This window comes from Mesorhizobium sp. M0119 (genome assembly GCF_040322615.1).
In the GTDB taxonomy this organism is placed as follows: Bacteria; Pseudomonadota; Alphaproteobacteria; order Rhizobiales; family Rhizobiaceae; genus Mesorhizobium.
The window spans coordinates 1-112,160 of the sequence record NZ_JAMYTU010000005.1 but is presented as its reverse complement, the minus strand read 5'-3'; the positions used below and the strand labels follow the sequence as shown (position 1 = coordinate 112,160).

The 112,160-nt window shown below is 62.8% G+C and carries 108 protein-coding genes and 3 pseudogenes (1 of these 111 running past the window's edge); 48 read left to right on the top strand and 63 right to left on the bottom strand.

Annotation, left to right across the window (positions count from 1 at the left end):
* Positions 1-1,185 carry the 5' portion of an imidazolonepropionase gene (hutI, locus tag NKJ40_RS07045; protein ID WP_352465469.1) on the bottom strand. Its footprint begins 51 nt before the window's first position, so the window shows 1,185 of its 1,236 coding nt (coding positions 1-1,185); the start codon lies at positions 1,183-1,185; its stop codon lies beyond the left edge, outside the window.
* A gap of 98 nt (positions 1,186-1,283) precedes the next feature.
* Here hutI and NKJ40_RS07040 point away from each other — a divergent pair, with 98 nt between their 5' ends.
* On the top strand, positions 1,284-2,636 hold the full coding sequence (locus NKJ40_RS07040; RefSeq protein WP_352465468.1) for a formimidoylglutamate deiminase: 1,353 nt from the start codon (positions 1,284-1,286) through the stop codon (positions 2,634-2,636).
* Positions 2,633-3,394 (top strand): histidine utilization transcriptional repressor HutC, encoded by a 762-nt coding sequence (hutC, locus tag NKJ40_RS07035; RefSeq protein WP_352465467.1) that lies wholly within the window; start codon positions 2,633-2,635, stop codon positions 3,392-3,394. The genes NKJ40_RS07040 and hutC overlap by 4 nt, the downstream gene beginning before the upstream one ends.
* Before the next feature lie 176 nt (positions 3,395-3,570).
* Here hutC and NKJ40_RS07030 read toward each other — a convergent pair whose 3' ends face one another.
* Positions 3,571-3,915: a RidA family protein gene (locus tag NKJ40_RS07030; protein WP_352465466.1), complete on the bottom strand. Its 345-nt coding sequence runs from the start codon at positions 3,913-3,915 to the stop codon at positions 3,571-3,573.
* A 212-nt stretch (positions 3,916-4,127) separates the two neighbouring features.
* On the opposite strand from NKJ40_RS07030, the gene aztA reads away from it, so the two are divergent.
* The 4 genes from aztA to NKJ40_RS07010 all read left to right on the top strand — a co-directional run bounded on the left by aztA (position 4,128) and on the right by NKJ40_RS07010 (position 7,306).
* Positions 4,128-4,940, top strand: coding sequence for a zinc ABC transporter ATP-binding protein AztA (aztA, locus tag NKJ40_RS07025; protein WP_352465465.1), 813 nt, complete (start codon positions 4,128-4,130; stop codon positions 4,938-4,940).
* Complete coding sequence (gene aztB, locus NKJ40_RS07020) at positions 4,940-5,815, top strand: zinc ABC transporter permease AztB (protein ID WP_352465592.1); 876 nt, start codon at positions 4,940-4,942, stop codon at positions 5,813-5,815. The genes aztA and aztB overlap by 1 nt, the downstream gene beginning before the upstream one ends.
* A 24-nt stretch (positions 5,816-5,839) precedes the next feature.
* Entirely contained in the window at positions 5,840-6,781 is a 942-nt protein-coding gene (aztC, locus tag NKJ40_RS07015; RefSeq protein ID WP_352465464.1) for a zinc ABC transporter substrate-binding protein AztC, read from the top strand.
* Between the two features lie 186 nt (positions 6,782-6,967).
* On the top strand, positions 6,968-7,306 hold the full coding sequence (locus NKJ40_RS07010) for a protein tyrosine phosphatase family protein (RefSeq protein WP_292656312.1): 339 nt from the start codon (positions 6,968-6,970) through the stop codon (positions 7,304-7,306).
* A 13-nt stretch (positions 7,307-7,319) separates the two neighbouring features.
* Here the strand turns inward: NKJ40_RS07010 and NKJ40_RS07005 are convergent, their stop codons facing one another.
* Positions 7,320-7,787, bottom strand: coding sequence for an Lrp/AsnC family transcriptional regulator (locus NKJ40_RS07005; RefSeq protein WP_254817488.1), 468 nt, complete (start codon positions 7,785-7,787; stop codon positions 7,320-7,322).
* A 153-nt stretch (positions 7,788-7,940) separates the two neighbouring features.
* Here NKJ40_RS07005 and hppD point away from each other — a divergent pair, with 153 nt between their 5' ends.
* The 3 genes from hppD to NKJ40_RS06990 all read left to right on the top strand — a co-directional run bounded on the left by hppD (position 7,941) and on the right by NKJ40_RS06990 (position 9,724).
* Positions 7,941-9,056 (top strand): 4-hydroxyphenylpyruvate dioxygenase, encoded by a 1,116-nt coding sequence (gene hppD / locus NKJ40_RS07000; RefSeq protein ID WP_352465463.1) that lies wholly within the window; start codon positions 7,941-7,943, stop codon positions 9,054-9,056.
* 69 nt (positions 9,057-9,125) lie between these two features.
* On the top strand, positions 9,126-9,350 hold the full coding sequence (locus tag NKJ40_RS06995) for a type II toxin-antitoxin system Phd/YefM family antitoxin (protein ID WP_023780515.1): 225 nt from the start codon (positions 9,126-9,128) through the stop codon (positions 9,348-9,350).
* Complete coding sequence (locus tag NKJ40_RS06990; protein WP_352465462.1) at positions 9,347-9,724, top strand: type II toxin-antitoxin system VapC family toxin; 378 nt, start codon at positions 9,347-9,349, stop codon at positions 9,722-9,724. Before NKJ40_RS06995 ends, NKJ40_RS06990 begins: the two co-directional genes overlap by 4 nt.
* On the opposite strand, the gene NKJ40_RS06985 is transcribed toward NKJ40_RS06990, so the two are convergent.
* From NKJ40_RS06985 to hmgA, 6 genes are read right to left on the bottom strand one after another with little or no spacing between them, the layout of a single operon-like run.
* Positions 9,725-10,279, bottom strand: a complete 555-nt coding sequence (locus tag NKJ40_RS06985) for a DinB family protein (RefSeq protein ID WP_352465461.1) — start codon at positions 10,277-10,279, stop codon at positions 9,725-9,727.
* Position 10,280: 1 nt separating this feature from the next.
* Positions 10,281-10,568 (bottom strand): hypothetical protein, encoded by a 288-nt coding sequence (locus NKJ40_RS06980; RefSeq protein WP_352465460.1) that lies wholly within the window; start codon positions 10,566-10,568, stop codon positions 10,281-10,283.
* Between the two features lie 36 nt (positions 10,569-10,604).
* Positions 10,605-10,898 (bottom strand): hypothetical protein, encoded by a 294-nt coding sequence (locus tag NKJ40_RS06975; protein WP_352465459.1) that lies wholly within the window; start codon positions 10,896-10,898, stop codon positions 10,605-10,607.
* On the bottom strand, positions 10,895-11,917 hold the full coding sequence (locus NKJ40_RS06970) for a fumarylacetoacetate hydrolase family protein (protein WP_352465458.1): 1,023 nt from the start codon (positions 11,915-11,917) through the stop codon (positions 10,895-10,897). Before NKJ40_RS06970 ends, NKJ40_RS06975 begins: the two co-directional genes overlap by 4 nt.
* Positions 11,918-11,977: 60 nt before the next feature.
* Entirely contained in the window at positions 11,978-12,865 is an 888-nt protein-coding gene (locus tag NKJ40_RS06965) for an MBL fold metallo-hydrolase (RefSeq protein WP_352465457.1), read from the bottom strand.
* A 10-nt stretch (positions 12,866-12,875) separates the two neighbouring features.
* Positions 12,876-14,189, bottom strand: a complete 1,314-nt coding sequence (hmgA, locus tag NKJ40_RS06960) for a homogentisate 1,2-dioxygenase (RefSeq protein WP_352465456.1) — start codon at positions 14,187-14,189, stop codon at positions 12,876-12,878.
* 133 nt (positions 14,190-14,322) lie between these two features.
* Between hmgA and NKJ40_RS06955 the strand changes: the two genes are divergently transcribed.
* Positions 14,323-14,760 carry a MarR family winged helix-turn-helix transcriptional regulator gene (locus tag NKJ40_RS06955; protein ID WP_352465455.1) on the top strand — a complete coding sequence of 146 codons (438 nt, stop codon included), beginning with the start codon at positions 14,323-14,325 and terminating at the stop codon, positions 14,758-14,760.
* Positions 14,761-14,769: 9 nt separating this feature from the next.
* Here the strand turns inward: NKJ40_RS06955 and NKJ40_RS06950 are convergent, their stop codons facing one another.
* From NKJ40_RS06950 to NKJ40_RS06940, 3 genes are all read right to left on the bottom strand, one after another.
* Complete coding sequence (locus NKJ40_RS06950) at positions 14,770-15,414, bottom strand: DUF4304 domain-containing protein (RefSeq protein ID WP_352465454.1); 645 nt, start codon at positions 15,412-15,414, stop codon at positions 14,770-14,772.
* A gap of 33 nt (positions 15,415-15,447) precedes the next feature.
* Positions 15,448-16,482 (bottom strand): L-threonine 3-dehydrogenase, encoded by a 1,035-nt coding sequence (gene tdh / locus NKJ40_RS06945; protein ID WP_352465453.1) that lies wholly within the window; start codon positions 16,480-16,482, stop codon positions 15,448-15,450.
* Between the two features lie 257 nt (positions 16,483-16,739).
* Entirely contained in the window at positions 16,740-17,927 is a 1,188-nt protein-coding gene (locus NKJ40_RS06940; RefSeq protein WP_352465452.1) for a glycine C-acetyltransferase, read from the bottom strand.
* Positions 17,928-18,192: 265 nt separating this feature from the next.
* Between NKJ40_RS06940 and NKJ40_RS06935 the strand changes: the two genes are divergently transcribed.
* On the top strand, positions 18,193-18,945 hold the full coding sequence (locus NKJ40_RS06935; protein ID WP_352465451.1) for a hypothetical protein: 753 nt from the start codon (positions 18,193-18,195) through the stop codon (positions 18,943-18,945).
* Positions 18,869-20,263 (top strand): putative bifunctional diguanylate cyclase/phosphodiesterase, encoded by a 1,395-nt coding sequence (locus tag NKJ40_RS06930; protein WP_352465591.1) that lies wholly within the window; start codon positions 18,869-18,871, stop codon positions 20,261-20,263. The genes NKJ40_RS06935 and NKJ40_RS06930 overlap by 77 nt, the downstream gene beginning before the upstream one ends.
* A gap of 5 nt (positions 20,264-20,268) precedes the next feature.
* Here the strand turns inward: NKJ40_RS06930 and NKJ40_RS06925 are convergent, their stop codons facing one another.
* Complete coding sequence (locus tag NKJ40_RS06925) at positions 20,269-20,511, bottom strand: type II toxin-antitoxin system Phd/YefM family antitoxin (protein WP_352465450.1); 243 nt, start codon at positions 20,509-20,511, stop codon at positions 20,269-20,271.
* Positions 20,512-20,531: 20 nt separating this feature from the next.
* Entirely contained in the window at positions 20,532-20,960 is a 429-nt protein-coding gene (locus tag NKJ40_RS06920) for a MarR family winged helix-turn-helix transcriptional regulator (RefSeq protein ID WP_352465449.1), read from the bottom strand.
* Between the two features lie 154 nt (positions 20,961-21,114).
* Between NKJ40_RS06920 and NKJ40_RS06915 the strand changes: the two genes are divergently transcribed.
* Positions 21,115-21,483 carry a hypothetical protein gene (locus NKJ40_RS06915; protein ID WP_292656273.1) on the top strand — a complete coding sequence of 123 codons (369 nt, stop codon included), beginning with the start codon at positions 21,115-21,117 and terminating at the stop codon, positions 21,481-21,483.
* A 140-nt stretch (positions 21,484-21,623) separates the two neighbouring features.
* On the opposite strand, the gene NKJ40_RS06910 is transcribed toward NKJ40_RS06915, so the two are convergent.
* Complete coding sequence (locus NKJ40_RS06910; protein WP_352465448.1) at positions 21,624-23,669, bottom strand: oxidoreductase; 2,046 nt, start codon at positions 23,667-23,669, stop codon at positions 21,624-21,626.
* A gap of 114 nt (positions 23,670-23,783) precedes the next feature.
* Between NKJ40_RS06910 and queF the strand changes: the two genes are divergently transcribed.
* Positions 23,784-24,245, top strand: a complete 462-nt coding sequence (gene queF / locus NKJ40_RS06905; protein ID WP_023674394.1) for a preQ(1) synthase — start codon at positions 23,784-23,786, stop codon at positions 24,243-24,245.
* A 29-nt stretch (positions 24,246-24,274) separates the two neighbouring features.
* On the opposite strand, the gene NKJ40_RS06900 is transcribed toward queF, so the two are convergent.
* The 5 genes from NKJ40_RS06900 to NKJ40_RS06880 all read right to left on the bottom strand — a co-directional run bounded on the left by NKJ40_RS06900 (position 24,275) and on the right by NKJ40_RS06880 (position 29,844).
* A complete protein-coding gene (locus tag NKJ40_RS06900; RefSeq protein WP_352465447.1) occupies positions 24,275-25,459 on the bottom strand; it encodes a mandelate racemase/muconate lactonizing enzyme family protein in 1,185 nt (394 codons plus the stop codon).
* Positions 25,460-25,470: 11 nt separating this feature from the next.
* Positions 25,471-26,013, bottom strand: coding sequence for a hypothetical protein (locus NKJ40_RS06895; protein ID WP_352465446.1), 543 nt, complete (start codon positions 26,011-26,013; stop codon positions 25,471-25,473).
* 4 nt (positions 26,014-26,017) lie between these two features.
* A complete protein-coding gene (locus NKJ40_RS06890) occupies positions 26,018-26,497 on the bottom strand; it encodes a DUF3828 domain-containing protein (RefSeq protein ID WP_292656262.1) in 480 nt (159 codons plus the stop codon).
* Positions 26,498-26,602: 105 nt separating this feature from the next.
* Positions 26,603-28,252 (bottom strand): ABC transporter substrate-binding protein, encoded by a 1,650-nt coding sequence (locus NKJ40_RS06885; protein ID WP_352465445.1) that lies wholly within the window; start codon positions 28,250-28,252, stop codon positions 26,603-26,605.
* Positions 28,253-28,293: 41 nt separating this feature from the next.
* A complete protein-coding gene (locus NKJ40_RS06880) occupies positions 28,294-29,844 on the bottom strand; it encodes a trimethylamine methyltransferase family protein (protein ID WP_352465444.1) in 1,551 nt (516 codons plus the stop codon).
* A 92-nt stretch (positions 29,845-29,936) separates the two neighbouring features.
* On the opposite strand from NKJ40_RS06880, the gene NKJ40_RS06875 reads away from it, so the two are divergent.
* On the top strand, positions 29,937-30,839 hold the full coding sequence (locus NKJ40_RS06875) for a LysR substrate-binding domain-containing protein (protein ID WP_352465443.1): 903 nt from the start codon (positions 29,937-29,939) through the stop codon (positions 30,837-30,839).
* Between the two features lie 17 nt (positions 30,840-30,856).
* On the opposite strand, the gene NKJ40_RS06870 is transcribed toward NKJ40_RS06875, so the two are convergent.
* On the bottom strand, positions 30,857-31,846 hold the full coding sequence (locus tag NKJ40_RS06870; protein ID WP_352465442.1) for a zinc-dependent alcohol dehydrogenase family protein: 990 nt from the start codon (positions 31,844-31,846) through the stop codon (positions 30,857-30,859).
* 103 nt (positions 31,847-31,949) lie between these two features.
* Here NKJ40_RS06870 and NKJ40_RS06865 point away from each other — a divergent pair, with 103 nt between their 5' ends.
* Entirely contained in the window at positions 31,950-32,852 is a 903-nt protein-coding gene (locus tag NKJ40_RS06865; RefSeq protein ID WP_352465441.1) for a LysR family transcriptional regulator, read from the top strand.
* A gap of 79 nt (positions 32,853-32,931) precedes the next feature.
* The gene (mutL, locus tag NKJ40_RS06860; protein ID WP_352465440.1) at positions 32,932-34,782 is read left to right on the top strand and encodes a DNA mismatch repair endonuclease MutL; all 1,851 of its coding nucleotides are present in this window, start codon (positions 32,932-32,934) and stop codon (positions 34,780-34,782) included.
* 207 nt (positions 34,783-34,989) lie between these two features.
* On the opposite strand, the gene NKJ40_RS06855 is transcribed toward mutL, so the two are convergent.
* Positions 34,990-35,883, bottom strand: a complete 894-nt coding sequence (locus NKJ40_RS06855) for a DMT family transporter (RefSeq protein ID WP_352465439.1) — start codon at positions 35,881-35,883, stop codon at positions 34,990-34,992.
* Positions 35,884-35,973: 90 nt separating this feature from the next.
* Here NKJ40_RS06855 and NKJ40_RS06850 point away from each other — a divergent pair, with 90 nt between their 5' ends.
* Entirely contained in the window at positions 35,974-36,900 is a 927-nt protein-coding gene (locus NKJ40_RS06850) for a LysR substrate-binding domain-containing protein (RefSeq protein ID WP_352465438.1), read from the top strand.
* A 230-nt stretch (positions 36,901-37,130) separates the two neighbouring features.
* On the top strand, positions 37,131-37,364 hold the full coding sequence (locus NKJ40_RS06845; protein WP_031193470.1) for a DUF2093 domain-containing protein: 234 nt from the start codon (positions 37,131-37,133) through the stop codon (positions 37,362-37,364).
* A 246-nt stretch (positions 37,365-37,610) separates the two neighbouring features.
* On the opposite strand, the gene lpxK is transcribed toward NKJ40_RS06845, so the two are convergent.
* The 8 genes from lpxK to NKJ40_RS06805 form a co-directional block, all read right to left on the bottom strand.
* Positions 37,611-38,651, bottom strand: a complete 1,041-nt coding sequence (lpxK, locus tag NKJ40_RS06840) for a tetraacyldisaccharide 4'-kinase (protein WP_352465437.1) — start codon at positions 38,649-38,651, stop codon at positions 37,611-37,613.
* Position 38,652: 1 nt separating this feature from the next.
* Complete coding sequence (waaA, locus tag NKJ40_RS06835) at positions 38,653-39,969, bottom strand: lipid IV(A) 3-deoxy-D-manno-octulosonic acid transferase (RefSeq protein WP_352465436.1); 1,317 nt, start codon at positions 39,967-39,969, stop codon at positions 38,653-38,655.
* On the bottom strand, positions 39,966-40,745 hold the full coding sequence (locus tag NKJ40_RS06830) for a lysophospholipid acyltransferase family protein (protein ID WP_352465435.1): 780 nt from the start codon (positions 40,743-40,745) through the stop codon (positions 39,966-39,968). Before NKJ40_RS06830 ends, waaA begins: the two co-directional genes overlap by 4 nt.
* Positions 40,746-40,750: 5 nt before the next feature.
* The gene (locus tag NKJ40_RS06825; RefSeq protein WP_023717165.1) at positions 40,751-40,996 is read right to left on the bottom strand and encodes a DUF4170 domain-containing protein; all 246 of its coding nucleotides are present in this window, start codon (positions 40,994-40,996) and stop codon (positions 40,751-40,753) included.
* 74 nt (positions 40,997-41,070) lie between these two features.
* Positions 41,071-41,877, bottom strand: coding sequence for a 3'(2'),5'-bisphosphate nucleotidase CysQ (locus NKJ40_RS06820; RefSeq protein WP_352465434.1), 807 nt, complete (start codon positions 41,875-41,877; stop codon positions 41,071-41,073).
* The gene (locus NKJ40_RS06815; protein ID WP_352465433.1) at positions 41,864-43,207 is read right to left on the bottom strand and encodes a TldD/PmbA family protein; all 1,344 of its coding nucleotides are present in this window, start codon (positions 43,205-43,207) and stop codon (positions 41,864-41,866) included. The genes NKJ40_RS06820 and NKJ40_RS06815 overlap by 14 nt, the downstream gene beginning before the upstream one ends.
* A 253-nt stretch (positions 43,208-43,460) precedes the next feature.
* Positions 43,461-44,711, bottom strand: a complete 1,251-nt coding sequence (locus NKJ40_RS06810; RefSeq protein WP_352465432.1) for an NAD(P)/FAD-dependent oxidoreductase — start codon at positions 44,709-44,711, stop codon at positions 43,461-43,463.
* Positions 44,712-44,720: 9 nt separating this feature from the next.
* Positions 44,721-46,109: an aminotransferase-like domain-containing protein gene (locus tag NKJ40_RS06805; RefSeq protein WP_352465431.1), complete on the bottom strand. Its 1,389-nt coding sequence runs from the start codon at positions 46,107-46,109 to the stop codon at positions 44,721-44,723.
* A 311-nt stretch (positions 46,110-46,420) separates the two neighbouring features.
* Between NKJ40_RS06805 and NKJ40_RS06800 the strand changes: the two genes are divergently transcribed.
* The 4 genes from NKJ40_RS06800 to NKJ40_RS06785 are packed head-to-tail and all read left to right on the top strand — an operon-like array spanning position 46,421 to position 50,758.
* Positions 46,421-47,590: an ABC transporter ATP-binding protein gene (locus NKJ40_RS06800; protein ID WP_352465430.1), complete on the top strand. Its 1,170-nt coding sequence runs from the start codon at positions 46,421-46,423 to the stop codon at positions 47,588-47,590.
* Positions 47,591-47,595: 5 nt separating this feature from the next.
* A complete protein-coding gene (locus tag NKJ40_RS06795; protein ID WP_352465429.1) occupies positions 47,596-48,645 on the top strand; it encodes an ABC transporter substrate-binding protein in 1,050 nt (349 codons plus the stop codon).
* Between the two features lie 5 nt (positions 48,646-48,650).
* Positions 48,651-49,931 carry an ABC transporter permease gene (locus NKJ40_RS06790; RefSeq protein WP_352465428.1) on the top strand — a complete coding sequence of 427 codons (1,281 nt, stop codon included), beginning with the start codon at positions 48,651-48,653 and terminating at the stop codon, positions 49,929-49,931.
* 2 nt (positions 49,932-49,933) lie between these two features.
* On the top strand, positions 49,934-50,758 hold the full coding sequence (locus NKJ40_RS06785) for an ABC transporter permease (RefSeq protein WP_352465427.1): 825 nt from the start codon (positions 49,934-49,936) through the stop codon (positions 50,756-50,758).
* A 76-nt stretch (positions 50,759-50,834) separates the two neighbouring features.
* Here NKJ40_RS06785 and NKJ40_RS06780 read toward each other — a convergent pair whose 3' ends face one another.
* Positions 50,835-51,509, bottom strand: coding sequence for a DUF8692 domain-containing protein (locus tag NKJ40_RS06780; RefSeq protein ID WP_352465426.1), 675 nt, complete (start codon positions 51,507-51,509; stop codon positions 50,835-50,837).
* 150 nt (positions 51,510-51,659) lie between these two features.
* Here NKJ40_RS06780 and NKJ40_RS06775 point away from each other — a divergent pair, with 150 nt between their 5' ends.
* On the top strand, positions 51,660-51,788 hold the full coding sequence (locus NKJ40_RS06775; RefSeq protein WP_352465425.1) for a hypothetical protein: 129 nt from the start codon (positions 51,660-51,662) through the stop codon (positions 51,786-51,788).
* 48 nt (positions 51,789-51,836) lie between these two features.
* On the opposite strand, the gene epmA is transcribed toward NKJ40_RS06775, so the two are convergent.
* Positions 51,837-52,883: an EF-P lysine aminoacylase EpmA gene (epmA, locus tag NKJ40_RS06770; RefSeq protein WP_352465424.1), complete on the bottom strand. Its 1,047-nt coding sequence runs from the start codon at positions 52,881-52,883 to the stop codon at positions 51,837-51,839.
* A 114-nt stretch (positions 52,884-52,997) separates the two neighbouring features.
* Between epmA and efp the strand changes: the two genes are divergently transcribed.
* Positions 52,998-53,564 carry an elongation factor P gene (gene efp / locus NKJ40_RS06765; protein WP_292661679.1) on the top strand — a complete coding sequence of 189 codons (567 nt, stop codon included), beginning with the start codon at positions 52,998-53,000 and terminating at the stop codon, positions 53,562-53,564.
* 131 nt (positions 53,565-53,695) lie between these two features.
* Here efp and NKJ40_RS06760 read toward each other — a convergent pair whose 3' ends face one another.
* The gene (locus NKJ40_RS06760) at positions 53,696-54,703 is read right to left on the bottom strand and encodes an AraC family transcriptional regulator (RefSeq protein WP_352465423.1); all 1,008 of its coding nucleotides are present in this window, start codon (positions 54,701-54,703) and stop codon (positions 53,696-53,698) included.
* A gap of 226 nt (positions 54,704-54,929) precedes the next feature.
* On the opposite strand from NKJ40_RS06760, the gene NKJ40_RS06755 reads away from it, so the two are divergent.
* From NKJ40_RS06755 to NKJ40_RS06740, 4 genes are all read left to right on the top strand, one after another.
* Positions 54,930-56,312: an FAD-binding oxidoreductase gene (locus NKJ40_RS06755; RefSeq protein WP_352465422.1), complete on the top strand. Its 1,383-nt coding sequence runs from the start codon at positions 54,930-54,932 to the stop codon at positions 56,310-56,312.
* A 479-nt stretch (positions 56,313-56,791) separates the two neighbouring features.
* Complete coding sequence (locus NKJ40_RS06750; protein WP_352465421.1) at positions 56,792-57,832, top strand: glycosyltransferase family 2 protein; 1,041 nt, start codon at positions 56,792-56,794, stop codon at positions 57,830-57,832.
* Complete coding sequence (locus tag NKJ40_RS06745; protein WP_352465420.1) at positions 57,807-58,499, top strand: class I SAM-dependent methyltransferase; 693 nt, start codon at positions 57,807-57,809, stop codon at positions 58,497-58,499. Before NKJ40_RS06750 ends, NKJ40_RS06745 begins: the two co-directional genes overlap by 26 nt.
* Positions 58,477-58,932 carry a GtrA family protein gene (locus NKJ40_RS06740; protein WP_352465419.1) on the top strand — a complete coding sequence of 152 codons (456 nt, stop codon included), beginning with the start codon at positions 58,477-58,479 and terminating at the stop codon, positions 58,930-58,932. The genes NKJ40_RS06745 and NKJ40_RS06740 overlap by 23 nt, the downstream gene beginning before the upstream one ends.
* Here the strand turns inward: NKJ40_RS06740 and NKJ40_RS06735 are convergent.
* The 3 genes and pseudogenes from NKJ40_RS06735 to NKJ40_RS06725 form a co-directional block, all read right to left on the bottom strand.
* The gene (locus tag NKJ40_RS06735; RefSeq protein WP_352465418.1) at positions 58,929-59,561 is read right to left on the bottom strand and encodes a hypothetical protein; all 633 of its coding nucleotides are present in this window, start codon (positions 59,559-59,561) and stop codon (positions 58,929-58,931) included. The two genes, NKJ40_RS06740 and NKJ40_RS06735, sit on opposite strands and share 4 nt — an antisense overlap.
* Positions 59,548-60,711 carry a putative hexosyltransferase gene (locus tag NKJ40_RS06730; RefSeq protein ID WP_352465417.1) on the bottom strand — a complete coding sequence of 388 codons (1,164 nt, stop codon included), beginning with the start codon at positions 60,709-60,711 and terminating at the stop codon, positions 59,548-59,550. The genes NKJ40_RS06735 and NKJ40_RS06730 overlap by 14 nt, the downstream gene beginning before the upstream one ends.
* Before the next feature lie 100 nt (positions 60,712-60,811).
* Positions 60,812-60,889 (bottom strand): annotated as a pseudogene (locus NKJ40_RS06725) (hypothetical protein); the annotation flags it as partial.
* Positions 60,890-61,048: 159 nt separating this feature from the next.
* Here NKJ40_RS06725 and NKJ40_RS06720 point away from each other — a divergent pair.
* Positions 61,049-61,795: a gamma-glutamylcyclotransferase gene (locus NKJ40_RS06720; RefSeq protein ID WP_352465416.1), complete on the top strand. Its 747-nt coding sequence runs from the start codon at positions 61,049-61,051 to the stop codon at positions 61,793-61,795.
* On the opposite strand, the gene NKJ40_RS06715 is transcribed toward NKJ40_RS06720, so the two are convergent.
* The 8 genes and pseudogenes from NKJ40_RS06715 to NKJ40_RS06680 form a co-directional block, all read right to left on the bottom strand.
* Positions 61,782-63,764, bottom strand: a complete 1,983-nt coding sequence (locus NKJ40_RS06715) for a glycoside hydrolase family 127 protein (RefSeq protein ID WP_352465415.1) — start codon at positions 63,762-63,764, stop codon at positions 61,782-61,784. The two genes, NKJ40_RS06720 and NKJ40_RS06715, sit on opposite strands and share 14 nt — an antisense overlap.
* 27 nt (positions 63,765-63,791) lie before the next feature.
* Positions 63,792-64,649, bottom strand: coding sequence for a carbohydrate ABC transporter permease (locus NKJ40_RS06710; protein WP_352465414.1), 858 nt, complete (start codon positions 64,647-64,649; stop codon positions 63,792-63,794).
* Positions 64,649-65,578 (bottom strand): carbohydrate ABC transporter permease, encoded by a 930-nt coding sequence (locus NKJ40_RS06705; RefSeq protein WP_352465413.1) that lies wholly within the window; start codon positions 65,576-65,578, stop codon positions 64,649-64,651. The genes NKJ40_RS06710 and NKJ40_RS06705 overlap by 1 nt, the downstream gene beginning before the upstream one ends.
* A 291-nt stretch (positions 65,579-65,869) precedes the next feature.
* Positions 65,870-67,123, bottom strand: a complete 1,254-nt coding sequence (locus NKJ40_RS06700) for an ABC transporter substrate-binding protein (RefSeq protein WP_352465412.1) — start codon at positions 67,121-67,123, stop codon at positions 65,870-65,872.
* A 68-nt stretch (positions 67,124-67,191) separates the two neighbouring features.
* Complete coding sequence (locus NKJ40_RS06695) at positions 67,192-68,247, bottom strand: LacI family DNA-binding transcriptional regulator (protein ID WP_352465411.1); 1,056 nt, start codon at positions 68,245-68,247, stop codon at positions 67,192-67,194.
* A gap of 316 nt (positions 68,248-68,563) precedes the next feature.
* Positions 68,564-69,928, bottom strand: a complete 1,365-nt coding sequence (locus NKJ40_RS06690; protein WP_352465410.1) for a DUF6600 domain-containing protein — start codon at positions 69,926-69,928, stop codon at positions 68,564-68,566.
* A 155-nt stretch (positions 69,929-70,083) separates the two neighbouring features.
* Positions 70,084-70,326: pseudogene (locus tag NKJ40_RS06685) on the bottom strand (LacI family DNA-binding transcriptional regulator); the annotation flags it as partial.
* A 193-nt stretch (positions 70,327-70,519) separates the two neighbouring features.
* Complete coding sequence (locus NKJ40_RS06680; protein WP_352465409.1) at positions 70,520-72,364, bottom strand: ATP-binding protein; 1,845 nt, start codon at positions 72,362-72,364, stop codon at positions 70,520-70,522.
* Between the two features lie 238 nt (positions 72,365-72,602).
* Here NKJ40_RS06680 and NKJ40_RS06675 point away from each other — a divergent pair, with 238 nt between their 5' ends.
* The 5 genes from NKJ40_RS06675 (at position 72,603) to NKJ40_RS06655 (ending at position 78,092) form a co-directional block, all read left to right on the top strand.
* Positions 72,603-73,868, top strand: a complete 1,266-nt coding sequence (locus NKJ40_RS06675) for a hypothetical protein (protein WP_352465408.1) — start codon at positions 72,603-72,605, stop codon at positions 73,866-73,868.
* Complete coding sequence (locus NKJ40_RS06670; RefSeq protein WP_352465407.1) at positions 73,868-74,983, top strand: hypothetical protein; 1,116 nt, start codon at positions 73,868-73,870, stop codon at positions 74,981-74,983. The genes NKJ40_RS06675 and NKJ40_RS06670 overlap by 1 nt, the downstream gene beginning before the upstream one ends.
* Before the next feature lie 203 nt (positions 74,984-75,186).
* Entirely contained in the window at positions 75,187-75,405 is a 219-nt protein-coding gene (locus tag NKJ40_RS06665) for a dihydrofolate reductase family protein (RefSeq protein ID WP_352465406.1), read from the top strand.
* Between the two features lie 189 nt (positions 75,406-75,594).
* Positions 75,595-77,325, top strand: coding sequence for an adenylate/guanylate cyclase domain-containing protein (locus tag NKJ40_RS06660; protein ID WP_352465405.1), 1,731 nt, complete (start codon positions 75,595-75,597; stop codon positions 77,323-77,325).
* Positions 77,326-77,555: 230 nt separating this feature from the next.
* The gene (locus NKJ40_RS06655) at positions 77,556-78,092 is read left to right on the top strand and encodes a dihydrofolate reductase family protein (protein ID WP_352465404.1); all 537 of its coding nucleotides are present in this window, start codon (positions 77,556-77,558) and stop codon (positions 78,090-78,092) included.
* A 345-nt stretch (positions 78,093-78,437) separates the two neighbouring features.
* On the opposite strand, the gene NKJ40_RS06650 is transcribed toward NKJ40_RS06655, so the two are convergent.
* Positions 78,438-79,343 carry a LysR family transcriptional regulator gene (locus tag NKJ40_RS06650; RefSeq protein WP_352465403.1) on the bottom strand — a complete coding sequence of 302 codons (906 nt, stop codon included), beginning with the start codon at positions 79,341-79,343 and terminating at the stop codon, positions 78,438-78,440.
* Positions 79,344-79,483: 140 nt separating this feature from the next.
* On the opposite strand from NKJ40_RS06650, the gene NKJ40_RS06645 reads away from it, so the two are divergent.
* On the top strand, positions 79,484-80,380 hold the full coding sequence (locus NKJ40_RS06645; RefSeq protein WP_352465402.1) for an MBL fold metallo-hydrolase: 897 nt from the start codon (positions 79,484-79,486) through the stop codon (positions 80,378-80,380).
* A gap of 89 nt (positions 80,381-80,469) precedes the next feature.
* Here the strand turns inward: NKJ40_RS06645 and NKJ40_RS06640 are convergent, their stop codons facing one another.
* The 5 genes from NKJ40_RS06640 to NKJ40_RS06620 form a co-directional block, all read right to left on the bottom strand.
* On the bottom strand, positions 80,470-81,339 hold the full coding sequence (locus tag NKJ40_RS06640) for a patatin-like phospholipase family protein (RefSeq protein WP_352465401.1): 870 nt from the start codon (positions 81,337-81,339) through the stop codon (positions 80,470-80,472).
* Positions 81,336-82,745: a M16 family metallopeptidase gene (locus NKJ40_RS06635; RefSeq protein WP_502903693.1), complete on the bottom strand. Its 1,410-nt coding sequence runs from the start codon at positions 82,743-82,745 to the stop codon at positions 81,336-81,338. The genes NKJ40_RS06640 and NKJ40_RS06635 overlap by 4 nt, the downstream gene beginning before the upstream one ends.
* A gap of 5 nt (positions 82,746-82,750) precedes the next feature.
* Positions 82,751-84,115, bottom strand: coding sequence for a M16 family metallopeptidase (locus NKJ40_RS06630; RefSeq protein WP_352465399.1), 1,365 nt, complete (start codon positions 84,113-84,115; stop codon positions 82,751-82,753).
* Positions 84,116-84,212: 97 nt separating this feature from the next.
* Positions 84,213-84,767, bottom strand: a complete 555-nt coding sequence (gene rsmD / locus NKJ40_RS06625; RefSeq protein WP_352465398.1) for a 16S rRNA (guanine(966)-N(2))-methyltransferase RsmD — start codon at positions 84,765-84,767, stop codon at positions 84,213-84,215.
* Complete coding sequence (locus NKJ40_RS06620) at positions 84,748-86,700, bottom strand: pseudouridine synthase (protein WP_352465397.1); 1,953 nt, start codon at positions 86,698-86,700, stop codon at positions 84,748-84,750. Before NKJ40_RS06620 ends, rsmD begins: the two co-directional genes overlap by 20 nt.
* Positions 86,701-86,776: 76 nt before the next feature.
* Between NKJ40_RS06620 and NKJ40_RS06615 the strand changes: the two genes are divergently transcribed.
* A complete protein-coding gene (locus tag NKJ40_RS06615) occupies positions 86,777-87,229 on the top strand; it encodes a nucleoside deaminase (protein ID WP_352465396.1) in 453 nt (150 codons plus the stop codon).
* Between the two features lie 71 nt (positions 87,230-87,300).
* Here NKJ40_RS06615 and NKJ40_RS06610 read toward each other — a convergent pair whose 3' ends face one another.
* Positions 87,301-87,981 carry a hypothetical protein gene (locus NKJ40_RS06610; protein ID WP_352465395.1) on the bottom strand — a complete coding sequence of 227 codons (681 nt, stop codon included), beginning with the start codon at positions 87,979-87,981 and terminating at the stop codon, positions 87,301-87,303.
* A gap of 195 nt (positions 87,982-88,176) precedes the next feature.
* Positions 88,177-91,167, bottom strand: coding sequence for an isoleucine--tRNA ligase (gene ileS / locus NKJ40_RS06605; protein WP_352465394.1), 2,991 nt, complete (start codon positions 91,165-91,167; stop codon positions 88,177-88,179).
* Positions 91,168-91,210: 43 nt separating this feature from the next.
* Between ileS and NKJ40_RS06600 the strand changes: the two genes are divergently transcribed.
* The 3 genes from NKJ40_RS06600 (at position 91,211) to NKJ40_RS06590 (ending at position 92,322) form a co-directional block, all read left to right on the top strand.
* The gene (locus tag NKJ40_RS06600) at positions 91,211-91,396 is read left to right on the top strand and encodes a hypothetical protein (RefSeq protein ID WP_352465393.1); all 186 of its coding nucleotides are present in this window, start codon (positions 91,211-91,213) and stop codon (positions 91,394-91,396) included.
* Between the two features lie 72 nt (positions 91,397-91,468).
* Positions 91,469-91,843 carry an Xre family toxin-antitoxin system antitoxin gene (locus tag NKJ40_RS06595; protein ID WP_352465392.1) on the top strand — a complete coding sequence of 125 codons (375 nt, stop codon included), beginning with the start codon at positions 91,469-91,471 and terminating at the stop codon, positions 91,841-91,843.
* A gap of 2 nt (positions 91,844-91,845) precedes the next feature.
* On the top strand, positions 91,846-92,322 hold the full coding sequence (locus NKJ40_RS06590; protein WP_352465391.1) for an RES family NAD+ phosphorylase: 477 nt from the start codon (positions 91,846-91,848) through the stop codon (positions 92,320-92,322).
* Here NKJ40_RS06590 and NKJ40_RS06585 read toward each other — a convergent pair.
* Both NKJ40_RS06585 and NKJ40_RS06580 read right to left on the bottom strand, forming a co-directional pair.
* The gene (locus tag NKJ40_RS06585; RefSeq protein ID WP_352465390.1) at positions 92,298-93,110 is read right to left on the bottom strand and encodes a MipA/OmpV family protein; all 813 of its coding nucleotides are present in this window, start codon (positions 93,108-93,110) and stop codon (positions 92,298-92,300) included. The two genes, NKJ40_RS06590 and NKJ40_RS06585, sit on opposite strands and share 25 nt — an antisense overlap.
* 200 nt (positions 93,111-93,310) lie before the next feature.
* Positions 93,311-94,216, bottom strand: a complete 906-nt coding sequence (locus NKJ40_RS06580; protein ID WP_352465389.1) for an alpha/beta hydrolase — start codon at positions 94,214-94,216, stop codon at positions 93,311-93,313.
* A gap of 349 nt (positions 94,217-94,565) precedes the next feature.
* Between NKJ40_RS06580 and NKJ40_RS06575 the strand changes: the two genes are divergently transcribed.
* Positions 94,566-95,120, top strand: a complete 555-nt coding sequence (locus tag NKJ40_RS06575; protein ID WP_292653921.1) for an HdeD family acid-resistance protein — start codon at positions 94,566-94,568, stop codon at positions 95,118-95,120.
* Between the two features lie 77 nt (positions 95,121-95,197).
* Here NKJ40_RS06575 and NKJ40_RS06570 read toward each other — a convergent pair whose 3' ends face one another.
* The gene (locus tag NKJ40_RS06570) at positions 95,198-96,181 is read right to left on the bottom strand and encodes a bifunctional riboflavin kinase/FAD synthetase (RefSeq protein WP_352465388.1); all 984 of its coding nucleotides are present in this window, start codon (positions 96,179-96,181) and stop codon (positions 95,198-95,200) included.
* Positions 96,182-96,190: 9 nt separating this feature from the next.
* Positions 96,191-97,051, bottom strand: coding sequence for a TIGR01459 family HAD-type hydrolase (locus NKJ40_RS06565; RefSeq protein WP_352465387.1), 861 nt, complete (start codon positions 97,049-97,051; stop codon positions 96,191-96,193).
* Positions 97,052-97,311: 260 nt separating this feature from the next.
* On the opposite strand from NKJ40_RS06565, the gene NKJ40_RS06560 reads away from it, so the two are divergent.
* Positions 97,312-97,944, top strand: a complete 633-nt coding sequence (locus tag NKJ40_RS06560) for a LysE family translocator (protein ID WP_352465386.1) — start codon at positions 97,312-97,314, stop codon at positions 97,942-97,944.
* A 6-nt stretch (positions 97,945-97,950) separates the two neighbouring features.
* On the opposite strand, the gene NKJ40_RS06555 is transcribed toward NKJ40_RS06560, so the two are convergent.
* Together NKJ40_RS06555 and NKJ40_RS06550 are read right to left on the bottom strand one after the other, a co-directional pair.
* Entirely contained in the window at positions 97,951-98,775 is an 825-nt protein-coding gene (locus NKJ40_RS06555) for a DUF2189 domain-containing protein (RefSeq protein ID WP_292653925.1), read from the bottom strand.
* Between the two features lie 333 nt (positions 98,776-99,108).
* Positions 99,109-99,582: pseudogene (locus tag NKJ40_RS06550) on the bottom strand (glutathione S-transferase family protein); the annotation flags it as partial.
* A gap of 150 nt (positions 99,583-99,732) precedes the next feature.
* Here NKJ40_RS06550 and NKJ40_RS06545 point away from each other — a divergent pair.
* The 3 genes from NKJ40_RS06545 to NKJ40_RS06535 all read left to right on the top strand — a co-directional run bounded on the left by NKJ40_RS06545 (position 99,733) and on the right by NKJ40_RS06535 (position 102,100).
* Positions 99,733-100,098 (top strand): winged helix-turn-helix transcriptional regulator, encoded by a 366-nt coding sequence (locus NKJ40_RS06545; protein WP_352465385.1) that lies wholly within the window; start codon positions 99,733-99,735, stop codon positions 100,096-100,098.
* 493 nt (positions 100,099-100,591) lie between these two features.
* Positions 100,592-101,431, top strand: a complete 840-nt coding sequence (locus NKJ40_RS06540; RefSeq protein ID WP_352465384.1) for a hypothetical protein — start codon at positions 100,592-100,594, stop codon at positions 101,429-101,431.
* A gap of 150 nt (positions 101,432-101,581) precedes the next feature.
* Entirely contained in the window at positions 101,582-102,100 is a 519-nt protein-coding gene (locus tag NKJ40_RS06535; RefSeq protein WP_352465383.1) for a CAP domain-containing protein, read from the top strand.
* A gap of 44 nt (positions 102,101-102,144) precedes the next feature.
* Here NKJ40_RS06535 and NKJ40_RS06530 read toward each other — a convergent pair whose 3' ends face one another.
* From NKJ40_RS06530 to NKJ40_RS06515, 4 genes are all read right to left on the bottom strand, one after another.
* A complete protein-coding gene (locus NKJ40_RS06530; protein WP_352465382.1) occupies positions 102,145-105,666 on the bottom strand; it encodes a DHA2 family efflux MFS transporter permease subunit in 3,522 nt (1,173 codons plus the stop codon).
* 312 nt (positions 105,667-105,978) lie between these two features.
* A complete protein-coding gene (locus tag NKJ40_RS06525; protein WP_352465381.1) occupies positions 105,979-107,157 on the bottom strand; it encodes an HlyD family secretion protein in 1,179 nt (392 codons plus the stop codon).
* Positions 107,154-107,633, bottom strand: coding sequence for a MarR family winged helix-turn-helix transcriptional regulator (locus NKJ40_RS06520; RefSeq protein WP_292653963.1), 480 nt, complete (start codon positions 107,631-107,633; stop codon positions 107,154-107,156). The genes NKJ40_RS06525 and NKJ40_RS06520 overlap by 4 nt, the downstream gene beginning before the upstream one ends.
* 156 nt (positions 107,634-107,789) lie before the next feature.
* Positions 107,790-108,698, bottom strand: coding sequence for a LysR substrate-binding domain-containing protein (locus NKJ40_RS06515; RefSeq protein WP_352465380.1), 909 nt, complete (start codon positions 108,696-108,698; stop codon positions 107,790-107,792).
* A 150-nt stretch (positions 108,699-108,848) separates the two neighbouring features.
* Here NKJ40_RS06515 and NKJ40_RS06510 point away from each other — a divergent pair, with 150 nt between their 5' ends.
* Positions 108,849-110,237, top strand: coding sequence for an FAD-binding oxidoreductase (locus tag NKJ40_RS06510; protein ID WP_352465379.1), 1,389 nt, complete (start codon positions 108,849-108,851; stop codon positions 110,235-110,237).
* A 40-nt stretch (positions 110,238-110,277) separates the two neighbouring features.
* Here NKJ40_RS06510 and NKJ40_RS06505 read toward each other — a convergent pair whose 3' ends face one another.
* The gene (locus NKJ40_RS06505; protein WP_352465378.1) at positions 110,278-111,213 is read right to left on the bottom strand and encodes a bifunctional helix-turn-helix transcriptional regulator/GNAT family N-acetyltransferase; all 936 of its coding nucleotides are present in this window, start codon (positions 111,211-111,213) and stop codon (positions 110,278-110,280) included.
* A 217-nt stretch (positions 111,214-111,430) separates the two neighbouring features.
* Between NKJ40_RS06505 and groES the strand changes: the two genes are divergently transcribed.
* Together groES and NKJ40_RS06495 are read left to right on the top strand one after the other, a co-directional pair.
* Positions 111,431-111,727: a co-chaperone GroES gene (groES, locus tag NKJ40_RS06500; protein WP_006203049.1), complete on the top strand. Its 297-nt coding sequence runs from the start codon at positions 111,431-111,433 to the stop codon at positions 111,725-111,727.
* A gap of 62 nt (positions 111,728-111,789) precedes the next feature.
* A partial coding sequence (locus NKJ40_RS06495) for a TCP-1/cpn60 chaperonin family protein (protein WP_287300818.1) occupies positions 111,790-112,160 on the top strand: 371 nt, incomplete at its 3' end.

The following is a 112,160-nucleotide window of genomic DNA, read 5'->3' as shown; positions in this document are numbered from 1 at the left end:
GACGAGCTCGGCCGGGCGCTCGACGTTCCAGATCGCCAGATCGGCGGATTTTCCGGCCTCCAGCGTACCGGTCTGTCCAAGCAGCCCGAGCGCGCGGGCAGCCTCGCGGGTAACGCCGGCAAGGCATTCATCGACGGTCAGGCCGAACAATGTCGCCGCCATGTTCATGGTCAGCAGCAGCGAGGTCAGCGGCGACGTGCCGGGATTGTTATCGGTGGCAACGGCCATCCTGACGCCATGCTGGCGAAACAGGGCGATCGGCGGCTTCTTGGTCTCGCGGATGAAGTAGTAGGCGCCGGGCAAGATGGTCGCCACGGTTCCGGCCTTCGCCATCGCCGCCGCACCTGCCTCGTCGGTATATTCGAGGTGGTCGGCCGATAGCGCACCATAGCGCGCCGCAAGTTCGGCGCCGTGCAGATTGGAAAGCTGGTCCGCATGGAGCTTGACCGGCAGGCCCGCCGCCTGCGCCGCATCGAACACGCGGGCGATCTGCTCCGGCCAAAAGGCAATGCCTTCGCAAAAGCCGTCGACGGCATCGGCCAGGCCATCGGCAGCGACGGCCGGCAAGATCTGCTTTGCAACAAGATCGATGAAGGCGTCCTTGTCACCTTTTGCTTCGGGTGGCAGCGCATGAGCGCCGAGGAAAGTGGTCCTGACCGTCACCGGCCGCTCACCGCCCAACCGTCGCGCGGCGCGCAGCGACTTCTTCTCGTTTTCGAGGTCGAGACCGTAGCCGGATTTGATTTCGACGGTGGTGGCGCCTTCGGCAATCAGCGCATCGAGGCGCGGCAGCGACTGGGCGACCAGCTCGTCCTCGCTCGCGGCGCGCAGTGCCTTGACCGAGGAAACGATGCCGCCGCCGGCCTTGGCAACCTCCTCATAGCTGGCGCCGGCCAGCCGCATCTCGAATTCATTGGCACGGTTGCCGGCGTGGACCAGATGGGTGTGGCAGTCGATCAGGCCAGGCGTGATCCAGCGGCCTTCGCAGTCGGTCGCCTCGGCGCCCTCGCGGAGTGCTGCCGGCATGTCGGCTTCCGGCCCGGCATAGACGATCCGGCCATTGCGCACGGCGATTGCACCGTGCTCGACGACGCCTGACCCGGCGCTGCTTTCGGCCATGGTCGCGAGGCGCGCATTGCGCCAGAGGCGAACCTCCCCTGCCCGGCTTTTGCTCTGTGCAGTCATCATCTTTTCCGTTTCAATCGGTGGCGATTATGTATATACATATCAAAAGGCACTGCAAGCGCTATCATCGCATGGCAGGCCGGAATTTGGAGAAAAACGTGACGGCAATCTTTGCGGAACAGGCGCTTCTGCCCGACGGCTGGCACAGCAATGTGCGGACCGTCATCGCCAACGGCAAGATCGCAACGGTCGAGGCGAATACCTCGCTCCTGCCTGGCGACGAGCGCCATGCCATCCTCTTGCCCGCCATGCCGAACCTGCACAGCCACGCCTTCCAGCGCGGCATGGCCGGCCTTGCCGAATTGCGCGGGCCTTCCGCCGACAGTTTCTGGAGCTGGCGCGAGGTGATGTACCGCTTCGCGCTGGCGATGACGCCGGACCAGGTCAAAGTGGTCGCGGCCCAGCTCTATGTCGAGATGCTGGAGGCCGGGTTCTCGCGCGTCGGCGAGTTTCACTATTTACACCACGACCGCGACGGCCGGCCCTATGCCAACATCGCCGAGATGGCGGAGCGTATCATTGCTGCAGCGTCCGAGACAGGCATCGGGCTGACTTTGCTGCCGGTGTTCTACGCGCATTCCTCTTTCGGCGGCGCTGCGCCAAATGAAGGCCAGCGGCGGTTCATCAACGATGTGAACCAGTTCTCGCGGCTTGTTGAGAAAAGCCGCGAATCTATTCGCGCGCTGAATCAAGGCGTCGTCGGCGTCGCCCCGCACAGCCTGCGTGCCGTGACACCGGAGGAGCTCGCCGCACTCACAATGTTTGCGCCGGAGGGGCCGATCCATATCCACGTCGCCGAGCAAATGAAGGAGGTCGAGGATTGCCTTGCCTGGTCAGGGGCGCGGCCAGTCGAATGGCTGCTTGCCAACGCCAACGTCGACCAGCGCTGGTGCCTGATCCACGCCACCCACATGACCGACACCGAGACGGTGCAAATGGCGAAAAGCGGCGCCGTTGCCGGCCTCTGCCCGATCACCGAGGCCAATCTCGGCGACGGCACCTTTGCCGCGCCCCTGTTCATGCAGCATGGCGGCCGCTTCGGCATCGGCTCGGATTCCAACGTGCTGATCGGCCTGCCCGACGAGTTGCGCCAGCTCGAATATTCGCAGCGCCTCGCCCACCGCGCCCGCAATGTGCTGGCGGTGGCCGGCGGCTCGACCGGCCGTGCTTTGTTCGATGCAGCGCTCGATGGGGGCAGTGCCGCGCTGGGCGCCGGCGCGTCGCGGATCGCAGCAGGTGCCTCGGCCGATTTCGTCTCGCTCGACGGCAAGCATCCATCGCTGGCCGGCAAGACGGGCAATGCAATCCTTGACGCCTGGATTTTTGCCAACGGCACCAAGGTCGATTGCGTCTGGGTGCATGGCAGGAAACTGGTCAGCGACGGCAAGCATGCGAAGCGCGATGCCATTGCCGAGCGCTTCCGCAAGGTCATGACGGCGCTCTCGGCATGAGCATGATCGGGACAATAAGCGCGGATTCTGGAAGCGCGGACGGCGGCGAGGCGCTTTCGCTGCACCAGCGCATCCTGTCGGACATCAGCGAACGGATCCTGTCGGGTGCCTGGGCGCCCGGCCACCGCATTCCGTTCGAGCATGAACTGACGGCCGAATACAATTGTTCGCGCATGACAGTGAACAAGGCGCTGTCGCAACTGGCCAAGGCCGGGCTGATCGAGCGCCGGCGTCGTTCGGGCAGCTTTGTCCGCCGGCCGCAATCGCAGGCGGCCGTTCTCGAAATCCACGACATCCGGATCGAGGTCGAGGCGCTTGGCCTGCCTTACCGCTATGAGCGCGTGGCGCGAAACAGAAGACGCAGCAGCGCCGACGACCGCGCCCTGCTGGAACTCGACGTCCCTGGGCCGGTGCTGGTGCTGGAATGCCGGCATTTCGCCGGCAAGCGGCCATTCGCCCACGAGCAGCGGCTGATCAACCTGGCTGCCGTGCCGGAGGCCGCCGAAGAGGCGTTTTTCGACACGGCGCCCGGTCCGTGGCTGATCGGCCGTGTGCCATGGAGTGCGGCCGAGCATCGCATCCGCGCGGTTGCCGCCGAAAGGCATATCGCGGCGGCGCTCGACATCGGGACGGGCGCGCCGTGCCTGGTGATCGAGCGGCGGACATGGAGCGCGGAGCACCCCGTCACCCATGTCCGGTTCACCTATGCGGCAGAGAACCACACGCTGGTGGCGCGGTTCACGCCGTCGCAGGGGTAAGCTCCTAACCGTCCCCCTTGAGGGGAGGGTCGCGGAGCAAATTGCCGCATGGCGGCATTTTGTGACGCGGGGTGGGGTCGGAGCTACCTCGCCGACCCCACCCCGTCTCGCAGTCTACGCTTCGCTTCGACTACTCGCCGACCCTCCCCTCGAGGGGGAGGGTTAGAGCTGCATTCTCAAATCGCCGCGGTAACAATAATCTCGACCAGATATTCCGGTCCGGCAAGCTTGGCTTCGCCGGTGGCGCGGGCCGGCGTGTTGCCCTGCGGTATCCACTTGTCCCACTCCGCGTTCATCTCGGCGAAGGTGCTCATGTCGGCCAGCCAGATGATCGCCTGCAGGATCTTGCTCTTGTCGGTGCCGGCCTTGGCCAGCAATTCGTCGATCGCCGCCAGAATGTCCCTTGTCTGGGCGCCGACGTTTCCGCCCGGCTTGCCGACCTGACCGGCCAGATAGACGGTGTTGCCGTGGATGACGATCTGGCTCATGCGCGGGCCCACATCGATGCGACGAATGCTCATTGGATATTCCTTCTCCTCTTGTCAGCTGCGCCTGTTTAGGGGCCGGGTTCGCCGGGAGCAAGGTCGCTCGAGCGGAACTTCTTGAGCCAAGCCAAAGCACACAACATGACGGCCCGGCCGCAATTCCGCCCGATTGGCTTGTTGACTAATGTAATAACATCACATATCGAATCCGCCCCTGTAGCACCGATCGTCGCCCCATGGATCGTCACATGAGCCAAACCTGCCTGACCTTCCGCGACCTGACGCTGGGCTACAACAGCCACCCGGCGATCCACCACCTCGATGGTACGATCCGCAAGGGATCGTTGACGGCGGTCGTCGGCGCCAACGGCTCCGGCAAGTCGACGCTGATGAAGGGCATCGTTGGCGTCCTGAAGCCGATGGCCGGCGCGGTGATCCGGGCGCCGGGCGTGCGTGCCGCCTATCTGCCGCAGCAATCGGAACTGGACCGCTCCTTTCCGGCCCGGGTCGTCGACCTGGTTTCGCTTGGCTTATGGCCGCGGCGCGGGATGCTCGGCCGCTATACAAGGGAAGATCGCGACTCGGTCAGCAAGGCGCTGATGGCCGTCGGCCTCGGCGGTTTCGAGAAGCGGCCGATCGACACGTTGTCGGGCGGCCAGCTGCAGCGCACCCTGTTTACCCGCGTGCTGTTGCAGGATGCCGAGCTCATCCTGCTCGACGAGCCGTTCAACGCGGTCGACACGAAGACCGTCGGCGACCTGATCGCGCTGATCAAACGCTGGCATGGCGAGGAGCGCACCATCATGGTGGTCGTCCATGATCTCGACGTGGTGCGGCAGAATTTCCCCGAAACACTGCTGCTGGCGCGCCAGCCGGTCGCCTGGGGCGAGACCAGGGAGACGCTCCGGCCGGAGAATCTGTTGCGTGCGCGCCGCTTCCACGAAGCCTGGGAGGACAACGCGCCGTGGTGTGAGCCCGGCGAGCATGATCACGAGCACAGTGGCCACGAGCACTTGCACGACCACGACCATCATCACGGCTCCGGGCCGAGGGCGGCATGATGGACGTGCTTTACGGTCTGTTCGTCGCTCCTTTCGCCGACTACGCCTTCATGCAGCGGGCGCTCGCCGGTTCGATGATGCTGTCGCTCGGCGCCTGCCCGGTCGGCGTGTTCCTGATGCTGCGGCGCATGAGCCTGTCCGGCGACGCGATGGCGCATGCCATCCTGCCGGGTGCTGCCGCCGGCTTCCTGTTCTATGGCCTGGAAATCCTGCCGATGACGATCGGCGGGCTGATCGCCGGCATCATCGTGGCGCTCGGTGCCGGCGCCGTCTCGCGCTTCACCATCCAGCGCGAGGACGCCTCGATGGCGGCCTTCTATCTGATTTCGCTGGCCATTGGCGTGCTTATGGTGTCGATCCGCGGCTCCAGCGTCGATCTCATGCATGTGCTGTTCGGCACCGTGCTGGCGCTCAACAACGAGGCGCTGGCGCTGATCGGCGGCATCGTCGTGGTGACGCTGGCCAGCCTCACTATCTTCTGGCGGGCGCTGGTCGCCGAATGCCTCGACCCCTTGTTCCTGCGGTCGGTCAGCCGGATGGGCAGCCCGGTGCATTTCATCTTTCTCGGCCTTGTCGTGCTCAATCTCGTCGGCGGCTTCCAGGCGCTCGGCACCTTGCTGTCGGTCGGGCTGATGATGCTGCCGGCGGCGGCGGCGCGTTTCTGGACCTCGCGCGTCGAGCCGATGTGCGTGCTGGCCACAGTAATCGGCTTTGCCTCCTGCATTGCCGGGCTGCTGTTGTCCTACCATGCGTCGCTGCCCTCCGGCCCGGCCATCATCCTGTCCGCCGGCGTCGTCTATTTCGCTTCCATCCTGTTCGGCACGCGCGGCATCCTGCGCGCCCGCATCGTCCATCACCGCCACAGAACTGCCTGATCCCAACAAAGGAGAACTTAGTCCATGCTGAAATCGATCCGCGCCGCTTTGGCAGTGAGCGTTATAACATTAACCGCCTTTGGCTCATCTTCGGCCTTTGCTGAGCCGTTGAAAGTGGTCGCCAGCTTCACCATCATCGCCGATTTCGCCAAGAACGTCGGTGGCGACCGGATCGATCTGACCACCATCGTCGGGCCGGACGGCGACGCCCATGTCTACGAGCCGAGCCCGGCTGATGCCGTGGCGATGGCCAAGGCCGACATCGTGCTGGTCAACGGCCTGCATTTCGAAGGTTTTCTGCAGCGCCTGGTCGACGCCAGCGCCACCAAGGCTTCGATTGCCGTGCTGACCAAGGGGGTCACGCCGATCAATTTCAAACCCGAATTCGCCGAGGCCGATGCCGCCGAAGGCGCGGAAACCGATGGCGGCAAGACGGTCACCGATCCGCATGCCTTCCAGTCGATCGCCAATGCCAAGATCTATGTGAAGAACATCGCCGACGCCTTCTGCACGGCCGACGCTGCGGGCTGCGACAGCTACAAGGCCAATGCAGCCGCCTATACGCAAAAGCTCGATGCGCTCGAAGGCGAAGTGCAGGCAGCGATCCAGTCGATCCCGCAAGAGAAGCGCGTCGTCATCACCTCGCATGACGCCTTCGGCTATTTCGAAAAGGCCTACGGTTTGACGTTCCTGGCCCCGGAAGGCGTGTCGACCGAGTCGGAGCCCTCCGCTGCTGACGTGGCCAAGCTGGTCAGCCAGGTGAAGCAGGACAAGGCGGCGGCGATCTTCGTCGAGAACATCACCAATCCGCGGCTGATCGAGCAGATCGCCAGCGAGACCGGCATCAAGGTGGGCGGCACGCTCTATTCCGATGCGCTGTCGCAGCCCGACGGCCCGGCCGCGACCTATATCGACCTGATGCACAACAACATCGCCCAGATCAAAGGCGCGATCCTCGGCAGCTGAGCCGACCGATCCGGTTCATCCAGCCGGGCTGGCGCATGATGCGTCCTGGCGACGTGCGGCGTTAGCCCGGCTGGATTTCTGGCATCGAAATCTCTATCTGCGCGGATGGATTTCTTTTCGCGCGGATTGCCGACCGGGTCAGGGAGTGGCAAGACTGCCGCTAACCAGATTGCGAGGACCCAAGCCATGGAATACCGTCAGATCAGCGAGGACTATTCGGTCTCCGGCCAGATCCAGCCCGAGGATGTCGCGACCATCAAGGCCGCCGGCTTCAAGAGCGTGATCTGCAACCGGCCGGACGACGAGCAGCCCGGCCAGCCATCGGCCGACACCGTCAAGGCGGCGGTCGAGGGCGCCGGGCTCGCCTTCCGCTACATCCCTGTCATCAGCGGCCAGATCACGGCCGAGAATGTCGATGACCAGGCCGAGGCGCTCGACGAACTCGAAGGGCCGGTCTTCGCCTATTGCCGTTCCGGTGCCCGCTGCACCAATCTGTATGGGCTGATCCAGCAGCAGAAGGGGTGAACGTTCGCGCTCCTCAGATCGGCAGCGCGCCGGTTTCCTTCAGCGTCTCTAATACGATCGCCGTCTTCACATGCTGCACGGATTCGTGCGGGAGAAGCACGCTATTCACGAATTCCGACAGCGATTTCAGGTCGGGCGTCACCACCTTCAGGATGTAGTCCATCTCGCCGGTCAGCGCGTGCGCTTCCTGCACTTGCGGTAGCCGCGCCACCAATTCGCCGAAACGCCGCGCATTGTCGCGGTTGTGGGTGGCGAGCGTCACCGAAATGACGTTGACCAGGGAAAAGCCGAGCTTGTCGCGGTCGAGCACCGCCCGGTAGCCCTTGATATAACCGTCCTCCTCGAGCCGCTGGCGACGGCGCGAGCATTGCGACGCTGACAGGTTCACCCGTTCCGACAAATCGTTGTTGGTCAGCCGTGCATCGCCCTGCAGCAGAGCCATTATCTTGCGGTCAAACTGGTCGATGCGCGCCTCATCCATGAATTTCGGCTCCGCAATGCACAACTCGCGCATGACCAGACCATTTCAAGCGTTTGAATGCAAGCAATTTGCACTCGCTCCGCGCTATAATTGCGCTCAGATATGGCCGACGCGGCCAATGCCAGATTTCGGGCCAGATTTCGGAGCAATGCCATGGGTCCCTTCCCGCACGACGCACCGCCCGCCAAGATCAGCAAAACCAATCCCGCCGGTACCGACGGCTTCGAATTCGTCGAATTCGCGCATGCCGAGCCGGAAAAGCTCGCCGAGCTGTTCACCCGCATGGGTTATGTGCCGGTGGCCAAGCACCGCAGCAAGGACATCACCGTCTGGCGGCAGGGCGACATCAACTATGTCGTCAATGCCGAGCCGGGCTCGCATGCGATGAAATTCGTCGATAGGCACGGCCCTTGCGCGGCCTCGATGGCCTGGCGTGTGGTCGATGCCAGGCATGCCTTCGATCACGCGGTAGCCAAGGGCGCGACGCCCTATGAAGGCGCCGACAAGACGCTCGATGTGCCGGCGATCGTCGGCATCGGCGGCTCGGTGCTCTATTTCATCGAAACCTACGGCGAGAAGGGCTCGGCTTACGACGCCGAGTTCGACTGGCTGGGCGAGCGCGATCCCAAGCCTGAAGGCGTCGGCTTCTACTATCTGGACCACCTCACCCACAATGTCTATCGCGGCCAGATGGACAAGTGGTGGGATTTCTACCGCGACCTGTTCGGCTTCAAGCAGATCCATTTCTTCGACATCGACGGCAAGATCACCGGCCTGGTCAGCCGCGCCATCACCTCGCCCTGCGGCAAAATCCGCATCCCGCTGAACGAGTCCAAGGACGAGACCAGCCAGATCGCCGAATATCTGAAAAAGTACAATGGCGAGGGCATCCAGCACATCGCCGTCGGCACCGACGATATTTACGGCGCCACCGATAGGCTGGCCGCCAACGGCCTGAAGTTCATGCCGGGACCGCCGGAGACCTATTACGACATGTCTTATGCCCGCGTGAACGGCCACGAAGAGCCGATCGAGCGCATGAAGAAGCACGGCATCCTGATCGACGGCGAAGGCGTGGTCGACGGCGGCACGACCAAGATCCTGCTGCAGATCTTTTCCAGGACCGTGATCGGCCCGATCTTCTTCGAGTTCATCCAGAGGAAGGGCGACGAAGGCTTTGGCGAGGGCAATTTCCGCGCCTTGTTCGAGTCGATCGAGCAGGACCAGATCAAGCGCGGCGTGCTGAAGGTGGACGGCAAGGCAGCGTAGCCAGCTCGGCCGAGGTGGCTTGTGGTTTGATCAGTTATGACCTAAATTCTGGTCATAAAGGATCGAGTCATGAATGTTTCCATTGCCGAAGCCAAGGCCAAATTGTCGGAACTCGTCAGCCGCGCGGAAGCCGGCGAGGAGATCGTGCTCACACGCCACGGCAAGGTGGCGGCGCGTATTGTACCTCCGGCAGTGGCCGAACCCCTGCCGCGTATCGGCGCATTGAAGGGCAAGATCTGGATTGCGGACGATTTTGATGAACTCGGTCCCGAGTGGGATGAGTACGTGAAATGACTGTCGGCCCGTTTCTCGCCGACACACACATCATCCTCTGGTCGATTTCGGACGATCGACGTCTCACCGAGCACCACCGCGCTATTCTGGCGTCGGAAGCGGTGGTGTTCGCGAGCGCGGCAAGCGTCTGGGAAATTGCCATCAAACGTTCGATCAGAAAACTCGATGCGCCGGACGACCTGCCGACGCTGCTTCCAAAGATGCAATTTCAGCCGCTCGCCGTAACCTTCCAGCACGCAAACGCCGTCGGCAGCCTACCCCGCCACCATGGTGATCCGTTCGACAGACTTCTGATTGCGCAGGCGCAAATGGAGAATCTCACCATCCTTACATCCGACCCGCATTTCGCCAGTTACGATGTGGCTTTGGCATGATTAGCCAAGCATTTGGTCTCGCAAGCCGAGCCGCTCGACTTCGGCTTTCCTCAACTTCACATCGTAATCGAGGAAGAACTCGTCGAGTTGCGGCGGTTTCACCGAGGTGCCGGACAGCATCGCGTGCACCTGGCCGCGATGATGGATGTCGTGGATGAAGAGATGGGCGAGCAGGTCGCCGATCCGTTCCGGTATCATGCCGTCCTCGCGCCGGTCGGTGACGACGCGGCGCTCGATATCGTCCGCCGACAAGCGGTCGCAAAAAGCGATCAGCCGCCGGTCGGCCTCCGTCCGCTTGCCAAAGAGCGCGTCCGCTTCGTCGAAGAGCAAGAACTCATCGTAAGCGGTGGCGCCGACGCCGCCCTCTTCGAGAAAGTCGAGATAGAGGTGATCGACCGCCAGAATGTGGTTCAGCGTTGCCTTGATCGACGGAAAGAAGCTGGTTCGCTCGGCTTCGAATTCACCAGGCTGAAGCTGCAGCACGGCACGATAGAGCCGGTCGTTGGACCACAGATTGTTAGCTGCCATGCGGCGGAAATGGTTCAGCAGGTCCATGTTACACACCAGCCCAGGCAATCAAATTCACAGCGATACCAATAGCACCTATGGCTAGCAGACGAGCGATCATACCGCGGCGCAGCGCTTGCGTTTCAACATCGCTCGCAACATCCCGGTTCATAGCGACGTTAGCAAGCTTCGGCCGATGCGCCACGCTACTGAAGTTTCGCAGTCTTTCAGATCGATCCTCGACCTGACGGCAGAGCCGGATGGCTGAAATCAAAAGCCAGGCAGCAGCGATACCAGAAATTCCCACAAACCAAAGGTAAGTAGCGGTGTAAGGCATCTTGGGTCCACCAGCGTTAGGAACGATTGAGCTAGATCACGCCGGTGTTCGGACCAAAGACAAGCCTGCCCACATTAGCAAGAATCCAGCGAGAACAATCAGCAGCAGCCCGATCATGCGCCGCCGCATGGCTTGCGTTTCCTCGTCGCCTGCGACGTTTGTGTTGGTGACGGTGTGAAACATCATCGCCTTACGCGGAAAGCCGCTGCGGTTGGTCAGGCCGGGCGAGCGCGCCTCGATGCGATAGCTCAGGCGGATCGCCAGGATGAAGATCGCCAGCATGGCAAGGGCCCAGACACCGCACAGCAGATAGAATGTCTCGCCCGTCATTCTCTTGCCCCCTCGTATTTCTCGACCTTCTGCTCGATGGCGCCGAAGATCGAATGCCCGCCCCTGTCCTTCATCTCGATGCGCACGGTATCGCCAAAGCGCAGGAACGGCGTTTTCGGTTCGCCGGCTTCGATGGTCTCGATCATACGCAACTCGGCGATGCAGGAATAGCCGGCGCCGCCCACCGAGACGGGCTTGCCCGGCCCGCCGTCGAGCTTGTTGGAGACGGTGCCCGAACCGACAATGGTGCCGGCAGCCAGCGGCCGCGTTTTTGCGGCATGAACAATCAACGCCGGAAAGTCGAAGGTCATGTCGATGCCGGCGTTCGCCCGGCCGAACGGCTTGCCGTTGAGATCGACCAGCAGCGGCAGGCTGACCTTGCCGCCGTCCCAGGCATCGCCCAGTTCGTCCGGCGTTACCGCAACCGGCGAAAAAGCCGATGACGGTTTCGACTGGTAGAAGCCGAACCCCTTGGCGAGCTCGGGTCCTGTCAGGCCGCGCAGCGTCACGTCGTTGACCAGCATGACCAGCCGGATCGCTGCCCGCGCCTCATCGAGGCCAGCACCCATCGGCACGTCGTCGACGATGACGGCGACCTCGCCTTCCATGTCGATGCCAAGGGTCTCGTCGGTCATGCGGATTGGGTCGCGCGGTGCGAGGAAAGCGTCCGAGCCGCCCTGGTAGATCAGCGGATCGGTCCAGAAGCTTGCCGGCATCTCGGCGCCGCGCGCTTTCCGCACCAGCTCGACATGGTTCACATAGGCCGAGCCGTCGGCCCATTGGTAGGCGCGGGGCAGCGGCGAAAGAGCGTCATGCTCGTGAAAGCGGGCCGACGGCACTGCATTATTCTCCAGAGACTCGGCCATCGCAGCGAGATGGGGCGTGATCCGATGCCAGTCGTCGAGCGCGGCCTGCAGCGTCCGCACCAGGAACGAAGCATCGGTAAATCGCGTCAGGTCGTGCGAGACGACGACGAGCTTTCCGTCGCGCGTCCCGTCCTTCAAGGTGGCAAGCTTCATGCGGTTTCCTCTCCTGGCGCAGCTTTGGTGCCGCTTTGATTTTTTGTTCTACGCCTGATCTCATCCGAAAACCGGTTTCCATTTTTCGGGATCATGCTCCAGCCCCACAACAAGGCCGTCGTGGGCGATCGTCAAGTCGCCGGCCCATGTTTTCCTGACGGCGGCAATCCAGTCGGCTTCGCCGATCTCCGGATCGTCGGCTGGAATGAGGTGGTTGAGGACCAGTCTTTTGACGCCTGCGTCGCTGGCGATGCGGCCCGCCTCTTCGGCAAAGCTGTGGCTGGCTAGCAGGTGTTCTCTCAGTCTTGCACCGTTGCCGGTCTTCGCAACCAGTCGGTCGATGCCCTCTGCCAGCATGGCCTCGTGGACCAGTATGTCGGCGCCCTCGGCGAAATCCGCCAATGGCGGAAAGAACGCCGTATCGGACGAAAAGACGACGCGTTGCCCCGCGTGTTCGAAGTGCAGCGCAAAGCAGTCCGTCACCGGCGGGTGGTCGACGCGCAAGGCCGATATTTTGAGACCGCGCTCTTCGGCCACCTGGCCTTCACCAAATTCGACGATCGAAACCAGGTCGCGGATATCGGGCCGCCCTTCATCGGCGATGCGGATCTCGATGTCGAACTCCATCGCCTGGCAGAAGTGCTGCCAACAGTGGCCGGTGCCAGGCGGGCCGAACACGCTGACCTTTGTTCCCAGGCCGGCCGTCCAGGCGGTGTGGATGAGAGGTCCGAGTTCCAGCACATGGTCGGAGTGCAAATGCGTGATGAAGATCAGGTCGAGCGCCTTCAGGCTGACGCCGGCATCGGTCAGCCCGCGCGTTACGCCCAGCCCGCAATCGACGACGATGGTGCGGCCGCCAATCTCCAGCAGCGACGAACTCGGCCACGGTCCGCCCGGCCGGAGCGCCGGACCACCCTTCGAGCCAAGAAGCACCAGACGATCCGTCATGCGACGGCGCTCAAGACCAGTCGCCCTCGGGCGTGCCGTTGAAGCGTTTCTTCAGATCGGCCCAGCAGTCGATGTAATTGTCCTGCCGGGTTTCGAGCTCGGCACCATAGCGGGTCACCATCTGCGGAAAGCGTGTCTCGAACATGAAGGCCATGGTGTTGGCGAGCTTGACCGGTTTCAGCTCCGCTCGCGAGGCTTTTTCGAAGCCGGACGCATCGGGTCCGTGGGCCAGCATCATGTTGTGCAGGCTGATGCCGCCGGGCACGAAGCCCTCTTCCTTGGCATCGTACTGACCATGAATCAGGCCCATGAACTCGCTCATGATGTTGCGGTGATACCAGGGCGGGCGGAACGTATCTTCGGCGACCAGCCAGCGCGGCGGGAAGAGGACGAAATCGATATTGGCGGTGCCTTCCTCGCCGCTCGGCGCGGTCAGCACGGTGAAGATCGACGGGTCGGGGTGGTCGAACAGAATCGCGCCGACCGGCGAAAAGGTCGCAAGATCATACTTGTAGGGCGAATAGTTGCCGTGCCACGCCACCACATCCAGCGGCGAATGGTCGATCTCGGTGACATGGAACTGGCCACACCATTTCGCGATCAGCCGGCACGGTGTCTCCTTGTCCTCGAACCAGGCGCAGGGCGTCTTGAAATCGCGCGGATTGGCCAGGCAATTGGCGCCGATCGGGCCGCGATCCGGCAGCGTCAGCTTGGCGCCGTAATTCTCGCAGACATAGCCGCGCACTTGCGGATCCACCAGTTCGACCTTGAACACCAGACCACGCGGCAGCACGGCGATCTCGCCCGGCCTGAGGTCGATGACGCCCATCTCGGTGACGAAGCGCAAGGCTCCAACCTGCGGCACGACCAGCAGCTCGCCATCGGCATTGAAGAAATGATCGTCGACCATCGAACGGTTGGCGACGTAGACATGCGCCGCCATGCCGGTCTGGCCGAGCACGTCGCCGGCAGTCGTAATGGAACGCATGCCGGCAATGAAATCGGTCGGCTCGGCAGGCATCGGCACCGGGCTCCAGCGGTATTGGCCGAGCGCGAGTTCGTGATCGCCGACATTCGGCGCGCTCTTCCAAAGCGGGAAGTTCGCCGCCTTGAAGCGGCCGGTGTGCCTGACGCTCGGCCTTATCCGGTACAGCCAGGAGCGCTCATTCGTGCCGCGCGGCGCGGTGAAGGGCGAGCCGGAAAGCTGCTCGGCATAGAGGCCGTAGGCCGGCCGCTGCGGCGAGTTCCGCCCTTGCGGCAGCGAGCCCGGCAAAGTCTCGGTCTCGAAGTCATTGCCGAAACCCGGCATGTAGGAAAAAGCCATAGCATCCTCCCGAATTCATCCCGGAGCGTCCAAGCTCCGGATTGACCAAACTGGTTTCGTTTGTAACCATCGAAAATGTAACCATCAATGGTGATTTCGACACGAACATCCGCCTGCACCATCAAGGCCAATCATGGAAATTCTCGAACTGGAAACCTTCCTGCCCTACCGGCTCTACCGTCTTGCCGATGCCGTCAGCCGCGAATTCGCCGGAGTATACAAGGATCGTCACGGCCTGACCCGGCCCGAATGGCGCACGCTGGCCGGGCTTGGACAGCACGGCACGATGACCGCGACGGCGCTCGGCGAGCAATCGGCCATGCACAAGACCAAGGTCTCGCGTGCCGTGGCGGAGCTGGAAAGGCGGCGCTGGGTGACGCGCACGGCGGACGACAAGGACCGACGTGTCGAGCATCTGACACTGACCAGCGCGGGTCTTGCCGCCTATCGCGAAATGGTGCCGCTGGCGAAGGCTTTCGAACGGGAATTGCTGGCAAGACTTGGTGCGGAAGAGCGGGCGGCGATTGTCAGTGGGGTAGCGGCGCTGGAGGCAAAACTCACCTTGGGTTGAAATCCTCCCTCAGCTTCGAGTGCCGCAGGAATCAGATGCTACGTCGGTAGGCAACGCTCCTAACCCGTAATAGGCGCGTTCGGCTTCAATGATGCCTCTGATATGGCTTCGAAATGCTACAGGATCATCGATGCAGGCCAGGAGCACCTGCGCCTGCGGAGCCGCGTGTCTTCGAACGCTTTCAAACAGCCGCCTCGCTGTTTCAAAATCACCAGCCAAGCCGGCCGCCACCCCGGCATTGAAAGCTGCCCATTCGCCGTACGCACCCGGCTGCAATTCATTCACGAGGATCGTCGCTGCCGCCTGCACGGAAGGGAACATCGATCGGTGAACCTGATCGATTTCGACTGCCTTCCTGGCCATTTGATCTACCAAGGGGAGAAACTGCGCTGGGCTCTGGAACTCAACGAAGGAGCCAACCCGCTCAACCCGAGCGAATGTCAATGTGTCTGGCAGCGAACCCCAAAGCCAGTGGACAGCCACGTTCAGGTAAGTGCCTTTGGACCAAGAGCTGGGCTGAAATTCGACTACACTCAGCCAGAAGCCACGATCAGCGATCCAAACACGTGACCGCCCCTTCCGCCGAAAACCAGCGGGTTGCAATGCGATCTTTGCCTGCGAAGCAATGATACGTCCGTGCTCATTTTCCGCCATCTTGTCCCCCAAGCGAAGGCAATGAGCTGGCTCTCACCAGTCCATCACTACCTTGCCGGAATTGCCGCTCTTCATCGCCTCGAAGCCGGAAATATAGTCATCGATGCCGATGCGGTGGGTGATCAGGCCGCTGACGTCGAGAGGGCCCTGCACCAGCGCGATCATCTTGTACCAGGTCTCGAACATCTCGCGGCCGTAGATGCCCTTCAGATGCAGCATCTTGAAGATCACCTTGTTCCAGTCGATCTCGAAGCCGGTCGGCGCAATGCCGAGAATGGCGATCTTGCCGCCATTGTTCATGGTGTCGATCATGTCGCGGAAGGCAGGCGCGGCGCCCGACATTTCGAGCCCGACGTCAAAACCTTCCGTCATGCCGAGCGCCGGCATCACGTCGCGCAGCTTTTCCTTCGATGCGTCGACGACATGCTGGACGCCGAGCTTTTTCGCCAGTGCCAGGCGCACCGGGTTGATATCGGTGATGACCACTTTTCGCGCCCCGACGCATTGCGCCACCAGCGCACCCATGATGCCGATCGGCCCGGCGCCGGTGACCAGCACGTCCTCGCCGACGAGATCAAAGGACAATGCGGTGTGAACCGCATTGCCCAAGGGATCGAATATCGCCGCGATCTCGTCCGGCACGTCATCGGGGATCGGCACGACATTGTGCTGCGGGATCGCAAGGTATTCGCCAAAGGCGCCCGGCCGGTTGACGCCGACGCCAAGCGTGTTGCGGCACAGATGCCCCCTGCCCGCCCGGCAGTTGCGACAATGGCCGCAGACGATATGGCCCTCGCCGGAAACGCGCTGGCCGAGCTTGTACTCGGTCACCGCCGTGCCGAAATCGGCGACGGTTCCGACAAATTCGTGGCCGGTCACCATCGGAACCGGCACGGTCTTTTGTGCCCACTGGTCCCAATTGTAGATGTGGACGTCGGTGCCGCAGATCGCGGTCTTCCTGACCTTGATGAGCACGTCGTTGGGGCCGATCTCCGGCACCGGCACCTCTTCCATCCAGATGCCCGGCTCGGCCTTGGCCTTGACCAGCGCCTTCATCATGTTGGACATCGAGAATCCTCAATCTAAGCAATTTGTTGAAACGAAATGCGAGATCAGTTTGGGTCAGTAAACCAACTCAATTCAAACTTCATGCCGTTCCCCTGCAGGCGCTCGGCGGCACAAATCGAATGCAGATAGAAATACTGTTTTCGTCGCATCGTCGTCGTCAGCTAACCAGAGATTCCGGACCGAGACCTCGACGGCCTCTCGATCAGTCGTTTCGATACTGTCGCCGCAGAACCAGCAAGACATCCCAGGATCTCTGGTCACTTCACCACTCCCAGCTCTCGTCCAACCGCCGCGAACGCCTCAACCGCACGATCGATGTCGGCGCTGGAATGGGCGGCCGACATCTGCGTGCGGATGCGCGCCTGGCCCTTCGGCACCACCGGGAAGGAGAAGCCGATGACATAGATGCCGCGCTTCAGCATCCGCGCCGCCATCTCCTGCGCCAGCGTCGCGTCGCCCAGCATCACCGGGATGATAGGATGGTCGGCGCCGGCCAGTGTAAAGCCGAGCCTGCCCATCTCGGAGCGAAACCGCGCTGCGTTGGCATATAGGCGCTGACGCAACGCATCGCCATTGCGGACCAGTTCGAACACCCGGATCGAGGCGCCGGCGATCGCCGGCATCAGCGTGTTGGAAAACAGATAGGGCCGCGAGCGCTGGCGCAGCCAGTCGACCACCTGCTTCCTGCCCGACGTGTAGCCGCCGGACGCCCCACCCAATGCCTTGCCGAGCGTGCCGGTGATGATGTCCACCCTGCCCTCGACGCCGCAATGTTCGGCCGAGCCGCGGCCATTCCTGCCGACAAAACCAACTGCATGGCTGTCGTCCACCATGACCATTGCATCGTATTTGTCGGCGAGGTCGCAGACGCCCTTCAGATTGGCGATGATGCCATCCATCGAGAACACGCCGTCGGTAGCGATCAGCCGGAACCGACAGTCGCGTGCCTCTTTCAACCGCGCTTCGAGATCGGCCATGTCGTTGTTAGCGTAGCGGAAGCGCTTCGCCTTCGACAGCCGCACCCCGTCGATGATCGAAGCGTGGTTCAGCGCGTCGGAGATGACCGCATCCTCCTCGCCGAGCAGCGTCTCGAACAGGCCGCCATTGGCGTCGAAGCAGGAGCCGTAGAGGATGGTGTCCTCCATGCCGAGGAAGTCAGAAATGGTCGCCTCGAGCTGCTTGTGTTCTTCCTGCGTGCCGCAGATGAAGCGCACCGACGCCATGCCGTAGCCGTAACGGTCGAGCGCCTGCTTGGCCGCCTCGCGCAGTTCGGCGCTGTCGGCCAGGCCGAGATAGTTGTTGGCGCAGAAATTCAGCACCTTCTCGCCGCCCACCTCGATCTCGGCCGATTGGGTCGAGGTTATCACCCGCTCGGATTTATAGAGGCCTGCCGATTTCAGCCCTTCAAGCTCGCTGTCGATGTGGGAAAGGAATGCTTCGGTCATGATCGGGCCCTGTTGAGATCGATGAGGACTGTCGCGCCGCGCGGACGAAAAATCCATCGCAAAAGCGACCGCTCCGGTGGCGGCAATGGCACGGCAGAGGCCACGATGTTCAAATGCGGAGGCGCCGCGAAAGATTGCAATAACCACTTTGCGGGTTTCCCGCCACGGTCGCCGCCGCCGGCCTGCTGCCGTCCCAAACCTGTTAACACTTTGAAGCCAAAGGTTGTCGCACAAGATTTCGTTGGCGAGAGGGCCGCCTCAGAAAATGTCGCAGCAGCCGGTGCACGCCGTTTCGGGCAGGCTCATACTCCTGATCAAATCCGGATACTGGCTGGCTCTGCTGATCATAGCCGCCATGGTCATGGCCTCTTTCATCCTGCTGCAACAGGTGATGGCGACCCAACGGCACAATCAGGCGCTGCTCGATATCGTCAGCACACAAAAAGCCCTGTCGCAGCGCATCGTCTTCCTTGCCGGCGCGACAGGCAGCGCTCAGCGCGATCAACAGCGCGCCCTGGTTACCGCGCTCAAGCAAGCGACGGTGGAGTTCGAGAAGAATTACGATCTGCTGCTCGAGCGGACCGCCGCCGATCCGGTGTCGCCGGCAAGGTTCGACCCGAAATCGATCGAGAGCGTGCTTTTCGCCAAGCCGTACCATCTCGACTATTTCTCGGTCGGGCTCATCGCCAACGGCGAGCGCCTGATCTTCATTCGAATCGCGGCTCAACACGACCGGCAGCGGCGGCTACAAGGGCGGCGAGGAGCGCGTCAACCTGAACGCTTCCGTTGCCAACGCAACATTGTCGGGCTACGCAGCACTCGGCCAGCACATCAGCGCCTACGCGGACCAGCGCTCCGAAAGGCTCCTCGATCTTCATCGCACATTGTTCTACTCGACCATCGGCGTCATCCTGCTGGTGGCACTTTTCATTTTCCGGCCGATGTCGAACGCCATCCTGCGCCGGACGCGCGAGCTGGTCGATGCGCGCAATTCCATGGCCTTCATTGCCGTGCATGACGGGCTGACCGGCCTGCACAACCGTACCTTCCTGACCGACCATTTCGATACGTTCATCAACGGCGCGCAGCGAAGGCGTGAACGGGTTGCCGTGGTGCAGTTCGACCTCGATCGGTTCAAGCAGATCAACGACGCGCTCGGCCACGCCGCCGGCGATTATGTGCTGGTGGTGGCCGCACAGCGTATGCGCGATTCCTGCCGGACGTCGGATCTCAACGTGCGTCTCGGCGGCGACGAGTTCGTCGTCGTCCTCAACGATGCCGGCAGCACCGAGGACATCGATATCGTCGCCAGGCGCATGCTGGCCAAACTCAATGAGCCGATCATTTTCCGGGGAACGACGATCCATCCGGGCGTAAGTGCCGGGATTGCGGTCTATCCGATCGATGCCGGCAATGCGCAGGACCTGCTCGTCCATGCCGATCTGGCGCTCTATTCAGCCAAGAAGCAGGGCGGCGGCAGTTTGTCGTTCTTCTCCGATGAGCTGAGGCGCGAACTCGACAATCGAAAGCAGCTCGAGCTCGACATCAGGGTCGCCATCTCGGAGAAGGCGTTCGAGGTCTATTTCCAGCCGCAGGTGTCGCTGTCGGACGGCGCCATCAGTGGCATCGAGGCTTTGGCTCGCTGGAGGCATGCCGAACGCGGCATGATCGCGCCGAGCGAGTTCATTCCAATCGCAGAAAAATGCGGCTTGATGTCCGAGATCGGCCGCATCGTCATTACCAAGGCGATCGACGAAGCAGCCGAATGGAACCGCGCAGGCATCGGCTTCGGGCGGATCGCCGTCAATGTGTCCGGCTCGGAGCTGCGCGAGACAGATTTCGAAGTCTTCCTGTTCGACATGCCGGAGAGGGCTGGCCTGCCAGCGCACAAACTATCGCTGGAGATCGTCGAATCCGTCATTCTCGACGACGAGAAGACCGGTATCGCGGCAAAGCTGCGGCACATTCGCGCCGCCGGCATCCATCTTGAGCTCGATGATTTCGGCACCGGCTACGCATCGCTCAGCCATGTCGATCCAAACGAGATCGACCGGCTGAAGATCGACCGCCGTTTCGTCCAGAACATCAACGAGAACGGCGGCAACACCAAGATCGTGCGCGCCCTCACCGAACTGGCCCGCGGTCTCGGCATCTCGATCGTCGCCGAGGGCGCCGAAACCGAAGCCGAGCTCGATTCGCTGATGGCGATCGGCTGCGACCAGGTGCAAGGCTATTCCATCGCTTTCCCGATGCCCCCGGACAGGGTGCGCGAATGGTTGGTGGCACGGGCGCCCAAGAAGGCCAAGCTGACAGTGCTGCAGGGCAGCCGGGCGTAGATCCGTCATGGTTCGGCCTTGCGAACCGACCTGATGAGCCGAGGCAGAAGGTCACCCTCATCGCCGGGAAACGCTGCCAGCAATTGTCCAAAGCTGGGCACACGCGCCAGTTTTTCGTAGTCCTGAAACGACAAAATGACCGCCTGCTTGCGGCCGCGCCGGGTGATGATGGCCGGTTCTCCCGCGACGACCTGATCTAGCACCGCCGAGAGTGTAGCCCTGGCATCCTTCAGCGAAATTTCGCGCATGGCGTTTCCTAGCTAAATTTCTAGCTCTCGACATTGGCCCGCAGCGCGGCCAGCACCACTGCAAACTCCGCCAGCCTGTCGTCGGACAATCCCTTCCGCAGCCGTTTGTCGAAGGCTAACGCGGCGGTGCGCAATTTCAGGAACAACGCTTCTCCGGCTTGGGTCAGCTCCACCTGGTGAACCCGGCGGTTCTCGGGATCGCGGCGCCGCATCAGCAGGCCTTGGGTCTCCATGGCGTTGAGGTGGTGGGTCAGCGTTGCGCCCCGAATACCGATCATGCCGGCGAGCTCGCGTTGGTTGGCCAGCTCCCGCGATTTGACCGACAGCAAAGTGACCCAGACCGGCAGCGTGCCGCCGGCCTCGACCAAGGCAGCGTCGAAAGCCTGCGCGACCAGCTTGGCGGTGCGGGCGAGATTCATCCCGATCGGCGGGCGGTCAAAGGGCGTCATGATCCGACACTAGAACAAGGGCAAAGCCTATGGAACCGGCTCGCTTATGCGTTGACATCTAATCATTTGATATCTATCAATACGGTTAGCGGTGGGCAAGAGAGGAAATGCGGTCATGCAATATGTCTACATCATCGTCCTCGGCCTTCACGTCATGGCGGGTGTGTTCTGGGCCGGCACCACCATCGCGGTTGCCCGCGAACCGGAGATCAGGGCGGAACGTTTCTTCCGGCCGCAAATGGGCGCGGCCGGCGTGGTTTTCCTCACTGGTTTGCTGCTTTGGTATTTCTTCCACAACGGCTCTTTCGGCTCCATGGAAAAAGTCCTGGCGCTGGGCATCTTGACGGCGTTGATCGCCGCCGCGGTTCAGGGCGCGCTGGTGGGTTCCGCCAGCAGGCAGCTGGCCGGCGCTGATGCGGCGAAGCAAACCCAGTTGCGCGCGAAGATGACAAAAGGCGAGCGCATCGCCGGCGGACTGCTGGTCATCACGGTGTTCTGCATGGCCACCGCCAGGATGTTTTGAACGTCCTGCCGCAATCGCAAGATCGTACGGTGCCCGGCGATGGCCGGCGGCGTGCGCGGCGCGCAGACCGGACCGAAGTACCGTGGTGGCTCTCCGTACGGAGGTTCGGCTGCGCGCCACCAATCAATCCAAAATATTCCTCAGATCCGCAAGCCGAACCTGATGCCATCGTAGATGGCGGCATGGATGTTGCGTGAGGCGACTGCGTCGCCGATGCGGAAGAGCACGAAGCCACTCCGCGGATTGCGCACCGGAAAGATGTCGCCGCCATTGATCAGTTTTTCGTAATCGATCGCGCCGGCGTTCTTCGACAGCGGCTTCAGCGCCAGATAGAGATCGTCGAGCGGCAGCGTGCCATGCTCGACCACCACCTGGTCGACCCGCCGCTCGCCGCGCCAGCCATCGGCAAAGTCGGAGGCGAGCTCGGCGATCAGCTGGTTGCCCTCGCGCCGCACCGAACGCAGCCGTGTGTTGATGGTCACCGTGACACCCTTTTCCTGAAAAGCGCGCATGTAGGGCACATGGTTCATGCCGCCCATTTCCGGGGCGAAGAAGCGCTCTGGTGAAACCAGCTCCAGCCTGGCGCCGCTATTGGCGATCAGTTCGGCAGCACCCATGCCTTGATGGCCGCCATTGTCGTCATAGAGCAGTACATTCTCGGCCGGCTTGACGCTGCCGGCCATGATGTCCCAGCTCGAAGTGACGAGATCGTCGCCCGCCGTCAGAGGCGGGTTCTGCGGCACGCCGCCGGTGGCGATCACCACCACGTCGGGCGACAGCGCCAGCACGTCGTCCTTCTCCGCCCAGGTATCGTAGCGGATCTCGACAGCGAGCCGGTCGAGTTCGGCCAGACGCCAGTCGATGATGCCGATCAATTCCTTGCGGCGCGGGTTCTGCGTTGCCAGCCGCACCTGGCCGCCGGCCTGGCTCGATGCTTCCAGCACCGTCACCTGGTGCCCGCGTTCGGCAGCGACGCGCGCTGCCTCCAGCCCGCCGACGCCGGCGCCGACGACGACCACCTTCCGCTTCGGTCCCTCGGTTTTCGGGATGATATGCGGGATATCAGCCTCGCGGCCTGTCGCCGCATTGTGGATGCACAGCGCCTCGCCGCCCTCATAGATGCGGTCGAGGCAGTAGGTTGCGCCGACGCAAGGACGGATCTCGTGCTCGCGGCCCTCCATCACTTTTTTGACGATGTGCGGGTCGGCGATATGGGCGCGGGTCATGCCGACCATGTCGAGCTTGCCGGTGGCGATGGCGTGACGCGCGGTGGCGACGTCGGAAATCCGCGCCGCATGGAAGGTCGGGAATTTGGTCGCCGCCCTGATCTCGCCGGCAAAGTCGAGATGCGGCGACGACCGCATGCCGGTCACCGGAATGACTTTTGTCAGCGCGGCATCAGTCTCGATCGAGCCACGGATGATGTTGAGGAAATCGACCTTGCCGGAGCCGGCCAGCCGCCTGGCGATTTCGACGCCTTCCTGTTTCGACAGGCCTTTCTCGAAATCCTCGTCGGCGACCATGCGGATGCCGACGACGAACTTTTCGCCGACCGCGGCACGCACCGCATCGAGCACCATGCCGGTGAAGCGCAGCCGGTTGTCGAGCGAGCCGCCGAAATCGTCGTCGCGCTGGTTGGTGGCCGGCGACCAGAAGCCGTCCATCAGGTGGCCATAGGCCTCGAATTCGATGCCATCGAGACCGGCTGCCTGGCAGCGCTGGGCGGCCGCCGCATAGTCGGCGACGATGCGCTCGATATCCCAGTCCTCGATGATCTTGGGAAAGGCGCGATGCGCCGGTTCGCGCACCGGCGAAGCCGACAGGACCGGCAGCCAGTCGGCCTTGTTCCAACCGGTGCGGCGGCCGAGATGGGTGATCTGTATCATCACCTTGCAATCGTGCTCGTGGCAGGCATCGGTAAGCTCGGCGAGCCATGGCACGATGCGGTCCTCATAGACATGCAGATTGCCAAAAGCGGCCGGGCTGTCGCGCGAGACGATCGCCGAACCGGCGGTCATGGTCAGCGCCATGCCGCCCTTGGCCTTTTCGGCATGGTAGAGCCGGTACCGCTCCTTTGGCATGCCGTCCTCGGAATAGGCCGGCTCATGGCTGGTCGACATCACCCGGTTCTTCAGCGTCAGATGCTTGAGCTGATAGGGCTGGAGGAGCGGGTCGTTGCTAGTCATCGTCTTCCTGCTGTTTCAAATTGTGCTATTGAGCGGCAAATTTTTGTTTTTACGCATGTCGCTATCCCAAAATCGCTGCGCAGTTTTGGGCGACATGCAGCAAGGAACCTGCTCATGACCGATACGAAAAACCTCACCCAGCTCGGCACCAACGTCGAGGCGCCACAGAGCCCTGAAGCGGCAGTCCTGGAAACCGTGCCGTTTTCGCGCGGCGACGGCCCGCCGGCCATCGTTCGCTTCACCTGCCCGGAATTCACTTCGCTCTGCCCGGTCACCGGCCAGCCGGACTTCGCCCATATCGTCATCGATTACGCGCCCGATGCGCTGCTGGTGGAATCGAAGTCGCTCAAGCTGTTCATGACCTCGTTTCGCAACCATGGCGCCTTCCACGAAGAATGCACCGTCATGATCGGCCGCCGCATCATCGCCGCGACCAAGCCATTGTGGTTGCGCATTGGCGGCTACTGGTATCCGCGCGGCGGCATTCCGATCGACGTGTTCTGGCAAACCGGCGCACCGCCGGAAGGTGTGTGGCTGCCCGACACCGGCGTCGCCCCCTATCGCGGGCGCGGGTGAGCCTGAGTTTCTGAGGAAAATACGTTGCATCAGTTGAGCGGGAGCCGCCGGTAGCGGCCGGGATTGTTCGGGTCGCTGAAATGGCCCATCGGCCCGTGTTCGGCGAAGTGGCCCGCCCAGCGCTTCATCGCAGCCGGATCGAGTTCGACGCCCAGCCCGTCACCCTCCGGCACGCGCACCGTATTGCCCGTCTGGCGGAAAGGACCGTCCTTGATGACATCGCCGATCTGCCAGCGAAACAGCGACTGCGATGCTTCGGTGATCCACGGTGTCGCCGCCACGACGTGCAGATAAGCCGATGTCATGATGCCGAGATCGTTCGAATAGCACCAGAACCCCTTGCCCATCGCCTCACAGGCGGCGATGAATTTCAGAGTTTTCGACAATCCGCCGAGTGCTGCGAAATTGCAGACGAAGTAATCCGGCGCACCGAGCGCGACTGCCCGTCTGAGATCCGGGATGTGCGTGGAGAACGGAATGCGCGAATGCTGGCGCAGCGCTGCCATCTCCTCGAAGGTCGCGACCGGATCCTCGTAATTGCGGATGTTGAACGGCTCGATCTCGCGCAGTACCCAGCGCGCTGTGGTCAGCGACCACTGCATGTTGGAATCGAGTTTGATCTGCGCCTTGTCGCCAAGCGCCTCGCGCAGCATGCGCACTGTCCTGATCTCGAGCTCGGGATCGCCCATGATCAGCTTGCCCTCGAAGATCGTCGAGCCGTGCTGTTCTCGCATGCCGAGACAGTAGTCGACGATCGCTTCGGCGGTCATCTCGCCGCCGGCTCCGCCTTGAGCGGGGCGAAAGGCGAAATATTCCGAAAACGGAATGTCCTTGCGCACCGCGCCGCCGAGCAGCTTATAGAGCGGCATGCCGAAGACCTTGCCTCTTATATCCCACAGCGCCAGTTCGACGGCGCCGAACGCCACCGCGGCTGCGTTCTCGCCGGTGTTGGCGGTGATCTGCCAGGGCGGCACACAGCGCGCCTCGCAGTCGGCGATGTCGAGCGGATCGGCGCCAATCAGCGCCGGCGCGATCTCGGCCTTGATCACCTCGCCGAAATGCCACCATGGCGCCTCGCCCAGTCCGACCACGCCTTCGTCCGTCTCGACCTCGACGATCGATTTCGAGGCGCCGCCGTAGAGACCAGCCGTCCACCAGAACGGAGCATCGAGCGGGACGTTGACGTGGGTGACGCGGATGTTGCTGATCTTCATCGGTTCCGTTCTCACTCACACTGGTATTGGCTTAGCGCCCATTCGCCGGTCACCGAGAGCAGGTCCGATATTTTCCAGTCGCCGTCGACCTTTTTGAACTTCCATTCCAGCCGGTGCGGACCGCCGGAGACGACGAAGGCGACGACGACCTTGGCCTCGTCGCCGTTGACCGCTTCGATGGTCTTCAGGCTCTTGTCGATCTCCGCCTTGTCGTATTCGGCATTGTCGAGCGCCATGTTGGGATCGAGGCACTCGCCCTGCCCCGACTTCCGCAGCGCGTCGCTCTTGTCGAGCACCGACTTTGCCGGGTCGGTGAAATGGCCCCGCTGAGCCGGATCGACCTCGAGCCCGGCATGCTCGTAGAACGGCTTCACCACCGCCGTCGGCGAGCCCGGCTGCACGGGTGCGGCCGGCGCGTTTTCTGCCGGCGGCAAAACTGCCGGCGGAGGTGCCGCACTGTCGGCTGGAGCGCCCAACAAGCCCTGAGCGGCGACGCTGCTCAATCCAGCCAGCAGCCACGCAGTCGCCAGAACCCAGGGACGGCAGCGGAGCACGGCATCACTCCGGGGGCTGCCCGGCCAGGCATTCGAGGGCACTCAGCGTCCAGCCGCTGGTCTTCGAGGTGATGTCGGCGATCTTCCACTGGCCGTCGACCTTTTTCAACGACCAGACCATTTCGCGTTTGGAATCATCGCCTTCTGGGAAAAGGTTGAACGTCGCCGTCACCTCGGCGCTGTCGCCATTGAGCGTTTCAGCCAGGGTCAGCGTCTTGGCCACGGTCTTCTCGTCATAGTCCTGCGCATCGAGACCAGGGGCGAAGTCGATGCAGGGAACTTCATCCGGATGGTTCTTTGCCGCATTGTCGTTCAGTTCGAACAGTTTCGTGACTGGCGCGGTGAAGCGGTCGCGATATTGCGCATCGGCCTCGAATTTGACCGACGGGACATAGAAGAACTTCACGGCGTTGGCAGCAGGGCCGGCAAACGCGGCCGCCGGCAAGGCCATCGAAAGCGCGGCAACAAAAAGTGGCAGTTTCATGCGTGTCCCCGATTGTTCACTGACGGAAGCCATCAGTACCACGCATCTTGCCCGTCGGCTTTCTTGCGGTCCATGAAATCCTGCAACGCGTCCTCTGCCGGCACCTCAGGCGTTCAGCCAGACGTTCTGGAGATCCATCTCGAAGGTTTGGTGGACACCGTAGTTCTTCACCTTCTCGTTCATGTGGCTGAACAGCTTCTGCCAAAACGGCTGAATGATGACGCCCGAATCCTGCAGGATCTGCTCGATGTCCTTCATGACCTCGCGGCGCTTCTCGACGTCGATCAGCGAGAGAGCCTGCTTGAGCTTGGCATCGAAATCAGGGTTCGAGTAGCCGGTTTCGTTCCAGGCCTCGCCGGTGCGATAGCCGAGCGCCAGCACCTGGACGCCAAGCGGGCGCATGTACCAGATGGTCATCGAATAGGGGTATTTCGTCCAGTCGTTCCAGAAGGTCGAACCCGGCAGCACGGTGCGCTTCACCTTGATCCCGGCATCGCGCAACTGGCCGGCAATAGCGTCGCCGGTGTTCTTTTGCCAATCGTCCTCGACGGTGATCAGTTCATGCTCGAAGTCGGCCTGCCCGGCCTCCGCCATCAGCTTCCTGGCCCCCGCGGCGTCGCGTGTCTTCTTGGGCAGCGCATAGTATTCCGGATGAATCGGGCTGACGTGGTGGTTTTCACCAACAGTGCCTCGCCCGGCATAGCCAAGTTCGAGCACCGCCTGGTTGTCGACGGCCATCTGCAGGGCGTTGCGAACCCGCTTGTCGTCATAGGGCTTGTTCGTGATGTTGGTCCGGGCGACGAGCGTGGTCGCTGTCGCGACCTCCGATTTGACCAGCCCCATCTTGTCGAGAATGTCTATGAAGTCGGCCGGCGTCTCGAAGTTGAGATCGATTTCGCCGGAGTCGAATGCATTTATCGAGGCGTTGAAATCGGTTCCGTAGTCGATGAATTCGACGCCGTCGAGAAGCGCTTCACCGCCCCACCACTTGCCAGTCTCACGGCGCTTGACGACCGCTTTCTGGCCGACCGCATAGGACACCAGTTCGAACGGCCCGGTGCCAATCGGCTTCTCGATCGGATTGGCGCCATCGGCGTCGAAGTTGCGATGGACCACGAGCGCCGGATAGTCGGTGAAGTTCGGGATCAGCGAGATGTCCGGTTCGTTCAGCTTCAGCTTCACCGTGTTGTCGTCGACCTTGGTGATCGCCCCTTCCCTGGCCTTGCCGGTCTTTGCATCGATCAGCGCACCAACGCGCGCGGCCATGGAGTTGCCGGCGGCAGCCTTTTCGCACCAGCGCGTCAGATTATAGGCCACATCATCGGCGCTGAAAGCATCGCCGTTGTTCCAGGTTATGCCCTTGCGCACATGCAGCACGTATTCGGTGGCATCGTCATTGACGTCCCAGCTTTCGAGCAGAACCGGCTCGAATGTGAACTGACGCGTGTAGCGAACAAGCGGTTCGAGCCAGCTGCGGGTGATGTTTGCCATCTCTACCCAGTCGTAAGTGCGCGGATCCTTTTGTGCCTTCACCGACATCGAAACGTGCAGCGTGCCGCCTTTCTTCGGCTCTTCAGCCAAAGCCCGCTGCGGCACGGCAAGGCCGATCATGCCGTAGGCAAAGGCCGTCGATGCGCCGAAGGCGCTTGCCAGAGCCAGAAACTCGCGCCGATCCACACGACCTGCACGAGCCTCGCTGGCCATCGCTTCGATGGCGCTCGGTACGCGATCACCGTTGCTTCTGAAGAGTGACATTTTTTCCTCCGTTATGGTTCCCATCGGGTCTTCGCCCGTTATCAACTAACGCTGTCCGGCAGTTTCTCCTCGCGCCGCGCAATCAAATCTTTGAGACCATCGGCGATGCCCTCATCGAGCTTCGGCTCCTCGTAGTCGGCGAGCATGTTGCGCGCTTTCTCGCGGCCGCGGGTGTCGTGGTCCTTTGCTCCTTCCGCCTTCCACTGTTCGAACGAATTGAAGTCCATGATGCTCGGTATGAAGAAGGCGGACTCGAAATGTTCGAGCGTGTGCTGGGTGCCAAGGAAATGGCCCTGCGGTCCGACCTCGCGGATCGCCGCCATAGCCTCCTTGAAATCGTCGAATGGCAGCCCGCCAGCATATTTGTACCAGCCGACAAGCTGCTCGCAGTCAGTCGCAAATTTCGAATAGCCGCAGGTCAGGCCGGCCTCGAGCCAACCGGCGGAGTGCCAGATGTAGTTGGCGCCGGCAAGGATGGCCGCATGCATCAGCATGTTCGCCTCGTAGCCCGCCTGGGCGTCGTTCAGCTTCGAGCCGACATGGAAGCCGGACGTGCGCCACGGCAGCCGATACTTCCGCGCCAGCGCGCCCATGAGATACATCATCTGGGCCGCCTCCGGCGTGCCGCCCATGGGAGCGCCGGTCTTCATGTCGACCGTCACCATGAACTGTCCGTAGATCTGCGGCGAACCCGGACGCAATAGCTGTGTGAACGCGACGCCCGCCAGCGCTTCGGCATTGACCTGCGCGACCGCACCCACGGCAGAGGCCGAAGTCGAGGCGCCGCAAAGGGCGAAGGGCGCGAGGATCAGCGGCTGGTTGTGGCGCGCATAGACTTTCATCGCGTCCAGCATGGTGGCATCCCAGACCAGCGGCGAATTGCAGTTGGTGATGGCCACCAGGACTGGGTTGTCGCGGACATAGTCCTCGCCGAACACGATACCTGCCATCGCCATCGTGTCTTCGGCTCGATCCTTGGAGGTCACGATGCCCATGAACGGCTTGTCGGAGTGCTTCAGCGCCGAATGGATGATGTGGAGGTGACGCTTCGGCACCGCGATTTCCATCGGCTCGCAAATGATCGAGCTCGACGAATGCAGCGCCGGCGCCATATAGGCGAGCTTGTGGAAATTGTTGAGGTCGGCGAGTGTGCCGTAGCGCCTGTTGTTGTCGAGGTCGCGCACGTAAGGCGCCCCGTACATCGGCACGAAGATGGAGTTGTTTCCACCCACACGTACGGAACGCTGGGGATTCCTCGCATTGAGCGTGAACTCCGACGGGACCTTCGATACGAGGTCCATCAGCAGGGCGCGGTCGATGCGGACCCTTGTCTCCGAGACATCGGCGCCCGCCGCCTTCCACATTGCGATCGCCTCGTCGTCGCGGAACTCGCATCCCACCTCTTCGAGGATGGAGAGCGACTCCTGGTGGATGAGCTCCACCGCCTCGTCCGGGACCATCTGATACACCGGAATCTTGCGAACCAGGGTCGGAAATGACGCTACGGGAGCTCCCCGCAGCGCCTTGCGCCCCAGGCGGCCACCCGCGCGACGATTGGTGTGTTCGCTCACTTCAACGGCCGGTGCGTTCATGGAGGCTCCATATTCCTGTTGGTGACCAATCTAGCCAGACAAAATGCAGCTGTGACGCTGGAAAATCCTGATCTCTTGTATAAGCTCAGCTTATGCGAAACTTACGCCACCTACTGCCGTCGGCCGGCAGCCTGATCGTCTTCGAGGCCGCCGGGCGGCTGTCGAGCTTTACCGCCGCCGGGCGCGAGCTCGGCATGACGCAGGCTGCCGTTTCCTATGCGATCCGTGGGCTCGAAGAGCAGCTCGGCGCGAAACTCTTCCAGCGCCGCCACCGGCAAGTCAGCCTTACCGAGGCCGGCGACCGCTTCCATGCCGACGTCTCGCTCGGCCTGTCGCACATCCGCAAGTCGGCGGAAGACCTGCGCCAGATCGCCGTCGGCGCTCATGTGACGCTCGCCGCCTCGACCGCCTTCGCCTCATTCTGGATGATGCCGCGCCTGCAGCAGTTTCGCGACGAACTGCCGGGCATCGACCTGCGCATCCAGACCGCCGACCGCGATCTCGACATCATCGCCGAGGATATCCCGCTCGGTGTCCGCGGCGGCGAGCCCAGGGAATGGCCGGATTATCATTCGCTGCCGCTGGCCGATGAAGTGATATTCCCAGTTGCCGGCGCGAGCTACGTGGCGCGATTCGGGCTGCCGGAAAGCGTCGCGGACCTTCAATCGCACCGCCTCATCCATCTCGAAGAGCCGTTTCGCGAGGCCGCCAGCTGGGACGAATGGTTCGCCTCGGCCGGTGTCGATATCGCCGATGCCGGACGGGGTCTACGCATCAACGACTATGCGCTGGTGATCCAGGCAGTCATGGAGGGGCAAGGTATCGCGCTCGGCTGGGGTCACCTCGCCGAGCGGCTGCTGGCATCGGGGCTGCTGGTGCGCATCACCGGCCACACGATGACGACCGGCAAGGGCTTTCATGTCATCTGGTCGAAAAACCGCGAGCTCAGCGAGAACGCCCGCAAGGTGCGGGACTGGCTGGCGGCGCAGGCATGAGATCCCACGGTGACCGGTCACACCGTCACGACGATCTTGCCGAATTGTTCGTTGGATTCGAGATAACGGTGCGCCTCGACGATCTGGTCGAAGGGAAAGGTTCTGGCGATTGCCGGCTTCAGCGAACCCGAGATCAATCCATCAAGGATGAACGTCTTGGCGGCCTGCAGCCGGACCGGATCGCGGATGATCTCGTGGACGAGATAACCGCGCAGCGTCAGTGTCTTTGCCAGCACTGCAGGTAGCGGAAAAGGTGTCGGGTCGAGGCTCAAGCCGCCATATTCGATGAGAATGCCACCCGGAGCCATCGCTGCCGTCAGAGGCTCGAAGATCGGCCCGCCGACGGCGTCGAACACCACGCGCACGCCGTCCGGGCCGGCGATTTCCTTCAGCCTGGCTTCCAGATGCTCCTCTGCCGAGGCGATGACGTGGGTCGCGCCGAACTCAAGCAGAGCCCGCTTCTTGGCAGATGTCCGTGTGACCGCGATCGGGGTCGCGCCAATCATGTTGGCGATCTGGATCGCCGCAAGTCCGACGCTGCTCGAGGCCGCGGTAATGACAACAAAGTCCTCGCTTTGGAGGTTGGCAATGTCGATCAGCGCACCGCAGGCCGTGAGATATTGCATCCATGCTGCGGCGGCTTCTTCCCAACTCAGCGATGGTGGATGCTTGACGACGAGCTCGGCGGGATATGTGGCAATCTCACCATAGGCAGGCCAGCGGGCCATCGACAATGGCGGCACCACGCTGACGGCATCGCCCGGCGCAAACCCGTCCACGCCTTCACCGACCATCTCGACGATACCCGCCGCCTCGAGCCCAAGACCGGAAGGCAACGGCGCGGTCTGGATATATCTGCCTGAACGCAGCAGCGCCTCGGCCCGGTTGAGGCCCAACGCCTTGACACGGATCTGGACCTCGCCCCGCCCAGGCGCGGACATGTCGACATTCTCGATGCGCAGAACCTCGGGACCACCCAGCTCATAAAAACGAACGACACGTGCCATCGGTCACGACTCCAAAATATTTGAACTGAATGTGCTATGCCAGCGGCGATCAGGCGGATAAATAGCCGTTTGAGTAGATCAGCAGAAACTGTGGGTTTTGAATATGGATCGCCTTACTAGCATGGCCGTGTTCGTCAAAGCCGTCGACCTGGGCTCGTTCGCAGCCGCGGCGGCCGCTCTCGATCTGTCTGGGCCGATGGTCGGCAAGCATGTCCGGTTTCTCGAGGAGCGCCTGGGCGTGCGCCTCATCAACCGGACCACGCGCCGCCAAAGCCTGACGGATTTCGGGCGCGCCTATTATGAACGCTGCCGGCTGGTGCTTGCTGAAGCGGAGGCCGCGGATGCGTTGGCGGCCGACCAGCTTGCCGAGCCGCGCGGAAAGCTGCGTGTCCTCATGCCGATGCATTTCGGCCGGCGCTGCGTTGCCCCGATCCTGTTCGGGCTTGCGCAGCAATATCCCGCGCTGGAACTTGACCTATCGTTCAGCGATGCCATCGCCGACCTCGCCGAGGATGGCTGCGACTTCGCTGTCCGCACGGGCGATCTGGAGGACCAGACCGGGGTGATAGCGCGTCGCATCGCGCGCCAGCACATGGTCGTCTGCGCGTCGCCGCCCTATCTCGACAGGCACGGCCAGCCGCAGCAGATAGATGACCTCGGCAGCCATCATGCGATCATATACCGCCGTTCCGGGCGTGCCGTTCAGCCGTGGCTGTTTCCGCGCAACGGCCAGCCCGCGATGGAGGTTAAGCCCGTCGGCAGATTATGGCTCGACGATCTCGATGCCATCGCCGATGCCGCGGCCGCCGGCATGGGGCTCGCCTGGTTGCCATACTGGCTGGTTCGCGAGCGCATTCAGGCGGGTGTACTTGTCCCGCTGTTGCCGGAACAGCCGAAGTTTCTCTATGATGTCCATGCGCTGTGGTTGCAGACGCCACATCTGCCGATGAAAGTCCGCCTTGCCGTCGACGCACTGGCGGCAGCGCTGCCCAAGCTCATGAGTTGAAGGCACGGTCGCGGTCAGCTGCGCGGATTTCCTCAATTCCGCCCTCCCGCATCGGCCACGAATCCGCCTATAGTGCCCCATGCCCATCCGCCAGCTTTCCGAAACGATGATCAACCAGATCGCCGCCGGCGAAGTCATCGAGCGTCCGGCAAGCGTGGTCAAGGAACTGGTCGAGAATGCACTCGACGCCGGCGCGACGCGCATCGAGATCGTCACCGCCGGTGGCGGGCTGAACCTGATCCGGGTCAGCGACGACGGCTCGGGCATTCCAGAAAAGGAACTGGCGCTGGCGATCGCGCGCCATTGCACCTCGAAGCTCGCCGACAACATTCACGACATCCGCTCGCTCGGCTTCCGCGGCGAGGCCTTGCCGTCGATCGGCTCGGTGGCGCGGCTGTCGATCCGCTCGCGCACCGCGTCCAGTGAAAACGCCGCCGAGATCGGCATCGACGGCGGCCGCGTCTCCGCCGTCAGGCCGGCGGCGGCCAATCGCGGCACCACGGTCGAGGTGCGCGACCTGTTCTTCGCCACGCCCGCAAGGCTCAAATTCATGAAGGGCGAGCGCGCCGAAAGCTCGGCCATCGGCGATGTGGTCAAGCGCATCGCCATTGCCTTCCCCGCCGTGCGCTTCACGCTGGCCGGCCCGGACCGCTCGACGCTGGAACTGCCGGCGACCGACGACAGCCCGGAAGGCCGGCTGCGCCGGGTGGCGCAGGTGATGGGCGCCGACTTTCCCGACAATGCGATCGCCATCGACGCGGTGCGGGACGGCGTGCATCTCGCCGGCCATGTCTCGGTCCCCTCCTTCACCCGCGCCAACGCGCTGCAGCAATACGCCTATGTCAACGGCCGCCCGGTGCGTGACAAACTGATCGCCGGCTCCATTCGCGGCGCTTTCGCCGACGTGCTGCCGCGCGACCGCCACGCGGTCACCGTGCTGTTCCTGACGCTCGACCCGGCGATCGTAGACGTCAATGTCCATCCGGCCAAGGCAGACGTGCGCTTCCGCGACCCGGGGCTGGTGCGCGGGCTGATCGTCGGCGCCATCCGCGAAGCGCTGGCCAATGCCGGCATCCGCGCCGCCACCACCGGGGCCGCCGGCATGATGGCAGCGTTCCGGCCAGGCGCGGCATCCTATGCGCATGGCGGCCCGGCCAACGGTCATCGTAGCTACGAGGCCGCTTACCGGGCCTCCGGCTTTGCCGGGTTCGATCCTGGCCGCTCGCCACAGCGGCCGCTCGATATGGGCGGCGGGTTCGGCGAGGACGAGCAGGCGGCCTTCGACGCCGGACCGCTGCACAGCGCCGATGCGCGGGCCGGGCAAAACGAAGCGGCGGAGACGCTGCTCGGCACGGCGCTGGGCGCGGCGCGCGCGCAAGTGCACGAGAACTATATCGTCGCCCAGACCAGGGATTCGCTTGTCATCGTCGACCAGCATGCGGCGCATGAGCGGCTGGTCTACGAGGCCTTGAAGAACGCCCTCCACTCACGCGCGGTGCCGTCGCAGATGCTGCTGCTGCCGGAGATTGTCGACCTGCCGGAAGAGGATGCCGAGCGGCTCGCCACGCATTCCGAGACGCTGGCCCGCTTCGGCCTCGGCATCGAGCGCTTCGGCCCCGGCGCCGTCGCGGTGCGCGAGACGCCGTCGATGCTCGGCGAGACCAACGTCCAGCAGTTAGTGCGCGACCTCGCCGACGAGATCGCCGACAACGACACGCTCGACACGCTGAAGGAGCGGCTGGACAAAATAGCCGCGACCATGGCCTGCCACGGCTCGGTACGTTCCGGCCGCCTGCTCAAACCGGAAGAGATGAACGCGCTGCTGCGCCAGATGGAGGCAACGCCGGGCTCCGGCACCTGCAATCACGGCCGCCCGACCTATATCGAACTCAAGCTTGCCGATATCGAGCGGTTGTTCGGGCGGCGATAAGGAACTCGCAGGGCGCAGGCCCCCACCCGGACCTTCGGTCCGACCTCCCCACAAGGGGGAGGTAGGGAGCCTAGCCGCCGACGTCTCGCGAGGAGCTTACCTTCCCCCTTGTGGGGAGGGTCGCTGCGAAGCAGCGGGGTGGGGGTACGAAAAGAGCCGCTGCATAGCGGCTCTTTTCGAGTCAAGAGACAGCCCCAACCCTCTGAATCACCTCTTCAAATTCACCACGATGACGCCGCCCAGCGCCAGTGCGCCGCCGATTATGCCGAGCAGCGTCGGCACCTCGCCCAGCCAGAAGAAGCCGATCAGCGTCGCCACCGGCGACACCAGATAAAGGAAGTTCGAGGCGCGCGCGGCGGGCAGCCGGGAAAGCGCTGTTGCCCAGGCGGCATAGGCAATCAGGCTGGGTATGATGCCGAGAAAGATGACCGCGCCGAGCCCGGCCGTATCGGCGACCGCCGCCTGCGCCAGACCGCTCGGCAGGAACGGCGACAGGCAGAGCGCGCCAAGCACCATGTTCGAGGCCGAGATCGTCAGCGGGTGATGGCGACCAAACAGCGGCTTCTGAACGATGGTGTTGACGGCCGAGCACAGCGCCGAGCCGAGGACAAGCAGCGCACCGCTGTTGAAATGCAGCCCTTGCCCCTCGCCCATGGCGATGATGCCGATTCCGGCGAAGGACAGGAATGTGCCGGCCCAGGCCAGGCCTGAGAAGCGTTCGCCGAGCAGCGCCATGGCCATGATGGCGGTGAAGATCGGGCTGACATTGATGATGAAGCCGGCCGCACCGGCCGAAACGGTCAGTTCGCCGAAATTGAGCATCACCGTGTAGAGCGCGACGAAGACGGCACCACCGAAGACAAAGCGCCAGAGTTCGTCAAGCCTGGGCAGCGCCGGCCGCTTGACCGCGAGGAAGATCGCCGCCGGAACCGCGGCGATGGCAAAGCGCAGCGCGCCGAGTTCCAGCGGCCCGAAGGCGGCAAGGCCGGCGCGGATCGCCGGAAAGGCGGAGGCCCAGCCGATCACCGTCAGCGCCACCGCGATGGCCGCCGTGGCATCCATGCGCTGTGTCGTATTCAACGTGCCGGTGTAAGCGCTCATCTCGGTGTCCTCGCGATCCAATGCCATGAAGTAGAGAAACGCTATTGTGGGCCGGTTGACAAACGAACAAATCGAGGATCACCTGTGACTATGGATCACAGCTCAGACTCGATGCTGCCGCTTGAAACGCTGCGCGCCTTCGACGCCGCGGCACGCACCGGCAGCTTTTCGGCGGCGGCCGAGAAGCTCAACATCACCCATGGCGCCGTCAGCCGGCAGATCGCCAAGCTCGAGGGCTGGCTCGGGCTAAAAGTCTTCGATCGCGGCGCGCGCGGCGTCTCGCTGACCGTCGAGGGCAATCGCCTGCATCTGCGCACCACGGAAGCCTTCGCCCTGATCGCCAGCAATTCGGATCGCTGGGTCGAGCCGCGCGGCACGGCGGTGGTGCGGCTGACCTCGATCCCCTCGGTCAGCGGGCTGTGGTTGATGCCGCGCATGGCGGCGCTGGAGAACCACCCGTCCAAGCTGCGTATCGTGCTCGATGTCGACATCCGCCAGGGCGATCTTGCTGACGAGGGCATCGACCTGTCGATCCGCTGCGGGCGCGGTCGCATTCCGGGCCGGATCTCGGTGCAGCTTTTCGAAGAATATGTGTTCCCGGTCGCCTCGCCGGAATTGGCCAGGGAGATCGGCCGCGGCGATCCTGCCCGGCTGCTCAACTATCCGGTGATCAACGATTCCGACGCTTCGGCGTGGCGCGCCTGGTTTGCGGCGCAGGAGATGGACTATCGGCCGCGGCCGCACGACCGCCGTTTCGAGGATTACAACCTCGTGCTCGACGCCGCCGCGCACGGGCTCGGCATTGCGCTGGCGCGTCCGCCATTGACGGTGGACCAATTGAAGTCGGGCCGCATCGTCGCCGTAGACGAGCGCAGTGCGCTGAGCCCGATATCCTACTGGCTCGACCGGCCGCTGGGGCGCCCGCGCACTGCTGCCGCCGAACTCGCCCGGCGCATCGCGGTCCAGGCCGGGCTGCCAGCGGAGAAGATCGAAGAGTTTGTCATCGCCGAAGAATGAGATGCCTAAGGCGCGTCGCGTTCGACCGGCCTCATGCGATGTGCTTCAGGTTCTTGTGTTTATGCGTGTCGAGTAAAACCGCTGCACACTTTTGCGCGACATGCATTGGCATCCGCTTTGCCGGCTTGTTCGAGCAAGTGTCACCAGAAACAGAACCAGGCAAGGCCAACCAAGCTTGACCTCGCCGCAATTTGTGGCGATGACATCGTCATGAATTTCGGCACCACCCTATGATGAACCGTTTCGAAGGCCCCGGCGGCAAGGAAGCCCGCATCCGCTATCTCGATGGCGACTTCCAGGTGACCAGCCCCGGCGCCTTCGTGCGCTGCGCGGTGACCGGCGAGAGCATCCCGCTCGACGAGCTCAAATACTGGAGTGTCGCCAGGCAGGAACCCTATCTGAATGCCGCCGCCTCGCTGCGCCGCGAGATCGAAGCGCATCCGGAACTGCGCCGCCGACGCTAGTCTGGCGCAAATGGAAGCCGCCCCGTTGCGATCCTTCGCGCCCGCTCTGCCGCTGCGTCAGGCCGACAACACCGAACCCTGAAAGGTTATCTTGAAATAAAAAACCCGCCTCGGGGCTCGAGGGCGGGTCGTCGGTGAATCATCACCATACCGATATTAGTAGCATAGCTGCCGGCACAAAACAAGAACAAAATACGCTCGACCGGCGGAAAGATGCAAATTCCAGTCCCCGCATCGGCTTGGTGCTCAGCTGGCTAGTGAGCCCCTCAGCCGGCGCTGCCGCCAGGCATCCAGCGTCTCGTCGATAATACGTTGCGGCACATGGTCGAGCTCGAAGACGGTGTCGATCTCCAGCACGTCAAGCCGGTCGAGGAATTCCGGCGGGGCTGCGCCGTGACGCAGGCGGGCAGCGTCCTTGGCGGTGGTAATGAGGCCAAGCCCGGCTTTACGTGCCGTCGCCGCCAATTCGGCCAGCTCGTCCGCACTGTAGAAATGATGGTCAGGAAATGGTCGGGTCAGCGCAAGCTCGCCGCCGGCCTCCCTTACGGTGTCGAAAAACCTGTCGGGATGGCCAATGCCGGCGAACGCCAGGAACCGCCTGCCGGCCAGCGTCACCTTGCTGCTCGGCGCAGTATGCGCCTCGAAGATCGGCCTGCCGGCGCGCGCTGCCTGGCGCACGACAGTGTCGGCCGCGATGCCCTCGCCCATCTTCAGCAAGGCGCTGGTGAAGACCAGTTGGTCGACGATGTTTGCCCGCAGCGGCCCGCCGGGGATGACGCGGCCATTGCCGATGCCATGGCGCGCGTCGACGACGACGAGCGCATAGTCGATGTGGATGCGCGCGCTCTGAAAACCGTCATCCATGATCAGGAAATCGCAGCCGAGCTTCTCCAGCAGAAGCCTGGCGCCGGCGGCCCGGTTCGGCGTCACCGCGACCGGCGCGTGTTCGGCCAGAAGCAGCGGCTCGTCGCCGACATGCTTGGCGGCGTCGTGGTGCGGGTCGACGATATGCGGCTGCGCGAAGGAGCCACCATGGCCGCGCGACAAAAAACCCGGATTGAGCTGCATGCGCCGGGCCTGCTCGGCCAATGCGATCGCCACCGGCGTCTTGCCGGTGCCGCCGACGGTGAGGTTGCCGACGCAGAGCACCGGCGCCTCGACTTTTTCGCGCGGCGCGTGCCGCATGCGGCGACCGGCGACGAGCGCATAGATGGCGGAGAGCGGCGACAGCGCCATGACCCGCCAGTCCGGCTCTTCCCACCAGAAGGGTGGCGCTTCCGAGGTCACGTCAGCGCCCGTTCGCGCCCTTCAGGCGCGACTTGACGACCAGCGGCTGGATATAGGGCTCGAGCGACCTGAGCGTATGTGCCAGCGCACCGCGCATCTCGTCGACGGTCGCCGCACCCGCCGCCATCATCTCATGGCGGGCCGCCTCGTTGGTCAAAAGGAAATTGACGGCGCCGGCCAGCATATCGCGGTCGCGCACCAGCTTGGCGCCGCCACTGTCGAGCAGGCGCTGATAGGCCTCGCGAAAATTCTGGACGTTGCGACCGGCAAGCACCGCTGTCTCCAGCATCGCCGGTTCCAGCGGGTTCTGGCCGCCCTCGGAAGTCAGCGAACGGCCGACAAAGGCGATTTCCGTCAGCCTCAGATAAAGCCCCATCTCGCCGATCGTGTCGCCGAGCAGAATATCGGTGTCGGCGGTGATCCTGTCGCCCTTGCTGCGCTGCGCCAGCTTCAGGCCCATGCCGGAAATCTGCGCGGCCAGCTGCCCGGCGCGATCGGGATGGCGCGGCACGATGATCGTCAAAAGCCCGTGGTGGCGCTTGTGCAGCATGGCGTGAACTTCGGCGGCGACCGCCTCTTCGCCGTCATGGGTCGATATCGCCGCCCAGGTCGGGCGGCCGCCGATCTGGCGCTTCAGCGCCGCCAGTGCCCGTTCGTCGGCCGGCGGCGGCGCGGTGTCGACCTTGAGATTGCCGGACACGGTGACCGGCCTGGCGCCGAGCGAAAGGAAGCGCTCGCCATCGATATCCGACTGGGCGACGACATGGGCGAGATTTTCGAACAAGGCTTCCGCGATGTTAGCGCGCTTCTTCCAGGATTTGAAGGAGCGGTCGGACAGCCTGCCGTTGACCAGGACCTGCGGCACGCGGCGGGCGCCGAGTTCCAGGATGGTCATCGGCCAGATCTCCGATTCGGCGATGATCGCCAGGTCCGGCCGCCAATGGTCGAGGAAGCGGCTGACCGCCGGCTTGAGGTCGAGCGGCACATATTGGTGGATGATGCGGTCGCCCAGCCGTTCTTCGGCGACCTGCGCCGAGGTGACGGTGCCTGTCGTCAGCACGATGTTGACGCCGTAATCGAGAATGCTCTCGACCAGCGGCACGACGGCGATGGTCTCGCCGACGCTGGCTGCATGGATCCAGATCACCGGGCCCTCGGGCCGCTCGCGTCCGGCGACGCCGTAGCGCTCGCGCCGGCGAATGCGGTCCTCCTTGCCTCTGGACGTGCGCCAGGCGACGTAAGTTCCGACCAGCGGGTAGGCAGCGGCCCCGGCGAAACGGTACGCCGTCAGGAAGGCGCGCGCCCAGCGCATACTCATTTCGGACCGTCCACAAGGCGATAGGCCTCGGCGGTCGCGGCATTGAGCGAGGCCGTAACCTCCTGGCGCTTGCGTTCCATTTCCGCGGCGTCGGCGTTGGCCGGCACGAAGACAGGCGTGCCGACGACAATCGAGGAGCGGCCGAAGGGCAGGTTGATCGTCGTCTTATCCCAGCTGCCCTCGATCACCTTGCGGCGGCTCGTGGCTATCGCGGCAGGCAGGATCGGCCGGCCGGACAGCCGCGCCAGAAGGACGACACCGAGCCCTGCATCGCGCGGCGTGCCGTGAGGAATATCAGCAATCATGGCGACATTCTTGCCGGTGGCGAGCGACTTTTTGAGGGCGATGAGCGCCTTGGCGCCGCCCTTGTCGAGATGCCTTGCGCTTTCGCGCCCGCCAGAGCCACGCACCGCCTCGATGCCGAATTTCTCGACCATCAGCGCGTTGAGCTCGGCATCGGCGCTGCGCGACACCATGGCAACCAGCGGCCGTCCCTTGGGATAATAGGCCGGGGTCAGCAGATGCTGGCCGTGCCAGAGCGCGATAATTCCGGGCTCGAGCTGCGCATAGGCGCCGCCGGAAAACTTCGCCGATCCGTCGACCATGCGGTTGGTCAGGCGGACAAGGCGGACGAAATACGCAAACAGAGCGGCAAGCGCATTCTTGACGAATCGCGACTGCGCCAGCGGTTCGCGGATCTTGCGCCAGAACGTCTTCGGCTTGCGACGTCTGACCGCCGACCGCGGGGCCGATCGCTTGACCGCTTCATGGTTCATCGATGTCAACCGGCAGCCTTGTTTTCGGGATCGAGCAGGCGGTGCAGGTGAACGACGAAGTAACGCATATGGGCATTGTCGACGCTGGCTTGCGCCTTGGCCTTCCAGACGGCGTGCGCCGATTGGTAGTCCGGATAGATGCCGACAACATCGAGCGCGTCGAGGTCGCGGAATTCGGTGCCGCCCAGCTTCTTGAGTTCGCCGCCGAACACCAGGTGCAAAAGCTGTTTCTTTCCGTCTTCAGCGGCCATGTCGATCCTTCACATATCGTGAGTTTGGGACAGGTCTAGACCAAAGCCGCCGACTTTGGAACTATTGATAGTGGTCAATTGTCCAGCCCGGCGATGACGCCGGCGAGCACGGTGAGGAGTTCGCCGCTGCCGGCGGCGAGCGGTCCGTGACGGATCACTTCGCCGGCATAGAGCGGCGCGCGGCCATGCCGATCGAGCAAGGCGCCGCCTGCCTCGCGCAGGATGAGATCGGCCGCGGCGATGTCCCAGTCATGCGCGTTGGCCTTGACGAAGGTGGCGTCGAGCTGGCCGCCGGCGATTATCGCCAGCCGGTAGGCGAGCGAAGGAATATAGGGCACCCGCCTCAGCCGCTTATGCCATTTCGCCGGCATCAGGTCGATCATCGCCTTCGGTCCGGCGATTTCGGCCGTTTCCGCCGGCGGACGCACGCTGATGCGCTTGCCGTTCAGGAACGCGCCCTCACCCGGCAGTGCCCAATAGATTTCGCCTTTCGCCGGGCAGTCGAGCACGCCGGCGAGCGTTCGGCCGTTCTCGACCACCGCGACGCTGACGCACCATGTGGGCAGCCCTTCGAGGAAGCCACGCGTGCCGTCGATCGGATCGACGACGAAGGTGCGGCGCGCGACAAGCCTTACCGGGTCGTCGACGGTTTCCTCCGACAGCCAGCCATAATCCGGCCGGGCCGCCAGCAAGGTCTCGCGCAGATATTTGTCGGCGGCGTGATCGGCTTCGCTGACCGGCGAGGTGCCGCCCTTCATCCACACCTGCGGATTGTTGTTGAAGTACTGCATGGCGATGAGCCCCGCCTCGCGGGCAGCGTCGCGCAGCAACTGCAGGTCTTCAGTTGCGCCGGCCGAGACGGCCGGATCAAGCTCCGGCAAGGGTCATTCCTTCGATCAAAAGCGTGGGCGCGGCGGTGCCGAAATTGCGGTCGAGATCGCTCGCCGGAACCATGTTGAGGAACATCGTTTTCAAATTGGAAGCGATGGTCACCTCGGCAACGGGATAGGCCAGCTCGCCGTTTTCGATCCAGAAGCCGGACGCGCCGCGGCTATATTCGCCCGTCACCATGTCGACGCCCTGGCCGAACACTTCGGTGACGTAGAAGCCGGTCTTGAGCGACTTGATCAGCTCTTCCGGCGTATTTTCCCCGGGCTCGATCGCGAGATTGGTCGACGATGGCGAGACCGACGAGCCGCGGCGCGAGCCGCGCCCATTGGTGACGAGACCGAGTTCCCGAGCCGCCGAAGTCGACAGGAACCAGTGGTTGAGCACGCCCTTGTCAACCATGAACAGTTTTTCGCCCTCGACGCCTTCGCCGTCGAACGGGCGCGACGCCTGTCCACGGCGCCGGAGCGGCTCGTCGGTGACGGTGATTGCGGCCGAAGCCACCTTCTTGCCCATCATGTCGCGCAGAAAGCTGGTCTTGCGCGCCACCGCGGCGCCATTGATGGCACCGGCGAGATGGCCGGCAATGCCGCGCGCGACGCGCGGATCGAACACCACGTCAACCGGCCCGGTCGCAGCCTTCCGCGCGCCAATGCGGCGGACAGCGCGCTCACCGGCCTTGCGGCCGATGTCTTCCGGCGCGTCGAGATCGGAAAAGTGCTGGCGCGAGGAGAATTCGTAATCGCGCTCCATGCCGGTGCCCTCGCCGGCGATCACGCTGGTCGAGCGCGAAAAACGCGAGGCGACGTAATGGCCGACGAAGCCGTGCGAAGTGGCGAGCACCAGCCCGCCGAGCCCGGCACTGGCACCGCTGCCGGCCGAATTGGTGACGCCCTTGACCGCAAGCGCCGCCGCTTCGGCGGCAAGGGCTGCTTCCTTCAATTGGTCCGCCGATACCTCCGTGGCATCGAACAGATCAAGGTCGCGCGGCTTCTTGACCAGCAGGACCGGATCGGCGAGCCCCTGATAGGGATCCTCGGGCGACACCTTGGCCATGGCGACGGCGCGCTCGGCCAGCATATTGGGATCGGATGCCGCCGTTGCCGAAACACTCGCCACCCGTTTGCCGACAAAGACGCGCAGCGAGACGTCCTCGCTCTCGGACGCTTCGGTGCCTTCGACCTTGCCGAGCCGCACCGACACGCCGGTCGAACGGCCGCGCACCGCAACCGCATCGGCGGCATCGGCGCCGGCCCGTTTGGCAGCCTCGACCAGGGCCGCGACGCGGTCGGTCAGTTTCGCTGCGTCAAGCGTATCGGTCATGCGCATAATCCCGTTATTGGCGGCCGGCTGAAGGGCAGCCGCTGCTGCACCATCTATTGTCCCGATGCGGCTTCTGCAATGGGAGAAGCGGACAATCAGGAGGCATCTAGCCCCAGGTCGGCGCGACCGATCTAGAGCTGGTGCGTCCTTCTGGACGAACAAAGGACGGCTTAGATCTTTTGATTTTGCACCTACGCCGGCCTGATCGGAAACAGACTCCTGATCTCAACCCGAAGGCGAAATGTTCGATTGATCAGGCGTGGAAGCGATCAGCCGAAAACGTCGCGACACGCGCTGGATCGCCGCGACCACTGATCAGCTCGGCAACCAGGCGTGCAGTGATCGGCGCGAGTGTCAGGCCGAGGTGGCCGTGACCGAAAGCATGGATCACCCTGGAGCTGCCGCGCGACGGGCCGATGACCGGGCGGGAATCCGGCAGCGACGGCCGGAACCCGAGCCATTCAGATGAAGGCTGGCCGAGTTGTGGAAAGAACTGCCTGACACCGCGATCGAGCAGCGCCAGCCGGCGCGCACTTGCCGGCGCTGCAAGCCCGCCGAGCTCGACAGTTCCGGCGACACGCAGCCGGCCGTTCATCGGCGTCATGTAGAAGCCGAGATCGACAGGGCAGACCGGACGATGGAGCAGAGGCGCTTCGGTCGGGAATTCGAGATGATAACCGCGTTCGGTTTCGAGCGGGATCCTGTCGCCGGCCTGCATGGCCAACGCCCGCGATTGCGCGCCCGCGGCGATGACCACCGTGTTCGCCTTGACCCGAAAGCCGGAACCGCTGAGCCTGACACCGTCCGCCTCGACCCGCAGTCCGGTTATCTCAGCCTGCGCTACCGAAACGCCGCGGTCGGTCGCGGCATCGAGCAGCCGCCGCATGAGCGTCTTGGGATCGGTGACATTCATCGAGTCCGGGAAGTACAGACCGCTGGCCCCGGTCGCGGGCAAGCCAGGCTCCAGCGCGGCGATCTTTTCAGGCGTCAGAACCTCTTGATGGACGCCAAACCCGGCGCGCAGCGCCCTGCCCCCGGCGGCCTTGGCGAAATCGCTGTCGCGACGATACAGGTAGAGACAGCCGTTGCGGCGCAGCAGGTCTGCCATGTCAGACTCCTTCGCCATCTCCTCCCAAGCCGGCAGGGCCTCAGCCAGAAGCCCGGCGAGCGCCAGCGCATTGGCTCGGGTGGCCGCCGGAAGCGACTGCCGCACGAATTGAACCAGCCATGGCGCAAGCTGCAACAGCGCCGGCCAGCGCAAGGAAAAAGGGCTTTCGGGATCGAGAAGCAGCTTTGGCAGCGCGCGCAGCACAGCCGGATTGCCGACCGGCATGCAGGCATATTCGGCAATCGTTCCGGCATTGCCGAAGGAGGCGCCGGAGCCCGGCTCATTGGGGTCGATGAGCAGGACTTCGCGACCCTCAACTGCGACCCGGAGTGCCGTCGCAAGTCCGACAACGCCGGCACCGACAATGGCGATTTCGACCGTTTCCGACGCTGCCATCATTAGATCCTAGACGAAGCCAGGCAATTGCAGATGGCCGGCCGATAGCAATTCGGCCATCGAGTTCAGGGCCGTGCGCAGATCGTCGAGCGAGCGCGCGGCGCCGACATTGATGCGCACGCCGTGCTGTACCGGCTCGCGCCCAACCGCGAAGGCATCACCCGGGAGCACGGCAACGCCACGTTCCAGGCAGGTGCGAGCGAAACCCGCGCCCCGCCACGGCTCCGGAAGGCGCAGCCAGGCATGCGTCGAAGTGGGGTGGTTCTGGACATCGTAGCGGCCGAGGATTTCGGTGAGGATGGCCTGGCGCTGGCGAAGCTCCTGCTTCTGCGTTTCTATGATGCGCGCCGCCAGGCCCTCTTCTATCAGCCGCGCGCCGATCAGCGCCGTCAAGGGACTGATGCTCCAGCAGTTGATGCGCAACGCCGCTGCGACCTGGCCGGCTATGGCGCGTGGCGCGATCACAAAACCGAGGCGCAGCCCTGGGGCAAGGCATTTCGACAAGGCGCCGACGTGAACCGTCAATTCGGACTCGAGGCTGGCAAGCGATGGGGGGGGATTGTCTGCCAGGGGGCGGTAGACGTCATCTTCGATGATGAGGACGTTGTGGCGGCGGGCGACAGCTACCAGCTCGTGCCGGCGCTCCTCGGATAGTGTGATGGTCGTCGGGTTGTGCAGGGTCGGCACCAGGAAGACCGCGCGTGGGCGGAGCTGCGCGCAGGCCGCGTCGAACGCGTCGGCCCGCATGCCGCCACGGTCCATCGCGACGCCTCTGAGGTCGAGCCCATGCACCCGGCACAGCGCGTTGATGCCCTGATAGGTCACTTCGTCGGCGAGCACGACCTCGCCCTGCCTGGTCACCGCGCCAAGCACGCAATCCAGCCCATGCTGGGCGCCCGCCGCCAGCACCACGCGGCCGGGATCGCCTTCCCCCGCCACCGGTCGCATCCACTCGGCGATTGCCGTCCTCGCCCAAAGCGGCCCCTCCGGCGGATGATAGTCCTGAAGCGTGGCATAGTGCCGGTCCTTCGACAGGCGCGGCAGCAGCAGCCCGAGCGCGTCGAGATAGGCCGAGGTCGCAGGTCTGTTGACGGAGAGGTCGATTACGCCGGTGTCGTCGCTCGGCGCCGACACGAAACCTGGCCTTTCGCCGCCGTTGCGTGCAGCCACCGTTGTGCCGCGTCCGGGCCGCGCTTCGAGCAGGCCGCGCTGCTGCAGCGTCGACAGTGCGCGCGTCACCGTGGTGACATTGATGCCCAGTGCGCGGGCGATCTCGCGCTGCGGCGGCAGCCGGTCTCCAACCGCAAGTGTGCCGGCCGTGATCCGTTCGGCAATAGCGTCGGCAAGGCGCCGGTAGACCGGGCCTTCATCCGAGGCGAGTTGCAGGTCCTGAAGCATGCGGATTGGCGGATTCGGTGTGTTGACGCTCTGGCTACCGGCGCATCTAGCATAAGACAATGCTCCGGACAATAGCACTTGTCCGGTACATATTTCCAAAATCCGGCTGAAAAATCTCACACAATCCCGAACAAAGCCGCTTGACGGCCAAACTTGTCTGCATCTATGGTCCTTTAGCGATTGATTGTGTGAGCATACAAGTTTGGTTTGCCGCCATTGTGCGGCAGCGTCATGCGAGACCGATACATGAACGGCAAGCACCACCTCGTTTCGACAAGCAGCTTCTGCCGCAGCTCGACGGACTTGCGTCCGTGACCGCCGAAGCAACAGCCTTGTCACGCGACAGTGCCGAGCCTGCACGGGCAGCCGATGCCGGCAGCCATGGATTTGTCGAATTCATCGATGTCGAGAAATCCTATGACGGCCGCACCTTCGCGGTAACGCGGCTGAACCTCGGCGTTGCGCGCGGCGAGTTCCTTACCCTTCTCGGACCCTCCGGTTCGGGCAAGACGACGACGCTCAACATGCTTGCAGGGTTCGAACGGCCGACCAGCGGCGTCATTGCGCTTGAAGGCCGGTCGGTAGACAGGCTGCCGCCCTACGAACGCAACATCGGCATGGTGTTCCAGAACTACGCGCTGTTTCCCCACATGAGCGTCGAGGAAAACGTCGCCTTCCCGCTCTCAGTCCGCAAGATTACCAAGACGGACATCGCAGCCCGCGTCGGCCGCGCGCTCGACATGGTGCGGCTGCGGCAGTTCGGCGACCGGCGGCCGGCACAGCTTTCCGGCGGCCAGCAGCAGCGTGTCGCGCTTGCCCGCGCGCTGGTGTTCGAGCCGAGCCTGGTGCTGATGGACGAGCCTCTCGGTGCGCTCGACAAGAAGCTGCGCGAGCATATGCAGCTCGAGATCAAGCAGTTGCACACCATGCTCGGCGTCACCATCGTCTATGTGACGCACGACCAGAGCGAGGCGCTGACCATGTCGGACCGAGTCGCCGTCTTCAACAATGGCGGGATTGCCCAGCTCGGTTCGCCTGATGATCTCTACAACGCGCCGCAAACTTCGTTTGTCGCAAGCTTCATCGGCGAGAACAATACGCTGCTCGGCAAGGTCGACCGCGTCTCTGGCAAGGAGTGCCGCGTTGCGCTGGACGGCGGCGGTTCGTTAACCGCGCTGGCCATCGGTGTTGCGGAGGGCGCGGCCTGCCATGTCGCTATCCGCCCGGAGCGGCTGAAGCTTGCGCCCGCTTCGAACGGAGCAAATGCGTTGGCCGGCACGGTCGATGGCCGCATCTATCTCGGCGACCACCAGCGTCTTCTGGCCAGGCTGGAAAACGGACAGGTGCTGACCGTCAAGGTCGGCCCCGAAGCGACCATGGGCAACGGGGAACCGGTCACGGTTTCCTGCGCGCCCAACGACTGCCGTGCCTTCCCGGCAGATGCCGGAACGGGCGGTTCCATCTCGAAAACAGGGGAATAACAACAATGAAAATCACCAAAGCACGGCTGTTCGCCTTTGCGGCAGCCACAGCATTCATCACCTCAGGACATGTCGCCTTCGCCGACGAGCTTTCGATCATGGCCAGCGGCGGCGCCTGGCAGGATGCCCAGCGCAAGGCATGGTTCGAGCCGTTCAGCAAGGAGACCGGTGCCAAGATCGTCGAGCAGGAATATCTTGGCGATCTCGGCAAGGTCAAAGCCATGGTCGACACCGGCAACGTGCCGATCGACCTGGTGACGGTCGAGACCGCGACCGTGCTGCAGGGTTGCGACGCCGGCATTCTCGAGCGCCTCGACTATTCCAAGATCGCGCCGCGCGAAAAATTCCTCGAAGGCTCCGCGCTCGACTGCGGCGTCGGCCTCGACGCCTATGGCGACGTGCTCGCCTATGACCCCAACGTGCTGAAAGAGGCGCCGACCTCGGTGCTCGACATCTTCGACACGACCAAGTTTCCGGGCAAGCGCGCGATGCGCAAGTTCCCGGCGCAGAATTTGGAATGGGCGCTGATGGCCGATGGCGTCGCGCCGGCCGATGTCTACAAGGTGCTGGCCACGCCGGAGGGCGTCGACCGCGCCTTCAAGAAGCTCGACACCATCAAGAACGATATTGTCTGGTGGGATGCCGGCGCACAGCCGCCGCAGCTCCTGGCATCCAAGGAAGTGGTGATGACCACCGCCTGGAACGGCCGTATCCAGAATGCGATCGACAAGGACGGGGCGCCATTCAAGATCGTCTGGAACAACCAGATCCTCGAATACGACATGATCGCCATTCCGAAGGGGGCCAAGAACCCAGAGCTGGCCTACAAATATCTTGCCTATATCAGCCAGCCGGAAAACAACGCCAAGCTCGCCAGCTACATCACTTACGGGCCGGTGCGGACCGATGCAGCTTCCTTTGTCGCGCCGGACGCGCTGCCCAAATTGCCGAACGCGCCCGACCATATGAGCGCTTATCTGGTCGCCGACACCGAATTCTGGGGCGACTACGGCGAAGATCTGGTCAAGCGCTTCAACGCCTGGCTCGCGCAGTAGGAAAAATGACGGCGCTTGAGCCCACGGAATTGGATCGGCCGCGCATCGCGCGCGACCGGTCGGCCGCCGATGCCAAGGCGGCGAAATCCGTCACGGCAAAACTTCGGCGCGCCGAGTTTGGCGACCGGCTGCGGTCGCTGGCGCTGGCGGCGCCTTTGCTTGTGCTGCTGGCGCTGAGCTTCGGCATCCCGATCGTCCTGCTGCTGTCGCGCGCCGTCTACGATCCGACGATTGCCGACGCCCTGCCGCAGACCAGCCAGGCGCTGCGCGGCTGGAACGGCACGGGACTGCCAGGCGATGCCGCCTTCCTGGCCCTTGCCGCCGACCTCCGGAGCAACCAGGCCAAGGGCACCGCCTACGAACTTGCCAAGAGCCTCAACGCCCGCCTGCCCGGTGCGCGCAGCCAGGTGCTCAAGACGGTACGCCAACTGGAGGCTGCCGACAGGCCGCCGCTGGAGGTGATGAAAGCCGTGCCGTTCTGGTCGGCGCCCGGCACATGGCCGGTCATCGAGAGCGGCACCCACAGCGTGACGTCGTTCTACTTGCTGAGCGCGCTTGATCTGCGCTGGAACGCCGACGGAGGCATTGAAAGAGTGCCGCCGCAACAGGCGATCTTCCTGCAGGTGTTCATGCGCACATTCTTCGTCGCCGCGGCGGTGACGCTGGCCACGCTGATACTGGGCTTCCCCCTCGCCTACCTCATCGCCGCCGTGCCCAAGGGCCTCGCCGCCATCCTCATCGTCGCGGTGCTGCTGCCATTCTGGACGTCGATCCTGGTGCGAACAGCGGCGTGGACAGTGCTCCTGCAGAAATTCGGCCTGGTCAACGATTTGCTGTTGTGGCTCGGCATTGCCGACGACCGGCTCGACCTGATGTACAGCCGCATCGGCCTGATCATCGCCATGACCCATATCCAGCTGCCGTTCACGCTGCTGCCGATCTACAGTGTCATGCGCACGATCCCGGCCTCGCAGATGAAGGCCGCCTATTCACTCGGTGCAAAACCCTTCACCGCGTTCCGCCGCGTCTATCTTCCACAGGTTTTTCCGGGCGTCATGGCCGGTTGCCTGCTCACCTTCATTCTCTGCCTCGGCTATTACATCACGCCGGCGCTCATCGGCGGGGCAAGCGACCAGCTGATCAGCAATTTCATCGCCAACTACGTCAATGTCGAGCTGAACTGGGAGATGGCGGCGGCGCTGAGTTTCATCCTGCTCGTCTTCACGCTGGCGCTGTTTGGCATCTTCGCCCGCATCCTCGGCCTCGACCGTCTCAAGCTGGTGTAGCCATGCTGCTGTCTCCCTATCCGACGACAGGCGAAAGAATCCGCATCACCCTGCTCTGGCTGTGGTGCGGCATGGTGATCCTGTTCCTCCTCGTGCCGATCCTCGTTCCCGTCCCCTTGTCGTTCAACAGCGGCGCCTTCTTCATCTTTCCGCTGGAGGGGATTTCGACGCGCTGGTACGCGGTCGTGCTCGGCACCCAACGCTGGCAATCGGCGATCGGCAACAGCCTGATCGTTGCGTTCGGGACGACGCTGATCGCGACGATGCTCGGCACGTTGACAGCAATTGCGCTTTCCGACGAAAAGTTTCCCGGCCGCCGCATCGTCATGCCGCTGTTGCTATCACCGCTGATCGTGCCGGTGGTGATCACCGCCGTCGGCTCGTACCTGTTCTACGCACGTGTCGGCCTGGCCAGCACCTATGCCGGCATCATCCTGGCGCACACCGCGCTGGCCAGCCCGTTCGTCGTAGTCACGGTGGGAGCTAGCCTCACCGGCTTCGACCGCAATCTGATGCGCGCTGCCGCCATCTCCGGAGCAAAGCCCATCACATCATTCTTCAGGGTGATGCTGCCGCTGATCCTGCCCGGCGTGCTGTCAGGGGCCGCTTTCGCCTTCGTCACCTCGTTCGACGAGGTCGTCGTGGTGCAGTTCCTGGCCAGTGCCAACCAACGCACGATGCCGCTCGAAATGTTCATCGGCCTACGCGAAAAGCTCTCCCCGGCAATCACCGCCGCCGCAACGCTGATGATGGGGCTGTCAATCATCCTGCTCGTCGTCGCTAATCTTCTGGCGCGCCGTGGCAAGCAGCGACCACGCATCGACTAGGAATGTCGTACGGCGGTTGCGACGGCCGCACCGCTGGCGGCGTCGGCGCCAGTCGAAGACGCGGCGTGTGCGACAGTCAGCCTGTCGAGTTGGGATCGGCTGGATCCACCCACGGGCGGCCCAATCGTGTCACCATGGCGGCGTACCCAACGGCACCTGCCGCCCAAAGGAAGATGCCAAGCTCTTTGATGGCGTCTTCGGCGATGTCGACCGCCGAACCCGGGGTAGGAAACAGCTCTCCCAGCTGGTCGATCGCTGCTGACATCGCGAGTAGGAAGCCTGCAGCCAAAAACACGATCGTGCCGTCGAATGTCTTGCGTCGCAGCCGAAAGAACCAGAACAACCCGGCGACGGCGTAGGCAATCATCGCAACAATCTCTGGTATCGCAAAAACGGGCAGCACGTCCTCATGGATCAACAACAGGTCATCGAGGCCCATGACCAGGGTAAGGCCGCCGAGAAACGTGCAATCCCATCGGCGCGTGAGCAGTCCAGCAAACAGGGTCGCCGCACCGGTGCCGATCCATAGCGAAGCACCCAGGGACGAAATCCACCCCGTATAGAAGCCGACATCGGCGGCTGCAGATGGATCTCGATAGAAGATCGTAGCGTCCAGACCAAGACTTTGCGCGGCGAACAGCGCGGCCAAGAGCATCACAACGTTAATCGCTGCGGCCGCAAGCATGACCAAGCGCCAGGACATCCTCCATTCGCCGCCATGCTTTGTGTCCAGCGCATTCTTGTCTGGCATTGTGCCGAAGCCCATTCTGAGTACGACGGCCGGTAGCTCCGCTGCGCCGAGCACTCCGCCAGCACTATGCCGGCCCGCCATGATGGCGGCAACACACGGAACGGTTGCAGCGCTTCGCCCATGAGGTCGTCGTGATGGAGTTCCTGGCCAGTGCCAACGGCCGCGCGAAAAGCTCTCCCAGCAATCACCGCCGCCGGCACGCTGATGATGAGTCTGCTGATCATCCTGCTCGTCGTCGCTAGTCTTCTGGCCGACGCAGCCAGCGGCGGCCTAGCCTGACCATGTAATTGGTTCCAAATCTGACGCGTCGGTCAGCAAAACCTATCGTCAGGGACCAGCCACCGGCGTCCAGATCACGTCGTCGATCCTGAGCGCGCCGGTGGCGAGCATCACCAGCCGGTCGAAGCCGAGCGCCGCGCCGCTCGCCTGCGGCATGATGGCAAGCGCGGCGAGGAAATCCTCGTCGATCGGGTAGCGTTCGCCATAGACACGCTGCTTTTCGTCCATTTCGGCGGCAAAACGCCGGCGCTGCTCGGCCGGATCGGTCAACTCGCCAAAGGCGTTGGCGAGCTCGACGCCGCAGCAATAAAGCTCAAAGCGCTCGGCGGTGCGCGGATCGTCGGCGCTCGGCCGGGCCAATGCCGCCTCCGAGATCGGATATCCGAAAAGGATGGTGGCGCGCCTCTGCCCCAGCGCCGGTTCGATTTTTTCGACCATCACCCGGCTGAACAGGTCGGCCCAATTGTCGTCGGGCGCGGTCCTCAATCCGGCTTGGATCAGGGCGGCATGCAACCCCGCGCGGTCGGTGCTGCCGTCGGCTGCAACCGTCGCCAGCAGATCGATGCCGGCATGGCGCATGAAGGCTTCGGCGACGCTCAACCGTTCCGGCTCGGCAAACGGGTCGGCCTCGCGGCCGCGGAAGCCGAAGCGCTTTGCGCCCGCCCGTTCGGCCGCCAGCGCAACGAGCTCGGCGCAATCGCGCATCAGGCTCTCATAGGTCTCGCCGACGCGGTACCATTCGAGCATGGTGAACTCCGGATGGTGCAAGGGGCCGCGCTCGCGGTTGCGCCAGACAGCCCCGAGGCTGAAGATGCGCTCCTCGCCGGCGGCAAGCAGCTTCTTGCAGGCGAATTCCGGCGAAGTGTGGAGGTAGAGCGGCTGGCGCTGCCCGTCCGGCCCGATCGCCTCGGTGGCAAAGGCCGACAGGTGCGCTTCATTGCCGGGCGAGACCTGCAGGGCCGATGTCTCCACCTCGACGAAGTCGCCGCGGGCGAACCAATCGCGCATGCCGGCGGCAATGGCATTGCGCAGGATCAGCCGCGGCCGGCGGTCGGCATGGACATGCGGCGTCCACCACGGCGAGGCGGCGGTCATCGGCTTCAGGGGAATTGCACAGAGGGCTGGCGATTGCGGCCAAGATGCGCTAGGCCGCACGCAACGGCCTCTCCAGCCGATTTGCGCCAACAAATTTTATCAGGATGGAAACCCGTGAAGGTCATCGCCAGCTCCTTACGCAAAGGCAACGTCGTCGAAAAGGACGGCAAGCTTTATGTGATCCTCTTTGCCGAAAACATTCATCCTGGCAAGGGTACGCCGGTCACCCAGCTCGACATGCGGCGTATCTCTGACGGGGTAAAGGTTTCCGAGCGTTACCGCACCACCGAGCAGGTCGAGCGCGCCTATGTCGAGGAGCGCGAGCACACGTTCCTCTACCGCGACGGCGAAGGCTTTCACTTCATGAACCCTGAGACCTACGACCAGGTCGCGGTGCCGGAAAGTGTGGTCGGCGACATGGCGCCTTATCTGGTGGAAGGCATGCCGGTACAGATCTCGCAATACAACAACATCGCCATCTCGCTGGTACTGCCGCAGCGCGCCACTTTCGAGGTGGTCGAGACCGAGCCGGTGACCAAGGGCCAGACGGCATCGTCATCCTACAAGCCCGCAACGCTGTCCAACGGCGTGCGTACTTTGGTGCCACCACACATCAGCGCCGGCACCCGCGTGGTGGTGATGACGGCCGATGCCGCCTATGTCGAGCGCGCGAAGGATTGAGGCGCGAAGCCTGAAACGCCTCGCCGAAAGCGTCGAGGCGGCCGGTCATCGTCTACCGCTTTGCGCCAGGGGCTTTCGAGCATTGGGACGCTGCACGCAGACCGAAGCGTCAGCGCCCTGCTAATTCTTTCCTATTGCACGACGCCAGCGGGCAATCTCTGAGCCTCGAGCAACGCCGACCGTCCCTTTCGCCAGGTGCCAGGTGGAATGCCGACGAACTTTTTGAAGGCGCGATTGAAGGCGGCTTCCGACTCGTAGCCGACCTCGGCACCCGCTTGCGCGATGCTCATTTCGGGCCGTTCGAGCAAACGTCCCGCCAGTTGCAGACGCCAGCGAGCAAGATAGTGCATGGGCGAGACCTCGACATAGTGGGTAAAGCGGCTCGCAAATGCTGTGCGTGAGAGCCCTACTTCGCGGGCGAGCCGATCCAATGTCCATTCCTCCCTGGGGCGAGCGTGGATGAGCCGGAGCGCCTCGCCGACGTGTTGATCCCGTAGGCCTGACAGCCAGCCGCGCGAATCGTCGGGGAGGGTCTCGAGATGGCGGCGGATGATCTCGACAAACATCAGCTCGCTCAGCTTGGCGAGGATCGTTTCACAGCCCGCCCGCCCACTGCCACCTTCTGCCAGCGCCAGCCGATAAAGGTCGATAACCCAGCTGCTTCCATCGGCGGGCTTGCGGGCACACAGGATGGCCGGCAATGCGGCGAGGAGAGGATTGAAGGGACGCGCATCGCAGCCAAGATACCCGCAAATGAACCGGGTCCGCTCGTCTCCGCCGCCACCATGGATCACCGCGAACGGCAGGCTCTCGTCTATCGGCCGATAATACATCGCCATATTGGGTTCGCCCCGCGCCCCGGGCGAGGAGCTCAACACATTCGGAACACCACCGGGGAAGACAACGACATCACCGGCGGTCACGAGCACCGGGGGCACCGAATCGTCTCCCAGCGCGGCCCAGCACGAGCCCGACATCACGGCATGAAAAGAAATGATGTGCTCTGCCTCCGGCATGATGGCGGCGGCAATGTCGGCCGTGCCCGGCGACTCGCCGACCCAGGGAGAGCTAGCGTCGACGTCGAAATAGATCGCACCGGTGAGGCGAACGGCTCGGAGCACATCGGAAAGGACATCCATGCACTACACCTCCGGAAACGATCGGCTACTCCCTTTGACAACGAGGTTTTCGGCCAGGCATCTCGAACTATCCGGCAATACAGCCGCCCGAGCAACTACCCATCCGGTCTAATCCTAGTCTGAACGATCGGGCAACAGAAATGGACGATGTGACATTTGCGGGAGCAGCGGACGGGACTAGCGTTTCGTCGGCCGGCCGACAGGTCCAATAACAGGGAGGAATGTCATGAACGATGAAGACATCACCAAATTCGCAGCAAGCCTGCGGGGCGAAGTCATCCGCGCCGGCGACGCCAGCTATGACGAGGCCCGCAAGCTCTACAACGGAATGATCGACAAGCGGCCGCTGATCATCGCCCGCTGTGTCGACGTCGCCGACGTGATCACAGCGGTGAATTTCGGCCGCGACAACAATTTGCTGGTTGCGGTACGTGGCGGCGGCCATAACGGGCCAGGATTGGGGAGCTGCGACGACGGTCTGGTGATCGACCTGTCGGCGATGAACGGCGTGCGCGTCGACCCGGATGCCCGTACGGCGCGGGTAGGCCCGGGCTGCACTCAGGGCGACCTCGACCACGCCACGCATGCCTTTGGCCTGGCCGTACCGGCGGGCATCATCTCGACCACCGGGGTCGCCGGACTGACGCTGAGCGGCGGTCACGGCTATCTGACGCGCAAATATGGCCTGACCATCGACAATCTGGTCGAGGCCGATGTCGTGCTTGCCGACGGAAGCTTCGTCACCGCCAGCAAGGAGCGGAACCCCAACCTGTTCTGGGCGCTTCGCGGCGGCGGCGGCAATTTCGGCATCGTCACCAGCTTTGTGTTCAAGCTCCACCAGGTCAGCATGGTCTTTGCGGGGCCGATCGCATGGGATCAGCGCCACGCCCGTACCATCATGCAGCATTATCGCGAGTTCCTGCCGAACGCGCCCGAAGAACTCGGGATCTTTCTCGGGCTCAAGACCATCCTGTCGAGCGCACCGTTCCCCGAAGAGTTTTGGGGAAAGCGGATGTGTCTGCTGATGTGTTGCTATAATGGCCCGGAGGAAAAGGGCAGAGAGGCGCTGGCCCCGCTGCTCAATGCGCTGCCCGCGCCTTGGTTCAACTGGATGGGAACGATGCCCTATCCCGCGGTGCAGAGCATGTTCGATGGGCTCTACCCGAAGGGGATGCAGTGGTATTGGAGGGGCGATTTTGTCAAGACGCTGTCCGACGAGGCGATCGACGCTCATCTCAAGCAGGCGGCGAAAACACCGAGCGAGCTATCGCTCATGCACCTCTATCCGATCGATGGTGCCGTCCATCGCGTCGGCAGAGACGAGACACCCTGGAATTACCGTGATGCGACCTGGTCGATGGTCATCGCCGGGATCGATCCGGACCCACAGAAAGCGGGGCCGGTGACACGCTGGACCAAGGCCTACTGGGAGGCCGTGCATCCGTTCGATCTGGGTGGCGCCTACCTGAACTTCATGATGGATGACGAGGGCGATGCAAGAATCAAGGCGGCTTATGGCGACAACTACGAGCGCCTGGCTACGCTGAAGAGAAAATACGACCCGAACAACCTCTTCCGGGTGAACCAAAACATCCGGCCGGCTGCTTGACGGCGGTCTTCGTCAGGCCGGCAAAGCGTTGTGTCGTACCGGCTGCGGCCAGCTTAGGCCCAGCCCGGTACGATAGGTTGCCGGTCAGGACGCTCGCCGGCCTTGCAAGCGCGATACTCGGCCGGGCTCGGCGACCATGTTCCATGAGCCATGTCTGACATGCAGCAAAAGCGGTCGGCCCGCACGCTCAGGTCACCCGTAGCGCTGCTTCAACCGGCAAGTCCGGGAGCAGGCAATGCGGTCAAAGGGTTATGCCTCAGCGGCTGCTTCCCTTCAGGCCGATCGCGCCGGCAGCCTACCGATAATTCCACGCTTCGATGCGGACGTCCGACGTCACCGCGACACCCTTCAGTCCTCCTCGAGGACCGGTATCCCCTTCAGAATTAGCTAAATTAGCAGTTTCTTAAGTGCCCTTGGAACTTTGTAGCTTGCGTTCCATTTTCAACCGCATGCGAGAGTCTTTGGTCCAAGGGGCTGGAATGACGGTGAACAGCTCACCGCCGCGCTATTCGCTGGTCTTGCCCATATACAATGAAGAACAGGTGCTGCCTCGGCTTATCGAGCGCATCAGTTCGCTTATCGGCAGGCTGGACGGCGAAACGGAGGCCATCTTCGTCGATGACGGAAGCGTCGATGGAAGCGTCGAATACCTTCAAAAAGTGGTCGCCGCCGAGCCGCGCTTTCGGCTGATCGAATTTTCCCGCAATTTCGGCCACCAGGTGGCGATTACCGCCGGTATGGACGCCGCTGCGGGCGATGCCGTCATCGTCATGGATGCCGACCTGCAAGACCCGCCGGAAGTCGTTCTCGATCTGGTGGCTAAGTGGAAGGAAGGCTTTGAGATCGTCTATGCTCGCCGAGTCAAGCGCGAGGGCGAATCCTGGTTCAAGGTCTTTACGGCAAGTCTATTCTATCGACTGCTGGAGCAAATGACCTCGGTCGATATTCCGCGCGACGTCGGTGACTTCCGCTTGGTCGGCCGCAAGGCGCTGGAAACCTTCAAGTGTATGCCTGAACATGACCGCTTCGTCAGGGGCATGTTCGGCTGGATGGGCTTCAAGCAGACGGCTGTGCCATTTGAGCGCCACGCGCGAACCCTGGGCCAGACCAAATACCCATTCTGGAAAATGATGCACCTCGCAGTTCACGGCATCGTCAGCTTCTCCGAGAAGCCGTTGCGCCTGGCGCTCTGGGGCGGATTGGCCATTTCCGCGCTTGCGGGGGCCTTTGGCGCTTACGCCATCTTTGCCTGGTTTTTTGAAACCGGTATCATTGCCGGGTGGACATCCACGGTGGTGATCGTGTCGCTCCTGTGCGGGATCAATCTTTTCATGACCGGCGTGGTCGGACTCTACGTCGGCAGCATCCATGCCGAGGTGAAACGCCGCCCGCTTTATGTGATCGATCGGCTCACCGGCTTCGACGAGGCGATGCGTGCCGGCTCCGGTGAGCGCCGCCGGTCATTTCGCAAGCCCAGGAGTGGAGTCCCCGCCAATGGCCGAACTCTTCGACAGCTATAAATCCCACTATGGCGAGGCGGTCGAAGGGTCCATCCGGTTTTCCGGACTCAGCCACGACTTCTTCCTTGTCGCCAAGGCGGATCTGCTGCGGCGTCTGGTCTTCGAGCGAAAGCTTCGGGAGGGTGGGTCGGCTGTAAGAGCGCTGGATGTTGGCTGCGGCGTCGGTTCGCTCCACCCCCACCTCGACGGCGCTTTCGACAGCCTCGATGGTTGCGACGTGTCGGAGCAATCAATTTTGCGCGCCGGCAAGGACAATCCAGGTGTGACCTACAGGGCCTGTACCACGCCGAGCCTGCCCTACGAGGATGGCGCGTTCGATCTGGCTTTCGCCAGTTGCGTCGTCCATCACGTTCCGCCCTCCTCCTGGCTCGATTTCTTCCTGGAAATGCGGCGCGTCGTACGGCCGGGCGGCGTCGCCTGCATCATTGAGCACAATCCCTACAATCCACTGACGCGCCTTGCTGTGTTCCGGTGTCCGTTCGACCACGACGCGGTCCTGCTCAACTCCGCCAACGCAGCGTCCCTGTTTCAGCAGGCCGGCTTCACGGACATCCGATCCGAGCATTTCCTGCTGCTGCCGTCGGCAACGACTTTCGCCAGAAGAGTCGAGCGGGTATTCGCGCCTTTGCCGCTTGGAGCGCAGTATGCGTGCAGTGCGCATGTCTGAGCGCCGTTCGACCAGCGACGCCGGGCTGAGGCTGCTGGCGCGTTTCGGGTCCGTCGGCATCGCCGCAACGATCCTTTATGCAGTGATGGCCACCGCTTTGGTAAAATGGCAACGGTTCGGCCTCTCGCCGGTCGGTGCCTCGCTCGCGGCTTACACCGCAGCCGCCCTGTTTTCTTATCTCGCGCATAAGTTCGTGACCTTCGCGTCGAGCGGATCGCATCGATCGGAAGCTCCGCGTTTTTTCTTGCTGACGGCGACAGGCTTCGCCGTCGCCTACGCGGCGCCGGCGCTTTTGACGGCCAAACTCGGCCTGCCGCCGATCATTGCCATTCTGGTTACATGCCTGCTTGTTCCAGCGGTCAATCTTCTCATGCTCGACCGCTGGGTTTTTCAGCAGCGAAGACGCAGCCAGCAGCGTGATCGCCCGCCCTAACTCGCCTCAATGGGATCGAGCCGTAACGACAACAATTTGATCGAGCGTTTGTAGATGTTGCTGGCGGCCGGAGTTTGCGGAATGCCGTCGAGGTAGTCGAAAGCGATGTCGAGTGTTTTAGCCTCGGCGAGAGCCGCCGTTGGAACGACGAACGAGACCGTTCGCGGCTCTTTGCCGGACAGCGTCACCGCATGCACCCGAACGCCATTCACCGAAATCATAACCCGCTGCGTGACCTGCGGCGGGCGAATGACGGCGGCCATTTGCAGCGTGGCCGTCACGCTGTCGCGGAGCGGCGGTATCTTCAGGCGAAGCCGCGAGGTCTCGCCCAGGGAATGGGTGCCGTCGGCAACAGGCCCCGACCAGCCGCAGACCCTCATGCCGGCTGCCTTTTTGGCTCCGTCGGACCGGAACGACACCGTCTCGCCTAGGGCATAGCTGCCGACCGCATCGCGATTGAGGCAGGTCGTCGTCCGGTCAATATAATAGGCGCGATAATCGGCGTTGACATTCGGATTAAGAGCAAGCGCAAGAATGACGATTTCTGTTCCCGCCAGAACCGCCGCCAGCGCGTAGCCGCCGAACGAGGCGGAGCGCCGATATGGCTCCGGAAAGCTAGACCAGGGCAAGATAGCCTCCGATCCATGCCACGGTCATGAAATAACAGGCGCTTAGGAAGAGGCCCAGAGCCGCGAGATAAGTCAGCTTCGACACGGACAGCAGCATGGCTAGCAACATTGTCAGAGGCGCAAGCCCGACGACGTATCTGACCATCGACGCCAAGTTCGTGATCAGCGGCAGGATGATGCAGCAGGCGCAGAACAACGCGGCGCCATATTGCCTGCGAACCGCCAGAATCGCCGATAGCCCCAGTCCGATGAGTGCGGCGAGCGCGCTCCATTGCGGCGCTGTGGGCAACCACCCAGTCGTCGGAACAGCCGAGAGCCCATCCCATACGAAAGCGAGCGGATTGCCCGCCACCCGTCCAAACGCGCGCTGCACGTGCAGGAAGGCAAAGCCGTCGCCGACGGTCAGATAGAGGAACAGGATGTAGGCGAATAGACCGGCAGGCGAGATGAAGATGGCGACGAGCAGATCCGGTTGGCCAAGCAGCCAACGCGGGAACGACAGCGTCGGCCGGCCCTTTGCGCGGTAATCCCTGAACATCTGAATGACGGTCGCGAATACAACAAGCACTCCGACGAGCCTGGTTGCCGACAGGAGAGCCGATGACAGTCCCGCAGCCAGATAGCTGGAGCGTTTGAGCGCCAGAAAAACGCACGACGTCAGCAGCACGAAAAGAGGTTCGGTCAGGAAAGTCGTGAAGTGATAGGAGAACGGGCCGCTGAGCAGAAACGCGCAATACAGCACATATGCGCGCATGTTCTTCTCGAGCAGCGGCCACGCCACCAAGCAGGCGGCATAGCTGCACGCAATCGATGTGATCGATGCGACCAGAATGGTCGGGAAAGGGAAAACAGACCGAATGGTCGCCACCAGCATCGGATAGAGCGGGAAGAAGCCCCAGCGTCCGACATTGCTCTGGCCTGGAATGGGAAAGCGCTCATAGCCGTGTTCGGAAATGCCGACATACCACGCGCAATCCCAGCGGCAGAGCGCCTGGGCATAGGCCGCGAAGCCTGCCTCCGACGAGACCGAAGCGAAGGCGGCATAGCGGATGGCCAGTCCACTGACGACGAACAGCAACGGCACCGCCACGACGGCTACCGCAACAAGGCGGCCACCGGCGTTCGGACGCGCGACAGCTTCGAGCGCCAAAATCTGCCTCCACCCGTTCAAGTGGCTGGCGCCACTCAAAGCTAGATGACGCGAGCCCTGGCGAATTCAAGGCATGCAGCGCTGCTCAAATCGGCAATACCTATCCGGCGTCCCTGAGCCAGACCGGCATCTCGCCGGGGTCGCGGTTGTCCCAGGCGAAGTACGGCAGGGCGGTGACCTTCGCGTCCTCGACCGCCGGCGGTTAGGTGCGGTAGAGCCCCTCTTCCCAATTTTCGAAAGCCTCCTCTTCGGCAATTTGCCGACCGCCCCGGTGTACTCGGCCCTTGAGAATCCTCCAGCCTTCGGCAACATGGCGGCAAAAGCTGAGAGCACGAGGATGAGCAAGGTCATTTCCGCCGCATCGCGGCGTCGGTCGGCGCCGCGCAAGTCACCGATGGCGCTGACCGAGGCGCTGGTCGCCCGCACCTTGCGGGCGGTCGAGGACGCCGGGCCGACGCCGGGCATGGTCTACATGACCGATGCCGATTACGCGCGCATTCGCGACGAGGTGCTGGCCGGCGCGCCGGCCGGGCCGGTGAAGCTGTTCGCCTATGGTTCGCTGCTGTGGAAGCCGGCCGGCGAGGTCAGGGGTGGCGAACGGGCCGTTGCAACGGGCTGGCACCGTTCGTTCTGTTTTACGGTGCAACGCTTCAGGGGCACCGTCGAGCTGCCCGGCCTGATGATGGCGCTCGACCGCGGCGGCCAATGTCAGGGCATGGTGTTCGAGATCGCCGAGCCCGTGGCGGCCAATCTCGAAGCGCTGCTGCGCCGTGAGATGACCATCCTGCCGGCCGTCAACGTGCCGCGCTGGCTGCAGGTCAGGACGGGCGACGGCATGGGCCAAGCGCTTGGTTTCGTTGTCGATCCCGCCAATCCGCGCTATGCCGGCAAGCTCGAAAAGCGAGCGATAGCGGCGACCCTGGCCACGGCCGTCGGCCATTGGGGTTCGGGCGCCGAATATCTGTTCGAGACCATTCGCCATCTCGACGCGTGCGGCATCCGCGACCGCAATCTCTGGCAGCTGCAGGAGCTTGTGGCCGAGGAGATAGGTCGGGCGCCGCCGTCGGGGTTCATTCGTCCCTGAGCCAGACCAGCATCTCGCCGGGGTCGCGGTTGTCCCAGGCGAAATACGGCACGGCGGTGACTTTTGCCTCCTCGGCTGCCGGCGGTTCGGTGCGGTAGAGCCCCTCTTCCCAGTTTTCGAAAGCCTCCTTTTTGGCAATCGCCGAAAGTGTCACGACGCCGCCCAGAAGGTTCGGCTGCTTGTGTGCCTCGATGTCGGCCGTTCGCGGCAGGGCGATGCGGTGCAGCTGGCTGGAATTGTCGGTCTCCTCGACGCAATAGATCAGCGGCCCGCGCGCCAATGCGACGCGGCCGATATCCTGCCGCACCTGCGGGTTGGCGTAGAGGCGGTCGACGGCCATTTCGAGGTCGAGCTCGACGCGGTCGCCCTTGCGCCATTCGCGGCGGATCGCGGCGTAGCCGTCGCTGGTTATATCAGCCAGATCGACAGAGGCGCCATTGACCTTGAGCGCCGCCTTGCGGCACCAGGCCGGCAGGCGCAGATGCAAGGTGAACTCGGTCGGAGCTTTCGGTTCGACGGAGATCGAGACCGCGCCGTCCCAGGGATAATTGCTGGTTTGGGTGAGCTCTATTTGCGTCCCGGCGATATCGAAACGAGCCGTGCCGTTTCCATAGAGATGGACGGCAAGTGCTGTGTCCGACAGGCCATAGAAATAGCTGCCGATCGAGGCGACCATGCGCCCGATATTGGGCGGGCAGCACGGGCAGCGGTGCCATTTCCAGCGGTGGTGGGCGCCGCGGCTTTCGAGCGGATTTTCGTAGAAGAACAGCGAGCCGTCGAGCGACAGGCCGGAGATCGAGCCGTTGTAGAGGGCCCGCTCCATGATGTCGGCGTAGCGCGCATTGGGGCCCATGCCGAGCATGCGGCTTGCCCAGAACACCAGGCCGACCGAAGCACAGGTCTCGGCATAGGCAGTGTCGTTGGGCAGGTCGTAATCGGCGGTGAAACCCTCATTGTGCGACGACGGCCCGAGCCCGCCTGTGACGTAGAGGTTCTTGGTCATGAGATCGTCCCACAACCGGTCGAGCGCCACCCGCAGCGTGTCGTCGCCATATTCGGTGGCGATGTCGGCCATGCCCGAATAGAGGTACATCGCCCGCACCGCATGGCCGACGACCGTGTCCTGCTCGCGCACCGGTTTGTGCGACTGGTTGTATTCGTAGGTTTTGAAGTGATAGGCCTTGGGGTCGGCGCCGCGGGCGCGCGCCTCCTCGTCGAAATAATGCGGCTGCTGGCCGCGCTGGTCGATGAAGTATCTGGCAAGCTCCATGTATTTGCGCTCGCCAGTCACCCGCGCCAGCTTGACCAGCGCCAGCTCGATCTCCTCGTGGCCGCAATAGCCCTTCTTCTTGCCGGGCTCGGGACCGAACGTCTCGGCGATATGGTCGACATAACGGCACATGATGTCGAGCAGCTTGCGCTTGCCCGTGGCCTGGTAATAGGCGACCGCGCCTTCGATCAGATGGCCGGCGCAATAGAGCTCGTGGCAATCGCGCAGATTGGTCCAGCGCAGGCCGGGCTGGATGCGCTGGTACCAGCTCGACAGATAGCCGTCGGGCTGCTGCAGCTTGCCGTACATGTCGATGACGGCATCGATCTTCTTCTCCAGCTCCTCGTTGCGGCGGCGGTAGAGCGAATAGGCGGCGGTCTCGATGGTCTTGCCCCAATCGGAGTCCCAGAACATCTGGGTGGTCACCGTCGAGCCGGTGAACTCGTTGCCGGCGGTGGCGGCCTCGTCGGGCGAGGGTGAGTGGAACGGAATGACGACGCCGGGCGATGGCCGGTCCGGGTCGATCTGCTCGAGCATGCGCGCCTCGACACAGCGGTCGTAGAGGATGCCGGCGGTCTTCGAGGCGACGGCATCGACGCGGTCGCCCCAGAAGCCGCGCACGTCGACCTGCGGCACCGGCAGCGGGCGGAAGGCGAGTTTCGGCTTGGCGCCCTGACTGGCGGATTGCGATGCGGTCATCAATTTACTCCGGTTCGGTTCGATTGGTCACTTCACGGCCCCTGCCATCAGGCCGCGGATGTAGAAGCGCTGCAGAGCCAAGAAGAGCACCAGGCACGGCACCATCATGACGGTGACGCCGGCCTGCACGGCGCCCCAGTCGATGGCGCCGAAGCGGCCGGACTGCAGTGCGGTCATCATGATCGGCAGCGTGAATTTCGACTGGTCTGTCATCAGCACCAGGGCCGCCAAAAACTCGTTCCAGGCGCCGAGGAAGGCGAATAGCGCGATGGTGACGATGCCCGGCCAGACCAGCGGCAGCATCACTCTGAGCAGCATGGTGACGTTGTTGGCGCCGTCCATGCGCGCGGCTTCCTCGATCTCGCGCGGCACCGCGTCGAAGGCGTTGCGCATCATGAAGATCGAGAACGGCAGCTGCAGCGTGACGTAGACGCAGACCAGTCCGGTCAGCGTGTTGTGCAGGCCGATCTTGGTCAGCACCAGGAAGATCGGCGTCAGGATCGACTGGAATGGGATCATGATCGTCGACAGGATGACGACGAAGAGCAGGTTCTTCAGCGGAAAGCGGAAGCGCGAGAAACCATAGCCGGCCAGCACGCTGACGATCACCGATAGCACTACCGTCATGACAGAGACATAGATGCTGTTCTGCGCCGGCAGCCAGAGGCCGTCGCCAAAGGTGTTGAGCGTGGCGTAGTTCTCGAGCGAAAACCCGGTCGTCGGCCAGGGCGGCAGCGGCGGCTGACGCGCCTCCTGCGCCGGCTTGAAGGCCGAAAGAACGGTCCAGACGATCGGCGCGATGAACAGTATGGATGCGATGATGCCGGTCGAGTGCTCGGCAATCTGCATGCCGATGCGGCGTTTGCGGGTGCGAGCCTGCGCCATCAGTCGACACCCTCCGGATTGCGCAGCAGGCGCAGCTGGATGAGGCTGAGCGCCACCAGGATGATCAGCAGGATCATCGAAAGTGCTGCTCCATAGCCGAGCTTGAACGACACGAAGGACTGGTTGAAGATCCAGTAGACGGCGGTCAGCGTCTGGTTGCGCGGCCCGCCGCGCAGGATGATGTAGAACTGGTCGAAGGCGAGGATCGAGCCGGCGACCGACAGGATCAGCGCCAGCGCCAGCGTGCGGCGCATCAGCGGCAAGGTGATGGCGCGGAACCGCGCCAGCGGCCCTGCCCCGTCGATCATCGCCGCCTCCTGCAGATCCGGAGGGATCGATTGCAGGCCGGTCATCAGGATGATCATGGTGAAGCCCGCCACCTTCCACACCACCATGGCGATGATCGACCAGAAGGCCGGCTGGAAGGTCGCCAGCAGATTGAATTTCTTCTCGGTCAGGCCGAGCTCGAAGGCGGCCGGGCTGAACAGGCCGGAATCGACGTTGAGCAGCCACGACCAGAGCAGGCTGGCCGAGGCGAAGCCGATGACCGCCGGCATGAAGAAGGAGGTGCGGTAGAAGCCGGTCAGCGGCCGCGGCCTTTCGATGAACAGCGCCAGCGGAAAGGCGACGGCGAAGATCGCGATCGTCACCACCACCGTGTAATAGCCGGTGAACTTCAGCGCGTTCCAGAAGCGGGTGTCGCGCAGGATCGCCCAGTAATTATCGAGGCCGACAAAGCTGTGCGCGCCCATCAGCGGCCAGTTGTGCAGCGACATCCAGGCGGTCATGCAAAGCGGCACGATGAAGAAGACGACGACAAGGGCAACGGCCGGCGCGACATAGAGCAAGCCGATCCACTGCCGGCGCCCGGCGCCGACGAGTTTGTATGCGCGCGCTGGCGCGGCGGTGGTTGCTGTGATGGTGGTCATGCCGTGGTCTTCCGTTAGCGCTACGTCCCCCTCCCCCTTGAGGGGAGGGTCCGGTCGAAGGCCGGGGGTGGGGTCCTCCGCGAAGCGCGCCGACATCAAAAGAGCGTCGAGCACTGCCGCGATGACCCCACCCGGACCTGCGGTCCGACCTCCCCTCAAGGGGGAGGTTAAGGGGCTGCGGGGGTGGGGTCCTCTGCGAAGTGCGCCGACAGAAATGTCGAGCACTGCCGCAACGACCCCACCCGGACCTTCGGTCCGACCTCCCCTCGAGGGGGAGGTGGGCGTCGGCGCCTACTTCTGCGGCGCCGAATCGATGATCGACTGCATGGTTTCCTGCGCATTGGCGATAGCGCCGTCGACGTCTTCGCCAAAGAAGACCTCGTTCATCATCTGGTTCCACGGACCGTTGGCCGAGTTTATCAGATCGTTGAACACCACCGAATAGGGCGTGCGGCCCTTGGCCATGGCTTCGGCGGCGATCTGGTAGCGCGGATCGAGGTCCTTAAGCGCGTCCTTGGCGATGTCGCCGCGCACCGGCAGGCTGCCATACTTCGCCAGAATGGTCTGGCCCTCGAGCGAATAGGCGAAATCGAGGAACTCCTTCACCACCGCAACCTTGGTGGTGCCTTTGGTGACGACGAAATTATCGCCGCCGGCAAACGACGACCAGCCGCCGTCCTTGCCGGGCAGGAAGGTGATGCCGTAGTCGATGTCGGGGTATTGCGTGTTGAGCGCGCCGATGGCGAAGGCGCCGGACGGCGAGATGCCGATATTGCCGGTGGCGAAGGCGGCAAAGAAGTTGGAGCCGGTGTCGGTCTGCGCGCCTGAAGGCACCAGGTCCTTCTTGACCATCGAACGGTAGAGGTCGATGGCGCCGCGCATCTGCGGCGTGTCCAGCGTCGCCTTGGAGCCGTCCTCCGTGAGGATGTCGCCGCCCGAGGCCCAGATCAGCGGCGTGAAGGTGAAGATGTTGCAGCCGCCGCAATTGCCGGAGAAATAGAAGCCCTTGATGTCGCCGCCGAGCCCGTTGACCTTTTCGGCGTCGGCTTCGATCTCGGCCCAGTTGGTCGGGCCCTTTTCCGGGTCGAGGCCGGCCTGCTTGAACAGCTTCTTGTTCCAGATCAGCACCGAGGAGTCGGCCGAGAACGGCAGCCCGTAGATGCGGCCCTTATAGGTGCCGGTCTTGACATGCGCCGGCGACAGGCTGGCGAAATAGGGCAGCGATTTCGCCCAGTCGGTGATGTCTTCCAGCTGGCCGGCGGCAGCGAAGGACGGCGTATAGATCAGGTCGAGCGACAGCGCATCGGGCGCCGTGCCGCCGGCAGCGGCCGCGCCGTATTTCGGGATGATTTCGGCGTTGGGAATGATGTCCAGCTTGATCTGGTTCTGATGCCCCTTGTTGAAGGCGTCGACGATGCGCGGCATGAAGTTCGAGCCGTCGGCGCGCACCCAGATGTTGGCGGTGTCGGCGGCGGCCGAGCCGACCGTCGCCAGCGTGCCCAGGATGCTCGCGGCAATGGCGAGCCCGGTAATGATGGTTCTCATGGTTCTCCTCCACATGGTTCTAATTTAGCCGCGCCCGTACGGGTGACTATCGACACGGCCCGTTTCGTTCAGCCGTCCGGCGGACGGCCGCATGACTGACGCACCACCAGCCGGCACGGCAGTTTTCTGATGCCCGGCAGAGCGGGTTCGCCGCCGACGAGCGAAAGCAAGGCAAGGCCGGCCTCGCGCCCGAGCGCGGCCAGGTTCATGTCGACCGAGGTCAGCGGCGGGCGAGTCGCCTCGGCGACGATCTGCCAATTGTCGAAGCCGATGACGCCGACCTCGTCCGGCACGCCGATACCGCGCTCGCGCAAGGCATCGATGACGCCGCGCGCGATCTGGTCGTTGCCGCAAAACACCGCATCGGGTTTTTCGCGCGTGCCGTCGAAACCCTCGCCCTCGAACAGCGTCTTGACCGCCTCGTGGCCCCAGGCCTCCGACCACGGGCCGAGCAGCGGCTCCATGACCGGCAGGCCGTTCTCGGCCAGTACCGCGCGATAAGCCTCGGCGCGGGCATGCACCACGGCAAAGCTCGCCGGCCCGCTGACATGGGCGATGCGCCGTCGCCCGAGCCGGCAAAAATGCTCGACCGCCAGCCGCGCGCCGCCGGCATCGTCGGAGACGAACGCGATGGCGCCGGGATCGGGCTCGGTGAATGCGTAGATCGCCGGAATGCCGAGATTGGCGAGGTCGACCGGCAGATGGCGGTCGATGCGCTTGCCGGTGGCGATGATGCCGTCGACGCGCTTGTCGAGCATGGCATCGACATGCAGCTGGGCAAGGCGCGGGTCGTCCTCGACATTGCACAAAAACACCGAGACGCCGGCATCGACCAGCGCATCGGAAACGCCGGCCATCAGCGGCAGCGAAAAGCGGCCATAGGTGTCGTTGGTCAAAAGCCCGACGGTAAAGGAGCGCCGCCTGAGCAGGCTCTGCGCCAGGCTGTTCGGGCGAAAGCCAAGCCGCTGCGCCGTCTCGCGAATCCGGGTCCGCGTCTCGGCCGTCATCCGCCCCTGCCCGTTCAGTGCTTTGGAGGCCGTAGCGACGCTGACGCCGGCAAGCGCGGCCACCTCACGGAGGGTGACCGGCTGCTTGACAGGCGTTGGCTGGACGTCGGACGCCATGATTTGAATATCGATCCTCCCATTTGAGAAAAGCTTTTCTCTTATGGGCCTGCGAGGTGCTGATTGGTGAAGTCAGCGGATGCCGGCAGAGTTGGGAAAAGGTTTTCTCAAAAGGAAGATTAGGGGAAGGATGCAAGGATGGCAAGAGGGAATGGCCTGGTTACAGGCATGTTCGGCAGTCAAGTACGACTCGCTGCCCTGGGTCCAGGATCTGCCATGGCGGCCCGAAGGAAAGAGGGCGAGCAGCTTTGGCGTGCATTGCCTTTCAGCGGGCGCCGCGATCGAATAATCGCGGTGCCGCAGTCTACCCGCAGAGCTAGCAGTTCTCAGTCTGCGGATCGCACGCCTTGTTTTTCTGTTTCTGTGGCTTGGGCTTGACCGCCTGCTCGGGCTCGGCCTGCTGCGGCTCGGCGGCGGGTTGCTTCTTGGCCTTCGGTTTCTCGGGCTTGGCCGCCTGTTCCGGCTCGGCCTGCTGCTGCTCGGCGGCGGGCTGCTTCTTGGCCTTCCGCTTCTCGGGCTTGGCCGCCTGTTCCGGCTCGGCCTGCTGCTGCTCGGCGGCGGGCTGCTTCTTGGCGTTCGGCTTCTCAGGCTTGGCCGCCTGTTCCGGCTCGGCCTGCTGCTGCTCGGCGGCGGGCTGCTTCTTGGCCTTCGGCTTCTCAGGCTTGGCCGCCTTGCCGGGCTCGGCCTGCTGCTGCTCGGTGGCCGGCTGCTCCTTGGCCTTCGGCTTCTCAGGCTTGGCGGTTTCTTCGGGCTTGGCCTGCTCGGTCGTTGCAGCGCCTTCGGTCGGCTTCGATTTCCGGCCAGCCTGAACCTGCTTCACCTCCTCGATGTCTTTGAGCTTAGCTGGTTTGGCCTTAGGGTCGGCTTTCACCTCGCCCTCAAAGACAGCGACCGTATCGTTTTCCAGTTTGCCGGACTGCTCGGGCGCGTCGGTCTTGCTGACCTTGACGGCAGTCACCTTCTGGTTCGTCTCCTTTTCGATCACATCGACATCAATGACTTTGTTGATCACCAAATTGTTCTGGATCGTCACGTCGCCGGCCGGTTCGGCCGCCTCGACAATGCGCCCCGGCTCATCACGGATAACGACGGTAGAAATGTCCGCAACAAGGAATTCGCGGGTGGGGACCACAACCCAGTAATAATCCGGCGTCGTGTCGAAGGTCACCTCGATTGAAATCAAATCCGGATCGCGGCGGGGCGGCAGCGGCGCCCAAATGATGTGCTCTCTGTCACGACGCCAACTCACCCATGCTGGCGCCCAGCGAGTGCCCGGAACCCAGTACCAGCCGATATCGTCGGCATAGCCCCATCGGCCGTAATGGTACGTCGCCCAGCCGAATGGCTCGTCGGACACCCAGAGCCAGCCATACTGCTCGGTATAGACCCAGTGTCCAAGCGTATACGGACGCCAATCGTCAGGCACATCAACCGGCACGAAAACGGTCGCTCCGTGATACGAGACCCAATCACCATAGGAAGACAGGTCTTCGTAGAACGTGCTGATCGAAACGGTGGTGGCAGCCCTTGCCTCGGACACAAGCGACAATGGCGCAATTGAGTTGGGAATCTCGACGACCGTGAGCAGGCAGGCGGTTACGCCGCCGAGCATCAGTCGCACCGCATGTTGGGCAAGGACGCGTTTCATCGTAATCTTCCTCCGAAACAGATCGCCCTTCATCGTACAAACCCGTCGGCTGCCGGATTGTTCCACTTTGCTGACGTTACCCGCATCCCCTCCCGCAGCGGCTTGGCATCGCACGATGATATTTGGGATAAGAGTTGCTTCATGAGGGCGGTGACCGTCACAAATGCGCGCCGAAGGCGCGGTGATAGGGTGTCGTTGGTCAACAGCCCGACGGTAAAGGAGCGCCGCCGCAACAGGCTTTGCGCCAGGCTGTTTGGGCGAAAGCCAAGCCGCTGCGCCGTCTCGCGAATGCGGGTCCGCGTCTCGGCCGTCATCCGCCCCTGCCCGTTCAGCGCCTTCGACGCAGTGGCAACGCTGACGCCGGCAAGGGCCGCCACCTCACGCAGGGTGACGGGCTGCTTGACGGGCGTTGGCTGCGCATCGGACGCCATGATTTGGATATCGATCCTCCCATTTGAGAAAAGCTTTTCTCTTATGGTCCTGCGAGGCGCTGAATGGTGAGGTCAGCGGATGCGGGGCGATTTGGGAAAAGGTTTTCTCAGAGGGAGATTAGGAGAAGGATGCGGGATGGCAAGTGGGCGGACCGAAGCAATTACTCCTCAACACCGTTTTGTCCTTGCCCCTTCATGCGGACACCGCAACGCCAACCAGTTCCAGGTCGCCCTGTTTGGTAGCCAGTTCCTCCACATATTTTTGCAGAAATGGCACGTCAGCGAGCTTAGCCCGCAGACCCAGCATTCGCGCCTGAGCTCTGCGGATGAAAACGTTGTAAGTCATAGGAACAATAACCACGTTGCCACGCGTTGTTGGCTCGTTTTCGCCCGCTTCGATGGCTGATCCAAGTACGAAGCATGTGACCGACGTCGCGTCTGAGATGTGCCCACCAGTCTTCAGTATTTTTGCGTAGTTCCAAGGCTGCGTAATTTGATCAGAGCCGATTCCAACTCCCGCCCTTTTTATCTCGGCGATCACCAGCCGATCAGTGCCAATAACCTCGCCAGACGAGTCATAGCTATCTCTGCTGTAAAGGCCGACGCTCCCATCGGGGACAATTACGTAGTCGGGTCGCAGTCGGCTAATGGGAGAACTAGCGCCGAAAAATTTCCTAACGACCTCTGTCATTCCCTTGTTAGACGTAAATTCGATGCTCTCATATTCAGGACCGAACACCCACAGCGATTTGTCAATTAGAGGCTGAAGATCGCCAACTTCAGACATACTAGGATCACGGAGCTTCACATCCAGTTCCGCAATCAGTTTCAGACGGCTTTGGATCTCGTCCAGTGCGTCTTTCGCCAGTCGAATGGTCCAGTCCTGTAAAATTGAATCAAGGGTATCGAAGTCATCGGCGGCAAAGTCATGGAGCTTGCTGATCACTCCGTATTTGGAAGTCGAGGCTTCAAGGGTTGCCAAAATCCCCGCGACTTGTCCAACCTGATCCACCGTGATCGACGGGCATGCGTCGACAACCTGGTCGACGAACTGGTTCCACCTCTCACGGCCAGCCGGCGGTAGCTTGGCGACGCTCTTGAAGTGAGTTTCCCTAACCGTTGCCTTCGCCTCTCGCCGCTTATCCGCGGTGAACTCAGAGAGGGTCGCTTTTATGGCGTCATGAATTCGCGGTCGGGTTTCTTTCCAACCGACCGAATCAGCGTTGAAACCAGTCCAGTCGGGCGTAACAGCATCGTCCAAAAAGTCCGCGAATACGATAAAAAGGAACCGCTTCGCTTCTGAACTGCGCCCGTCAAGGATACGTTCGTGATCGAAACCTACCCAACTCGGCGAACCGACCAGCCGAGACTTCACGCGCCATGCGATACCATGTTGCTTCGTCGTCTTGTCAGACTTCAAGCTGTCAATAACCACAATTTCAGCAGTGCCATGACCTGGCACCTCGACCTTCACACGGTCCATACTATGTCTTGGAATGTCGTCGAAGGTGACCCTCGTACCATCGATGAACACTTCGAAATTCGGATCGGCGAGGAAGCGTGTACCAAGTACCTCCCTTGCCGTTTCAGCCGCCATTGACAAGTTGGAAACAGACGTAGCCCTTATCTCGGTGCCATGAGTAGAATGATCGCGTTGTTGCGAGGCCACTCGCCTCAATTCGAACGGCTGGTTAAGGCCGCGTTTCACTTCACATGAGGTCTCGAGGCCGTCTCGCCAAGTTGCGATACTATACGGGTCCGAAAACCTGAACGCCGCATGTCGCCCCCTGCCGTTTCTTCCGTACGGGTCGCGAGATGCAAAATGATTCAGTTCAGGTGGCGGGGCCGACTTGTTCCCCTCCATGCTGAGCTTATCATAATCTAGAGTGCCCCAGCGTTGCTGGAACTGATCGGCTGTCATTCCCTTTCCATTGTCGCGAATAGAGAACAGACTGCCGGTTGCTCTGTTTGGCCAAGTGATCTCAACCTTGGTTGCAAAAGCGTCCCACGCATTCGCAACAAGTTCGACAATCGCCACGCCCGTATCCGTGATAATCGGTCCTGCGTACCGATCCAGAAACCGAGAATCGAAGAGAACGCCTTGCTCAGACTTTGATTGGTCCAAAATGCCCCCCAGAATGTCAGAAATAAACCGGCCCTCAAAGGCTTAACCTATTGCAACGCAGAGCTGAAGAGGGAATTGATAGCCTTGATTCAACTGCACATCATCGCCTTATAAAAGAGCAATGGGTGTTGGGAATGCGGCGGGGGGTACCATGGCGAATGGCGGCGATAACTTGCCCAAAGGAATCGTAGGCGCGTGGCTTCTACACCATGATCAGAAGCTGCTGAACAGCAAAACAACAAGCTTCGAAAATATCGCCCTTGCAGGCCGTGCGTCGCGCCTCCTTTCGGTTGTTTCGAAAGAGGATGAATCCAACGTTTCAAATGAACGCGTCGGTGAATTGGCGAACGGGATTGGCATTCGCCGACTTGAGATAAAAGGCCTGCTCGTTGAGTTGGAAGAGCAAGGTCTTGTCGCGCAAGGAAAATCCGGCGTCACGGTACTCGGCGTGACCCAGGCACGTCTGCTCGACCACGCCGCCGATATTTTTGATTCCCAGGAACCTGACGGTTTGGAATTGGCTGCGATCGATCTTGCGGAGCGCGGTAGCCACAGCCCACTCAGGCGGTCAGATTGCGAAGAAGAACTGTCTGACACCTATGAGTTGTCAGAAGCAGAGATGGATGATTTGTTCAGCCAGTCGGAGCACATTGGTTTCATTGATTACGAGAATTCTGGTGTAGATAGACTTTATTTTAATGGATCACTGTTTAAAAGAGATCAGGCGCAGAAAGCAAAACGAATACTAGAGAGCCTGACGACCGAAGAGAGAGAGAGGTTAATACACGTAGATAGTCTCTTGAAGGCACAGGGATGTCTACTAGCAGCAGCCGTGAGGCAACTGCTAGGCGATAGCCTGTGGAGCAAGATGCACCAGATCGGCTATTTTGAGGTGAGCATCGTTTCGAACGAGCGAGGACCAACTGAGTTTGTCACAAAACCCGAGGCTTTAACTAAGTTCGTGCCCGGGGGGCTGGCCGACGTGCTGGATGATGCCAAAGCACTGGCCAGCAGTTTGACCTACGGGATTGTAAAAAGCTCAGACACTCGTGGACGCATCAAGGACCCGAGTGCTCTAATCAACGCGCTGATCGGTCGTGGCTTCGTAGAGGGGTGGGCTCCAGCTATCCGCCAAGACTACCAAATTCTTGAACGACGTAACGTCGTGCAGGTTACATCCTCGTCGCAGGGCCACCGCCTAACTTTGTTGAAGCCAGAGATTGGAGAAATGGCAAAGGACCTGATCCTGCGGGGCGATGCTTCTGGTACAGCAGCGGAAATGATCATCGGCACTCAGGCCGCACAATTCTACGGTCCAGAGGCGGCAAGATCGGCTGAGCGTGATAGGAAAAAGGATGTACCCGAAGCAAAAACTGCCACCTCGCGCGCGTTGAATGTCTTGAGGAGAACGAACTGATGTCGGCACAGAAAAATCAGAAAGTCGACAAGGGCGGCGCCGCCGAAGAAGCGCTAAGGGAGTATTTCAAAAGCCTCGGTTCATTCGTATTGCGTGGGATTCCCGTTCGCGAAGCTGGTGAAGACGTCACCGATGTTGATTTGTGGGTTTATACCCGCACCAGCGCGCATGCGCGGCATGTGAGTATCGTCGATATCAAAAACAAGAAACGAGGCAAGGCGTTCGAGCGCGCGATTTGGGTAAAGGGACTGCAATCGGCCCTTCGAGCGGACGAGGCGATTATCGCGTCGCAGGGGGCGAAGGACTCCGTTTATGCGTTTTCCAGCAGGCTGAACGTCCGAGTGATCTCAAGCTCCGTATTCGATGCCATTGTGAAACGCTATGCAGGCGAGGACCAGCGTTTGTCCAATGAAGAGGTCGATGAGCTTTGGAGAATGATAGCTGTCGGCTCCGCTAACCTCAAAGTTCAAATGGATTCGGTAAAGGTGGAAATATCGCGAGGAATTTCGTTTCCTGCGTTAAACCACTGGGTGGACGAGGCGGCTAACTTGCTAAAATTGGGCGTAGAGCGTGAACGAAAGCCCGGTCCAATAACTCGTGCAGCTTATATGTGCAGCGCATTGGTTGGAATCGGGGCAGATTACTTAGGCAAAGAGCACTCCTTATCTGAGGTTTCGATGCGGCGGGAGTATTTCCGTCAAGGCCTTTTGTTCGGTCGAACGGATGCAGCGGCCAGCAAGAGCTATGTACAGTTCGCCGAGAATGTCGTCACCGAGTTCTTTGATCCAAGTGGCGCTACCGCAGCTCGCATACGCGCAGGATTCGAGACTGCCGTCGAAAAAATGCCTGTGCAGGGCTTGGTAGAATTCTTTGCTAAGCCAAACGTTGGGACGGAACTTCTTAAAGGGGCGATTGGTCTTGAGGCGGCGTGCTTCTCGCGAACAGTTCCTCACCCGTCAGAACTCGGTAGCTTGGAAGCAAAAACCATCATTGGATTAGTCAGTGATTATGCGGGACTAAGAAGGAAGGATGTCCTTGGGGCCTCGGCGACCGAGAGGCAATCAAAACCCGATGGAGTCGACACGGCCCCATCGCAGCGAGGATTACTGCTTTAGCAAACAGGCAATGGATTGCCGCCCTAGCGACAATCTTGCCCTTTGCGCGGGTGTCTTCGGCATAAGCCGATAGGGCTTGTTGTCCCTGAATGAGCGGTCTCGCTGACATCAGCAAAAACAACAAAGCGCCGCACTTTTTTCAACGGAGCGTGTCGCAAAACAGCCCGAGCCATCCGTTCTCTGACCGAAGAAAGGAGCCCCCCATGCCAAACCTCATCGTCAGCGAATTCATCAGCGTCGATGGCATTGCCGAAGTCGAGAAGCTGCCGGGCGTGACCTGGAGCGATGAGATGCAAAAATTCAAGGACGACGAGCTTGCCGACAGCGGAGCCACGCTTTTGGGGCGCACGACCTATGAGATTTTCGCCGGCTCCTGGCCCAAGGAACCGGAGACTTCGCCGACCGGTCCAACGCGCTGCTGAAATATGCCGCTTCGACGAGCTTGACGCCGCGCCTCCCGCCATTGATGCGATCGAGTTCGCAGCCACCAGGCGGAAGGTTTGATCCGCCCTTTCTTGCTGCTGCGGTAGAAGACGTCCTGATTCAGCCACAAGCCCAAATTGCTGGATTTGGCAGCCCAGGAAGTATAGGCTTGGTTTTTGGTTCAAGCGATGGAACAGAGACTAGCCGCAATTCTGGCTGCCGATATGGCGGGCTACAGTCGGCTAATGGAGGCCGACGAATCCGGCACGCTCGCACGCCTTCGGACCCATCGCATAGAACTGGTCGATCCCGCCATCGCGAAGAACAAGGGCCGGATCATCAAGACCACCGGAGACGGCATGCTCGTTGAGTTCCAGAGCGTGACCGATGCCGTGAAATGCGCCGTGGAAATCCAACAGCGCATGAAACGGCGCAATTCGGATGTGCCGCAAGAACGGCGCATCGAATTCAGGATCGGCATAAATCTCGGCGACATCATTTTCGACGATGAGGATATTTTCGGCGACGGCGTCAATATTGCCTCGCGCATCGAGCAACTCGCCGACGTTGGCGGTATCTGCGTGACCGCAGCGGTGGCGACCCAAATTGCCGACCGTCTCGAAATTGCCATGGAGGACCTGGGCGAGAAAACGTTAAAGAACATCAGCCGCCCGGTTCGCCTCTATCGCATTGGGTTTGACAGTCCTGCCCTGCCAGTAGTCGAGGCAAAGCAATCCATCTCGAAACCTTCGATAGTGGTGCTGCCATTTACCAACATGAGCGGCGACCCCGAGCAGGAATTTTTCGCGGACGGACTGACCGAGGACATCATCACCGAACTGTCCCGCCACCATGAGCTGTTCGTCATCTCGCGCAATTCCAGCTTCGTCTACAAGAACCGCGCCGTGAATGTGCGCGAGGTGGCCGAGAAACTCACCGTCCAATACCTGGTGGAAGGAAGCGTCCGCAAGATCGGCGACAGGGTGCGCGTGACGGTTCAGCTCATCGACACGGCGAATGACGCTCATATCTGGGCAGACAAATATGACCGGAAGCTGGACGACATATTCGCTATACAGGATGAGGTGACCGCGGCGATCGCAGCCACGCTGCCCGGCCGTGTCGAGGCGGCTCAGCGGGACCAGCTCGCGCGGGCGAAACCTGCAAACATGGCGGCGTATGAATGTGTGCTTGCTGCCAAGGTGCTGCATCACCGAAGCACGATTGCGGATAATGAACGGGCGCAAACCTTGATAGAAAGGGCCGTCACGCTCGACCCCGATTATGCCCATGCCCATGCCTGGCGGGCCTGCATTCTTGGCCAGGCCTGGGTCCATAACTGGTGCGAAGACAGGGATGCCGTCTGGAACAACATTAAGGCAGCGCTGGACAGGGCGCTGGCGCTGGACAACAACGATGCCGATGTCCACCGCATTCTCGCGGCAGTGAACGTGAACAACAATGAGCTGACCACAGCGCGCTACCACCAAGAGCGGGCGCTGGCCCTCAATCCCAATTACGACCTCGTGGTGGTGCAGCAAGGCGAGTTATTGACGTGGCTGGGGAGGCCGGAAGAGGGAATTGAATGGATCCGCAAGGCAATGCAGTTGAATCCGCACCACCCGGAGAGGTTCTGGAGCCATCTGGGAAAGGCGCATTTCGCCGCGCGCCAGTATGGCGAGGCGATCGAGGCTTTCATGCATCTGTCAACCATGGACTCGGCTCAGCACGCTTTCGCCGCTGCCTGCTACGGCTGGCTCGGCGACGAAATCGCGGCCGCGGCGCATCTGAGCAAGATCAGAACGCTCGATCCCCAATTCGACCTCGATTCATTCATCGCCACCCTGCACTATGCCCAGGAGTCTGATGTGCAGCACGTCCGCGAAGGACTGCTGAAAGCCGGTATTGCCAACCTGTAGCCAGCCGGCAGCTACGACCCAGAGCCAATTGGGGACAGGCAAAAAAGACCGGCCCCCGATGCGGACCTTCTGGCATGACCGAACGACGGGCAGGTCGGAGAAGCTTTTCCCACGCTATCGGTCTTTGGAAGCGAACAGGGAAAACCCTCCCCCTGAAAAAGCGCCGCGCTAGTTGACGGCGCATGTCGCATAAGGCCCGCACGGCCGGCCCTGCCAGAAAGGAACCCGCCATGAGAAAACTCATCATCACCGAATTCATCAGCGTCGATGGCATTGCCGAGGTCGAGAAGCTGCCGAGCGTGGCCTGGAACGATGAGATGCAGAAATTCAAGGACGACGAGCTTGCCGACAGCGGCGCCATGCTGTTGGGGCGCACGACCTATGAGATTTTTGCCGGCTCGTGGCCCAAGGAGACCGGAGATTTCGCCGACCGGTTCAATGCGCTGCCGAAATATGTCGCCTCGACCAGCTTGCAGGCGCTCGACTGGCAGCCGGCCGAGCTGCTGCAGGGCGCATTGCCGGACGCGGTCAGAGGGCTGAAGCAAGGCAGCGGCGGCAACATCTACGTGCATGGCAGCCTCACCGTCGCGCAGGAATTGCTGCGCCACGGCCTTGTCGACCGCATCAGGCTGCTCAGCTACCCCGGCGCCGTCGGCCAGGGCAAGCTGCTGTTCCCGCCCGGCGCGCAATTGCCGCTCGAGCTGATTTCCGCCACGCAATTCAGCAACGGCGTGGTGGCGCTGGAGTATGCGGCCGGGAAGCCGTGATGGGCTTCGGTGCAGTTGCGCTTTCATTGATAAGTTGGCGGGACAGCGCCCCCCTCTGCCCTGCCGGGCATCTCCCCCTCAAGGGGGGAGATTGGATGTCACGCCGGCTTTCGCTAATATTCAACGTTCCAGAACAGGCGGTGTGAGGGAAGCTGCCAATCTCCCCCCTTGAGGGGGAGATGTCCGGCAGGACAGAGGGGGGCGCGAAGGAACGTAGGCCTTCTGTGATGAGCTGGGAATTTGCGCGCGTACGCTATGCAACCGACTGATAGGTCGGCGGGACAGCGCCCCCCTCTGGCCTGCCGGCCATCTCCCCCACTTGGGGGGAGATCGCAGCTTCGCCCATCAGCGCCCCCGCCCGTCTGCCTCCCCCTTCTGCACGGCCGCAATCAGCATCTCGACAAATCTCGTCACCTTGGGCGGGCGGAAGCGGGCGGCGGGGTAGACTGTGTAGATGCCGCCGGAGGGCAGCCGCCACTCGGGCAGGATCTGCACCAGCCGCCCGGCGGACAGCTCGTCCCGCACCAAAAAGTCCGGCAGCACCGACAGGCCGGCGCCGGCGCGGACGGCCGCCAGCACTGCCGGCGTTGCGTCGATCGAAATCGTTGCCTGCATGCGCACGGCCTGCTGCTCGTCATCGCCGCGCGAAAATTGCCATAGCAGCGGTTCGCGCAGCGCCATGTTGGCGACGAAGGGCAGCCCGGCGAGGTCTTGCGGTTCGCCGGCGGTGAACCGGCCTGCAAAGCCGGCGCCGCATACCATGAATTGTTGGAAGGTGCCGATGCGCCGGGCCTGCAGGCTGGAATCGGCCAGCCAGCCGACGCGGATGGCCACGTCGATGTGGCCGGAAACCAGGTCGATCGTCTCGTCGCCCAGCGTCAGCTCCACCCGGCAGGCGGGATAGCGCGCGCTGAAGGCGGCGACCACCGGCACCACCGCCGATGTGCCGTAGTCGTTGGACGCGGCGATGCGCAGCGTGCCGGTCGGCTCGGCGGCGGCCTGCGCGAGCTCGTCGAATGCATTCTCGGCCTGCTGCAGGACCTGCAGGCAGCGGGCATGGAACGTTCGGCCGGCCTCGGTCGGATGGACGCGCCGCGTCGTGCGGATCAGCAGCGTCGTTCCGACATCGCGCTCCAGCCGCGCCACCTGCTGGCTGACCACCGCCTTGGTGATGCCCAGCCGCTCGGCGGCCCGCGTGAACGAGCCGGCGTCGACCACCGCCGCGAAATAGGCCAGCCGGTTCAGGTTCATGCTTCGCTCATGGCAGAGGCAGTCTCATTGTCAGGCAATGGCATACATTACGTCTATTTTGTCGGCCTTCAATACGCATTCCGCTTTTGCCATCTTGCGGGCATCGAGGCCGTCGAATTCCGGATCCCAGGAGACATCCCATGTTCACACGGAGAAGCATCATGAAAACCACCCTCGCCGCCGGCGCTGCCGCGGTCTTTGCTCCCGCCGGGCTTGGCCATGCGGCAGGCGGGCTTTCCTGGAAACATTTCCCCGCCGGGCAAAACGGCTTCTTCCGCGCCCCGGTGCTGGTCTCCGGCGCCGCCGAAGCCGTGCTGATCGATGGCGGTTTCACTTACCCCGACGGCCGGGCCGTGGCCGAGGCGATCAAGGCGACCGGCAAGACGCTCACCACCATCTATGTCAGCCAGTCCGACCCGGACTATTATTTCGGCCTCAAGCCGATCAAGCAGGCGTTCCCGCAGGCACGGGTGATCGCCGCAGCCGAGACGGTGGCCGCCATCAACGGCAATGTCGAAAAGAAGCTCGCCGTCTGGGGGCCGCAGCTGAAGGAGAATGGCCCGCAGGCGCTGGCCGACGTCGTCATCCCCGAAGCATTCGACGGCAAGACGCTCAGCGTCGATGGCGAGACCATCGAGATCGTCGCCGCGGAAGGCCTCGCCAACCGGCGCTATCTCTTCGTGCCGTCGCTGAATGCGGTGTTCGGCGGGGTGATGATCTTTGCCGGCGTGCATGTCTGGACCGCCGACACGCCGACCAGGGAACTGCGCGCCGCCTGGCTCGCCAATCTCGAAAAGATCGCGGCGCGCAAGCCGGCAATCGTCGTGCCCGGGCACATGACGCCTGAGGCCGCTACGGACCTTTCAGGCGTCGAGCACACCAAGACCTATCTCGTCGCCTTCGAGGAAGAACTGGCCAAGGCCAAGGACGCGGCCGCACTGAAGAGCGCCATGGAAGCCCGCTTCCCCGGCCTCGGCATGGGCGTCGCGCTCGACATCGGCTCCAAGGTTGCCACCGGCGAAATGAAGTGGGGCTGAGATGGCCGCCAATCGCGAGCTGATCCGCGCCACTTACGAAGGATACGCTCATGGTCCAGCGGGCGCTGACGCCGGACGCTTGATTACGGTCATCCGCCGAGACGGTTGGTGCGCTTGCTGGCTTCGGCCTTGGCGCGGGCTTCGACCGCCTTCTCGATCTCGCGCTTCAGCTCGTCCTTGATCGCCACCGTCTCGGCCATCAGCGCCTCGACCTTCATGAAATCGAGCACCCGGTATTTCGAGACGGCCGGCCGAATCAGAATGTCGGGCCGGCTCTGGTTCAGCTTGCTGGCGATGATCGACTGCATCATCAGCTGCGTGGCGCCGAACATCAGGTCGACGGAGGTCGGGAATTTTCGGCCCGCCTCGGTCGGCGCGCCGACCACGTCGACGGCGATGATGATGTCGGCGTCGAGCTCGATCAGGTCGAACGGCACGGGATTGTAGATGCCGCCGTCGATCAGCAGCCTGCCGTCGCGCATCACCGGGCGGAACACCGCCGGGATCGCCGCCGAGGCGGCCAGCGCCGAATGCAGCTCGCCTTCGTCGAACACCGCGAGCTGGTGGCCATAAAAGTCCGTTGCCGTCACCTTCAGCGGTATCTTCAATTCGGCGAAGGTTTCGGGAATGGCGTCGGGCAGGAACGCCTTGAGGATGCGCTCGACATTGAACTGGCTGACCCGCAAGCCGCCCTGCATCGCCTCGGCAAAAGTGCCGGGCCGCGCCCGCCACATGCGCGTCGCCACTTCGGCGCGGCGGCCGAGGATCGAGCGCGTATAGTCGTGGATGTCCTTGCCGGTCATGCCCGAGGCCATGCCGGCGCCCATGATGGCGCCGATCGACGAGCCGGCGATTGCCGCCGGCCTTATGCCCAGCTCGTCCAGCGCCTCGATGACATGGATATGCGCCAGCCCACGCGCCCCGCCGCCGCCAAAGGCGATGCCGAAGCTAGGGCTCATCCCTTGTTGGCCGCGCCGAGCTTCGGCCCTACCACCATGACGGCCGGCTCGGCGGAGAGCAGCTTTTTCGCCGCTGCCTTGACCTGGTCCAGCGTCACCGCGTTTATCAGGGCGGCGCGGCGCTGCATGTAGTCGATGCCGAGCTTGCCAAGCTGGATCTCGACCAGCGTTGAGGCGATCGCGCCGGAGGAATTCAGATTGTTGATGGCATAGGCACCGATCATGTATTTCTTGGTCGCCGCCAGCTCGGCTTCGGTCGGCCCCTCCTCGGCCATGCGCTTGACCACGTCGCGCACCACGGCCAGCGTCTCGGCCGCCCTGTCGGCGCGGGTCGAGGTGGTGATGGACAGCGCCTCGGAGTGCTCGTGGTCGACGAGGTCGGAGCTGACGCTGTAGGCCAGGCCGCGCTTTTCGCGCACCTCGTCGAACAGCCGCGAGGTGAAAGTGCCGCCGCCGAGGATCTCGTTCATCAGCACCGCGGCAAAAAAGTCCGGCGCATTCCGCTTCACGCCGGGATAGGCGAGTTGCAGCGAGGCCTGCGGCTGGTCGTAGACGACCTCGAGCTGCTGGCCGAGCTTCAGGTCGATGTCGGGAACGGGCGTGAGCGCCTGCTTTTCCGGCAGGCTGCCGAACACCAGGTCGAGCTTCTGCTTCAGCGTCTCGGCGTCGATGGCGCCAACCACGGCGACATGCAGGCCGTCGCGGGCGAAATTCGCCTTGTGGAAGGCGCTGAGATCGGACGGCGTAATCGTCGCGATGCTTTGCCTGGTGCCCTGGTCGGGCCGCGCATAGGGATGCCTGCCGTAGATCGCGTCCAGCCATTTGCGCTGGGCGAGCGTATCGGGATCGCGCTCGTTGGCGATGATGCCGGACAGGATTTGCGCGCGGATGCGGTCGATCGGCACCTGGTCGAAGCGCGGCTGGTTGACCGCCACCCGCAACAGGTCGAAGGCGCCGTCGCGCTGCTCGGCCAGCATGCGCATCGAGCCGTAGATGCCGTCGCGCTGCGCATCGAAGCTCATCTCTGCACCGACGTCGTCGAGCTTGATCTGGAACGCCTCGCTGTCGAGGTTGCCGGCGCCTTCGTCGAACAGGCCGCTCATCAGATTGGCAAGCCCTTCCTTGCCGGGCGGATCCTGCGTCGCGCCGCCATCGAAAACGAAGCGGATGGCGACGATCGGCACCGAATAATCCTCCACCAGCCAGGCGGTGATGCCCTTCGACGAGGTCACCTCCTGGATGTTCATGGCGGCGCGGGCGGAAAGCGCCGGCAGGACGAGGAAGACGAGGGAGAGGATGAGGGTTGCTAGAAGAGGGCCGGAGCGCGCGCGCTTCCCTTCTCCCCTTGTGGGAGAAGGGGAGGAGCCCAGGGGAGAAGGCAGAGCGGGACCGTGCTGGTTCATCATCAAAATCAATTCCCAGCCTGGGTTTGCGGCAGAAGATAGCCGGTCGTTGCGTGGTCGAGATTGAGATAGCGGGCAGCGACCGCCTTGACCTGGTCGGCGGTGACCTTACGGATGCGGTCCGGCCATTGCTGGACGTCCTGGACGTTGCCGCCGGTGGCAAGCGTCGAGCCGTAGATGTTGGCCATGTCCTCCTGCTTGTCGCGGGCAAAGATCATCGAGCGTACGAAACGGTCCTTGGATTTTTCCAGCTCGTCGCTGGTGACGCCGTCTTTCGCGATGCGGGCGATCTCGGCGTCGACCGCGGCTTCGATGTCGGCAAGCTTGGCATCGCCGCGCGGCGCGCCATAGACGGTGAAATTGGTGTCGTCGAGCATGGTGCCCTGGAAGAAGGCGCCAGCCTCGGCGGCGATGCCTTGCCTGACGACAAGCTCCTGGTAGAGCCGGCTGCGGTTGCCGCCGCCGAGGATTTCGGACAGCACGTCGAGCGCTTCGGCTTCGCCGGGCTTTGCCGTGTGATAGGACGGAACCACCCATTGCGTGGTGAAGCTCGGCACGCTGACGCGCCCGTCGGTCAGCGTCACCGTGCGCCTGGTGTTCTGCTCGGGCTCGACGGGGCGGATGCGCGGTGGCAGATCCGGGCCGCGCGCGATCTTGCCATAGGTCTTTTCGGCCAGCGCCTTGACCGTTTCCGGTTCGACATCGCCGGCCACCACCAGCACGGCGTTATTGGGTGTATAATATTTGTTGTAGAAAGCCATCGCGTCGGTGCGGTTCAGCTTCTCCATCTCCTGCATCCAGCCGATGACCGGAATGCGGTAGGGCTGGTTCTGCCACAGCGTGGCGTCGATCTCCTCGTCGAGCACCGCCTGCGGATTTGAGTCGATGCGCGAGCGGCGCTCCTCGAGGATGACGTCGCGCTCGGTCTTGATGACATCGTCGTTGAGGATGAGATTGCGCATGCGGTCGGCCTCGAAGCCCATCATCTCACCGAGCGCCTGCGGCACCACCGTCTCGTGAAAGGCGGTGTAGTCGTAGGAGGTGAAGGCGTTGTCCGAACCGCCGATGGCGGCGACGGCGCGGTCGAGCTCGCCGGCCGCATGATTGCTGGTCGCCTTGAACATCAAGTGCTCGAAGAAATGGGCAATGCCGGACTTGCCCGGCGGCTCGTCGGCGCTGCCGATCTTGTACCAGACCATATGGGTGACGATCGGGGCGCGGTGATCGGGGATGACGACGACCTCCATGCCGTTGTCGAGCAGGAAATCGGTCACGACACCATCGTCAGGATTGTTATCCGCCAGAGCCGGCGCGGCCATCACCAAAGCCAGCCCCAAGAGCGTCCCGCGCAGCCATTCAGCCTGAAATGTCATAGATGGCTCCGGTTTGTGATGGGACGATAGGCGGGGTTGCTGGTCGAGGCAAAGCGAATTGTTCGTCATTTTGAAGGCGCCATCGTGGAAGCCGAACTCAGGCGGCCTCGATGAACCGGATGACCGTCTCGCCATAGTTGCGCTCCTCGAAAACCGAAAAGCCCAGCCCTGCCTCGAACGGCGCCGCCGCCGCTTCCTCGATGACGCAGAGCGCGCCAGGAGCTAGCCAGCCGCCGGCCTTGGCCGAGCGCAAAGCGCGTTCGCCAAGGCCCTTGCCATAGGGCGGATCGGCAAAGACCAGGCCAAATGCGGCGATGGTGCCCGCCTCGCCCAAGCCCGTCGCGTCGCGGCGGAATATCTTGGTGCGGCCGGTGAGGCCGAAGGCCTCGACATTGGTGCGGATCAGGCCGCGCCCTTCGGCGGATTCCTCGATGAAGACAGCGTAGGAGGCGCCGCGCGACAGCGCTTCGAGGCCGAGCGCGCCGGTGCCGGCGAACAGGTCGAGCACGCGCGCGCCGTTCAGTTTTTCGGGAAAGCGATGCGCCAGCACATTGAAGACCGCCTCACGCGTGCGGTCGGTGGTCGGGCGGATGGCAAACGTACGGGGCGTCGCCAGCGGACGCCCGCGAAACTCACCGCCGACGATCCGCATTGCTTCCTTTCGGGCCGCCGCGCGGCCGGTCGCCACCGCCATCCGGGCGCTCGCCACGCGGTTTGCCGAACGGCTTTGCACCGCCGCCTTGCGGCTTGCCGCCGGGCTTGCCGTAAGACGGCTTGAACGAGGCCTTGCGCGCCTTGTTTTCTGCCGCCTTGGCGGCGTCTGCCTCCGCCCTGCCCTTGCCGATCGGCCGTGCGCCCGGCGCCATCCAGACATTGGCCTTGCGCTGGCCCGGCGGCTCGATCGGCCGCTGCTCGCGTTCGGATTTCTTCCCACCGAAGCCGCCACGAGGCTTGTCGCCACGGGGTTTGTCCCCGAAGTCGCCGCGTTCAGGTCTGGGGCCACGCTCGCCAAAGCTCTTTTTCGGCCCAAAGCTCCTGTCGGGGCTTGTCGACAGCTTGCCGAGCGCTTCGTCGCGGCTGCCTTCGCGGCGCTTGCGGTTCTTGATCAGGCCGCCCTCGCCGATCGGCCGGCGTTCGCCGTCGCGGGTGAATTTCGGCCGCTCGGGCTCCTCCTCCCGCTCACGCCTGACCGGTTTGTTGGAAAACGGCTTGGCGATATCGGCGTCGAAATTGGCGCCTGATTCCTCGACCAGGCGCTCACCGAGCTGGTCGCGCAGCACGCGGCCCTTGATCTCCAGCACATGGCCTTCCGGCAAATCGTCGAGCTGGAACGGCCCGTAGGAAATACGGATCAGCCGCGTCACGTCGAGACCGAGCGAGCCCAGGATGTTCCTGACCTCGCGGTTCTTGCCTTCGCGCAGGCCGAGTGTCAGCCAGGCGTTCGAGCCCTGCTCGCGGTCGAGCGTCGCTTCGATGGCGCCATAAAAGACGCCGTCGACGGCAAGGCCTTCGCGCAGGCCGGCAAGGGCGCTTTCTTCGACCTTGCCGTGGACGCGCACGCGGTAGCGCCTGAGCCAGCCGGTGGCCGGCAGTTCGAGCACGCGCGACAGGCCGCCATCGTTGGTGAGCAGCAGCAGGCCTTCGGTGTTGATGTCGAGCCGGCCGATGGTCATCAGCCGCGGCAGCCCAGGCGGCAGCACGTCGAAGACGGTTTTGCGGCCTTCGGGATCGCGGTTTGTCGTGACCACGCCGGCCGGCTTGTGGAACAGGAACAGCCTGGTGCGCTCGATCGGCGGGATCTCCATGCCGTCGAGATGGATGATGTCGCCGGGCATCACGTTGAAGGCCGGCGAGGACAACACCTTGCCATTGACCTTGACGCGGCCGGCCGCAATCAGTTCCTCGGCGTCGCGGCGCGAGGCCAGGCCGGCACGCGCCAGCCGCTTGGCAATGCGTTCGCCGGCTTCTTCCGTTGCCTCGACGCGACGCGGGCGCGGCTTGAAGCCGCCCTCCGATGCGGCCGGGGCCCTCTGTGCCCCATGGGGCCGATCGCCGCCAAAATCACGTTTGGGACGATCGCCGAAGTCACGCTTGGGACGATCACCGAAGTCACGCTTGGGACGGTCGAAGCGCCTCTCGCCGCCCTCGACTTCGGCAGCTGCCGGCCGGTCGCCGCGCGGTGCGTAAGGCTTGCGCGGACCTTCGCGCTTTTCATAAGGCTTGCCCTCCGGACGCGGCCCTTTGCTGAACGGCCTGTCGCCGCCTTTGAAGTCGCGCTTCGGCCGCTCGCCTTCGGCAGCTTCTGGCCGGTCGCCGCGCGGCGCATAAGGCTTGCGTGGACCCTCGCGCTTTTCATAAGGCTTGCCTTCCGGACGCGGCACTTTGCTGAACGGCCTGTCGCCGCCTTTGAAGTCGCGCTTCGGCCGTTCGCCTTCGGCCGCCGCCGGCCGGTCGCCGCGCGGAGCGTAAGGTTTTTTGGCGCCGAAGGACGGCTTGCCGCCCTTGCCGTAAGCGCTATCGCGACCGCGCGGCCCCGCCGGTTTCGGGCCGGCCTTGCGCGGGAATTTCTTGTTTTTGTCGTCCATGTGGCCTTTGCTCGTTTGCGCGGGTAGTAACAGGATCGCGCTCTAGTGGCGAGGAGATAATCGGAATGGAAACCGCGTGAAGCGGCAGGATTTCATGGCGCTGGCGCTGAAAGAAGCCGAAGACGCCGCCCTGCGTGGCGAAGTGCCGGTTGGCGCGGTCGTCGTCGGCGGCGATACGGTCGTTGCGAGTGCCGGCAACCGCACCCGCGAGTTCGCCGATCCCACCGCCCATGCCGAGATGCTGGCGATCCGCGAGGCCTGCCGCAAGCTTTCCAGCGAGCGGCTCAGCGGCCACGATCTCTATGTGACGCTGGAGCCGTGCGCCATGTGCGCCGGCGCCATCTCCTTCGCCAGGCTGCGCCGGCTCTATTTCGGCGCTGCCGACGAGAAGGGCGGCGCAGTGGTCAACGGCGTTCGCTTCTTCACGTCACCGACCTGCCACCATGTGCCCGACATCTATCCGGGCATGGCCGAGAACGCTGCAGCAGCGCTGCTGAAAGACTTTTTTCGCGAGCGACGCGGACCCTGATTTTCTGGTCCGGCCGACGATCCAAATCCAAGTCAGACAATCCAGGCCAGAAAGTCTCTGGCGCCGTCAGGCTACCAAGGCAGCCAGTCGAACATGCCGCCACTCTTGCTCTTGGCGGCCGCCTCCTTCTTGAGGCGTCGTTCCTTCTTGTACTCGTCCTCGCCGAGGTCGCCCTGCGGCGCAGTGGCGGCGGCAGCGCGGTATTGCACCGGCGGCTCGCTCAGATATCTGCGGGTGGTCGGGTCGCCCTGTTTGCCTTCAGCCCGGCGGCGCATGATTTCCGCGGCGCGGCCCTTGTCCGAATCGGCCGGAGTCCAGGCTGGCGGATGGCTCGAGCCCGACTGCTTCAGCGCGGCCTTGACCGACGCCGGATCCGTCTGCACGTCATCGATGACCTGCGCCTGGTAGGCCGGGTCGTCCTGATGCAGGGTGGCATCGGCGCGCAGGCGGGCACGGCGCTGCTCCGGCGATTCGGGCCATTCGGCACTCGCCGTCTCGATGCTTTCCTGCGGCGGCGGCAAGACTTCCTTCTGCCCCGGCCCTGGCTTCACCAGCGTGGGGCGCGGCTTGTAGTCGATACTATCCTTGCGCTTGGGTGCGAAGGAAAAAGCCCCGGTGAGGTCGCCAGCAAGCTGCGCGCCCGCGGTCTTGTCGGTCCCGTAAGTGGGCGAGCCCATGCAGCCGGACAAGGCGAGGCCCGATACGACAAGCGGCGCCAGCAGCGCAACGCGCGCGTAAGTTCTCTCGGTCATGCCAAAAAGTCCCACTGTAGACAGCCTCTCGATTGCCGCCGGCCAAAGAAAGGTCCGGTCCCCATCGCCTATGCTCTTCCGACGGAATTCCGGCGACAATTTGTCGTCCGGAGTTTCGCGTGTTTACCTCAACCACTCGTTAAGGGCAACGCGCGGGGGCCGATCGGCCGCCCGCCGTGGCATTTGTGCACCGCCTTAACGGCGGCTCAAAGCCTTCAGCTCATGCAGGACAGCTGCGTCACGGGCCGAAACGTCCGGGAATTCCGGATCTGAGCCGACATCGGCGGTGTAGCGCCAGGAGCGCGCGCATTTCACCAGGCCGCGGTCCTCCGCCTTCTCGACGACCACGGCGACGCCTTTGACGTCGTCGAGGGTAAAGCTGCCCGCCGGCGCTTTGCCGTGCACGATAACCAGATCGCTGGTGATCGCCATCTCGGCCATGTCGACATCGGCGATCGCCGCTTCGAGTACGGCATCGTCGAGGGTGACGACCGGCACCGCTTCCAGCGAAGAGCCGATGACCTTCTGCGCGCGGGCGATCTCCAACGCGCCGGTGACGACACGGCGGACCTGCCGCACCTTGCGCCACTTCTCCGACAGCGCCTCGTTCTTCCAGTCCGCCGGGATCTCCGGGAACTGGTCGAGATGCACCGAGACGGCATCCGGATGACGGTCGAGCCAAGCCTCTTCCATGGTGAAGGGCAGCATCGGCGCCAGCCATTTCACCAGGCAGTCGAAGAGATGGCGCACCACTTGGACGGAAGCCTTGCGCTTCACGCTGGAAGGCGCTTCGCAGTAAAGCGCGTCCTTGCGGATGTCGAAATAGAAGGCCGACAGCTCGACCACCATGAAGTCGAGCAGCGCGCGGGTGATGCGCTTGAATTCGAACGCGTCGTAGCCCGAGCGTACGACTTCATCGAGCTCGGCGAGCCGGTGCAGCATCAGCCGCTCCAGCTCCGGCATCTTGTCCAGCGGCACCTCCTCGCCGTCGTCATGGGCGAGTGTGCCCAGCATCCAGCGGATGGTGTTGCGCAGCTTGCGGTAGGCGTCGATGTTGGTCTGCAGCACGTTCTTGCCGAGCCGCTGGTCTTCCCAATAATCGGTCGTCACCACCCAGAGCCGCAAGATGTCGGCGCCGGACTGCTTGATGACGTCCTGCGGCACGACGGTGTTGCCGAGCGACTTCGACATTTTCCGCCCCTCCTCATCCATGGTGAAGCCATGGGTGACGACGGTGTCGTAGGGCGCCCTGCCCCTGGTGCCGCAGCTTTCGAGCAGCGAGGAGTGGAACCAGCCGCGATGCTGATCGGAGCCTTCGAGATAGACGTCGGCCGGCCATTTCAGGTCGGGCCGGTCCTCAAGCGTGAAGGCATGCGTCGAGCCTGAATCGAACCAGACGTCGAGGATGTCCATGACCTGCTGCCATTTCGAGGCATCGTAATTGCCGAGGAAACGCTCCTTGGCGCCGGCGGCGAACCAGGCGTCGGCGCCCTCTTTCTCGAAGGCGTCCATGATGCGCTGGTTGACCGCCTCGTCGCGCAGCACATTCCCGTCGGCATCGGCAAAGACGGCGATCGGCACGCCCCAGGCGCGCTGGCGCGACAGCACCCAGTCGGGGCGCTCCTCGATCATGGCGCGGATGCGGTTCTGGCCGGCGGCGGGCACGAAGCGGGTATCGTCGATGGCTTTCAGCGCGCGGCCGCGCAGCGTCGTGCCGTCGCCAAGCTCCTTGTCCATATAGACGAACCATTGGGGCGTGTTGCGGAAGATGATCGGCTTCTTCGAGCGCCAGGAATGCGGATAGGAGTGCTTCAGCCGGCCGCGCGCGAACAGCGCGTTGCGCTTGATCAGCTCGTCGATGACAGCCTGGTTGGCATTGCCCTTTTTGCCATTGTCGTCGATGACGCGCGCCGCTCCACCCTCGCGGTCCGGGCCGAAGCCCGGCGCGTCCTTGGTGAAGAAGCCGGCATCGTCGACGGTGAAGGGGATCGCAGTGTCGATACCGCGCTGGCGAAGATCAGAGGCTGCATCCATCCAGGCGTCAAAGTCTTCGCGGCCGTGTCCCGGCGCGGTGTGGACGAAACCGGTGCCGGCATCGTCGGTGACATGATCGCCGGCGAGCATCGGCACGGGAAAATCGTAGCCGCCACCCAGACTTTTGAGGGGATGCGAAAGCGTAAGATTTTCAAGCTCTTCGGCGCCAACGTTGCGAAGCCGATTCAGGGTGACCTTGGCCTTCGCGGCAGCGTCGTCCGCAAGCTTCTCGGCAAAGATCAGCTTTTCGCCGGGCTGGGGACCAAAGGCGTTCTCGGCCGCCGTAACCTCGTAGAGACCATAGTTGATCCGCGGCGAGTAATTGACGGCGCGGTTGCCGGGGATTGTCCACGGCGTCGTCGTCCAGATGACGACGTTGGCATCAAGCAGATCGAGCGACGTCTGCGTCAGCTTGGGATCCAGGGCTGGCTGCCCATCCTCGATGTTGATGACCTGGCGAGCGAGGCTGACGACCGGAAACTTCGCCCAGATCGTGTCTGACTCATAGTCCTGGTATTCGACCTCCGCCTCGGCCAGCGCGGTGCGCTCGACGACGCTCCACATCACCGGCTTGGAGCCGCGATAGAGCTGGCCGGACATGGCGAATTTCAGCAACTCGCCGGCGATGCGCGCCTCGGCATGGAAAGCCATCGTCGTATAGGGATTGTCGAAGTCGCCGACGACGCCGAGCCGCTGGAATTCGGAACCCTGCACCTTGATCCAGTGCGCCGCAAACTCACGGCATTCCTGCCGGAACTCGTTGACCGGCACCTCGTCCTTGTTCTTGCCCTTGGCGCGGTACTGCTCCTCGATCTTCCATTCGATCGGCAGGCCGTGGCAATCCCAACCCGGCACATAGTTCGAGTCATAGCCGCGCATCTGGAACGAGCGGGTGATGACGTCCTTGAGGATCTTGTTCAGCGCATGGCCGATATGGATGTTGCCATTCGCATAGGGCGGGCCGTCGTGCAGCACGTATTTTTCGCGGCCGGCTGCGTCTTCGCGCAACTTGCGATAAAGGTCCATGTCCTGCCAGCGCTTGACCAGCAGCGGTTCCTTTTCCGGCAAACCGGCGCGCATCGGGAAATCCGTCTGCGGCAGGTAGAGCGTTTTGGAATAGTCGATCGTCTCGGCGGTCTCGGTATCAGTCATTCGTCTGCCATATGCGTTGCCCGGCGGCAAAAGAGCCCGGGCGTTGAACTATCATGATCTGGAAAAAGCGCGAGAGGCCGCACGCAAGATTCCCGGCGGCTCCGGCGGCGGTCAGGCCGCCCGGAACACCGGGCCTGTAATTCGTATCACAGTCGCAAGAAGGTGCGAAAAGCTCGTCATGGCTGGGCTTTTAACCGAGACAGGCGATATTGAAAAGCCCGAACTCTGATACTTCCTTGCGCTATGTGCCAATTGCGCATACATTTGTAGGCAAATGGCCTGCAGTGCCAAGGAGACGTTCATGTCGGTCGCAGCAAGGGCAATTGGCGCAACACACGACTTTTCCGTCCCTACGGACAAGATCGATTATCTGCGCAGTCTGGGTTTCAGTAGCGAAGAACTCTATCGTATCGTTGCCCCCCGCCGCACGCTGGCGCGTCGCAAGGAACATGCCGAGCCGCTTTCGCCAGCTGAATCCGACCGCGCCCTGCGCCTAGAACGCATCGCCGAGCAGGCGGATCGGGTATTCGGCAGCCATGAGAAAGCCCAGCGTTGGCTGAGAAGCGAGATCATAGCATTGGATGGTGCAAGGCCGATCGATCTCCTCGAGACAGAGACCGGCGCCCACGTCGTTTCCGAAGAGCTTATCCGCATCGACTTTGGCATGCTTGCCTGACGATGCGCATCTGGCGCATCTCCAATTTCGCGGATCTCTCAGGTCGTGGCGGAACGCTCGTTGATGGAAGATGGAGCAGACGCGGGATGCCCATCGTCTGTTGCACCGACCACCCTTCGACGGCACTGCTGGAGATACTGGTGCATGCGACGCGCGAAACCGTTCCGGAAACCTACCAGCTTATCGAGATCGACGTTCCGGACGGAATAGAAATGACCGAACCGGTTATCCATGACGACTGGGACAAGGACATGGAATCGACACGGCGACAGGGCACGGACTTTCTCTCGGCCAATCGTTGCGCGCTCATGAAAATTCCTTCGATCATAATGCGCAAAGCAAACAACTATCTGCTCAACCCGACCCATGACGATGCGTCACGCATTACGATTGCGGGCCTATACCGTTATCCGTTCGACAGCCGTTTTGATCAAATGAGCCGACGCCTACCCGCTCACATCGAGAAATCGAAGCGATAGGTCGTCGACACGCCGATCATGAACTGATCCCTGGAGCCGCGCTCCTTGACCAGGCTGGAATCGGCGGCCGGGCCCATCAGGCGGGAATATTCGCCGAACAGACTGGCCGTCATCGGCTCGGTCACCTTCCAGGTCACCGCGCCGCCCAGGCCCGCCGACTTCACCCCGCCGCCGGGATGATATTCGCTAAGTCCCGAGGCCAGGGACTCCTTGGCATCAACGCCGTAATAGGCGTCGAAATAGTCCGATGAGGCGAACGAAACGCGCGGTCCGGCCGAAATCCTGACGTCGGGCGTCACATCGTAAAAGGCGTCGGCGGCGATGTCGGCGACAAAGCCGTTATGGGCGCGAATGCCGTGCCGCAATTCGGCGCGGGCACGCAGCCAATCCAAAGGATAGAATTCGAAGAAGCCGCCAGCCTCGCCGCCCCAGCGCACCGGGTCGAGACCCTTCAATTCGTCGGCGTCACCACCGTCGCGGGAAAACAGGAACTTGCCTGTCAGGCCGGCGCGGACGCCGCCATCGTCGATCAATGCCAACGAGATATTGTCGTTGCGCGAGGTGAAGCGCGCCGCGGGACCAGCCTTGCCGAGCGAGATGATCGGCGAGGCACTGAGCAGGTACTTCTTGCCGCCCTCGAAATTCGGGGCAACCATGCCGGTGGCGCCGACCGTCAGGTACCAGTCTCCGGACAGCCAGCCGAAGGTGCCCTCGCCGGCCTTGGCAACGCCGCAGGTGCCGAGCATGAATGCGGCCAAGACCGTCGGGATCGTCGGGACAGACCGCATCGTTACTCCATACGTCGAACGCGTTGGCCGATACAACCAGCCTTCATCCAAGCCATGGCGCCAGTTCGGTAAAATTTGACTTAATGTCCGTAACATTGGCGGCGTTGGCCGGACCGTTCCGCATTGCAGCGAATTGTACTGGCGCACCAAGATCCCAGATGAAGACGTCCGGAATACGCCAGCAGTTGCCGCGGCAAGGGTTACAAACATTCGTGGGCAAACATGCCCGCACTGTGAAGTGCGCGGCGACCGGCGCTCAACCCCGCGTTCCAAACGGGCCAAGCGTGAATCATATGCGACCAAATTTCGAGACGTACTTTGACGTCAGCCGCGCCGGCGGCTTCCGCGAGCCGAGTTGCATCCGACAACAGCGTCTCGGCCGAACCGACTTGTATAAGCATTGGAGGAAATCCGCTCAGATCGGCGAACAAAGGCGAGATCAGCGGATCGCGCCGACCAACGCCATTGGGAACATAGGCGGTTGCCAGTTCCTCCAAATACGCCCGGTGGATGATGGGGTCGATTGCGTCCTTGGTTGATAGTGTCGCGCCGGACATCGAAAGGTCCGTCCAGGGCGAAACCAGCCAAAGACACCGGGGCAGCCGCTCGCCTGCCGCGCACAACACACTGACCAGGCACAGGGCGAGGTTGCCGCCCGCACTGTCGCCGCCAACCATGATGCGATCCGACGCGATGCCTTGCCGGCTCAGAAAGCGCCATGCGGTGAGTGCGTCTTCATGTTGCGCGGGGAAAGGATGTTCCGGTGCGCGTCGATAGTCGATCGCGAGGGTGCGCATTCCCATTGCCCGACCTGCCTCGGTCACCATTCGACGATGACTTTTAAGAGAGCCGGAGCAGTAGCCACCACCGTGGAAAAAGAGCAGAACCTTATCCCTGTCACTCCCAGGCGCCAGGGACCACTCGCCCGCGAGGCCATCGAAAACCACATGCTCGCATCGGATGTGCTCCGCGACCGGCCAGACCGAACCGACTTCGTCGAGCCGCGCCCGGCGTTCGTCCCAGCGGACCGTTCGTGGTTTTGACGTCAACAGCCTGCGGACGGCGTTGATCTCCATCAGATCGAGGTGTTCGTCCACATCGCTCATTTTGCTCCCCTAGCCTCATCAAGCGTAGAAAACGGCATACAGCAGCAGCCACACGTCATCGATAAAGGGCCAATGCCAGCGCTGGGAATTTTTCGTTACACTTGCGCCATGGCGAATACACGGGACGACGGGTCGCCCGTAAACCCGCTTGTCATCTTTTAGCACTGGCCCACCCCCCGCACATGATCGAATATTCCATCTGGTATTTGGCCGCTTCGGGTCAAAAGCGGAGGTCTGGCAAGCGGATCGCTCGGGAGTGTGGCGCTCACAGCCTGCTCGCTGGACGGGCAAGGCGATCGGCGCTACTTTCCGGAACAAAGAAGCTAGGCAACCTTGAGGGAGAAGGGCAATGACCGTGCACAGCGATGCCATGAAAGACGCCATTGGCCAGACGCGGGCGAAGTGGGGATGGTTCGTCGCGCTCGGGGTGCTGCTGCTTGTCTTCGGCGGCATCGCCTTCGGCAATCTGTTCATCGCAACCGTCGCCTCCGTCTTTGTCGTGGGCTGGCTGATGCTGATGGCCGGCGTTGTCGAAATCATCCATGCCTTCGGCGTGAAGACATGGGGCCGCTTCTTCTATTGGCTGCTCAGCGGTCTCCTCTACGCCGTCGCCGGCTTCTTCGCCTTCGACAATCCGGTCCTCGCCTCGACGGTGCTGACCTTCCTCCTGGCGGTCGCACTGCTTGCCTCAGGCGTGCTCAGGGCCTGGGTCGGCTATAGCCATCGGCCGCAGCCGGGCTGGGGCTGGGTGGTCGCGGCCGGCATCATCAGCGCACTGGCGGGACTGGTCATCGCCATGGGCTGGCCGGTCAACAGCGTGTGGGTGCTCGGCCTGTTCCTGGCCGTCGACCTGATCTTCCAGGGCTGGACCTTCATCGCCCTTGGCCTGGCGCTGAAGAGATAAATTCTGGTTTGAGCATGATTTATCGGAAAACCGGTTCCCACTTTTTGCTTCGCTGACCTTCAGTTCGGGACGATGCTCTAAAAAGCTATGGCCGCGTCGAGCCCGGAAAGCGGCCTGACGCCGGCGAGCAGTGCCTTCGCCTCAGCCTCGTCGCGCTTCATCTGGGCGACCAGCGCGTCAAGCCCGTCGAACTTCACCTCCGAACGCAGGTAGCCGAAAAAGGACACGGCACAAATCTCGCCGTAGAGGTCGCCGGAAAAGTCGAAGACGAAGGTCTCCAGCAGCGGCGCGCCACTGTCGTCGACCGTCGGCCGGCGGCCGAAGCTGGCGACGCCATCATGAAGCGAGCCGTCGGCGCGGCGGAAGCGGACAGCATAGATCCCTTCCTTAAGGGTCGCTTCCGGCGAAAGCCTCATGTTTGCGGTCGGAAAGCCGAGCGTCCGGCCGAGCTGCTGGCCGCCGATCACCTCCGCCTCGACGGTGAAACGGTAGCCGAGCAGGCCGGCGGCCTCGGCCACATTGCCCTCGCACAGCAGCGTGCGTATGCGGCTCGACGACACCACCTCGGCGCTTTCGTCGCGAAACGCATCGACCAGCGTGACGCCGAAGCCGTGGCGCTCGCCGGCCGCCATCAGATAGGCCGGGCCGCCCTGGCGGTCCTTGCCGAAGTGGAAATCGAAGCCGGTGACGGCGTGGCTTATGCCGAGGTTGCGCTCGAGCACGCCGGTGACGAAAGCCTCCGCCGACAAGGAGGCGAACTCGCGGGTGAACGGCTGCTCGACCAGCGCCGCAAAGCCCAGATGCGACAGCAGCCGCGCCTTCATCGGCGGCGGCGTCAGCACGAACAGCGGCATGTCCGGCCTGAAAACTTTTCGCGGATGCGGTACGAAGGTCAGCACCAGGGCGGGTACGCCGCGACGCTCCGCTTCGGCGCGCGCACGTTCGAGCACCGCCTGGTGGCCGCGGTGGACGCCGTCGAAATTGCCGATCGCCACCACGCCGCCGCGCAGATGGGCCGGCAGCGGTGCGGTTGCGGAAATGCGTTCGAACATGGCCGTCATGGCTTGAACCTATTGCAGCCTGGGAATCACCGCGACCGGCCTGTAGCCGTATTTTTCCAGGAAGGCCGCGAGCCTGGCCGGATCCGGCTGCAGCGCTTCACCGTAATCGCGGGCATGGATGCCGCCCGATACGTAAAGCACGTCGAAGCCATTGTCGGCCGCGCCCTTGATGTCGGTCATCATGCCGTCGCCGATGGCCAGAACTTGTGAACGCTCGACCGGGCGGCCGAGAATGTCGGCGACCTCTTTCATGGCGACGTCATAGACCGGCGCATAAGGTTTCCCGGCGATCAGCGTGCGCCCGCCAAGCTGTGCGTATTCGCGGGCCAAAGCGCCTGCGCACCAGATCATGCGTTCGCCGCGCTCGACGACGATGTCGGGATTGGCGCAGATGAAGGGCAGGTTTCTGGCACGCAGCCTCTGCAGAAGATCGGCATAATCTTCCGGCTTCTCCACCTCGTCGTCGAACAGGCCGGTGCAGACCACACCGGATGCTTCGAACTCCTCGACGAGTTCGACGTCGAGGCCCTCATAGAGCGTGAAATCCCGATCGGCGCCAATATGGAAGATCTTTCGCGGCCCTTCGGCGATCAGGTCGCGGGTAACGTCGCCGGACGTCACGACAAGGTCGTAGGCGGCGGGAGGAACGCCGATAGCGTTCATCTGCGCCACCACGTCGGCGCTGCGGCGCGGCGAATTGGTGATCAGCACGACAGGTATTTTCGCCGCGCGAGCAGTGATCAGCGCGGCAGCCGCCGCGGGGAAATGCCATTCACCATTGTGCACCACGCCCCAGACGTCGCACAGGATGGCTGAATAGGCTCCCGACAGGTCTGTGAGCGAACCGATGATGTCGGGCGAATCCGCCATGCCGTTGTCCCTGTACCATGATGCTTGCAAGCGCCGCGACCGACGGTCCGTAGCGGCCGGCCCGGATTAACCGAAGCGCTTCGCCATGTCACCAGCTTTCGTTGTGCCGCACGATTGTCGCACGGGACACATCGTCGGCTGAAGGCGATAGGATTGGTGACTAAGGCAGGGGCCCGGCGCGCTGGCGCAAAGGCTCCTGCCCTCATGCCCTTGCGGGTGATGGAAGCATGTGGTGAGTGTCCTCATCCGGAGATGCGCTCTTGCCTGAACCCGCCAACCACCTTGCCTTCGCGCTGGTCTGCCTCGGCATGGTGCTGACGCCTGGCCCGAACATGATCTATCTGATCTCGCGCTCGCTGTCGCAAGGGCCGAAGGCCGGGCTGATCTCGCTGGGCGGCGTGGCGCTCGGTTTTTTGTTCTATGTGCTGTCGGCGGCGTTCGGCATCACCGCGCTGCTGCTCGCCGTGCCCTTTGCCTATGATGTGCTGCGCCTTGCCGGCGCGCTCTATTTGCTGTGGCTCGCCTGGCAAGCGGTGAAGCCCGGCGGGCGCTCGCCCTTCCAGATCCGCGAACTGCCGAAAGACAGACCGCGCAAGCTGTTTGCCATGGGGCTGATGACCAACCTGCTCAACCCAAAGGTGGCAGTGCTCTATCTGTCGCTGCTGCCGCAATTCATCAGCCCCGGCAAGGGCCACGTGCTGTCGCAGCTTCTGGTGCTCGGTGCCACGCAGGTCGCGATCAGCCTGACCGTCAATGCCATCATCGCGGTGACGGCCGGCTCGATCGCCGTTTTCCTCGCCGGGCGGCCCTTATGGATTGTGATCCAGCGCTGGATGATGGGCACTGTGCTGACCGCGCTGGCCGTCAAGATGGCAACCGACGCGCAACGCTGATCGGTCCTACATCGGCCGCCTGACCTGCTGTGCCCGCTCCGGTTCGACCACCCTGCGGTAAAGATGCCAGGTCGCGTGGCCAAGGATGGGCATGACGACGGCAAGCCCGGCAAATAGCGGGATCGAGCCGATGACCAGGAGCACGGCGACCATCAGGCCCCACAGCGCCATCTGCAGCGGGTTTGTCATAACTGCGCGCGCCGACGTCTCGACTGCCGAGACCGCGCCGACGTCACGATCGAGCAACAGCGGAAAGGCGACGACAGTCGTCGCCAGCACGATCGCGGCGAAGGCGAACCCAGCCGCGTTGCCGAGCAGGATCAGCGTCCAGCCCTTGCTGGTCGTCAGCACCTCGCGAATAAAGCCGACGATAGAGGCCGGAGGCTGATTGCCGTACAGACTGGTGTAGATCGATTGCGCGGTGAACAGCCAGAGCAGGAACAGTACCACCAGCATGATACCGATGACCGCAATCGCGGGCAGCGCCGGGGAGTGGCGCACGTCGAGCGCATGCCACCAGGATGTATCCATGCCGAACTCGCGCCGGCGGCTGATTTCGTAAAGGCCGATAGCGGCGAACGGACCGACCAAAGCGAAGCCGGACATCAGCGGATAGATGAGCTGGATGGCGTTCGAGCCCGACGTCCACTGCGTCAGGATCAGGCCGACCACCGGATAGATCAGGCACAGGAACACGTAATGCGACGGCTTGGCCCAGAAATCCTCTACGCCGAGACGGAGCGCATCGAGCAGATCCTCGGTGCTGATGCGGCGCACCGTGGGCTGTACATGCATTCCACCTGCGTCCGCCATGACATGAAAGCCGGCCATAACCTTTCTCCCGTGTGTCGGGGCGGCCACCGCCAGGATGGCCGCCCGCAGCTGCCACTTCAAGAACGGCGATATGATAGCCGATCTCGGCACGCTTGTCGCCACCGCCCGGCGCCGGGGCGCCGGGCGGCTGAACGAACAGATTAGGCCGCGAAGCGATCGATCACCTCGGCCAGCGGTACGTGACCGAGGCAAGCGCCGGACCCGGCGGGCTTTTCGCCAGCCTCGACAGCGAGCGCGTATCGCACGGCCGGATTGGCTTCGATGCTGGCGGCGTAGCGCCGCCAGCTTAGGATAAGCGGCGCCGTCGACCGCCTGGTGGAACTCCGCCCAGCGCGCCACGCCGATCAGCGTGGTATCCGCAAGCGTCAGCCGGTCGCCGATCAGGAATTCCGTGTCGAGGATCATCGCCTCGAGCTGGTCATGGCGGTTGGTAACGACCTTGCGGCCAAAGTCACGCAAGGTTGCCAGCAACACCGGATCGGCCGACTCCATTTCATATGCAGCCCAGAGCGGGGTGAAAGCGGCGGTGAAACCGGTGTTCACGAAAGCCGTCAACTGATGCATCCGGTCGGCTTCCGGCGAGCGGGGCTCGAAGCTGATACGACGTTGCGTATCGCGTGCTTCGAGCCAAGCGGCAATCGCCATGGTCTCGGTGAGCACCCTGCCTTGGTCCGTAATCAACACCGGTGTTTCCTGGCGGCCGTTGATGCTGGCATAGGCATCGTTCTTCATTTCAGTGAGCATATCGACCCGACACAGGCGGTAGGGTTGTCCGAGGCGTTCAAATGCAGCGACAAGCCCCATCGAACTTCCCAGCGGGAAGCCGTAAAGGAGAATAGGTTCCATTTCTTTGTCTCTTCCATGATTTAGGGATTACGCTGCGCAGCGAAACTTGACCCTAAACGCTGGTCGCCCCATGTAAATTACGCACTATTCTGTAACCAGGTTCCCGCCATGAAAGACGTCGTCTCACGCTGCCCGATCGAAGAGACCATGCGTGTGCTCAGCGGTCGCTGGCCCACCTTGCTGCTCTACTATCTCAAGGACGGGACCAAGCGCTTCAGCGACCTGAGGCGTGACAACCCGACAGTGTCGCACCGCATCCTGGCGCTCGAACTGCGCAAGCTGGAGGAAGCCGGGATCGTGCGGCGAACGGCGCATGCCGGCTATCCGCTACGCGTGGATTACGACCTCACGGAGCCCGGGCTCAAGCTTGTGCCGCTCATCGACGCCCTTGGCGACTGGTGGGAACATACCGAGGACGACCGGGCCGGCCGGGTTACATCGACGCCGGAAACGAGTCTGGACACAGCCGCCTAGCCGGTGGTGAAAATCGGACGCTTGCCACCCGAGGCTGGACAGCCGCTTTGGGTCGGATCCGGGCCGAATACCGAAATGCACCGGCAGCGCCAGAAGCTTCATTGCCGAGCAGATACTCTAACGTCGCATTTTGGGCCGCAAGCGGACTGGCCGCTTTTAGGTCCTTGGACCATCGATCCGGCCTCAGTTCGGATCTGCCGACGTTGCTTTCGACCGGTCCTGTGACCACGGCGGCTTCCACCGGATCGCCAGAAAAGCGAGGGAAGCGAGGGAAGGCAGCGTCAAGTTCGAGCCAGAGATTAAGAAGAACGGAGCCATCGCCGCATCGGCGTCTGCCTCCGTGGGTATGGACGGATTCACTCATGCGCAATATGAATGGGGATAAGGCCTGCCGTGGCGCTCACATTTTCGCTGCGTCGCTAAGGCAGGTGGCGCTCGTTCAATGCCGCTGCGCGCGGCCAGCAGAAGTGTCGATATCAGGGGGATCTGGTCAATGACCGACAACAAGCCAGACGTTACCAAGGATTGGCAAGCGACGCAGGGCCAGAAGTCCTCCGCCACGCGTCTTCGCCTTTTCGCCGCACTCTCGTGGATCGTCGCAATTGGCGGCGAGATCTACGGGATTATGCTGCTTCGCCAGAACAAGTTCGACCAGGGACACCTGCCGCTGATCATCGGCCTTCTGGTCGGCATCGCGATTTTCGCAATCGCCGGCAACTTGCTGTGGAAGGCGGCCAACAGGCACGATCCGGCCCGTGCATCCGACGCGGCCAGGTTCTTCTTCCAAAACCAGCTCGGCGCAATCATCACGCTGATTGCCTTCCTCCCGCTGGTTTTCCTGATCCTCACCGACAAAAACATGGATCCGCGGACCAAGAAGATTGCCGGCGGCGTCGGCGCTGCGCTGGCCGTGCTCGCGACGGTCACGGGGATCAGTTTCAAACCCCCGTCGGTCGAACAGTACACCCAGGATATGAACGCATGCGCAGCCCAGATCAAGTCGGGGCAGCCCACCACCGCCTGTTCGCCCGATGTCGCCGCTCAGGCGCAGGCGATCGCGACGGACACCGCCGCGGTGGCGGCGGCGACGAAGAACGCGAGCCACCCCGCCGGTCAGGATGTCGTCTACTGGATCGCGCCCGAAAACGGAGCCGCGAAGTCCGCCGAGCCGCATGTTTTCCACCTCTGCGCAGGCGTGAGTCCGCTGAAGGACAAGACCGTGAATAGTGGCTCCGTGACGGAGGCCTATGCACAGAACGCCATTCGCATCACGAAGCAGATCGATATGGAACAGAAGCAGTGCGGGTTCACCGCCACAACCAGCACCAACTGAACCCGCCTGCGCTCGCCCCCGCACGAGCGCCTTGGATCAGTGGGGCGTCGTCAGCGGAGCTCGGTCCTTTTGTTGCGCTGCGGGTCGGCTTGCGCGAGATTCTAGTCCCCTGCCCGGCAAAAGCCATGATCACCGCTATGTCAGGCGGGCATGACCGTTGCGAGAATCGAAAATGATGAAGGCAAACCTGGCCTAAACAGGCGCATGCTGCTCAGAGCTGCCGGCCTTGGCGCCCTTGCCGGGCTCACCGCCTGCGCAACGGCTGTGCTGCCCACCGGCGAAGGCGCCGGTGTCTCTGCCTCCGCCGCCGGCACGCTGGCCGGCATCCGCGCCTCGGCCGGCCTCGCGCCGCTTCTCCCAGATCCTCAGCTCGAACGGGCAGCCCTGCAGCAGGCCGGCTATATGGCGCGCGGCGGCCGGATGAACCACACCACCGGCTGGGGCAAGGACTTTGCCTCGCGCGTCAAAGACAACGGCATTGCCGGCGCTGCCGCCGAAAACATCGCCGAAGGCCGCTTCGACCAGCAGAAGCTGTTCGATGTCTGGGTGCATTCGCCAGGCCACCGCCGCAACATGCTCGACCCGCGCTTCACCCGCTTCGGCCTCGCCTATGTACGCGACGGCCGCGACAGCACGCTTCACTATTGGTGCCTTGTGCTCGGCAGATAATTTCCGCCATTTGGTCGGCGGAAGCCTGCCGGGCGACCGACCCGTCAGTCTTTGCGGCCGCCGCCGAGCAATTCCTCGATGTCCTGCGCACAAACCGGTCTGCTGAAATGATAGCCCTGCATTTCGTCGCAATTGTTCCTGCGCAGGAAGGCCACCTGATCATCTGTCTCAACGCCCTCGGCGATGACCCTCAGGTTGAGATTTTGCCCCAATGAAATCACCGCGCTGGCCACAGCCTGGTCGTTCTCGTCGGCGGCGAGGTCCTTGATGAAGGACTTGTCGATCTTCAGCCGCGCCACGGGAAAGGTCTTGAGTGCGCTGAGGCTGGAATAGCCTGTGCCGAAATCATCGATCGAGATCTGGACACCCAGGCTTTGCAGAGCGTTCATGGTGGCGACGGCGAGCTCGATATCCTGCATGATAAGGCTCTCGGTCACCTCCAGCTCGAGATACCTGGCCTCCAGGCCGCTGTCCTTCAGCGCGCTGACGATGCGATCGATCAGGTTGCGTTCCCTGAATTGCCGCGGCGACACGTTCACGCAAACGGTCAAGGGCGGCAGCCCGGCGTCTTGCCAGGCTTTGTTCTGCCGGCACGCCTCATGCAGAACCCAGTCGCCGATCGGTACGATCAGACCTGTCTCCTCGGCGGTCGGGATGAACGTCGTCGGCATTACCGTGCCAAGCGTTGGATGGTTCCAGCGTATCAGCGCCTCGACCGCAAAAACCCGACCTGACCGAAGGTCCACCTGCGGCTGGTAGAGCAGCGTGAATTGCGAACGCGCCAAGGCGTTTCGCAACTCTTCCTGAAGCACGAATTTTTCATGCGCCCTGGTGTTGAACTCGGGAGCGTAAAACTGGAAATTGTCGCGACCGAACTCCTTGGCTCGATACATGGCCGCGTCGGCATTTGCCAGCAGCGTATCGGGATCCGTCCCATCCTTGGGATAGTTGGCAATGCCCATGCTGGCCGTCGCCCGCACAAGATGCGCTCCGAGCTGAACCGGCTCGGCGAGTGCCGCCCGGAGCTTTTGCAAGGTCTCGGAGACGAGATCGACGTTCGCCGGCTGGTCGAAAAGTACGACGACGAATTCGTCGCCGCCGAGCCGCACGACGGTATCGGTCGCCCTGACGCAGTCGACCATGCGACTTGCGACGATCTTCAGAAGCTCGTCTCCGGCATTGTGGCCGAGCGTGTCGTTGACGAATTTGAAATTGTCCAGATCGATGAACACCACCGTCACCCAGCGATCGTATCGCTGGGCGTACAGGACCGCCTGTGAAAGCCGGTCCTCGAGCAAGGCGCGATTGGGAAGCCCGGTCAGCACGTCATGGTTGGCCATGAAGTGTATCCGGTCTTCGGCCTGTTTGCGTTCGATGGCGATCCCGGCGATGCGCGTGGTGAAATCGATGAGGCGGGTCTCGGCCTCGGTCGGTTCGCGCACCGTCATCGAATACATCGCAAAGACGCCAAGCACGACGCCCTGATGCGACAGGATCGGGGTCGACCAGCACGAACGCAAACCGTGCGGCCGCGCGAGTTCGCGATAATCCTGCCAAAGCGGATCGTGCATGATGTCAGCGACAATCACCGGTTCGCGCCGATAGACTGCCGTTCCGCAAGACCCTGCCCGAGGGCCAACCGCGGCGCCGTCGACGGCGTTGGCGTAGTCTCTCGCCAGGCTCGGCGCGGCGGCGTGGCGCAAATGGCTGCCATCCTTGTCGAGCAGCAAGACCGAACCGAATATCCCCGCCAGTTGGGACTCAACCAGACGCATGAGCTGCTCGAGCACGTCTTCGAGGGGAGCGCTCTTTGCGATCATCTCGAGGATATGCGCCTGCCCGTCGCGCAGGATTTCCGCCTGCTTGCGCGCAGTGATGTCGCGGGCAATGCCGACGAGGCCGAAAATGTTGTTTTGAACATTGTGCAACGGCAGTTTCGTAGACAGGAACCATTTGCCGGTGCCTGACGCATCGACGACGAACTCCTCCTCGTCGATCATCGGTTGTCCGTCGCGCATCAGTTGCTGCTCGATGAGGCGAAATTTCTGCGCAAGATCCGGTGCGTGAAGGTCGAAGTCGCTCAGACCGATCATGTCGCTCGTGCTGTCTCGACCGCTGTCGGACGCAATGGCTCGGTTGGCGACGACGAAGCGGCTTTCGGTGTCCTTCACCCACATGTAGTCAGGCACCAGGTCGATCAGCGTCTGCAACGAGACGCCCGCTGCTGCCGGCGACGCTGCCCAGAGGTTGGGATTGAACGGATTGATATAGGCCGAGAGCTCGGCGTGGTTGATCTGCGTGTTGCGTACCAGCAGAACCGTCACCACCGACACGCCGATCGACGAGCCAAGATTGCGCACCAGGCTAAACAACGCCGTTGCATCGGTGCGGAAGCGTGCGTCGAGCGTGGCGAAGGCCACGGTGGACAGCGGCACGAAAACCATTCCCATTCCAAGGCCCTGGATGACGCCGGAGCTGAGGATAAGCCAGTTGTCCATCAGCGGCGAGAAGCTGGACATCGTGTAGAGCGACTGCGCGGTCAGCAGGAAGCCGATGACGACGAGAATCCTGGCATCGATCTTGTGCATGATCCGCCCGACGAACAGCATCGCGATCATCGTGCCGACACCGCGCGGCCCCAGGACGATGCCGATGGTGAGGGTCGGATAGCCGAAGATAGTCGACAGCATTGGCGGCAGCAGCGACATGCTCGCCAAGATGAGCACGCCCATGACAAAGATGAACGCCAGCCCGGTGACAAAATTGCGATCGAGGAAGATCTTCGGGTCGATAAAGGGGTGCTCCGCCGTCAACGTGTGGATGGTGAATACCCAGAAGCCGGTGATGGAAAGACCAAGCTCGATCCATATCTCGATCGAGGAAAACCAGTCGACCTCGCCGCCGCGATCGAGCATCAGCTGCAGCGCGCCGACACCGAGCGAGAGCATGGTGAAGCCGAAGAAATCGAAGCTGCGCACCCGCCGGGCGACGCTGGGAAGATATGCGGCCATGCCGAGGAAGGCGATGATGCCGACCGGCAGGTTGATGAAGAACACCCAGCGCCAGTTGAAATTCTCGGTCAGCCAGCCACCCAGCGTCGGGCCAAGGATTGGTCCCAGCATGATGCCGGCGCCCCAGATGGCCATTGCCTGGCCGTGACGTTCCCTGGGGTTGATGTCGAGCAGGAAGGTCTGCGACAGAGGTACGATGGCCGCGCCGAACACGCCTTGCATCAGCCGGAAGAGAACGATGGTCTCCAGGCTCCAGGCGATGCCGCACAGCATGGAGAAGACCGTGAAGCCGACCACGGCCGTCAGGAACAGCTCCTTGCGGCCGAAGCGATCGGCCAGCCAGCCGGTCACCGGCGTCATGATCGCCGCGGCAACGATGTAGGAGGTCAGCACCCAGTTGATGTTGTCGGGGGAGGCGCCGAGATCGCCGGTCATGGTCGGCAGCGCAACGTTGGCGATCGTCGTGTCGAGCGCCTGCATGATCGTCGCCAGCATGAGCGCAACTGTGATCAGGCCGCGGTGCGGTACTTCGCGAAAGGGTTCTGGGCTGCTCATGACGTAAAACTTCCAGCAGGTAACAAAAACGTGTACATTAGGTTTCCGGACGGCGAGGCCCTCGCTGTAGAGAGACCCTCATCGCGGTGGGACGCGAGCATCGATGTGGGGGTTACATCGACTGAGCGTCTCGACAAAGCGTGCGCCTGCCGCCCGGAAACCTGAGGACCGAAGATCCTGCGCGGCGTTGTCTGCTCAGGCAGGCTACAGCGCAGCCCGACCACGCATTCAACTTTTCCTGCGCCTCCCTCGGACCAATCCTGTCACCTGCATCCATCTCGCTGTTTGCTATGCGGCCGCTGTTAGGCCTCCTTACTTGGCCTCGCCTGCCGTGGCGCGGCGGAAAATGCTCGGCAGCCCGCGGGAAACGCCGGTGTCCACCGTGACGGTCGCGCTCATGCCGGTGCGCAGCGCCATCTTGGCGTCGGCATCGGCCAATTCCAGGCGGACCGGAATGCGCTGCGTGACCTTGACCCAATTGCCGGTGGCGTTCTGCGCGGGCAGCAGCGAGAACTCGGCCCCGGTGCCGGCGCCGATCGCCTTGACGGTGGCTTCGAACGTCTTGCCTGGATAGGTGTCGACCACGATTTCGGCCTTCTGGCCCGGCTTCATGTTGGTGAGCTGGGTTTCCTTGAAATTGGCATCGACCCAGGTGTCGCCGGTCTCGACCAGCGAAAACAGCGGCGTGCCCGAACCGACATACTGGCCGACCTTGAACGAAGCGGCCTGGCTGATGATGCCGTCGGCAGGCGCCTTGACCGTGGTCTGGACCAGATCGTAGGCCGCCTTGTCGCGTGCGGCGAGCGCCGCCATTACAGTTGGATGCTTGTCGGTCTCGATGTCGGGATTGCCGCCAAGTGCCGCCTTGGCGCTGACGATCCCTTGCTGGGCCACGGCCAGTTGCTGCTTGGCCTTATCGAGGTCGTTCTTGGCCTCGTCCAGCGACGACTTGGCGTTGATGCCCTTGTGGGCAAGGTCGGCGGCGCGGTCATATTGCGACTGCGCGTACTGGACCTGGCTTTCGTCGGACTTCTCCTGCGCCAGCGCCTGGCTATAGGCCGCACGCAACTGCTCGACATTGAGCCGCGCGCCCGCCACCGCCGCGTCGGCTTGGGCCAACGCGATCCGGTAGGGCTCGGGATCGATGGCGAACAACACGTCGCCCTGCTTGACAGACTGGTTGTCGAAAATGTCGACCTGAACGATGCGGCCCGCCGCATCGGCGGCTATCGACACCTTGGCCTGCTGCAGATTGGCGTTTTCGGTCTCCTGATAGCGGCCGCCGGTCACCCAGACATAGCTGCCGCCGGCGATCAACGCAGCGGGCAGCACAAACATCAAAAGGAAGCGGCCGGCACGACGCTTCTTCTTCGGCGCCACCGACGCCGGAGCTACCTGCGCAGCGACCGTTACCGGAGTTGCCGCCGGCTTCGCGGGAGCTTCCATCTCCAGCTTGGCCGCATTCTCATCTACTTTGGCTACCGCGTTCATCCTGCTGCGCCTTCCGTATTCTTCACTTTTTCCGAGGGCGGCGTGTCACCATCTGCAAGATTCTGCACCATTGTCTCCAGCGCCTTGACCAGGACGCGGCGATCTTCCGGCGAAACGCCAACGAGCGATTCTTCATAAACCTCGCCGGCAAGGCTCTTGACGTGGGCGTAGGCCGCGTTCGCCTTGGCGGTCGGGAAAATCATGCGCACCCGCCTGTCGGTTGCGTCCGGACGGCGCTCGATCCAGCCGCCCTCCTCCATGCGATCGACAAGACGCGAGACGCTGATCGGCTCGATTTCGAGAAGCTCGGCAAGCCGCGCCTGCGCGACACCCGCCTCCTTGGCGACGCGGACCAGAAGCCGCCATTGCGCCGAAGAAAGGCCAAAACCGCTGGCGCGCGCCTCGAAGCGCTTGCGCATCAGGCGCTGCACGTCGTGGATCAAAAAGCCCAATCTGTCGATGCCATCGGAAACCATGAGCGACATATATAATAAGCGTGCTCATAATTCAAGGAGCCGGATTATGCCAGAAGCCGGTAAGTGTGCATGGCAGTCAGTGCAGGGCGATCGTGGTTAGCAATTTATCACCCCGGACGCTTGTGACGAGTATGCAGAAGATCGGCGTTCAGATGCTCAGACTATCGATCTCATCCAGGCGGAAAAGGCTTCGATATGCGCTTGTCGGGGGTGATTGGCTACGCTGGCAAGGTAAAAGCCATAGCCTGGCAGAGAGAGATCATGTGCCTTGACCAGCCTGCCAGCTTCGAGTTCGCCACTGACGACCACATCGCTGCAGATAGCGATGCCTTGGCCTGCCGCGACCGCGTCGATCGCGTGCAGCTCTTCGCGGAAGCTAAGGTCCCATGCCTGGTTGGCATTGGGGATGCTGGGATCGATCGAGCGTGCGATCGCCAGCCATCGCTGCCAAGTCGGCGCTTCCGGGTCGCGGTTCGTCCAATTGAAATGGATGAGCGGGTATTGCAGCAGATCGGCGGCGCGCTCGATCTGTCGGTCGCCTCCTGCGAACAGCTCCGGGCTGCATACCGGAAAGAATGCGTCCCGAAAAATTTCCTGCGCGGGAACATCCCGCGGCATCCTGCGCGCATAGCGGATCGCGACGTCAGCGTCACCGGCTCGCAGGTCCAGAACGGCGTCTGTCCCGATGATCTCCAGTGGAATGTTCGGATGCTGTTCGCGCCACTTCGACAGGCGCGGAACCAGCCATCGGCTGGCAAATGCATTTGGGCTCGTCACGCGCAACGGGCGTTGGCCAACACCGGCCGAGGCTGATGCTATTGCCGCAGCGAAAGCGTCGAAGCCGCTGCAAATTACCGGGAATAGCCGTTCGCCCACGCCTGTGAGCACGAGCGGTCGTGGGCGCCGCCGGAACAGCAGTTGCCCACAGACCTCCTCCAGCAATCGAATCTGGTGGCTGATGGCCGTTGGCGTCACTCCGAGTTCCGTCGCGGCCTTCCTGAAGCTCATCAGCCTGGCAGCGGCTTCGAAGGCGCGAAGCGACCCGAGCGGCGGAAGTTTTCTCATCCAGGCAGTTTAGATGAATTTAGCTCATCCAGCGACTGAGATATTCGATTTTGCAGCGAATGGCGCCGCATGAGATCATTATGATCCGACACATGTCGGTGAACGAAAGCGGCCTGTCCAACCGTGCCAGATCACGAAGGGTATCCCTCGATGAGCATGTTCAAGCTTATAGACGGTTCCGAGCCGACGTTGCAGGCGCCAGATATCGCCCGGCTCAGGCAGGCGATTCGCGGCGATCTGATCCTTCCGGACGACCCTGGCTATGACCAGGCGCGCAGAGTTTGGAATGGCATGGTCGATAAGAGGCCGGCGGCTGTCTTCTATTGCGCCGAATCCAGCGATGTCGTCACGGTCGTCAACTTCGCCCGATCGCAAGGCTTCCTCGTCGCCGTCCGCGGCGGTGGTCATAACGTCGCCGGCAGTTCGGTATGCGACGGCGGCGTGGTGATCGATGTGTCACGCATGAAGCGGATCGAAGTCGACCCGAACCGCCGCGTTGCGCGCGCAGAAGCCGGCTTGAACCTGGGCGAGTTCGACGCAGCCACACAGGTCCATGGTCTTGCGACGACCATGGGTGTCAACGCGGATACCGGCATAGCCGGACTGACACTCGGCGGCGGGTTCGGCAAGCTTGGCCGCAAACATGGACTGAGCTGCGACAACCTTGTCGCTGTCGAAATCGTGACGGCGGACGGTCGGTTGCTCACGGCAAACGCGGCCGAAAATGCAGATTTGTTCTGGGGCATTCGGGGCGGCGGCGGCAATTTCGGAATAGTCACGACTTTCGAATACAAGCTCCATCCCGTGGGTCCGCTCCTCATCGCGGGATCGATGCTATACCGGTACGAAGAGGCACGCGAAGCGATGCGGTTCTACCGTGCGTTCTCGAGCGGCGCCCCGGATGAGCTGAGCCTGGATGCAGCACTTGTGACGGCGCCCTCGGGCGAACGCTTCTTCAGCATATCGGCGTGCTACATCGGCCCACTCGACGAGGGCGAGCAAATCATTCAACCTCTGAGAGAGTATGGCACGCCGGTTGAGCGCCGGATTGCTCCTGTCCCCTATCTTCAAATCCAATCGGCCGGGGACAGCCTCTTTCCGCGCGGGCGGCGCTACTACTGGAAGGCGCAGTTCATGCGCGAAATCACAGATCAGGCGATCGATAACATGCTTGCGGCTTACATGACTGCACCCAGCGAATCGCTTCTGGTCCTGCAGCAGGTTGGCGGCGCCATCTCGCGAGTACCGGCGGACGGAACGCCCTACGCCAACCGAGATGCACTTTACGATTGCTTCCCGATATCGATCTGGGACAATCCGTCTGACGACGAAACGCACATCCGATGGGCGCGTGACCTGTGGGATGCAATGAGACCGTTCTCGACCGGCGGCGTCTATGCCAACAATCTCGGCGAAGAGGGCACTGATCGGGTTCTGGCAGCTTACGGCGAGAATTATCCGAGGTTGGCCGCACTAAAAAACAAGTATGATCCCACCAATTTCTTTCGCTTGAACCAAAACATTAAGCCTATGACCTGAGCGACCGCCGCAGGCTGATGCTCGAAATTCTGCGGCGCTGCTACAACTCCAAATTCCAGTTCTGGCCGACCAGATCCTTGCCGAAGGAATGGTGGCGCTCCTCGTTGGTCAATTTAAAGCCCGCAGCCTCATAGATGTGGCGGGCGGCGGCGAGCACGTCATTGGTCCACAGCGTCAGTGTCCTGTAGCCCGTGGCGCGGCAGAAGCCGACACATTCCTCGACCAGCTGCTTGCCGATGCCGAGGCCGCGCGCCGACGGCTCGACATAGAGCAGGCGCAACTTCGCCACCGCGTCCGACTGGCGCACGACGAAGACCGAGCCGACGACCTCTCCTTGCCGCTCGGCGATCCAGCTGCGTTCCCATCTCGGATCGAAGGATTTGACGAAGGCACCGAGGATTTCGGCGACCAGCGCTTCATAGGTTTCGTCCCAGCCATATTCCTGCGCGTAGAGCAGGCCCTGGCGATGGATGATCCAGCCGATGTCGCCGACTTGCAGAGGCCGCAGCATATAGGGAATTTTGGGCTCGGCGCTTCCGCCCAGCAGGCGCTGCACCGTCTGCATGGCCTTGACCAGCCTGTCCTGTTCGGCAACCGAAAGCCGGTCGAGCAAAGCCGCGACCTGGTCGTGCGAACCCTGGTTCAGCGGCGCGAAGGCCTGCCGCCCGGCCTTGGTCAGCGCGATCGACGAGCGCCGCGCATCCGCCTCGATCGTGGCACGCTCGACCAGATCACGCTCCTCGAACTTCTTCAGCAGCCGGCTGAGATAACCGGCATCGAGGCCGAGATCGCGCGCAAGGTCGGTGGCGGTCAGGCCATCGCGATGCGCCAGCTCATAGAGCACCCGCGCCTCGGTCAGCGAGAAGGTGCTTTTCAGCAGCCCTTCGTCGAGCAGCCCGATCTGGCGGGTATAGAAGCGGTTGAAGGCCCGCACCGCGTCGATCCGCTCCTTGCCTGGGTGATGATGAATGGTCATGGCATCCTCCTCCGGGCAAGATCAGCCATTTAGTTGACTTAGTCAAGTATCCGTCTGAAGCAATTGTCCTGATGATGCTCACCGAGCGCCTTGACTCGCGCGAGTTGCCAGCCTATTTCAGCGCCACGTTAGCACTCCCCCAAGATGAGTGCTAACCACATGTCCGGCGCCGCCGGACGGAGGAACTGTTCTCACCATTCTCATCGAGGAATAAAAAATGGCAAAGTCGAAGTTCCGCCCGCTTCATGACCGCGTGGTCGTTCGTCGGGTCGAATCCGAATCCAAGACCGCGGGCGGGATCATCATCCCCGATACGGCTAAGGAAAAGCCGCAGGAAGGCGAGATCATCGCCGTCGGTTCCGGCGCCCGCGACGAAGCCGGCAAGCTCGTCCCGCTGGACGTCAAGGCCGGCGACCGCATCCTGTTCGGCAAGTGGTCGGGCACCGAAGTCAAGCTCAATGGCGAAGACCTTCTGATCATGAAGGAATCCGACATTATGGGCATCATCGGCTGAATATCGGCCTCACCCTCATTTAAATCTTCGGGCTCAATCCAAGCCCCTGCCAGGAGCTAAAAATGGCTGCCAAAGACGTAAAATTCTCCCGCGACGCTCGTGAGCGCATGCTGCGCGGCGTCAACATCCTCGCCGACGCGGTGAAGGTCACGCTCGGCCCCAAGGGCCGCAACGTCGTCATCGACAAGTCGTTCGGCGCACCGCGCATCACCAAGGACGGCGTCACTGTCGCCAAGGAAATCGAGCTTGAGGACAAGTTCGAAAACATGGGCGCGCAGATGGTCCGCGAAGTTGCTTCGAAGACCAACGACATCGCCGGCGACGGCACCACGACCGCGACCGTTCTGGCACAGTCGATCGTCCAGGAAGGCCACAAGGCGGTTGCCGCCGGCATGAACCCGATGGACCTCAAGCGCGGCATCGACCTCGCCGT

Bases quoted from the DNA above. Each gene is read 5' to 3' on its own strand.
- NKJ40_RS06740 (WP_352465419.1), top strand. From the start codon at position 58,477: ATGCGTGCAGTGCGCATGTCTGAGCGCCGTTCGACCAGCGACGCCGGG.
- NKJ40_RS06540 (WP_352465384.1), top strand. From the start codon at position 100,592: ATGACCGACAACAAGCCAGACGTTACCAAGGATTGGCAAGCGACGCAG.
- NKJ40_RS06535 (WP_352465383.1), top strand. From the start codon at position 101,582: ATGACCGTTGCGAGAATCGAAAATGATGAAGGCAAACCTGGCCTAAAC.
- NKJ40_RS06870 (WP_352465442.1), bottom strand. From the start codon at position 31,846: ATGGCACGTGTCGTTCGTTTTTATGAGCTGGGTGGTCCCGAGGTTCTG.
- NKJ40_RS06790 (WP_352465428.1), top strand. From the start codon at position 48,651: ATGACGGCGCTTGAGCCCACGGAATTGGATCGGCCGCGCATCGCGCGC.
- hutC (WP_352465467.1), top strand. From the start codon at position 2,633: ATGAGCATGATCGGGACAATAAGCGCGGATTCTGGAAGCGCGGACGGC.
- ileS (WP_352465394.1), bottom strand. From the start codon at position 91,167: ATGACTGATACCGAGACCGCCGAGACGATCGACTATTCCAAAACGCTC.
- NKJ40_RS06575 (WP_292653921.1), top strand. From the start codon at position 94,566: ATGACCGTGCACAGCGATGCCATGAAAGACGCCATTGGCCAGACGCGG.
- NKJ40_RS06845 (WP_031193470.1), top strand. From the start codon at position 37,131: ATGATGAACCGTTTCGAAGGCCCCGGCGGCAAGGAAGCCCGCATCCGC.
- hmgA (WP_352465456.1), bottom strand. From the start codon at position 14,189: ATGGCTTTTTCCTACATGCCGGGTTTCGGCAATGACTTCGAGACCGAG.
- NKJ40_RS06855 (WP_352465439.1), bottom strand. From the start codon at position 35,883: ATGAGCGCTTACACCGGCACGTTGAATACGACACAGCGCATGGATGCC.
- NKJ40_RS06900 (WP_352465447.1), bottom strand. From the start codon at position 25,459: ATGAAGATCAGCAACATCCGCGTCACCCACGTCAACGTCCCGCTCGAT.
- NKJ40_RS06510 (WP_352465379.1), top strand. From the start codon at position 108,849: ATGAGCATGTTCAAGCTTATAGACGGTTCCGAGCCGACGTTGCAGGCG.
- NKJ40_RS06650 (WP_352465403.1), bottom strand. From the start codon at position 79,343: ATGAACCTGAACCGGCTGGCCTATTTCGCGGCGGTGGTCGACGCCGGC.
- NKJ40_RS06970 (WP_352465458.1), bottom strand. From the start codon at position 11,917: ATGAAGCTTGCCACCTTGAAGGACGGGACGCGCGACGGAAAGCTCGTC.
- NKJ40_RS06655 (WP_352465404.1), top strand. From the start codon at position 77,556: ATGAGAAAACTCATCATCACCGAATTCATCAGCGTCGATGGCATTGCC.
- NKJ40_RS06565 (WP_352465387.1), bottom strand. From the start codon at position 97,051: ATGGCGGATTCGCCCGACATCATCGGTTCGCTCACAGACCTGTCGGGA.
- hppD (WP_352465463.1), top strand. From the start codon at position 7,941: ATGGGTCCCTTCCCGCACGACGCACCGCCCGCCAAGATCAGCAAAACC.
- NKJ40_RS07010 (WP_292656312.1), top strand. From the start codon at position 6,968: ATGGAATACCGTCAGATCAGCGAGGACTATTCGGTCTCCGGCCAGATC.
- NKJ40_RS06610 (WP_352465395.1), bottom strand. From the start codon at position 87,981: ATGACCGAGAGAACTTACGCGCGCGTTGCGCTGCTGGCGCCGCTTGTC.
- NKJ40_RS06595 (WP_352465392.1), top strand. From the start codon at position 91,469: ATGTCGGTCGCAGCAAGGGCAATTGGCGCAACACACGACTTTTCCGTC.
- NKJ40_RS06700 (WP_352465412.1), bottom strand. From the start codon at position 67,123: ATGAGAACCATCATTACCGGGCTCGCCATTGCCGCGAGCATCCTGGGC.
- NKJ40_RS06935 (WP_352465451.1), top strand. From the start codon at position 18,193: ATGTCGCAGCAGCCGGTGCACGCCGTTTCGGGCAGGCTCATACTCCTG.
- NKJ40_RS06940 (WP_352465452.1), bottom strand. From the start codon at position 17,927: ATGACCGAAGCATTCCTTTCCCACATCGACAGCGAGCTTGAAGGGCTG.
- NKJ40_RS06805 (WP_352465431.1), bottom strand. From the start codon at position 46,109: ATGCTTCAGGACCTGCAACTCGCCTCGGATGAAGGCCCGGTCTACCGG.
- NKJ40_RS06715 (WP_352465415.1), bottom strand. From the start codon at position 63,764: ATGACCGCATCGCAATCCGCCAGTCAGGGCGCCAAGCCGAAACTCGCC.
- groES (WP_006203049.1), top strand. From the start codon at position 111,431: ATGGCAAAGTCGAAGTTCCGCCCGCTTCATGACCGCGTGGTCGTTCGT.
- NKJ40_RS06780 (WP_352465426.1), bottom strand. From the start codon at position 51,509: ATGCCAGACAAGAATGCGCTGGACACAAAGCATGGCGGCGAATGGAGG.
- NKJ40_RS06825 (WP_023717165.1), bottom strand. From the start codon at position 40,996: ATGGCCGCTGAAGACGGAAAGAAACAGCTTTTGCACCTGGTGTTCGGC.
- NKJ40_RS06530 (WP_352465382.1), bottom strand. From the start codon at position 105,666: ATGAGCAGCCCAGAACCCTTTCGCGAAGTACCGCACCGCGGCCTGATC.
- aztB (WP_352465592.1), top strand. From the start codon at position 4,940: ATGGACGTGCTTTACGGTCTGTTCGTCGCTCCTTTCGCCGACTACGCC.
- NKJ40_RS06750 (WP_352465421.1), top strand. From the start codon at position 56,792: ATGACGGTGAACAGCTCACCGCCGCGCTATTCGCTGGTCTTGCCCATA.
- NKJ40_RS06640 (WP_352465401.1), bottom strand. From the start codon at position 81,339: ATGAGCCCTAGCTTCGGCATCGCCTTTGGCGGCGGCGGGGCGCGTGGG.
- NKJ40_RS06695 (WP_352465411.1), bottom strand. From the start codon at position 68,247: ATGGCGTCCGACGTCCAGCCAACGCCTGTCAAGCAGCCGGTCACCCTC.
- NKJ40_RS06810 (WP_352465432.1), bottom strand. From the start codon at position 44,711: ATGGCAGCGTCGGAAACGGTCGAAATCGCCATTGTCGGTGCCGGCGTT.
- NKJ40_RS06985 (WP_352465461.1), bottom strand. From the start codon at position 10,279: ATGGACCTGCTGAACCATTTCCGCCGCATGGCAGCTAACAATCTGTGG.
- NKJ40_RS06760 (WP_352465423.1), bottom strand. From the start codon at position 54,703: ATGGATGTCCTTTCCGATGTGCTCCGAGCCGTTCGCCTCACCGGTGCG.
- NKJ40_RS06705 (WP_352465413.1), bottom strand. From the start codon at position 65,578: ATGACCACCATCACAGCAACCACCGCCGCGCCAGCGCGCGCATACAAA.
- epmA (WP_352465424.1), bottom strand. From the start codon at position 52,883: ATGACCGCCGCCTCGCCGTGGTGGACGCCGCATGTCCATGCCGACCGC.
- NKJ40_RS06630 (WP_352465399.1), bottom strand. From the start codon at position 84,115: ATGACATTTCAGGCTGAATGGCTGCGCGGGACGCTCTTGGGGCTGGCT.
- NKJ40_RS06925 (WP_352465450.1), bottom strand. From the start codon at position 20,511: ATGCGCGAAATTTCGCTGAAGGATGCCAGGGCTACACTCTCGGCGGTG.
- NKJ40_RS06995 (WP_023780515.1), top strand. From the start codon at position 9,126: ATGAATGTTTCCATTGCCGAAGCCAAGGCCAAATTGTCGGAACTCGTC.
- NKJ40_RS06830 (WP_352465435.1), bottom strand. From the start codon at position 40,745: ATGAACCATGAAGCGGTCAAGCGATCGGCCCCGCGGTCGGCGGTCAGA.
- NKJ40_RS06815 (WP_352465433.1), bottom strand. From the start codon at position 43,207: ATGACCGATACGCTTGACGCAGCGAAACTGACCGACCGCGTCGCGGCC.
- NKJ40_RS06580 (WP_352465389.1), bottom strand. From the start codon at position 94,216: ATGAGCGATGTGGACGAACACCTCGATCTGATGGAGATCAACGCCGTC.
- NKJ40_RS06930 (WP_352465591.1), top strand. From the start codon at position 18,869: ATGTCGAACGCCATCCTGCGCCGGACGCGCGAGCTGGTCGATGCGCGC.
- NKJ40_RS06755 (WP_352465422.1), top strand. From the start codon at position 54,930: ATGAACGATGAAGACATCACCAAATTCGCAGCAAGCCTGCGGGGCGAA.
- NKJ40_RS06645 (WP_352465402.1), top strand. From the start codon at position 79,484: ATGTTCACACGGAGAAGCATCATGAAAACCACCCTCGCCGCCGGCGCT.
- NKJ40_RS06590 (WP_352465391.1), top strand. From the start codon at position 91,846: ATGCGCATCTGGCGCATCTCCAATTTCGCGGATCTCTCAGGTCGTGGC.
- NKJ40_RS06965 (WP_352465457.1), bottom strand. From the start codon at position 12,865: ATGACGGATCGTCTGGTGCTTCTTGGCTCGAAGGGTGGTCCGGCGCTC.
- NKJ40_RS06690 (WP_352465410.1), bottom strand. From the start codon at position 69,928: ATGAAGGGCGATCTGTTTCGGAGGAAGATTACGATGAAACGCGTCCTT.
- NKJ40_RS06975 (WP_352465459.1), bottom strand. From the start codon at position 10,898: ATGACGGGCGAGACATTCTATCTGCTGTGCGGTGTCTGGGCCCTTGCC.
- NKJ40_RS06670 (WP_352465407.1), top strand. From the start codon at position 73,868: ATGTCGGCACAGAAAAATCAGAAAGTCGACAAGGGCGGCGCCGCCGAA.
- rsmD (WP_352465398.1), bottom strand. From the start codon at position 84,767: ATGCGGATCGTCGGCGGTGAGTTTCGCGGGCGTCCGCTGGCGACGCCC.
- NKJ40_RS06505 (WP_352465378.1), bottom strand. From the start codon at position 111,213: ATGACCATTCATCATCACCCAGGCAAGGAGCGGATCGACGCGGTGCGG.
- NKJ40_RS06525 (WP_352465381.1), bottom strand. From the start codon at position 107,157: ATGAACGCGGTAGCCAAAGTAGATGAGAATGCGGCCAAGCTGGAGATG.
- NKJ40_RS06520 (WP_292653963.1), bottom strand. From the start codon at position 107,633: ATGGTTTCCGATGGCATCGACAGATTGGGCTTTTTGATCCACGACGTG.
- tdh (WP_352465453.1), bottom strand. From the start codon at position 16,482: ATGTCCAACATGATGAAGGCGCTGGTCAAGGCCAAGGCCGAGCCGGGC.
- NKJ40_RS06875 (WP_352465443.1), top strand. From the start codon at position 29,937: ATGCGAAACTTACGCCACCTACTGCCGTCGGCCGGCAGCCTGATCGTC.
- aztA (WP_352465465.1), top strand. From the start codon at position 4,128: ATGAGCCAAACCTGCCTGACCTTCCGCGACCTGACGCTGGGCTACAAC.
- waaA (WP_352465436.1), bottom strand. From the start codon at position 39,969: ATGAGTATGCGCTGGGCGCGCGCCTTCCTGACGGCGTACCGTTTCGCC.
- NKJ40_RS07030 (WP_352465466.1), bottom strand. From the start codon at position 3,915: ATGAGCATTCGTCGCATCGATGTGGGCCCGCGCATGAGCCAGATCGTC.
- NKJ40_RS06675 (WP_352465408.1), top strand. From the start codon at position 72,603: ATGGCGAATGGCGGCGATAACTTGCCCAAAGGAATCGTAGGCGCGTGG.
- NKJ40_RS06990 (WP_352465462.1), top strand. From the start codon at position 9,347: ATGACTGTCGGCCCGTTTCTCGCCGACACACACATCATCCTCTGGTCG.
- NKJ40_RS06955 (WP_352465455.1), top strand. From the start codon at position 14,323: ATGGAAATTCTCGAACTGGAAACCTTCCTGCCCTACCGGCTCTACCGT.
- NKJ40_RS06710 (WP_352465414.1), bottom strand. From the start codon at position 64,649: ATGGCGCAGGCTCGCACCCGCAAACGCCGCATCGGCATGCAGATTGCC.
- NKJ40_RS06570 (WP_352465388.1), bottom strand. From the start codon at position 96,181: ATGACGGCCATGTTCGAACGCATTTCCGCAACCGCACCGCTGCCGGCC.
- NKJ40_RS06980 (WP_352465460.1), bottom strand. From the start codon at position 10,568: ATGCCTTACACCGCTACTTACCTTTGGTTTGTGGGAATTTCTGGTATC.
- NKJ40_RS06660 (WP_352465405.1), top strand. From the start codon at position 75,595: ATGGAACAGAGACTAGCCGCAATTCTGGCTGCCGATATGGCGGGCTAC.
- mutL (WP_352465440.1), top strand. From the start codon at position 32,932: ATGCCCATCCGCCAGCTTTCCGAAACGATGATCAACCAGATCGCCGCC.
- NKJ40_RS06665 (WP_352465406.1), top strand. From the start codon at position 75,187: ATGCCAAACCTCATCGTCAGCGAATTCATCAGCGTCGATGGCATTGCC.
- NKJ40_RS06890 (WP_292656262.1), bottom strand. From the start codon at position 26,497: ATGAAACTGCCACTTTTTGTTGCCGCGCTTTCGATGGCCTTGCCGGCG.
- NKJ40_RS06745 (WP_352465420.1), top strand. From the start codon at position 57,807: ATGGCCGAACTCTTCGACAGCTATAAATCCCACTATGGCGAGGCGGTC.
- NKJ40_RS06850 (WP_352465438.1), top strand. From the start codon at position 35,974: ATGGATCACAGCTCAGACTCGATGCTGCCGCTTGAAACGCTGCGCGCC.
- NKJ40_RS06915 (WP_292656273.1), top strand. From the start codon at position 21,115: ATGGCGGGTGTGTTCTGGGCCGGCACCACCATCGCGGTTGCCCGCGAA.
- NKJ40_RS07005 (WP_254817488.1), bottom strand. From the start codon at position 7,787: ATGGATGAGGCGCGCATCGACCAGTTTGACCGCAAGATAATGGCTCTG.
- NKJ40_RS06555 (WP_292653925.1), bottom strand. From the start codon at position 98,775: ATGGCCGGCTTTCATGTCATGGCGGACGCAGGTGGAATGCATGTACAG.
- NKJ40_RS06620 (WP_352465397.1), bottom strand. From the start codon at position 86,700: ATGGACGACAAAAACAAGAAATTCCCGCGCAAGGCCGGCCCGAAACCG.
- NKJ40_RS06950 (WP_352465454.1), bottom strand. From the start codon at position 15,414: ATGGCGGAAAATGAGCACGGACGTATCATTGCTTCGCAGGCAAAGATC.
- NKJ40_RS06515 (WP_352465380.1), bottom strand. From the start codon at position 108,698: ATGAGAAAACTTCCGCCGCTCGGGTCGCTTCGCGCCTTCGAAGCCGCT.
- NKJ40_RS06585 (WP_352465390.1), bottom strand. From the start codon at position 93,110: ATGCGGTCTGTCCCGACGATCCCGACGGTCTTGGCCGCATTCATGCTC.
- queF (WP_023674394.1), top strand. From the start codon at position 23,784: ATGACCGATACGAAAAACCTCACCCAGCTCGGCACCAACGTCGAGGCG.
- NKJ40_RS06635 (WP_502903693.1), bottom strand. From the start codon at position 82,745: ATGATGAACCAGCACGGTCCCGCTCTGCCTTCTCCCCTGGGCTCCTCC.
- NKJ40_RS06865 (WP_352465441.1), top strand. From the start codon at position 31,950: ATGGATCGCCTTACTAGCATGGCCGTGTTCGTCAAAGCCGTCGACCTG.
- NKJ40_RS06910 (WP_352465448.1), bottom strand. From the start codon at position 23,669: ATGACTAGCAACGACCCGCTCCTCCAGCCCTATCAGCTCAAGCATCTG.
- aztC (WP_352465464.1), top strand. From the start codon at position 5,840: ATGCTGAAATCGATCCGCGCCGCTTTGGCAGTGAGCGTTATAACATTA.
- NKJ40_RS06795 (WP_352465429.1), top strand. From the start codon at position 47,596: ATGAAAATCACCAAAGCACGGCTGTTCGCCTTTGCGGCAGCCACAGCA.
- NKJ40_RS06880 (WP_352465444.1), bottom strand. From the start codon at position 29,844: ATGAACGCACCGGCCGTTGAAGTGAGCGAACACACCAATCGTCGCGCG.
- NKJ40_RS06545 (WP_352465385.1), top strand. From the start codon at position 99,733: ATGAAAGACGTCGTCTCACGCTGCCCGATCGAAGAGACCATGCGTGTG.
- NKJ40_RS06885 (WP_352465445.1), bottom strand. From the start codon at position 28,252: ATGTCACTCTTCAGAAGCAACGGTGATCGCGTACCGAGCGCCATCGAA.
- NKJ40_RS06785 (WP_352465427.1), top strand. From the start codon at position 49,934: ATGCTGCTGTCTCCCTATCCGACGACAGGCGAAAGAATCCGCATCACC.
- NKJ40_RS06720 (WP_352465416.1), top strand. From the start codon at position 61,049: ATGAGCAAGGTCATTTCCGCCGCATCGCGGCGTCGGTCGGCGCCGCGC.
- NKJ40_RS06920 (WP_352465449.1), bottom strand. From the start codon at position 20,960: ATGACGCCCTTTGACCGCCCGCCGATCGGGATGAATCTCGCCCGCACC.